This window comes from Erwinia sp. PPS120 (genome assembly GCF_047918655.1).
Lineage (GTDB): Bacteria > Pseudomonadota > Gammaproteobacteria > Enterobacterales > Enterobacteriaceae > Erwinia > Erwinia tasmaniensis_A.
The window spans coordinates 57,052-171,461 of the sequence record NZ_JBLREF010000011.1 but is presented as its reverse complement, the minus strand read 5'-3'; the positions used below and the strand labels follow the sequence as shown (position 1 = coordinate 171,461).

Below are 114,410 nucleotides of genomic sequence, written 5' to 3'. Positions count from 1 at the left end.
ACCTGTCCAAAACGGCCAAACCCCACCACAATCACCTGGGGCTTATCATCCTCGACAAAATGTTTCTCTTCGTTTTCATCCGGCTCGTTGAAGCGCTTCTCGAGGATTTTATCCACGCCCTGCAACAACAGCGGCGTGGTCATCATTGAGAGCGTTACCGTAACCAGCAGCAGAGGCATCTGGTCTCCGCTAAACAGGTGGGCCGTTGCAGCCGCGGAAAACAGCACAAAGGCAAACTCGCCGCCCTGGCTAAGTACGCCGGAAAATTGCAGGCGCTCGGAGCTGCGCAGGCCGTAAATCCGCGACAGCAGATAGAGTACCCCCGCTTTCACCGCCACCAGCAACACCACGCCAATCAGAATTTCGATAATATGGGTATAAAGCACGCCAAGGTTGAGCGCCATGCCCACCGAGATAAAAAATAGCCCTAGCAGCAGACCCTTGAAGGGATCGATGGCAATTTCTAGCTCGTGACGATACTCACTTTCGGCCAGTAGGATACCCGCGATAAACGTACCCAGCGCCATGGAAAGGCCCAGCGCGTCCATAAACAGCGCCGACCCCAGCACCAGCAGCAGGGCGGCGGCGGTGAACACCTCACGGACGCCGGATGCCGCGATATAGCGGAATATTGGCCGCAGCAGATAGCGCCCCCCGACCAGCATGCCGGCAAAGGCCAGCACCTTCATGCCTATCTTTATCCAGTCGGTATGCCCGCTGTCACTTCCTGCCAGCAGCGGGACCAGCGCCAGCGCCGGGATAACGGCCAGATCCTGAAACAGCAGGACCGAAAAGCCGAGCTGGCCCGACTCATTGCGGTTCATGCCTTTATCCCGCATCAGCTGGAGCGCCATCGCCGTCGAGGACATGGCCAGCCCGATACCGCCGATGGTAGCCGCCTGCCAAGAAAAGTCCGTCAGCCATAGCAGCCCGCCGAGAATTGCCGCGCTGAAAATGACCTGAGCGGCACCCACGCCAAAGATGGAGCGGCGCAGTTCCCAAAGCTTGGAGGGTTTCAGCTCCAGCCCGATGATAAACATCAGAAAAACCACGCCCAGCTCGGAGAAGTGCAGGATCTCTTCCACGTCGCTGATAAAGCCCAGGCCCCAGGGGCCAATCGCAATACCCGCCAGCAGATAGCCCAGCACCGCCCCAATACCCAATCGCGCGGCCAGAGGCACCGCAACCACTGCGGCAAACAGATAGACCACGCCGGCCGTCAGGAGGGTTTGTCCTTCCATTCAAATACCTCCATAGGGTAAAGGGGATTCGAGCCAGTGTGCATACGCTCGCGCATAGTTTTTCATCACGTCGGGTGTCTGATGCCGTGCCCAGTAGATAATCATCGGCGTCAGCCAGTGCATCCGGCACATCTGGGCGGTCAGCTCGAACGGGCGCATGATGTCCGACATGGGATAGCGGTTCAGCCCTTCCTGGTGGTAGGCAGCCTCTGGCTCGCCGGTGGTAATCACGCTGCGCCAGTACTTCCCTTCCAGCACGTTGCCGCCCGGGCCGCTGGCAAAGCCGCGAGAAAGCACGCGATCCAGCCACTCCTTCAGCAGCGCCGGGCAGCTGTAGGTGTACAGGGGGTGCTGGAAGACGATGATGTCGTGTTCGCGCAATAGCTGCTGCTCGCGATGAATATCAATAAAAAAATCGGGGTAGTGCGCATAAAGGTCATGCACCGTGACCTGTGGCAAAAGCCGGGCCGGCTCCAGCAAAACGCGATTAGCAACCGAGTCTTGTGATTCCGGGTGGGCATATAGCAGCAAAACTTTAGGCGGCTGCAACATCATTCCCCTCCAAATCGTCGTCACGGCGGGCAAATTCCGCTACCATGCTCGACGCAACGGAATCCAGGATTCCGATATCCAATTGATGGCTCAATTTAACATATTCTACATATTACGGCGCTTATGATTGTCTTCTCCTCGTTACAAATTCGACGCGGTGTCCGCGTACTGCTGGATAACGCCACTGCCACCATTAACCCCGGTCAGAAAGTGGGTCTGGTCGGTAAAAATGGCTGCGGTAAATCCACGCTGCTGTCGCTGCTTAAGAACGAGATAAGCGCCGACGCCGGAAGCTACAGCTACCCGGGCAACTGGTCGCTCGCCTGGGTAAACCAGGAGACACCAGCGCTGTCGGTGCCCGCCATTGAGTATGTTATCGACGGCGATCGCGAATTTCGCCAGCTTGAAGCCGAACTGGCACACGCCAATGAAATCAACGATGGTCACGCCATTGCCATACTTCACGGCAAGCTTGATGCGCTTCAGGCCTGGACCATCCAGTCCCGCGCCGCCAGCCTGCTTAACGGACTGGGTTTCTCTCAGGAGCAGCTACAGCGCCCGGTGAGTGATTTCTCCGGCGGATGGCGGATGCGCCTTAACCTGGCCCAGGCGCTGATTTGTCGTTCCGACCTGCTGCTGCTTGATGAGCCGACTAACCATCTCGATCTCGACGCGGTGATCTGGCTTGAGCGCTGGCTGAAAAGCTATCAGGGCACGCTGATTCTGATTTCGCACGACCGCGACTTTCTTGATCCGGTTGTCGACAAAATTCTGCATATTGAACAAGGATCCATTTACGAATATACCGGCAACTACAGCGCCTTCGAGATCCAGCGCGCGACCCGACTGGCGCAGCAGCAGTCGCTTTTCGAGAACCAGCAGGCGAAGGTTGCCCATCTGCAAAGCTTTATTGACCGCTTTAAAGCGAAAGCCACAAAAGCTAAACAGGCGCAAAGTCGCATCAAAATGCTGGAGCGGATGGAGATGATCGCCCCCGCTCATGTCGACAATCCTTTCACCTTCAGCTTCCGCGTACCGGAAAGCCTGCCCAACCCGCTGCTGGATATGGAAAAAGTGACCGCGGGCTATGGCGATCGCATCATCCTGAATTCGATCAAGCTCAACCTGGTGCCCGGCTCGCGTATTGGGCTGCTGGGTCGTAACGGTGCGGGTAAATCGACGCTAATTAAGATGCTGGCAGGCGAGCTGGCGCCGCTTAAGGGCAATATTGGCCTGGCGAAAGGCATCAAGCTGGGTTACTTCGCCCAGCATCAGCTTGAATTTTTACGTGCGGATGAATCCCCGCTCCAACATCTGGCACGGCTGGCGCCAAAGGTCCTTGAACAGCAGCTGCGTGATTACCTGGGCGGCTTTGGTTTCCAGGGCGACAAGGTGACGGAAAAAACCGAGCGGTTTTCCGGCGGAGAGAAAGCCCGTCTGGTGCTGGCGCTGATCGTCTGGCAGCGGCCGAACCTGCTGCTGCTGGATGAGCCCACCAACCACCTCGATCTCGATATGCGCCAGGCGCTGACCGAAGCTCTGATTGATTTTGAAGGGGCGCTGGTGGTGGTGTCGCACGATCGTCACCTCCTGCGATCGACCACGGATGACCTCTATCTGGTGCACGACGGCAACGTCGAGGCATTTGATGGCGATCTGGAAGATTACCAGCAGTGGCTGAGCGATCTGCAAAGGCAATCGGCGACCGCTGAACCTAAACAGGAGAGCGGTAACAGCGCGCAGGCCAGAAAGGATCAAAAACGCCGCGAAGCTGAGCTTCGTACCCAGACACAGCCGCTGCGTAAAGAGATTGAAAAGCTGGAAAAGCAGATGGAAAAGCTGAATGCGCAGTTGGCGGATGCCGAAGAGAAACTCACCGACTCTGCCCTTTACGAGCAGGCGCGCAAAGCAGACCTGACCGCGGTATTAAAACAGCAGGCGGAGGCGAAATCCTCGCTGGAAGCGTGCGAAATGACATGGCTGGACGCGCAGGAGCGTTTAGAACAGATGCTTGGGTAAAATGGCTAATCACCTTAACTACGGCGTTAGCCATTTTTAACCGTTCATGAAAACGGCTTATCGCCCAGGATCGTCGCGCGATGCATGATACGCCGGGCGGGCATATAATCGGCGTTGGCGTAATGCTGCGTCACGCGATTATCCCAGATGGCGATATCATTCTCCTGCCAGCGCCAGCGCACCTGAAACTCCGGCTTCGTGATATGGGCAAAAAGGAAGTTAAGCAGTGCGTCGCTCTCCTTCTGACTGAGATCGACAATGCGGGTGGTAAAGCCTTCATTGACGAACAGCGCCTTTTTTCCACTGACCGGATGGGTGCGGATCACCGGGTGCAGTAAGGGCGGATTTTTCTCCACCGCCTGCTTCCAGCGCGCATGTTCTTCCTCGCTGCTGCGGTATTTGTACTCCTGAAACGACTTCTTAAAATCATGCTCGGCATGTAAACCGCTCAGTAACTGCTTAAAGGGTTCAGAAAGCGCATTGTAAGCGGCAATCCCACTGGCCCACAGCGTATCCCCTCCACTTTCCGGCAGCCGTTTCGCGGCCAGAATCGCTCCGGCTGGCGGCGTTTCGATAAAAGTGACGTCGGTATGCCAGTTGTCATTATCCGGCGGATTATTATCGTGAGTATCCAGCACGATAATTTCCTCTACGTCCGGCGCATGAGGGTAAACAGGATGGATATGCAGATCGCCAAAACGGGCCGCCAGGGCGCGCTGCTGTTGCGGCGTCACGGGCTGATCGCGGAAAAACAGCACCTGGTGGCGGATAAGCCCGTGATACAGCTGCTCAAACTGCGCATCGCTTAGCGGCAGGGCCAGATTAATATCTGAAACCTGTGCGCCGATATACGGGCCCAGCGCGGTAATCGTCAGACGTTCGTTCATAAATTTTCTCCATGCCAGGGGGTTAAACGGCGCTGCACGCTGCGCAGGCCCAGCTCTAGTGTGAAGGCAATCAGGGCAATAACGGCGATACCCGCGAGGACCACATCCGTTGCTAAAAACTCACCGGCTGACTGCACCATAAATCCCAGACCGCGCGTGGCGGCAATAAGCTCTGCCGCGACCAGCGTTGACCAGCCTACGCCCAGCCCGATACGCAGGCCGGTTAAAATCTCCGGCAGCGCGCCCGGCAATACGACGTACCATAAAACCTGCCAGCGGCTGGCACCCAGTGACTGGGCGGCACGCAGGCGAACCTGCTGAGAGCTTTTCACGCCGGCCAGCGTAGACATCGCCACCGGGGCGAAAATGGCCAGATAAATCAGCAAAATTTTCGACGTTTCGCCAATGCCAAACCAGATAACCATCAGCGGCAAATAGGCCAGCGGCGGCACCGGGCGGTAGAGCTCAATCAGCGGATCGAGGATGCCACGCACGGTTTCACTCAGCCCCATCGCTATCCCTACCGGCACGCCAATCAGTACCGCCGCCAGCAGCGCGATAACAATTCTGGTCAGGCTGGCCGCAAGGTGTTGCCACAGGGTGGCATCCATAAACCCCTTTGAACTGGCAATGGTCAGCAGTTGATGAAAGACCTGCTGCGGGGCAGGAAGAAACAGCGGCGCAATCAGCTTCAGGGCGGTGACGCCCCACCACAGGGCCAGCAGGACCAGCAACGTCACGACGCTAAGGGTCAGTTGCCGACTAAAGGGCCAGCGCAGCCGGGTGCGGTCGGCGCCGGTGTTTTCACTGGTAACAAGACTCATGAAAACACCTCTCGCTGTTGAAATACGCGGCTGAGAACATACTCCCGGCGCTCGATAAACGCCGGATCGGACTTAATCGCCCGGCAGGGTTCACCGCATGCATAACGGCGGCCGAAGTCCAGAGAGAGCCGCTCAATAATGCGTCCCGGCCCCGGCGATAAAAGAATCAGCTCACTGGCAAGAAACACCGCCTCTTCAATATCATGAGTAATCAGCAGCACCTGCTTGCCGCTGTCGCGCCAGAGATTGAGCAGCAGCTCCTGCATCTGTTCGCGGGTAAACGCATCCAGCGCGCCGAAAGGTTCATCCAACAGAAGCAGCTGCGGATCGGCCGCCAGCGCTCTGGCGATGCCTACCCGCTGACGCATCCCGCCGGAGAGCTGCCAGATAAATTTCTTTTCCGCCCCCTCCAGCCCCACTTTTCTGAGCATTGCCCTGGCCCGATCGCGCCGCACATTTTTCCCGATGCCCGCCAGCTGTAACCCAAAAGCCACGTTATCCAGCACGTTTCGCCACGGCAGTAAACCTTCATGCTGGAACACCACGCCGCGTTCAGCACCGGGGCCGGTAACGGCTTTACCGTCCAGCGTAATACTGCCGGACTCCGCCGGAAGAAAACCGGCGACCAGATTAAGCAGCGTGGTTTTGCCACAGCCTGAAGGTCCAAGCACCACCACCAGCTCTCCGGCGGCGATGGAGAGCGTGATATCTTCCAGCGCAGGATGGTCGTTGTAACGGGCTGTCAGATGTGAGACTGCAAGCATGAGAACCCCTTAATCACTCAGCAACTTGTTTAACAAACCGATCGGTGACATAGCTGCTGTAATCGCTGGACGCCTGCGGAACTTTGCCCTGATCCTTGAGGAATTTCGCCGTATCGACAATGGCCTTATTTACCGGCTGAGCCAGCTCCTGCACCTGCTGCTGTGCGGTAAGATAAGTATTGCCCTTCACGAGGTCCGGCACCTGCTGCTCTGGTACGCCGCTCAGGCGGGAGAGCTTGCTGAGGTTATCGCCCTCTTTCAGCCACCGATCCGGGTCATCAAGGTAGCCTTTCTGCGCGGTGAGCGCGCTGCGGGCAAATGCGGTGACCACCTCAGGGTGTTTTTCCGCGAAATCTTTACGCACCACCCAGACGTCAAGGGTTGGCGATCCCCATTTGCCGACCTGCGCGGAATCCGTCAGGACCCTGCCATCCTCTTCCAGTTCGTTTACGGCAGGCGCCCAGACGTAAGCGCCGTCGATATCGCCGCGTTGCCAGGCGGCTGCAATAGCGGGTGGCTGGAGGTTAACGATCTGAAGCTGGTCGGGTTTAATACCCCAGTGCTTCAGCGCTGATAGCAGGCTGTAGTGCGTAGTGGAGATAAAGGGAACGGCGATGCGCTTACCAATCAGGTCCTTCGGGCTGTGAATGGATTTTTTTACCACCAGCGCCTCGGAATTCCCCAGCTGTGACGCCAGCAGGAAAACCTCAATCGGCACCTGCTGGCTGGCGGCTACGGCCAGGGGGCTGGAGCCGATATTACCAATCTGTACGTCGCCGGAGGCTAACGCACGTACGACGCTTGAACCACTGTCAAACTTGCGCCAGTCCACCTTCGCCCCGCTTTCTTTGGCGAAGGTGCCATCGGCCTGCGCCACTTTGGCGGGCTCGGCGGAGGTCTGATACGCCACGGTGACGTCGACCGCCTGCGCCGTGAAAGCCGAAAGTGAGAGTGCCGCTGCTATCAGTGAGAGTGAGAATTTACGCGCCATTGCCCTGCTCCGGTTGTCATTGTTATTCGTTGAATAACCTCTTTGTACCGAGAGCAGCGATGGCAATAAAGTAATTAAAAAGTATCGCTTATAATTATTTTTGCTTAGAAGAAAAGCAGGATAGCTTTGCAGAAAGGGTAATTTACACCCCTGTACCTGCTTTTGTGGCGGGCATCCCCCAGCTTTTCAACCTGTTTCGTAGCGCCGGTTCAGCATATTGACTGATCAGAAACGCAATGTAATAAAGTGCGGTCGCCACCACAATGGGCATCAGCAGCATCACCCACTCGTTGGTAATGTAGCGGTTGATTTTTATCAGCGAGCCAATCATCAGATTTTCATGCAGCAAATAGAACGCATAACTGGCAAAACCCATCGCCGTCAGGAATCGTACGGACAGTATTCGCTCCAGCCATTTTGAATAAAAACTGGCAATAAAAAACACCATAACTAATAGCAGTGGAAGCAGGGTTATCGCACCCGCATTTTTTACATAATAGCTGAAATTGATTAACATCCCGAGTACCACTAACGCGTAGTGAAACAATTTATCGCGATTGTGCATCCTTTCATAGACCAGACAACCCATCATAAACCATGAATAATGGATGAAGCCAAACTTTGAAATAACATCGATAAAACCGGGATGCCCTAATGATTTCAGCACCGAAGAGGCGGATAACAGCAGCATCGCTACCAGCAGCGCAGGTAAGCAGTACCGTCTTCCCAGCGTAAAATAGACGGCGCCGATAATCACATAGAATAGTGCCTCAACGTAAAGCGACCAGAAAGAGCCCGCTAACGATTTGAATTCTGTACCACTAATCTGAGAAAGCGTTTCAGGGTTGATGAAAATCAGCCCGGGCAGCAGATTTTTTGCATGGGGCGCGATGTCTGTCCATTCCGGGAACAGGCCCCCTGCCAGGTAGAGCAGCAGGCTGGCAATCAGCATCGCCGGAAATAAACGCAGCCAGCGTTTTCTCAAAAAGCTGAGGTAACTGTCGGATTTGTCCAGCGTCATAAATATGACAAATCCCGAAATCATAAAAAACAGTTCAACGCCGAGCCAGCCGAAGGAGAAAACAGGAATGTGCTTTGTAATATGGGAATAAGGTAATAACGCCTCCCATCGCACATAGGCATGGTAACCAATGACCAGAAGAATAGCTAAACCACGCATCCCGTCGAGATGTTTAATACGCGCATGCATAATACCCCCAAAGGGATAACGGAAAAGTCAGGTGAAGCTAGCACCGCGTTATTTCTAATTCAACTGGCTTTATTCTGATTATCGATCGGCTATACGCATCCATGGCGTCGCTCTGGCTGAGCCAGATTGGACCTGAGATTAAAAACTATTTTTAGTAATATCTCTAATGAAGTTTCAATGAATTCCCGATGAATTCTCAATGAATTTATAATGGATTTTTATTAACAGGATTTATGATCACCTCAATGATTTCAGACCTCTGTTAATCTGCGATTAATATCCATTAGTATCGTCTGGATCACATTTTACACGGCCCTTTAATACCTTATGCCGGGCAACGGCGGGGTAACGTCGCACCCCCGCCTCAACACCCACCGACTCAATAATTAAACTCACTAGCGGCAACAACGTACAGCGGGATTACGCGCGTTTATTTAGTGCCAAATCAGCAGCACACAGGCGGCAGTCAGTAAGCCCATAAAGACGTTGAAAATCGTCCAGGCCCTGCGGCTGTGCAGAATACGCCCAATCAGCGTCCCGAAACCCAGCCAGATAACGCCAGAAACCACATTCACCAGTGCCATTGCCGCGCTGATGGCGATGACTGAAGCGCGATAGGCCTCACCGGCCAGGCTGAAGCTTGCCACCGCACCCAACGCCATTAGCCAGGCTTTTGGGTTAACCAGCTGCAACAGCCCCCCCTGCCAGAATGGCATCGGTGAAGCCGGGCCGTCACCGGGGTCCAGTTTTTCATATTTCGCGGTCGCTATTTTCCATGCCAGCCAGAGAAGATAAGCGCTACCGGCAATTTTCAGGATAAGGTGGAGGGAGGGATAAAGCAGAAGCAATCCGCCGACGCCGAAGGCCACCAGCAGCAACATGACCTGCATACCGATCATGATGCCGATTAACAGCCATAGCGAGCGCAAAAAACCAAAATTGGCGCCGGAGGCGGTGAGTAACATATTATTAGGGCCTGGCGTAATCGCAGCAACCCACAGAAAGCCGAGCATGGATAAAAATAAATTCAGTTCCATATGATATGGGTGCCCCTCACCCCCTGAAAAAAGCAGACGTGTTGAAGCTAACAATGTGACAGAGATCCTACAAGCATTTTGAATATGAATTTTAATCGTCCCCCGGCGAGCCATTTCTGTGCCCTGCCGGGCATGAGTAATGCGCATCTGCAAACGCTTCTGCCGCGGCTGATTCGCCGCCGTATCACCCTGCGGCCCCACTGGCAGCGGCTGACTCTGCCGGACAGCGACTTCGTCGATCTGGCCTGGAGTGAAAATCCGGCGCTGGCACGGCATAAACCCAGGGTGGTCCTGTTTCACGGGCTGGAGGGCAGCTTTACCAGCCCCTATGCGCACGGGCTACTTCAGGTATTCCGCGATTGCGGATGGCTCGGCGTCGTCATGCATTTTCGCGGCTGCAGCGGCGAACCAAACCGCCTGCCGAGGATTTATCATTCGGGCGAAACCAGCGACGCAGGCTATTTTATGCAGTGGCTGCGCGAGGAGTGGGGCCGCGTCCCAACTGCGGCCGTTGGCGTTTCGCTGGGGGGAAATATGCTCGCCTGCCTGCTGGGAGAACAGGGAGAAGATTGCCTGATTGATGCCGCGGTGGTGGTCTCCGCGCCGCTGATGCTTGAGCCGTGCAGCAGGAAGCTGGAACAGGGGCTGTCACGCGTATACCAGCGCTATCTGCTTAACCTGCTAAAGCAAAATGCCGGAAGAAAGCTACGCGCATGGCCGGGCACGCTGCCGGTTGACCTGCCCGGGCTTACGGCATTAAAAACGCTGCGTGACTTTGATAACGCCATCACCGCGCCTGCCCATGGCTTTCTTGACGCGACGGACTATTATCAACGCTGTAGCGCTATGCCGCGGCTGCCCGGCGTACGCAAGCCGCTATTAATTATTCATGCCCGGGACGACCCTTTTATGACTGATGAGGTTATTCCCGCGCCTGACCTGCTGCCCCCGGCGGTGGAGTATCAGCTAACCCGGCACGGCGGGCATGTAGGATTTGTTGGGGGGACCCTGCGCAGCCCAGACATGTGGCTGGAGCGGCGCATCCCCGAATGGCTTTCAACCTGGCTGGACAACTAACGTGATTATTCCCTGGAAAGAGCTGGACGCAGAGACGCTGGATAACCTGATCGAATCTTTTGTGCTGAGAGAAGGCACCGACTATGGCGAGCAGGAGCGCTCACTGGCGCAGAAAGTAGAGGACGTACGCCGCCAGCTCATCACTGGTGAAGCCGTGCTGGTCTGGTCCGAGCTCCACGAGACGGTGAATATTATGCCGCGCGGCAGGATTAAAGGTTAGCGATCGTGACCGGGCGTGACACCCGGGCGCAAATCGTGTTACCAATGCCGCCTTGATGCGTTTTTCTTAGAGAGTCGTTAGCCATGTCAGCCAAACATCCTGTGATTGCCGTAACGGGTTCCAGCGGTGCGGGAACCACGACGACCAGCCTGGCCTTCCGCAAAATTTTTCAGCAGCTTAATCTCAATGCCGCTGAAGTTGAAGGTGACAGCTTCCACCGCTTTACGCGCCCTGAAATGGATATGGCCATTCGTAAAGCGCGTGATATGGGACGCCATATCAGCTATTTCGGCCCCGAGGCTAACGATTTTTCCCTGCTGGAGCATACGTTTGCCGAATATGGCCGCAGTGGCAGCGGCCAGTCGCGTAAATACCTGCACACCTACGATGAAGCAGTACCCTGGAACCAGGTGCCGGGCACCTTTACGCCCTGGCAACCGCTGCCCGAGCCAACCGATGTGCTGTTTTATGAAGGTTTACACGGTGGCGTAATGACACCGCAGCACAACGTTGCGGAAAATGTCGATCTGCTGGTCGGCGTGGTGCCGATCGTTAACCTTGAGTGGATCCAGAAGCTGGTGCGCGATACCAGCGAGCGGGGACACTCCCGCGAGGCGGTGATGGACTCCGTAGTGCGCTCGATGGAGGACTACATCAACTATATTACCCCGCAGTTTTCGCGTACCCACATCAACTTTCAGCGCGTCCCCACGGTGGATACCTCCAATCCATTTGCCGCACGCGGTATCCCGTCGCTTGATGAAAGCTTCGTGGTTATCCATTTCCAGGCGCTGGAGGATATTGATTTCCCTTATCTCCTGTCGATGCTCCAGGGCGCGTTTATCTCTCAAATCAACACGCTGGTGGTGCCAGGTGGCAAAATGGGGCTGGCGATGGAGCTGATAATGGGGCCGCTGGTCAGGCGTCTGATTGAAGGGAAAAAGATCGTCTGAGACACCGCGCATTAAGCGCTAAAGGGAAAGGGAAAGGGAGTTTGCGCTACCGCGCGATAAGCCCCACCCGCTGGGGCGGGTGAGGATTAAATTTCAATTGCTTCAAAGCTGTGGGTGATTTCAACGCCTTTGCCCAGCATCAGGGCGACGGAGCAATACTTTTCTGCCGACAGGTCGACGGCGCGGGAAACGGCTTTTTCCTCCAGGCCCTTACCGCTAACAATAAAGTGCAGGTTGATATGGGTGAACAGACGGGGTGCTTCTTCCCGGCGTTCGGAAGTTAGTTTGACCTCGCAGTCAGCCACGTCATGGCGTCCCTTTTGCAGGATTGACACCACATCAATGGCGCTACAGCCGCCGGCCGCCATCAGCACCATTTCCATTGGGCTGGGTGCCTTATCGCCCGCATTACCATCCATTAATATCTGGTGCCCCGATGAGGATTCTCCCAAAAAGGTGAGCCCTTCCACCCATTTAACACGTGCTTGCATAACAAATCCCTCTAAGTCATTCAGTTAACGCCAGATTACGCTTCAGCAACAAAAACGGCAATGCAACAATTTTCACACCATGCTGAAGCGAGACAACACAAGACACTCGTTCCAAGCTGTGCTACAAACAAAGCTGTAATAATTTCGTTCGTACTCTACAAGCATGACGAAACGGCACAACATAACGACCCAGGCCTGCGACAGGGTTCGGGATAATTTCCCTGAGGGGAAACGCGTCACTATTTCAACGCCTGACAGGGAACTCTGCCCCTGTGTTTAGGCATGATGACAACAGAGGATAATCGCGAATGGTTCTCGGCAAACCGCAAACAGACCCGACTCTTGAATGGTTCCTGTCACATTGCCATATTCATAAGTATCCATCCAAAAGCACGCTAATCCACCAGGGTGAGAAAGCGGAAACGCTTTACTACATCGTCAAAGGTTCAGTAGCGGTACTTATTAAGGATGAGGAAGGTAAAGAGATGATCCTCTCCTACCTTAACCAGGGCGACTTTATCGGTGAACTTGGCCTGTTTGAAGAGGGTCAGGAGCGTAGCGCCTGGGTCAGGGCGAAAACCGCCTGTGAAGTGGCTGAAATATCCTATAAGAAATTCCGTCAGCTTATCCAGGTTAACCCTGATATTCTGATGCGACTCTCTTCGCAGATGGCTCGTCGCCTGCAGGTGACGTCTGAGAAAGTGGGGAATTTAGCTTTCCTCGATGTGACAGGTCGCATCGCGCAGACGCTACTGAATCTGGCTAAGCAGCCGGATGCAATGACACACCCGGACGGGATGCAGATCAAAATCACCCGCCAGGAAATTGGTCAGATAGTGGGCTGCTCGCGCGAAACCGTGGGCCGCATACTCAAAATGCTGGAAGATCAGAATCTGATCTCCGCACACGGTAAAACTATCGTCGTTTATGGCACGCGCTAACCGGCTCTGATCACCCCGGCGCAACCTTCCGTTGCGCCTTTTTTATTTGGTATGGAGCGATGTGGCGCAGACTGATTTATCATCCTGAGGTTAACTATGCCCTGCGTCAGACGCTGGTGCTCTGTTTACCGGTGGCAATAGGATGGCTGTCAGGCGATCTGCAAAAGGGGCTGCTGTTCTCCTTAGTGCCTGCCTGCTGCAACAATGCCGGTCTGGATACGCCGCATAAGCGCTTTTTCAAACGCCTGATCGTGGGCGGAAGCCTGTTTGCCTTTAGCAGCTTTCTTATCCAGTACCTGGGTGAGCACAGCGTTCCCCTGCCAGCGATTCTGTTTGCTATGGCGATGCTGCTGGGCGTCACCGGTGAAATCAGCCCACTGCATGCCCGGCTGCTGCCCGGATCGCTTATCGCCGCCATCTTCACCCTGAGCCTGGCCGGTCGAATGCCGATATGGGAGCCACCCCTGCTCTACGTGCTGGGAACCATCTGGTATGGCGTATTTAACTGGTTCTGGTTCTGGCTGTGGAAAGAGCAGCCGATGCGCGAAACCCTCAGCCTGCTGTACCGCGAGCTGGCCGACTATTGTGAAGCCAAATATACCCTGCTTACCCGTCTGACCGATCCCGAAAAGGCCCTGCCGCCGCTGCTGGCCCGCCAGCAAAAAGCCGTCGATCTGATCGGCATCTGCTATCAGCAGATGCATATGCTGGCCGCCAACCGTGACAGCCATCATAAACGTCTGATCCGCGCGTTTCAGGTTGCGCTGGATTTGCAGGAGCATATCTCCGTCAGCCTGCATCAGCCGGAAGAGGTGCAGAAGCTGGTTGAAAAAAGCCATGCCGAAGCGGTCATTCGCTGGAACGCGCAAACCATTGCCGCACGACTGCGGGAGCTGGCCGATGACATTCTCTACCACCGGCTGCCGGAGCGCTTTGTGATGGATAAGCCGCTCGGCGCACTTGAAAAAATCGCCCGTCGGAGCCGTGATAATCCGGTGGGTCAGTTCTGCTACTACCATTTCAGCCGCATTGCGCGCGTACTGCGTACGCAGCGCCCTTTGTATCAGCGCGACCTGATGGCCGATCGCCAGCGTCGCCTGCCGCTGCTGGCCGCCTGTAAAAGCTATCTGTCGCTAAAATCTGCCGCCCTGCGGACCGCCGCCCGCTTTGCCGTGATGCTCACTTTCGCCAGTACTCTGGCGATGTTCTTCGACCTGCCCAAGCCCTACTGGATCCTGATGACGGTGATGTTTGTCAGCCAGAATGGCTATAGCGCCACCCGCGTACGTATCCAGCACCGTGCACTCGGCACGCTGGCGGGGTTGATAATCGCCGCCGTCGCCCTGCGACTCCACGCGCCTGAGGCGATGGTGCTGTCGATAATGCTGGTAATCACCCTGGTCAGCTACCTGGTGATCCGCAAGTTTTACGGTTGGGCGATGATTGGTTTCACCGTAACCGCCGTGTACTCGCTACAGTTGCTCTCGCTGAACGGCGCTGACTTCCTGCTGCCACGGCTGATGGATACGCTAATGGGATGCATGATTGCCTTTGGCGGCATGATCTGGCTGTGGCCCCAGTGGCAAAGCGGGCTACTGCGGCAAAATGCCCATGACGCGCTGGGCACCTACCAGGATGCGCTGCAAATGCTGCTCGGTAACGAGCAGGATCCGGTTAAACTGGCTTACCAGCGTATGCGCGCCAATCAGGCGCACAACGCACTGTTTAACTCTCTGAATCAGGCGATGCAGGAACCGGGATTTGATTCAAACTACCTGACAGACATGAAGCTGTGGGTGACGCACAGTCAGTTTATTGTTGAACATATCAACGCGATGACCATTCTGGCCCGTGAGCATACGATGCTCACCCCGGCGCTGGCCGAACGCTACCTGCAGAGTTGTGAAATCGCCCTTCAGCGCTGTCAGCAGCGGCTGGAGTATGATGGTCCCGGCTCGGATACCAACGTGCTGGAAGATGGTCAGCGCGATTTCCACCAGGGGCCGGTCACGATTCTGGAGCGACACGTAAGGCGGATACTTGACCATCTCAGCGTCATGCACACCATCTCATCGCTGGCCTGGCGCGACAGACCCCATCATGGACGCTGGCTGTCACGCCGCTTAAAAAAGGCGCCTGAAACGAAAGGCAGCAAGCACAGAGAGAAGAGGGAGGGGAGCGGGCAAGCGTAATGCGGGGGTTTCAGCCATAGCCAATGCTCTCCCCTCCTGGTTCCTGCCGTCAGAATAGCGCTTTTTCTACGGCCCGGGCAAAGCGGGCCATGCCCTCTTTAATATCGGCAGGCTCAATCACCAGCGAAGGCGCAAAGCGCAGCACATCGGTTCCTGCGTTAAGGATCATCACCCCTTCAGCGGCCGCGGCATGAAGAATATCGCGCGCTTTACCGGCATGCTCCGGCCTGAGTGCGGCCCCGATCAGCAGCCCCTTGCCCCGGATATCACTGAAGACTGCCCGCTTAGCGTCCAGCGCGGTCAGCGCCGCAACAAACTGCTCGCGACGCGCTTCCACACCGCTCAACACCGACTCGGTGTTGATGATATCCAGCGCCGCCTCTGCCACGGCACAGGCCAGCGGATTACCGCCATAGGTGGTGCCATGGACGCCCGGCGACATGGTTGACGCTATCTCATCGGTGGTCAGCATCGCGCTGACCGGGAAGCCGCCGCCCAGGGCTTTGGCGGTGGTGAGGATATCAGGCACCACGCCATAGTGCTCACAGGCAAACAGCTTGCCGCTGCGGCCCATGCCGCTCTGCACTTCATCCAGCACCAGCAGCGCCTGATGTTTATCGCACAGTTCGCGCAGCCCCTGCATAAATGCCTGGGTAGCGGGCATCACGCCACCCTCGCCCTGAATCGGTTCCACTACGATAGCGCAGGTATGGTCGTCAATGACCGCTTTCACCGCAGCGAGATCGTTAAAGGGAACATGGACGATATCGGCAGGTTTAGGCCCGAAGCCATCGGAATATTTCGGCTGCCCGCCGACGGAAACGGTGAACAGCGTGCGGCCATGAAAGGCGTTGTGGAAAGCGATGATTTTACTTTTGTAGGGCGAATGGCGTTTGGCGGCATAGTAACGCGCCAGCTTAAAGGCGGCTTCGTTGGCTTCCGCGCCGGAGTTGGCAAAAAAGACGCGGTCGGCAAAGGTGGCGGCAATCAGCTTACTGGCCAGACGCAGCGCAGGCTCGTTGGTGTAGACGTTGCTGGTGTGCCACAGGGTCTCGCCCTGAGTTTTTAACGCCTCAACCAGCGCGGGATGGCAGTGGCCCAGCGCGGTAACCGCGATACCGCCGGAAAAGTCGATGTACTCTTTGCCCTGCTGATCCCATATGCGGCTACCTTTACCCCTGACCGGCACAAACTGCGCGGGTGCATAAACAGGCAAAATAACCTCATCAAACGTCGCGCGCGTTACCGCTGATTTTTCTGCTGCCATCGGTGACCCCATTGTTGTTACATTGCAAATAAGTGAAATATTAGTCACAAAATATGCATAAAAAACCATTCAAAGGCAACTTAATTTACGGCTTAAGAAAATTCTCCAGCAGCTGATGTCCCTGCTCGCTAAGGATGCTTTCAGGGTGAAACTGCACGCCCTCCAGCCGCAGCTCACGATGGCGAAGCCCCATAATCTCATCGGGCTGGCCGTTACGTAGCGTCCAGGCTGTCACCTCAAATTCTGCGGGCAGCGATGCCTGCTCAACAATCAGTGAATGGTAGCGCGTAACGGTCAGAGGATGATTTAGCCCGGCAAACACGCCGCCGTCGCGGTGCTCAACCGGTGAGGTTTTACCATGCATCACCTGGCGGGCGCGAACCACCCGGCCACCAAACGCCTGGGCAATGGCCTGATGCCCCAGACAGACGCCCAGGATCGGCACCCTGCCAGCAAAATGACGGATGGCTGCCAGTGAAATCCCCGCCTCATTGGGCGTACAGGGGCCGGGTGAGATAACCAGATGCTGCGGACGCAGCGCCTCAATTTGCCCTAACGTCATCGCATCATTGCGCTGGACGCACACCTCCGCCCCCAGCTCGCAGAAATACTGATAGAGGTTCCAGGTAAAAGAGTCGTAATTATCAATAAGCAGCAGCATAGAGGCTCCGGGCAGGATGAAGACGCCGCTATTCTACGCATTTCATCCTGTCCGTTTATCACTTTGCCCTGGATAGCAAAACGCGACCTGACGGCCGCGCTTACTGCCCTGAGAACGCGGGCGGGAGGGGTGTAGAACGCGCGTCGGGTTTGTTAAGGCAGCACTTTAGCAGAGAGGATCACGACGGGCTTAACCGGGACATTCTGGTAAGGACCCACGTTCTGTGACTGAACCTGGGAAATTTTGTCGGCCACATCCTGCCCTTTGACCACTTTACCAAACACCGCGTAGCCAAAGTCACGCTGACCGTGATCGAGAAAGGCGTTATCGGCAACGTTGATAAAGAACTGGCTGGTGGCACTGTCTTTGTCCGCGGTGCGGGCCATCGAGACGGTTCCACGCTTATTCAGCAGGCCATTGTCCGCTTCGTTTTTAATCGGCGCCCTGGTGGGCTTTTGTTGCATATCGGGGGTAAAACCGCCGCCCTGCACCATAAAGCCGGGGATCACGCGATGGAAAAGCGTGTTGTTATAAAAGCCGCTGTTAACGTAGTCGACAAAGTTCTTCGTCGAGACGGGCGCTTTCTGATTGTTCAGTTCAAGTTCAATATTTCCCGCTGACGTCGTCAGCAGAACATGGGTATCCCCTTTCGCAGCCAGTGCAGATACGGAGAATGAGGAGAGTGCCAGTACGGTAGCGACGGCTGCCAAAGTGCGTTTTAACATGAAAAATTCCTTTCTGAGGGCGGTGGTCAGAAAAACAAAATTGATTGTAAAGAGGCGGTTAGTTACGCGCCAGCGTTTTACTTTTATTTACGTGCGAAATATCACTGCGCAACCGTTTCCCTCTCAGATGTGGAGTGATATTCATCACGGATCCAATGAATATGAAAATAAATGTTTCATTATTGATTTAAGCCGATCACGAATATCGCTACACTTCCGGAAAATACGTAGGTTTTGCGTACCAGGATCTCTATAACTTGCAGGCTCCCACTATGACTAATCGCGATCGAATCGGTCTCACCTGGATCAGCTTTTTTTCCTATGCGCTTACCGGCGCGGTAGTAATCGTCACCGGTATGGTACTGGAAAATATTGCTGATTACTTTCACCTCCCCGTTGCGCAGATGAGCAACACCTTCACCTTCCTTAATGCGGGCATTCTGGCGGCGGTTTTTCTCAATGCCTGGCTGATGGAGATTATCCCGCTGAAGCGCCAGCTGATTTTCGGCTTCGTGCTGATGGTGCTGGCGGTGCTGGGGCTGATGAACAGCCACAGCCTGAGCGTATTCTCACTTTGTATGTTTGTACTGGGCGTGGTGAGCGGGATTACGATGTCCATTGGCACCTTCCTCATCACTCATTTGTATGAAGGACGTCAGCGCGGATCGCGCCTGCTGTTTACCGACTCGTTCTTCAGCATGGCCGGAACCCTCTTCCCGATTATCGCTGCCGCTATTCTGGCGCGGTCGCTTCCCTGGTACTGGGTGTATGCCTGTATCGGGGTGATTTACATCGCGATCTTTATTCTGGCGCTCTGCTTCGAGTTTCCGGTGCTGGGCAAAAAAGCAGCTAATCACCAGACGGTTGAAAAAGAGAAATGGGGTATCGGCGTACTATTTCTCTCCGTTGCCGCCCTCTGCTATATCCTGGGACAGCTGGGCTTTATCGGCTGGGTACCACAGTATGCTACCAAAAGTATGGGGATGGACATTACGCAGGCGGGCGGCCTGGTCGGTAATTTCTGGACTTCATACATGATTGGCATGTGGATTTTTAGCGCCATACTGCGCTTCTTTGACCCGCAGCGTATTCTGACCGTGCTGGCGCTGGCGGCTACGCTGCTGATGTACTGGTTTGTCAGTTGTGAGAATGCCGCGATGCTGAAGTGGATAATGATCAGCCTGGGCTTCTTCTCCAGCGCAATTTATACCACCATCATTACCCTCGGCTCTCTGCAAACCCGGGTCTCCTCACCTAAGCTGGTGAACTTCATCCTGACCTGCGGCACCGTCGGAACCATGCTGACGTTCGTCGTGACCGGCCCGATTGTTGAAAAGGGTGGCGCGCACGCCGCGCTGCTAACCGCTAACGGTCTCTATGCGGTGGTGTTTGTGATGTGTCTGCTGCTGGGCTTTGTCAGCAAGCATAAACAGCACCCGAACGCCGGTTCTCACTGATAATAAAACCCTGGCAGGCCGCAAGGCTTGCCAGTTCATCACCCGCGCGGCGTGACCACCAACGCGCTCAGCGTCGAAAGCCTGCCCCATCGCCGACGATAATATCAGCGACGGAAATCCACCTGCTCGCTCTCATTAAGGTGAATTGTGGTCCGTGCAGGCTGCGTTTCAGCAATGACTTTTCCCTGCCGAATTGAATAGCGTACTGCAACCTGGCGACGCAGCGCATCAAAGCCATTCTCCGCCGGGAGGATCACCATATTGGCGCTGTTGCCGCTTTGAATACCATAATCCTTCAGCTGCAGCGTTCTGGCGCTGTTATGGGTGATCAGATTGAGGCCGGCATCAATCTGCGCGTAGCCCATAAGCTGACAGACGTGCAGTCCCATATGCAGCACCTGGAGCATATTGGCGGTTCCCAGCGGATACCAGGGGTCAAATACGTCATCGTGACCGAAGCAGACGTTAATATCGGCCTCCAGCATCTCCTTCACCCGCGTAATGCCCCGACGCTTCGGATAGCTGTCAAAGCGGCCCTGCAGATGGATATTCACCAGCGGATTGGCGACGAAATTGATCCCTGACAGCTTTAGCAGGCGGAAGAGACGTGAAGTGTAGGCACCATTATAGGAGTGCATTGCGGTGGTATGACTGGCCGTCACCCGCTCCCCCATTTTCTCCTTTAGCGCCAGCGCCGCAACGGTTTCCACAAAGCGGGATTGCTCATCATCAATTTCATCGCAGTGAACATCCACCATGCGCTGATACTTTTGTGCCAGCGCGAAGGTTTTATGCAGTGACTCTACGCCATATTCACGGGTAAACTCAAAGTGAGGAATGGCACCCACCACATCCGCACCCAGCCTCAGGGCCTCCTCAAGCAGCGCCTCACCGTTGGGATAGGAGAGAATGCCTTCCTGAGGAAAAGCCACAATCTGCATATCCATCCAGGGCGCTATCTCCTGCCTGACCTCCAGCATCGCCTTCAGCGCAGTGAGACTGGGATCCGACACGTCGACGTGGGTACGGACATGCTGGATACCGTTGGCGATTTGCCACTTCAGCGTCTGAAGCGCGCGCTGTTTCACGTCCTCGTGGCTCAGCAGCGCCTTTCGCTCTGCCCAGCGCTCTATCCCTTCAAACAGCGTACCGGACTGATTCCAGGCAGGCTCTCCCGCCGTTTGCGTGGTATCCAGATGAATATGGGGTTCAATAAAGGGGGGGAAAGCCAGCCCGCCTTCGGCATCCAGCGCCGCGGGATCCGGGACACAACGGGCCTGCGGCGCAATACGCGCAATGTTGCCGTCCTGAATTTCGATTTGCCAGAGTCCGTCGCGCCAGGGCAACCGGACATGGTTGATTCTTTGCAAATTAACAGCCTGCATTAACGTACTCCCGGGTCAGCAATCATAGTTTTCACCCTATCACTGATTCCAGGCGATGCACAGCCAGTGATTGCACCGCCGTCGCCTTGAATATGCATAAATCCGAAAGATTACGCTAACTTATAAAAATCTTTATCAAATCATTGGCATACCTATTAAGAGGTATTTGGAAAACGGATTGATGTGCATCAATAAGTGCACAAGTTAGCGCGCTAAGGTAGCGGCATTCGTTTGCAATATGAGGCAAAAATGCGCACCCGACTCGTTATCATTGGCAACGGCATGGTAGGCCATCGCCTGATTGAAGCGCTGGCAGAAAAAGCCGCACCCGGCCAGTTTGCTATTACCGTTTTTTGTGAAGAACCCTGGGTCGCTTATGACCGCGTCCACCTCTCAGCCTATTTCACTCATCACACCGTTGAGGCGCTGTCGCTGGTTCACGAGGGGTTTTATCAGCAGCACGATATCAACCTGCTGCTGGAGGAGTGCGCCACCCGTATCGACCGCGAAAGGAAGATGGTTCGTTCCCGCTCCGGCCGGGAAGTGCACTACGATAAGCTGGTGCTGGCGACCGGATCCCGCCCCTGGGTTCCGCCAATACAGGGAGCCCACGGCAGAGCGTGCTACGTTTACCGCACGATCGACGATTTGAATGCCATTGAGGCGCGCGCGCGCCGAAGCCAGCGCGGTGCCGTCATCGGCGGCGGTTTGTTAGGGCTGGAAGCCGCAGGTGCTCTGCGGGATCTTGGGGTTGAAACCCACGTGATTGAGTATGCGCCAGTGCTGATGGCCGAGCAGCTCGATCCGCTCGGGGGTACACTGCTGCGCGAAAAAATTGAGGCGATGGGCGTACGGGTGCATACCGGCAAAAGTACCCGCGAGATCATTGATACGCCCGCCGGCGGCAAAAAGCTGCTGTTCGGTGATGACAGCGAGCTGGAGGTGGATTTTATCGTCTTCTCTACCGGTATTCGCCCGCAGGATACCCTGGCCAAAAGCTGTGATCTGACGCTGGGGCCGCGCGGCGGCTTTATGATTGACGACCAGTGCATCACATCCGATAGCGATATTTACGCCATTGGCGAATGTGCCGCCTGGCAGGGTCAGGCCTTTGGCCTTGTAGCGCCCGGCTACAAAATGGCGCAGGTGGTCTGTGAAGATTTGCTGGGTAACAGCAGTGCTTTTACCGGTGCGGACATGAGCGCGAAGCTGAAGCTACTGGGCGTTGAAGTCGGCGGGATTGGTGATACACGGGGACGGACAGAGGGCGCAAGAAGCTATATCTGGCTTGATGAACATCAGCAAATCTACAAGCGACTGGTCGTCAGCGCAGATAACAAAACGCTGCTCGGTGCGGTGTTGGTGGGGGATACCGCCGACTATGGCAATCTGCTTCAGCTGATGCTTAATCGCATCCCCCTGCCGCAGGATCCGGCGGCATTAATCCTCCCAGCCGGTTCAGGCGATAAACCGGCTACCGGGGTGGAATCACTGCCGGAGACGGCACAAATTTGCTCCTGCTTCGACGTGACTAAGGGCGCGCTGGTGCAGGCCGTTAAGCGGGGTTGCCATACCCTTGCCGCCCTCAAGGCAGAAACTAAAGCGGGGAGCGGCTGCGGTGGCTGTGTGCCGCTAATTACTCAGGTGCTAAATGCCGAACTGAGCCAGCAGGGGATCGCGGTCAGTCATCATCTTTGTGAGCATTTTCCTTACTCCCGACAGGAGCTCTACCACCTGATCCGTCTGGAAGAGATTAAGACCTTCGGGCAGCTGCTGGCCAGCCACGGCAGCGGTTACGGCTGCGAAATATGTAAACCGACGGTGGCGTCGCTGCTGGCGTCATGCTGGAATGAATACGTGTTAACCCCTCAGCACACGCCGCTTCAGGACAGTAACGATATCTTCCTCGGCAATATCCAGAAGGATGGGACCTATTCGGTGATCCCGCGCGCTCCAGGTGGTGAAATCACGCCTGAGGGGCTGATCGCCATCGGCGAAATTGGCCGACACTACCGCCTTTATAGCAAAATTACCGGTTCGCAGCGTATCGGTCTGTTTGGCGCACAAAAGGACGATCTGCCCGCCATTTGGGCTGAACTGATCGCTGCCGGGTTTGAAACCGGCCACGCTTACGCCAAGGCCCTGCGCATGGCGAAAACCTGCGTCGGCAGCAGCTGGTGCCGCTTTGGCGTGGGCGACAGCGTCAGCCTCGGCGTAGAACTGGAAAACCGCTATAAGGGCATCCGTACGCCGCATAAAATGAAGTTTGGCGTCTCGGGCTGTACCCGCGAGTGCGCCGAAGCTCAGGCCAAAGACGTGGGGATCATCGCCACCGAAAAGGGCTGGAACCTCTATCTCTGCGGGAACGGCGGTATGAAGCCACGCCATGCGGATTTGCTGGCAGCCGATCTGGATAGCACCACGCTCATCCGCTATCTCGACCGTTTTATGCTGTTCTATATTCGCACCGCCGATAAATTACAGCGCACATCCCTGTGGCTGGAGAGCCTTGAGGGTGGGATCGACTACCTTAAACAGGTGATTATTCACGACAGCCTGGGGCTAAATGCCCAGCTTGAGGCCGAAATGAGCCAGCTACGTGCCAGCTTCCACTGTGAATGGAAAGAGACGGTCGACGATGTCAGCCAGCATAGCCGCTTCGCGCACTTTATTAACGATGTCAGCCGTGATCCGCTGGTTCAGGTTATCGCCGAACGCGATCAGCACCGTCCGGCGCGGCCGGAAGAGCGCCTGCCGGTCAGCGTTCTGGAGGAAAAGCAATGAATGAGTGGCACCGTATTTGTGAACTGGAACAAATCCTCCCTGCAACCGGCGTCTGCGCGCGCGTCGGCGATCGGCAGATCGCCCTGTTTCGGCCCCGCCTGGACGATGAGGTTTTCGCCCTCAGCAACATTGATCCTTTTGCCAATGCCAGCGTACTGTCACGCGGCATTATTGCTGAACATCAGCAGGCGCTGTGGGTCGCCAGCCCGCTTAAGAAGCAGCGTTTCCGGCTGACAGACGGTCTCTGTATGGAGGATGAAAGCCGCTCTATTGCGTCATGGCCCGCCCGCGTGCGTAATGGCTTCGTTGAGGTCGCCATCTGAATGGATTATCTTCCCCTTTTTTGTCAGCTTCGCGACAGGGCCTGCCTGCTGGTGGGTGGCGGTGAGGTCGCTGAACGGAAAGCCCGACTGCTGCTGAAGGCCGGCGCTGACCTGCGAGTTTGCGCGCCTGCCTTCTCCCCGCAATTTCACCTCTGGCAGCAGACGGGCAGATTGAGGCTTACAGAAGGCGCCTTCGCGCCTGCCATGCTGGATGACTGCTGGCTGGTCATTGCTGCAACCGACAGCGCCGCGGTTAATCAATGGGTTATGGCCAGCGCAGAGAGCAGACGGATGTTATGCAACGTTGTTGACGCTCCTGAGCAGGCCAGCGCTATTATGCCCTCCGTGGTTGACCGATCGCCGCTGATGATAGCGATCTCCAGCGGCGGTCGCGCACCGGTGATGGCCCGCCTGCTGCGTGAAAAAATTGAATCGCTGCTACCCCCGTATCTGGGGAAAATAGCAGATCATGCCGGTTTGCTTCGCCAGCGGGTCAAACGGCAGTTCAGTGAGATGGGGCAGCGCAGACGCTTCTGGGAGAAGCTTTTCAGCCATAACAGGCTGGCACAGTCGCTGGCAAGCGGCGACACGTCCTGCACGGAGCAGCTCACCGAGGCGCTTTTTCAGCAGCCGCCTGAGCATCGGGGCGAGGTGGTGTTGGTGGGAGCAGGCCCGGGAGACGCAGGCTTACTGACGCTGAAAGGCCTGCAACAGATCCAGCAGGCAGATATTGTGGTCTATGACCGTCTGGTCTCAGAGGGAGTCCTCGAGCTTATCAGGCGCGATGCGGAACGCCTGTTTGTGGGCAAACGCGCGGGTAGCCACTGTATTCCCCAGGAAGAAATCAACCTGATGCTGGTGCAGCTGGCGCAGCAGGGAAAGCGGGTGGTCCGCCTGAAGGGCGGCGACCCCTTTATATTTGGCCGCGGCGCCGAGGAACTGGAGGCGCTGCGGCAGGCGAATATTCCCTTTTCCGTGGTGCCCGGTATTACCGCCGCCTCGGGCTGTTCCGCCTATAGCGGCATTCCTCTTACCCACCGTAACCTTGCACAAAGCGTTCGGCTGATTACCGGCCACGTGCAGGCTGACGGCACGCTGGACTGGCATAACCTGGCTGCGGGCCAGCAGACCCTGGTATTTTATATGGGGCTGTCTCAGGCAGGAGAGATCCGCCAGCGGCTGATCGAAAACGGTATGGCGGCGGATATGTCGGTGGCGCTGGTAGAAAACGGGACGTCACCTCAGCAGCGGGTCATCTGCGGTACGCTAGCTGAACTCGACGCGCTGGCCTGCCGCGTTAGCAGCCCTGCGCTGATTATCGTAGGTGAGGTCGTTAACCTGCGCGAGAGGCTGAGCTGGTTTTAGCGGCCCGCACAAAATACGCGGCGAACCAGAAGATACGCAGGGAGGATCGGCCAGCAGCGTGCATTCTGCTGCTGACCGGAGGGCAGAATTATGGCTGAGCAACAAAGCCGACGGCTTCATAAACCTTCTTCAGCGTTTCCTGAGCCTGTGCCCGGGCTTTCGCCGCGCCGTCGCGCATAATCTGCTCCAGCAGGGCTTCGTCATTGCGGAAGTCATGGTAACGCGCCTGGAGATCGCTAAGCATCTCCGAAACGGCATCGGCCACTGCGCCCTTCAGGTGGCCATACATCTGGCCTGCGAACTGCTGTTCAAGCTCGGGGATGCTCTTGCCGGTGACGCCGGACAGGATATCCAGCAGGTTTGAAACGCCCGCCTTGTTTTTTACGTCATAGCGCACCACCGGTGGCTCATCGCCGTCGGTCATCGCACGTTTAATCTTCTTCACAACCGACCTGGGATCTTCCAGCAGACCGATGACGTTATTGCGATTATCGTCAGATTTAGACATCTTTTTAGTCGGTTCGAGCAGCGACATCACGCGCGCGCCAGAGGTCGGAATAAACGGCTCGGGTACCCGGAAAACGTCGCCGTAAAGCGCATTAAAACGTGAGGCGACATCGCGGCTCAGCTCAAGATGCTGCTTCTGATCTTCCCCTACCGGCACCTGCGCGGTCTGATAAAGCAGAATATCGGCAGCCATCAGCACCGGATAGTCAAACAGCCCGGCGTTGATATTTTCTTCATAGCGCGTCGATTTATCCTTGAACTGGGTCATGCGGCTAAGCTCGCCAAAATAGGTATAACAGTTCAGGATCCAGCTCAGCTGAGTATGTTCAGGGACGTGTGACTGCACAAAAATAGTGCTTTTTTTCGGGTCAATGCCGCAGGCGAGGTAAAGCGCCAGCGTGTCCAGAGTCGCCTTACGCAGCGCCGCCGGATCCTGCCTGACAGTGATGGCGTGTAAATCAACAATGCAGTAGATACAGTGGTAATCGTCCTGCATATTGACCCACTGACGCAGCGCCCCCATATAGTTACCGATGGTCAGTTCGCCGGAAGGCTGTGCGCCGCTAAATACGATGGGTTTGCTCATGTTTTTCGTCCTGATAATTACAGCCCTAGCGTGGGCAACAAATCGTTAAAATGGTCAAGTACCACGGTAGGATGCGTGGCTGCTATCGGCTCGCCGTAGTTGTAGCCCCAGGTCATGCCGACGCAGGGACACCCGGCGGCCTGGGCTGCGTGAATATCGTTGCGTGAATCGCCAATAAAAACCAGTTCCGCCGGCAGCAGGCCAAACTTGCCTAACACCAGAAACAGCGGGGCCGGATGCGGTTTTTTTGCTGCGACATCATCCCCGCCAATGATCAGGCTAAAGTAATCGGCAATGCCGAGCGACGTAAGCAAAGGCTTCACAAAAGGCGTCGGCTTATTCGTCACGATCGCCATCGGCAGGCCTTTTTCCACCAGCGCGGCCAGACCCTCTTTCACGCCGGGGAACAGCTTACTGCCGCTATTAATGGTCGTGGCATAGTGCCTGTCGAGCAGGATGCGCGCATCGGCAATTACGGCGCTTTCCGGCTGATGCCCCAGCGCCCAGGTTAATGCGCGCTCAATCAGCACATCGGCCCCGTTACCAATCCACGTGGACACCCTGGCAACGCCCGCAGCGGGTAAATTTAGTGCGGTCAGCGCAGCGTCAACCGCGTAGGCAAGTCCGGGAGCACTGTCGGTCAGCGTCCCGTCCAGATCAAAGGCCAGCGCGCGAACGTTAGTGAAATGAGCCATGACGCGATTTCTCCAGTTCGTTACGCATGTTATCAATAACTGTTTTGTAATCCGGCTGACCAAAAATGGCCGAGCCGGCAACAAACATATCTGCACCCGCCGCAGCGATCTCAGCAATGTTTTCAACCTTTACGCCACCGTCAACTTCCAGCCGGATATCATAGCCGCTTTGATCGATGAGGCGACGTACCTGACGCAGCTTATTCAAGGTGCCGGGGATAAAGGACTGGCCGCCGAAACCCGGATTGACCGACATCAGCAAAATGACGTCGACTTTATCCATAACATAATCGAGGTAGCTAAGCGGCGTAGCCGGATTAAACACCAGCCCGGCTTTACAGCCATGCTCTTTAATCAGCTGCAGAGACCGATCGAGATGCTCGGAGGCCTCAGGATGAAAGGTGATGTAGCTGGCACCGGCATGAGCAAAATCCGGGATCAGACGATCGACCGGCTTCACCATCATATGGACGTCGATGGGGGCGGTGATGCCGTAATCGCGTAGCGCTTTCAGCACCATTGGTCCCATAGTCAGGTTGGGCACGTAATGGTTATCCATCACATCGAAATGCACAACGTCTCCACCGGCTGCCAGTACTTTCGCCGTGTCTTCACCCAGGCGGGCAAAATCGGCAGACAGAATTGAGGGGGCGAGTAAAAACTGTTTCATCCGTTTCTCCCATTTCACGCGCCCGTTGGCAGGCACGTACAGCAGTTAAGGTCAGCCGCTGACAAACAGCGCCAGCAGTTCATCCACTTGATTACGCCCGGCACCGTTACGGCTAATCGATCGCCGGGCCTTGATTTTATGCAGCTCGGCAGCCTGATACCAAAGTCTGGTCATTGGAGTATCATGATTAGAGATCAGTACTGGAATACGGCTCTCAAAGGATAGCTTATTGGCCAGCTCCGCCAGATGTGCCTGCTGCTGCATGCTGAAGCTGTTGGTGTGATAAGCGGTAAAGTTCGCCGTGGCCGACAGCGGCGCATAAGGAGGATCGCAATACACTACCGAACCCTGCGGCGCCCGACTCAGAGTAACATCGTACGATTCACAGACAAAGGTCGCATTTTGCGCACGCTCTGAAAACCAGTAGAGCTCATCCTCGGGGAAATAGGGTTTGCGATAGCGACCAAAGGGCACATTAAACTCACCGCTCAGATTATAGCGGCACAGCCCGTTATAGCAGTGGCGATTCAGATACAAAAACAACACGCCACGGCGATAGGGATCCTGAGAGCGGTTAAACTCCAGACGACGCGCATAGTAGAATTCAGCCTCGTTTGATTCAGCGGTAAACAGCTGACGGGCATCGGCTACAAATTCACCTGCACGGGTTTTGACAATATCGTAGAGGTTAATCAGGTCGCTGTTGATATCGGCCAGAATATAGCGCGGAAAGTGGGTGTTAAGGAATACGGATCCCGCACCGACAAAAGGCTCAACCAGACAGTCTCCGTCGGGGAGATGACGTTGAATATCATCAAGAAGCGGGAATTTTCCCCCCGCCCATTTTAAAAAAGCGCGATTTTTTTTCATGCCGTCGTTTATTACAATTACTCTTCTGGCTGCGGTTACACCGACAGCATATCTGCGCTTTAATTCATCAGCGCGCATCTCTGCGCGCAGACTCACTTCAACTTAAAATCGGGTATTCCGAGGCTAATTCTGCGACTCTTTCTTCACCTGGCTCACCGGCTTGACCCAGGGGTTACCGGCGCGAACCTCGGCGGGCAGCGAAGAGACTGCCCGTTTAGCCTCCGCTGGCGTGGCATAAGAGCCGCTGACCAGGACAAACCACGGCTGACCATTACGGGTCGTTTTATAGACGTGATAGCCGCTGAGATTCTGCTTTTTCGCCCAGGCATTTAACGAGTCGGCCCGTGATGCGCTGCTCAGCTGAAGCGTGTAGTTGCCGCCAGGCGCTGACGTTGACGGATGCGCCGCGGTAGCCTTAGGCGTTTCCGACAGGCTATGACGCGGTGATGCCTCGTACGGCTTGCCCTCTCTGGCAACCGGTTTGCTTTCCGGCCGGTGATGCGCTGCCGCAGGTTTGTTGACATGCGCCGGTACATGACGTGGCTGAGCAGGCTGGCTGACGACGGGATGTGAAGCCTGGCCGCCAGCAACCGTCGCCGGTGCGGTTGGCAGAGAGCTACCGTTGTTCTGTGAGTCCTGCGTCGCCGCATCAACCTGGCCCTGCTGATTCGTCAGTGCGCTGTTGAGATCGCCAGGCAGCTCCACACGCTGCTGGTTTGGCGGCGTCTGCGTTTGTTGTGCCTGAGTCGGGGTTGAAGAGATCGGCGGTGCGCTGATCGCCTGTGGACCACTGACTGTCGCCGGCTGCCCCTGGGCTGCCGCTGAATTGGCGTTCGCCGCACTGGTGTTCGCTGCATCCGGCGCAGGGGTACCAGACTGGCCGCTCATGGAGGAAGAACCCGAGAGGTCGATATTTTTATCGCCGCCGCTGCCCGGTGTGCCAGGCTGCGCGCCTGATGTCGCTGGCTGCTGCGCATGTTGATTGCCGCCCTCTTTAGGCGAGTTCAGCGCAGAACCAATGCCAATCACCAGCAGCAGTAATACCAGAATACCAATCCCCATCATCATGTGCTGACGTGAAACCGGTGCCTTAGGGGCGGCAGATCGTTTGCGAGACCGCTGCGTGGGGCGGTCGCTGGTATCAGGCTTTAGTTCGTCTTCCGGTTTAAACTCGTCCATATAACCTCCTCCAGTAGCGCGGCGACGCGGTTCACTACCCTATGAACGGCGATAAACTTCAATATCACTTCGGGTCGAAACCCAATCAAACTCTTCAGAGAGCTGACTTCTGACAATCATCAATTGCAGCAAGAACCCGATCGTGGCTTACCCCACTGCGCACTTCCGCACGGCCTAAAGCCAGCGGTAGCACCAGACGAAGCTCACCCGCCAGCACTTTCTTATCGCGTAGCATATGCGGCATATAGTCCGTTGTCGCCATGCTCTCCGGCCCCGTTACCGGCAGGCCGGCACGACTGAGCAGAGCAATGATCCGGTCAGTATCTTCTGTGGAAAACTGGCCCAGGCGCTCTGCGGTGCGGGCGGCCATCACCATTCCGGCCGCTACGGCTTCACCGTGCAGCCAGTTACCGTAACCCATATGGGCTTCGATGGCGTGTCCAAAGGTATGTCCAAGGTTGAGCAATGCACGCTGTCCGTGCTCATGCTCGTCGGCGGCCACCACCTCTGCTTTTAGCTCACAGCAGCGGCGGATACAGTAAGCCAGCGCGCGGCTATCCAGGGTCAGTAGCGCATCCAGGTTTTCTTCAAGCCAGTTGAAAAACTCAGCGTCAAGAATAATGCCGTATTTGATAACTTCGGCCAGGCCTGATGCCAGCTCACGCGGCGGCAGGCTGCGCAGGCAGTCGATATCAATAACAACGGAAGCCGGCTGGTAAAAAGCGCCGATCATATTTTTGCCGAGCGGGTGATTAACGGCGGTTTTGCCGCCAACGGAGGAGTCGACCTGAGAGAGCAGCGTAGTCGGAACCTGAATAAAGCGCACGCCGCGCTGATAGCTGGCTGCCGCAAACCCGGTCAAATCGCCGATTACTCCACCGCCCAGGGCAATCAGAGTGGAATCACGCCCGTGGTTTTTTTCCAATAGCGCGGTAAATACCTGATCCATCACTGCCAGCGTTTTGTACTGTTCACCATCGGGGAGAATAACCTGATCCACCCTCACCCCAGCCTTTTCAAGCAGGTTACACAGCGGGTCAAGATAGCGCGGAGCCAGCGTCTGATTGGTGACAACCATAGCCCTGTCGCCCGCCTGTAGCGGCCAAAAGGAAGCCGGATTGTTAAACAATCCAGCATCAATGGTAATGGGGTAACTTCGCTCCCCCAAAGTGACGGTAATCTTCTCCATGAAGCGGTATCACCTTTTTACTTTAGCCCGCAAACGGGTTTAAGCCGTCTTCAGCTTTTTTCCAACATATTGATAATCTGATTCGCGACCACTTTAGCGCTCTGGTCATCGGTACGAATCGTCACGTCGGCAATCTCGTCATAAAGCGGATTACGTTCGTTAGCCAGCTCTTCCAGCACTTCACGAGGCGGTGACTCCACCTGCAGTAATGGCCGTTTTTTATCACGCTGCGTACGGGCTAGCTGCTTTTCGATGGTCGTTTCCAGATACACCACTACGCCGCGAGCAGAAAGCCGATTGCGCGTTTCGCGTGATTTCACTGAACCACCACCGGTAGCCAGCACAATGCCCTGCTTCTCAGTCAGTTCGTTGATGATTTTTTCTTCGCGATCGCGGAAGCCTTCTTCGCCTTCGACGTCGAACACCCAGCCCACATCCGCTCCGGTACGTCGCTCAATTTCTTGATCGGAATCGAAAAATTCCATATTGAGTTGCTGAGCTAACTGACGCCCAATAGTGCTTTTGCCGGCACCCATAGGCCCAACCAGAAAGATATTGCGTTTCTCTGCCATTTTTTCGGTATTACTAAGACAATTCGTTAATGATACCCCGTCCAACCGGACAGGACATGAACTGAAACCTCATGAGCGATAGTGCGAGAGTCAGAAGAAAATTATCTCAACACTGAAGGTGTTTTGGCAACCGATTAAATTGACCTTGCCCATTGCGTACTCATTGTTACGCGTTCAGTCCGCTTCATTTATCAGCCCGATGTCACTGCATCGGCAACGCCGGTTGCGCACGATAAAAAACGGGTTAAATGCATTCTCTTAAGCCAAAACCAGGCCCATAAATCAAAAATCGCTAAACCTTGTAAGCTAATTCGGCTCTTGCGTCAAACGCATATGATACCAATCAGGGAAAAAAGCACCTGGCTCCTCAGTTTGGTACAAAAAAAGCATTACTCGTCACGAATCAGCTTCGGTGTGATGAAGATCACTAATTCTCGTCGCGTTTGTTTAGTGGAATCGTAGCGGAACAGAGAGCCTAGCACAGGGATGCTACCCATTAACGGAACTTTCCGCTGCCCTTTCAGATTATGCTGCTGAAAGATGCCCCCTAAGGCCAGCGTTTGACCATCCCGGAGCGTGACCTGAGTCTGTATCTCCTGTTTATCAATCGCCAGATACTCCCCCTCCCCACTGCGCATTAACCTTCCCGGCACGTTCTGGCTGATGTGTAGCTTAAGTAAAATCCGTCCGTTAGGCTGTACGACCGGCGTGACCTCCATTCCCAGGACGGCTTCTTTAAACTCAACGGTGGTACTGCCATTGCGCCCGCTGGCGACTTCATAGGGTATTTCAGTGCCCTGTTTAATGCTGGCGGGTTGCTGATGGGAGGTCAGCAAGCGTGGGCTGGCGATGATTTCCACCTTGTTTTCCTGCTCCAGCGCACTGAGCTCCAGATCCAAAAGCCTGCCGTTCAGACGGGCAACGGTAAACCCTGTTGCGATGGCTGGGTTGGCCACGGCCAGATCGACTCTCAGCTGGCTGGCGCGAAGCGCACTGTTGATTTTTTCCTCACCGCTCATGCCCCAACGCACACCCAGTTCACGCAGGCTCTCCTCGCTGATCGTCACGATATGCGCTGAAAGCTCGACCTGCTCCAGCGGCCGATCGAGCGCCCTGACCCAGCGGCGCGTCACGTCCAGCGCTGCCAGTGTATCGCGCAGCAGCAGGCTGTTGGTACGCAAATCTACCGTTACGCTGCCGCGCGGCGTCAGCAATTTGTCGCGACCTGCCTGCAAACTGTTATTCACCGCCGTAGCATCGGCATGCAGCAGCGCGAGCGACAGCGTCTCCAGCGGCAGCGCGCTCTGCACCTCTGCCTCATGCGCCTTCTGACGCTGACGATTATCCTGCAGCCAGCTTTCCGGGTAGACCATCAGCACATTGTCCTCCGTCTCCACGGTAAGCTTATTCATTTTAACCACCAGTGCCAGTGCCTGCTGCCAGGGTACACCCTGTAGCCGAAGCGAAACGATCCCCTCTACGCCAGGTGCCACCATCAGGTTCAGTTTTTGCCAGTCGGCAAGCGCCTGCAACACCTGCGCGATGGGCGCCCGATCAAAAGCCAGCGAGAGCGTATCCGGGTCAGCGTAAAGCGGCCTGCATAGCAGGAGTAGCAGGATCGTCTGCCATTTCATAGAGTCGTCCTTTTAGTTTTATTTCCCTCGGCGTCAAACAGCCGGGCACCGGAGTGACGGTAATACTTAGCGCGCTGACCGCGTCCAGGCGCCAGTACTGATCCAGCCGCTCACCCGGCGTTCGCACCACCCATCGTTCAGGGTCAAAAACCAGCCACGCGCGGTAGTCCCCCTCGCGGCCAATGATACCGCCCAGCTGCCAGCGCTGAGGCGGCGCAGCCAGTGTCCGGCAGGCATCGCTGCCCACGGGAACAAAGGGATCGCGGGCGGCATGGGCAAATGAGATGAACAGGATCGGTAGCCAAAATGCCCGTAGCGTGATGTGCAGCACATTAATCGGCATCGTTAAGTACCAGTCCCAGTTGGAATCGTAGCCGCTCTTCCTCAGGCTTCAGGGTGAAATGCGGCAGCTCTGCGGCCTCGGGCAGACCGCTAAAATAGGCCAGTACATTTTGTACCTGCGGCCAGCTAAGGCTAAGTACCAGCGCCGCGCCCCTGGCATCAGGCTGCCATAGCCTCAGCTCACCTCCGGCCATTTCCAACAGTGTAACCAGTGAAAAACGTCGGCCTGGTTCGACCGGTAACAGGGCAGCCTCAAGCTGTGAAATGTCCGCTTCGAGCGGGTTTAGCGGCCCGCTGCTGGCGATGCTGCGCAGGGCCCTGTGGTAACGCTGCGTCTCTGTCCGCTGTCGAGCCGCAAGCGCGGCAGTCTGATGGTCGGCAGGCACCCCAAAGCCCTGGTCCGTCGCAATGAAGAATCCCCCTGCCAGCAGTAAAAAAAGCGTCAGCCGATAGTGCCAGGGCAGAGTAATCCAGCGGAAGAGCCGCGAATTAATCATCAACAGGCGGCTTATCTGGCAGCACGGCCAGCAGGCTGAACTTTATCCGGCCGTTGTCATCCCGACGAAGACTCTGCGTTCCAACCCGGCGGAAGAGGCTCAGGGTCTGTAAGCGTTGACGAAATGCATCTACATCACGCGGTTCCCGACAGAAGCCCATCAGCACCAGCGTATCCAGCGTTTTACTCAGTTCGCTCAACCAGAGTTCATCAGGCATCGCGTCGGGCAGGTTGCGCAGAAAATCATACCAGCGCGACAATTGCTTCTGCTTTTGCTGCCGGGCTGAGAGGCGCAGCGTCAGCGACTGCTTATACTGGATGCGAGCCGCTGTGCGCGTTTGTAGCTCAGTAGCCTGCTGGTTCGCCCGGTGCCAGAGGGCTACCGTTTTCTCATGCCGAAGGTTTTCTGCGCGTTTTTCGGTAATGGTCAGGGCAAAGAAAACCTCCAGGAGTACCAGCACAGCCAGTAGCCAGCACTCGCGCCGTAGCCGCCTCCTGTCACGCTGCGCGCGCCAGGGCAGTAAATTGACCCAGCTCATTAGCTATCCTCCGGCCTCAGCGCCAGCCCCGCCGCAAGGCTAAGCGCACCCGGGTTAACGGGCAGCGGCGCCTGTTTAAGGGGGATCGCATCCAGGGGATTAAGCCACCTGGCGCCATCAGGAAGCGCATCCTGTTCCACCGCGCTGTAATAAAAAGCGGTCTCCTGCGCAAAATGACGATTCCTGAGCGCACTGAAGTCCGTGGCCTCTTCACGCGAACACCATCCCCAGCGCTGTCCCGCACGCTGGGGGGTAAACCATAGCCAGTGGTCGGCCAGTCGATGAATCAGGGTCACGGCGGGATCGAGTGACAGCGTTTGCGACAGCGCAAAAAGCGCGGACGGCGTCAGTTCCATAACCTGAGGCGTAAGCCGCGCCTGTTCAAGGCAGCCCAGCCAGTTTTGCAGCGCCTCTCGCCGGGCAGCGGTGACGCAGAACTGTGACGCGCCGCCCGCCGGCTGCCGATAGTCCAGCGCCAGCTTTTCCAGCTCAATTGGGAAAAATCGCCTGGCCGCTGCGGTGATATAGCTGCTACGCTCTGATTCGCGTAGCTGGACAGGCGGCAGGTCGATATGGCGCTGTAGCACCAGCTGGGGTGGGAATCCCACACGCAGCGAAATACGGTAAGGAAGCTGTCTGCGCCAGCGTTGCAGGAGAGCGATAACCGCCTGCGGGCGTTGCAGCAGCCCATGGGTTAACGTATCTTGCGGCAGCGCATGTTGCCACCAGTGACGAAGTTGCCAGCCGTTGCGACGGCGCTGAATGCCGAGGGCGCAAAGCTGCCCGTTCTGAATATCCAGGCCGACTTGCCATGTCTGAAATGCCATCAGGCGCGATCTCCATATCGTCAGTGATTAAAAGGACGTATCCAAGCTTCTGGCTTGCCTTTATACTACCGCGCGATTGTTTATAAACTGCCCGATCGACATAAAGTGGAAAATATCAGGTGAAGTTCGTAAAGTATTTTTTAATCCTTGCAGTGCTTTGCATTCTGCTGGGAGCAGGCTCGATCTATGGCCTTTACAAATATATAGAGCCCCAGCTGCCGGACGTGGCCACGCTGAAAGACGTTCGTCTTCAGACGCCGATGCAGATCTACAGCGCCGATAACGAACTGATCGCTCAGTACGGTGAGAAGCGGCGCATTCCGTTAAAACTGCAGCAGATCCCGCCGGTGATGGTAAAAGCCTTTATCGCGACCGAGGACAGCCGTTTTTACGAGCATCACGGCGTCGACCCTATTGGTATTTTCCGTGCTGCCAGTATCGCGCTGGTGTCTGGCCACGCGTCCCAGGGTGCCAGTACCATTACTCAGCAGCTGGCCAGAAACTTCTTCCTGAGCCCTGAACGTACCCTGATGCGAAAAATCAAGGAGGCTTTCCTTGCCATCCGCATTGAGCAGATGATGAGCAAAGATGAAATCCTTGAACTTTATCTGAACAAAATTTATCTCGGCTACCGGGCTTACGGCGTCGGCGCAGCCGCTCAGGTCTATTTTGGTAAAAATGTCGATCAGCTTTCGCTGAGTGAAATGGCGATGATTGCCGGGTTGCCTAAAGCGCCTTCGACATTTAATCCGCTCTATTCACATGACAGAGCGCTGCAGCGCCGCAACGTGGTGCTGGGTCGTATGCTCGACCAGCACTATATCACCCAGTCACAGTATGAAGAGGCTCGCAGCGCCCCGCTTACCGCCATCTACCATGCGCCTGAGATTGCCTTTTCCGCACCCTATCTGACTGAAATGGTGCGCCAGGAGATGATCAAACGCTACGGCGAAAATGCCTACAACGACGGATTCAGGGTCACTACCACTATTACGCGCAGGCTACAGCTGGCAGCGCAGAAATCGGTGCAGGATAACGTCATTGCTTATGACATGCGTCACGGCTACCGCGGTCCGGCTAACGTGTTATGGAAAGTGGGTGAGCAGAGCTGGGGGCATAGCGAAATTCTGAAAACGCTCAAGGCGCTGCCAATATATGGCCCGCTGATCCCCGCCGTTATCACTGATGCTACCCGCGAGGAGGCCACCGCCACCCTGCGCGATGGCAGCAGCGTGACGCTTGGCCTGGCCGGCATGCGCTGGGCGCGCCCGTATAAATCTGACACGGTCCAGGGCCGTACGCCTCAGTCCGTTACCGATGTCGTGCAGCCCGGCCAGCAGGTTTGGGTGCGTAAGGTTGACAGTGACTGGTGGATTGCGCAGGTGCCTGACGTGAACTCCTCTCTGGTCTCGCTGGATCCCCAGACGGGCGCGGTTCGCGCACTGGTTGGCGGATTCGATTTCAACCAGAGTAAATTCAACCGCGTCACACAGTCGCTGCGCCAGGTCGGGTCGAACATTAAGCCCTTCCTGTATACCGCTGCCATGGATCGCGGTTTGACGCTGGCCTCCATTCTGAACGACGTGCCGATTTCCCGCTGGGATGCTGGCGCAGGTGCCGACTGGCGTCCCAAAAACTCACCGGCGACCTACGATGGTCCAATCCGCTTACGTCAGGGGCTGGGACAGTCGAAAAACGTGGTGATGGTTCGCGCAATGCGCGCGATGGGCGTTGATTATGCTGCACAGTATCTGCAACGCTTTGGCTTCCCGGCGCAGAATATCGTTCATACAGAATCGCTGGCGCTGGGTTCAGCTTCTTTCACGCCGTTGCAGATGGTCAGAGGCTATTCCGTGATGGTTAATGGCGGCTTCCTGGTTGACCCGTGGTTCATCAGTAAAATTCAGGATGAACAGGGAAATATGCTGTTCGAAGAGAAACCTAAAATTGCCTGTCCGGAATGCAATCTGCCGGTCATTTACGGCGATACGAAAAAGGCCGTAGCCCTCAGCGAAGACAGCGTGGAAAACCCGGCTATCTCGCAGGTCGGTAGCAATACCGCCGTGCCGCAGCCACAGCTTGAGCAGGTTTCTCAACAGCAGGCCGCACAGGATGGTCAGCAGCAGTATGCCCCGCACGTGATCAATACGCCGCTGTCGTTCCTGATCAAAAGCGCGCTGAACTCTAACATCTTCGGTGAACCGGGCTGGATGGGGACGGGCTGGCGGGCAGGTCGCGATCTGAAACGTAACGACATCGGCGGTAAAACCGGTACCACCAACAGCTCCAAAGATGCCTGGTTCTCCGGCTACGGGCCTGGCGTGGTGACGTCGGTATGGATTGGCTTTGACGATCACCGCCGCGATCTGGGACGTACCACCGCTTCCGGTGCGATTAAAGATCAGATTTCAGGTTATGAAGGGGGGGCGAAGAGTGCTCAACCGGCCTGGGACGAATACATGAAAACGGCGCTTGATGGTGTTCCTCTCCAGCCGCTGACCCCGCCGGAAGGCGTGGTAACGGTGACTATCGATCGCAGTACCGGCAAGCTGGCTAACGGCGGCGGTAATACGCGCCAGGAATACTTTATCAATGGCACCCAGCCAACTGAGTATTCCGTCCATGACGTGGGAACCACGCTTATGGATAACGGTCAGAGCCACGAACTGTTCTGAGTTAATGCAGGACCATGACAAAGGAGTGTCCTGGTCCTGCAGCAGACGCCGCCTTACCGATCGCGCCAGCCCACGTCAGGTCAAAAGGCGGGCTGCTTTAATAGCTCAGACGCCCCTGCTTAACCAGCCATTCACGAACAAGGAAAAGCGCACTGACGTTGCGTGCCTCGCGAAAATCAGGCTCCTGCAGCAGACCCAGCAGGTTATTTAACGGCCAGCGAACCTGCGGAAGCGGCTCAGGCTCATCTCCTTCCAGCTTCTCTTCGTAGAGCAGTTCAGCCACAACGATATTCATTTTGCTGGAAAAATAGGAAGGCGCCATCGTGAGCTTAGCCAGCGTTTCCAGCCTGTGAGCACCAAATCCGGCTTCTTCTTTCAGCTCGCGATTTGCCGCCTCGAAGGGGGTTTCACCCGGATCGATCAGACCTTTCGGGAAGCCAAGCTCGTAGCACTCCAGCCCCACTGCATATTCCTGAATCAGGATCAGATCGTCGCCAGCGATCGGTACAATCATGACGGCCTCACGATCGGAGGGCTTCATCCGCTCGTATACGCGTCGGGCTCCATTACTGAATGCCAGATCTACGGCCTCGACGGTAAACAGGCGCGAACGTGCCACGGCTTCAACATTAAGGATGTCGGGTTTCTGTAGTTGTCTGGTCATAGTGGCCCCAGCGGAACGCCTAAGAATGGGCTTAACAGCCCGCGAGTGTCGGTACAGGGTACCATCTTCCCATTGTGCGGCAGCAAAAAGAGTATGCCAATCATTGCACAGATTATTTTCCGCGGTTATAACAAATATGATTTACGCGACGCTGAAAAGATTTAAAAAATGTCAATCTTATCAGTTAAAAATAGGAATATGCCGATACTTAGCCCGCCTGTAGATTGGTAGGATCTGGTACGGGACTTATACAATATAATTCTAATTTAATGATTTTGTGTGCTATTTTTATATACTCAGCGGATTGCCAGCGACGTCTAAACCCGCCACAATGTCACCAGCATTATGTACCAGGATGTACCAGGCAGGTAACCACCAGAATAGCGACGGGAGCAGAGTGGCAGGAATGAGGGAAGCATGAGCACAATAGTCATCATATTGGCTGTAATGCTGGCCTGCTCAGTCGGGGCGGGTTGTTTCTTTTGGTACGCTATGCGGCATCGTCCGCCGTTGGCGAAACCACTGCCATTCATTAGTCCCCCCTTTCGTAAACTGAATGATGACGAACGTAAAGGCATTGAGCGCTATATCGCCTCACTGACTAAAAATCGTGACGCCTCATTGTCTTCCGGTGCCAGCCCTGCGATAGATCCGCTGGTACTGACCTCTCAAAGCAACAATGTCTATCCCGTAACGCGCTCAATCACCCGCTACGGGTTGTCTACGGACGAGCCGCACAACTGGCGATACTATCTGGATGCGGTAGAGGTTCATCTTCCGCCACAGTGGGAACAGTACATCGCCGAAGAAAACTTTGTCGAACTGATCAAAACGCAGACCATCCCTCTGGTGATCTCGCTTAATGGCCACTCGCTGGTGAACTACATCTACGAGCAGCCAGCGATGGCAGCAACAGCAGCCCGGCCACTGGCGCAAAATGCGTCGATCCGCAAAGAAGAAAGCGAACATATTGAGCTCCTGAGCGTGCGTAAAGAGACCCCGGAGGAGTACGCGCTTAGCCGACCTGACGGTACGCGGGAGGCTGTTGCTATCGGTGTTGCGCTGTTGCTCTTTTTTATCAGCCTCGTTGGCCCGCTGCTCATGATGCCCTGGCTTAACCTGACTGCCGTGGTCATCATTTTGGTCAGCGCCTGGTCACTGTATCGTCGTCCCTCTGAAAAAGATCTGCGCGAAATCCACTGCCTGCGTGGTGCGCCAAAGCGCTGGGGCCTTTTTGGCGAATCCAATCAGGGGCAGATTGGCAATATTTCCCTGGGCATCATCGACCTGATTTATCCCGCTCACTGGCAGCCCTACATCACCCACGACTTTGGAAAAGAAACGGAAGTCGACATCTACCTGAACCGCCATGTCGTGCGTCAGGGCCGATTTCTTTCGCTACAGGATGAGGTGCGCAACTTCCCGGTTCAGCGCTGGCGCAAAAACGTGGTGCTGGCGGCGGGTTCCCTGCTGGTGCTGGCCCTGCTGATCGCGTGGGTTCCGCTCAGTATGCCGTTAAAGCTGAGCATGGCGTGGCTCAAAGGGACCGAGAGCGTTCAGGTTACCTCGGTTAACGATCTGGAAAAAATCCCACTGCGCGTGGGCGACCGTCTGAAAGTCAGCGGCAGGGGCATGTGCTCCATCCCAACTACCTATCAGGGTAACCGCAGCTATGCGTTCATGCCTTTTGACTGCTCGGCAATCTACTGGAATAACTCACCGCCGCTGCCACAGCCGCAGTCAGATATTATTGATAAGGCAACCGCGCTGCTCAATACCACCAGTCTTCAATTGCATCCACAGGGCAGTCCCGATCCCAAACTTAATCCGCAGCTTGCCACCGCCATTCAAAAGTCCGGTATGATCCTGCTGGATGACTTTTCGGACATTGTGCTGAGAACGCAGGAGCTGTGCAGTCAGGATCAGGACTGCGTCAGGCTCAAGAACGCGCTGGTTAATCTGGGTAATGCCAAAGACTGGGAAACGCTGGTTCAGCGCGCAGATTCCGGTTCGCTAAACGGTATGAACGTGCTGCTGCGTCCGGTGAGCGCGGAAGCGCTGGAAAATCTGGTTAATACGGCCACCTCTTCGTTTTTCTACCGTGAAACGCGCCGCGCTGCCGAATCGCTGAACAGCCCACCGCCGGGCGGCTTTCTGATCCTCAGCGATGAAGGTCGTCAGCTGGTTAGCCAGCAGGCACCGAATATCTCACTGTTTGATTACAACGCCCCCGATCAGTGGCCGGAGTTGCAGCGTCTTTCGGGTATGTTGCTGCATACCCCCTTCTCCGCCAGCGGCATTGTCACCAACATCAGCACCGATGCGAACGGCACCCGGCATATCGCCCTGCATAGCGCCCCCGATACCATTACGCTATTCCGCTATCTGGGAATCACCCTGCTGCTGTTAGTCGTCGCGCTGAGTTTTATTGTTAACAGCCTGCTGGCGCTGCGACGCATGCACCGCAACCGCGTGCGGATCAACGCCATTCAGGATTACTATGACAAGTGCTTCAACCCCAGGTTGAACAGCACCCAGAGCTTTCGCCCACAGTTCTGAGCCTGCCACTTTTATGCTATTTTTAACGGTGGCACGTCTCTACATCCCCTTCCGACCTGCCCGCCCGCGTCAGCAATTAACGGCTGAAGACGCGCCTTGAATTCTGACTTTCTACCCATACATAAGGTTATTCCCGAAAAGGAGCTGCGATGAAAGAGAAACCCGCAGAGGCGGTTCGGCTCGATAAATGGCTGTGGGCCGCGCGGTTTTATAAGACGCGCGCCGCTGCGCGCCAGATGATCGAAGGCGGCAAGGTTCATTATAACGGGCAGCGCAGCAAGCCGAGCAAGATTGTTGAGCCCGATGCGGAACTGACGCTCCGCCAGGGCAATGATGAACGTACGGTGATTGTCCTGATCGTCGGTGACCAGCGCCGTCCCGCACCAGAAGCCCAGCAGATGTACGCCGAAACGGCACAAAGTATTGAGAAACGGGAAAAAATAGCGCTGGCGCGAAAAATGAATGCGCTGAGTATGCCTCATCCCGACCGTCGCCCTGATAAAAAAGAGCGCCGGGACTTAATGAAATTTAAAAATACCGGCGACGAATAACCCGTCGTTAACGAGAGAGAATTATGGCTCATCAAGACCAACTGCACCGTTATCTGTTCGAAAACTACGCCGTACGTGGTGAACTGGTCAGCGTTTCCACGACATGGCGCGACATCATCGACGGGCATGATTACCCACAGCCGGTTCAACAGGTACTGGGCGAGCTTCTGGTTGCTACCAGCCTGCTTACCGCCACGCTGAAGTTTGCCGGAAATATTACCGTTCAGCTTCAGGGTGATGGCCCTCTCAGCCTGGCCGTGATTAACGGTAATAACAAGCAGGAAATGCGCGGCGTGGCACGCATGCAGGGCGATATCGCCCCTGGCAGCAGCCTGAAAGAGATGGTGGGTAACGGTTACCTGGTGATTACCCTCTCACCGGATGAGGGCGAGCGTTATCAGGGCGTAGTGGGGCTGGAGGGAGACACTCTGGCAGAATGCCTGGAAGACTATTTTATGCGTTCCGAGCAGCTGCCAACGCGTCTGTTTATCCGCACCGGCGAGGCAGACGGTCAGCCGGGCGCGGCGGGGATCCTGCTTCAGGTTCTGCCCGCTCAGGAGACTAAACCTGACGACTTTGAGCATCTGACCACCTTAACCGACACGATTAAAACAGAAGAGCTACTAAACCTTCCCGCGCAGGAAGTGCTGTGGCGTCTGTATAATCAGGAAGAGGTGACGCTGTACGACCCTCAGGATGTCTGCTTCAAATGCTCCTGCTCTCATCAGCGCTGCGGTGAGGTTCTGAGCACCCTGCCGGTAGCTGAAGTTGACCAGATGCTGGCTGAAGATGGCAAGATTGATATGCACTGCGACTACTGCGGCAAAAACTATATCTACGATGCCGTAGATATTGCCGCCATCCGCAATGACGCCGGCGCGGGCGATAGCGATCGTCTTCACTAACGCAGTGCCGCGTTATCTTCACGCGATCTAAAAGCGCATAATGCCATCGACTTTACCCAAGTCGGTGGCATATTTTTAGGCGCAATGTATTAATTTTTCGTAAGATTCACGCCCTGCCTCTCATTTCTGCACCCTGCTACTTTCCCTTCAACAAGACAAGTGTAAACTGCGCGCGGGCGTACAGACCGCAATCCGGCCTGCCGCGCCCCCCGTCACGGTCAACGGATAAAAATTATCCTAAACTCTTTTGCAGAACAGAGCCGATAAAGGAGCAGTACTATGCGAGACCTGACCCCGCAGGACCTCATCGCTTATGGCATAACGGATACGGTTGAGATTATTTATAATCCGGATTACGAAACGCTCTACCATGAAGAAACTCGCCCCGGTCTGACCGGCTACGAGCGCGGTATTGAAACGAAATCTGGTGCAATTGCCGTAGATACCGGTGATTTTACTGGCCGCTCGCCGAAAGATAAGTATATCGTTCGCGACGACAGGACCCGCGACACGCTGTGGTGGAACGATCAGGGCAAGGGTAAAAATGACAATCAGCCGCTCAGCGACGAAACCTGGCAGTCTCTGAAGTCGTTAGTCACCCAGCAACTCTCCGGAAAGCGACTGTTTGTCGTTGACAGCTGGTGCGGTGCAAACCCGGACAGCCGTCTGTGCGTTCGCTTTATTACCGAAGTGGCCTGGCAGGCGCATTTTGTCAAAAATATGTTTATCCGCCCGGACGATGAAGCGCTGAGCGATTTTGTCCCTGATTTTGTGGTGATGAACGGGGCGAAATGCACTAATCCCGACTGGAAGCAGCAGGGCCTTAACTCTGAGAACTTTGTGGCTTTCAATCTCACCGAGGGTATCCAGCTGATCGGCGGTACCTGGTACGGTGGCGAAATGAAGAAAGGGCTGTTTGCGGTAATGAACTATCTGCTGCCGCTTAAGGGCATCGCCTCGATGCACTGTTCTGCCAACGTTGGTGAGAAAGGCGACGTGGCGGTGTTTTTTGGCCTCTCAGGCACCGGTAAAACAACCCTCTCTACCGATCCTCAGCGAAAGCTGATTGGTGATGATGAACACGGCTGGGACGACGACGGCGTGTTTAACTTTGAGGGCGGCTGCTACGCCAAGACCATTAAGCTTTCTGCCGAGGCCGAGCCCGAAATTTATCAGGCGATACGCCGCGATGCGCTGCTGGAGAACGTGGTCGTTCGCACCGATGGTTCAGTGGATTATGATGATGGCAGCAAGACGGAAAACACCCGCGTCTCCTACCCGATTGATCATATTGAGAACATTGCAAAACCCGTTTCAAAAGCGGGCCACGCTAAGAAAGTGATTTTCCTCACCGCGGATGCTTTCGGCGTTCTGCCGCCGGTTTCACGCCTGACGCCGGACCAGACTCAATATCACTTCCTTTCCGGCTTTACCGCCAAGCTGGCCGGTACGGAGCGCGGCGTTACCGAACCGACACCGACCTTCTCTGCCTGCTTCGGCGCGGCTTTCCTGACGCTGCATCCTACTCAGTATGCCGACGTGCTGGTGAAGAGAATGGAAGCAGCAGGTGCAGAGGCTTATCTGGTCAATACCGGCTGGAACGGCAGCGGCAAACGCATCTCGATCAAGGATACGCGCGCGATAATCAACGCTATCCTCAGCGGGCAGTTAGCCGATGCAGAGACGCAGAACCTGCCGATATTTAATCTGGCGATGCCGACTTCCCTGCCGGGCGTGGATGCGCAGATCCTTGACCCCCGTAACGCTTATGACAGCGCGGAGGCGTGGGAGGGTAAAGCCCGCGATCTGGCACAGCGGTTTATCCTAAACTTCGATAAATATACCGACACCCCTGCCGGTGAAGCCCTGATCCCCGCCGGACCTCAGCTGTAAAAAAAGAGAGGTCGTTTGGATAAACGACCTCTCTAATGCGGTTAAAACCGGGATTCAGCTACTGCTGATAGCTGGCGGTGATGCACTGTTATCAGGCAGAGGCAGATAAGCGCGGATACGCAGCCCGCCCCGTTCGCTTTCCCCAATATCCAGCGTCCCCTGATGCGCATCAATAATACGTTGCACAATCGCCAGTCCTAAGCCTGTGCCACTGGTGCTGCGGGCACTGTCGCCGCGCACAAAGGGCTGGAACAGGTGTTTAAGCTGATCGGGATGGATGCCCGGGCCATCATCTTCAACCTGAAACCAGGCCCGCTGAAGCTCGCTGCCGCTGCTCACTCTAATCCAGCCGTTGCCGTACCGCGCGGCGTTGACCACCATATTCGCGGCAGCACGCTTAATCGACAGCGGGTTGATGTCCAGCATCAGCTCACCCGGCATTACCCCATTATCAATTTCGCGTTCATATCCGCTCTCTGCCGCCACAACTTCGCCCAGTACACCATTGAGATCGGCCCGTTCAAACTGCATCTCCTGGCCCGTGCGCAGATAATCAATAAACTGCTCGATAATCGCATTGCACTCTTCAATGTCTTTATTGATCGACTCTGCCAGATAGCCATCTTCCTGCGACATCATCTCCGTTGCCAGGCGGATACGCGTTAGCGGGGTTCGCAGGTCATGGCTGACGCCGGCCATCAGCAGCGTTCGGTCATCGGCCAGCAGCTTAACGCCAGCCGCCATCTGATTAAAGGCCCGGGTGACCGAACGCACCTCCGAAGCGCCGTACTCCCGTAGCGGCGGCGGAATAATCCCCTTCCCCACCTGAAGCGCGGCGTGCTCCAGCTCAACCAGCGGGCGGTTCTGGATGCGGATAAACAGCCAGGCACCGCCGATAGCCAGCAGCATTATCGCCAGCGTGTAGCGGAACAGCGGTGAAAAATCACCCTGGTGGATCTCCGTCAGCGGCACCCTTACCCAGATATCCGGCGACAGCCAGGTTTTCAGCCAGACGACCGGGGAGTTCTTGTTAACCTCCACGCGGACGTCGGTCGGGCCACCCAGCTGCTGCGCCATCTGCTGACTGAGAAACTCGTAATGTTGCGCCCAGCGTAATCCGCTCTCTTCCGCCGCTGCGTTGGTATACAGCGAGATACCCAGCTCGCGATAGATCTCGCGACGAAATGCCGGCGGCACCTCGAGCTGCGTACCGTCCTCAAGCTGTAACCGATCGGTCATCAGCATGCGCACCTCATAGGCCAGCACTTTGTTAAACTGCTGAAGGCTCGGCAGAATGGCAAAGTTCAGCACCACCAGGTAGGTCGTTACCAGGCTGACGAACAGCAGGGTAACGATCAGCAGCAGCGTGCGCGCAAAGGAACTACGGGGTGAGAAGCGGATCCGCCTCATGCTTTACTGCCGTCCGGAACGAATACGTAGCCCAGACCCCAGACGGTCTGGATATAGCGTGGGTGAGCGGGATCTTCTTCCACCATGCGGCGCAGGCGGGAGATCTGCACGTCAATGGATCGCTCCATGGCGCTGTATTCGCGACCGCGGGCCAGATTCATCAGCTTGTCGCGTGACAGCGGCTCACGCGGGTGGCTGACCAGCGCTTTCAGTACGGCAAACTCACCGCTGGTCAGTGGCATAGGCTCGTCTTCGCGGAACATTTCACGCGTCCCGAGATTCAGCTTGAACTTGCCGAAAGCGATAACGGCTTCTTCCTGGGAAGGCGCACCCGGCAGTTCGTTGGCCTGACGGCGCAGCACGGCGCGAATGCGAGCCAGCAGTTCACGCGGGTTAAAGGGTTTTGGAATATAGTCATCCGCCCCGATTTCCAGACCGACGATGCGGTCCACCTCTTCGCCCTTGGCGGTAACCATAATAATCGGCATCGGGTTGCTCTGACTGCGCAGGCGGCGGCAAATTGACAGGCCGTCTTCTCCCGGCAGCATTAAGTCCAGTACCATCAGATGAAAGGACTCACGGGTCAGCAGGCGATCCATCTGTTCGGCGTTGGCCACGCTGCGTACCTGGAAGCCCTGCTCGGTCAGATAGCGTTCGAGCAGTGCACGTAACCGCATATCATCATCTACGACCAGGATTTTGTAATTTTCTTGCATTTCGTTACTCCCAAAGGCGCGATTGCCTGAGCCATTATTCTTAAAAAAGATGCCTGAATGTAACAGTCAATAATGGTTTATATTGTAGCCGAAATTGTTACAAAGCATATTAAACAGCAGCTTATCTTTAACCTGAATCAAAAAAACAGCACCAGGGCTGGCCGCAGGCAGAGAAGCGCAGGCACGAATAATCAACGCAAACAAACAGTAACGCACGGCCGATACGCCGTAATGAATTTGCATCTGCCCGCAGCACACCACAAAATAACCTGAGAGATTGCAGCAGAGAAAATAGGCCAACGATGAAAACTAAACTGATCACCCGCGAAGGCTACGACAGGCTGAAGCAGGAACTGGACTTTCTCTGGCGGGAAGATCGCCCTGAAGTGACCAAAAAAGTCACCTGGGCGGCCAGCCTTGGCGATCGCAGCGAAAATGCAGACTATCAATATAACAAAAAGCGCCTGCGCGAGATCGACCGTCGCATCCGTTACCTCACTAAGTGCCTTGAGCAACTGCGCATTGTGGATTACTCACCGCAGCAGGATGGTAAAGTCTTCTTTGGTGCCTGGGTAGAGATAGAAAACGATGACGGCGACATTAAGCGCTTTCGCATCGTCGGCTATGATGAAATTTTTGGCCGTAATGACTACATCTCGATCGACTCGCCAATGGCCCGCGCGCTGCTGAAAAAAGAGGTGGGCGATGTCGCGCTGGTTCACACACCGATCGGCGAGGCAACCTGGTACGTCAATGAAATTAGCTATATCAGACCCGCATAAAGCCCGCCCGGCCTAACGGCCCCAGGCTGGTCACAACGAAGATGGCTCAGAGCAGGTTAAACTGCTCCAGCAGGGCTTTCACTTCCGCCCTTAATTCGGCCTCATTCATCTCGCAGCTATAGCGACTGCGATCCGGTTCAGGGTCATAGCAGTCGGCTGCCATGAAAAGTTCCTCTCCGCAGCGATCTACCGCCTTATCCGGCTCTCTCACCCCCCATAACCTGTCCCGTTCGATAACGATATCTTCGCAAAACTGTTCAACACTAATCCTGTTGCTGAGGAAGTCTCTTCCCAGCTCGACCAGCTTAATTGTGCTCATAAAACCTCCGTTTCTAAACAGATCCTGCCGTTGTCTTTTTTCGGGTCAATTTTCCAGCCACTCAGAAAATCACCCTCTATTTTAAGGACGACAGCATTCATCGTCCCGGCATGCAGGTATTCCGAAGGAGTGCAGCTCAGAGCAGGTTAAACTGCTCCAGCAGGGCTTTCACTTCCGCCCTTAATTCGGCCTCATTCAGCTCGCAGCTATAGCGACTGCGATCCGGTTCAGGGTTATAGCAGTCAGCTAAAATGAAAAGCTCACCACCGCAGCGATCTACCGCCTTATCCGGCTCTCTCACCCCCCATAACTTGCGTCGTTCGATAACGATATCTTCGCAAAACTGTTCAGCACTAATCCTGTTGCTGAGGAAGTCTCTTCCCAGCTCGACCAGCTTAATTCTGCTCATAAAACCTCCGTCTCTAAATAGATCCTGCCGTTGTCGTCAGTCGGTTCAATTTTCCAGCCACTCAGAAAATCACCATTTTTTTCAAGGACGACAACATTCATCGTTCCGGGATTAAAATATACCCTGGAGCCTTTCTCCCGTCGGTATGTCCCCCGCTCAATGGTGTCCTTATCCTTCAGGTGCGCCTCTATTGCATCGCGAAACTGCGTCAGCGTGGTGCTATTCTTTCGCGTGTTAGTGACGCCAAAATCACCGGCATGCTTATATTTCCTGTCGAGCTGTAGACGGGTGTAACGCCCTGAATCCAGAGGATCCGTCAGTACCACATACACCGGCTGCACGCCGCTGCCGCTGGCGTCCGGCTGCCAGTAAACAAAATCCTGCATCCCGCCCGGATCGGCCACTGGCGTGGTGGTGATCTGAATCGTCCCAACCGGTTTTATCACTGTCCCGGTATGCACCGGCGTTACCGGGACTGACGGATCCAAATTACCGGTATTTGACGGCGCAGATGGCCCGGGAGCCGGGTTGATCAAAATGGTCCGCGGTGGCTGGCCTGCTACCGCAGGCAGCGTGATGATATCCAGCCCTGTCGCTGCATCCCGCACCGCCGTCAGGACCGGTACCGCCGACGGTAATCCACCCTCTCCGGTTTTCAGCAGTTTTAACGCCAGCTCACCGTTGCTCATCACCAGCGAAGCGCGTACCGCCAGGTCTGCCGTCCTTACGCCCGGCTCCAGCCCTTTCCTGTTAGGTAACAGAGTGCTGGCAGGCATTGCGAACATCGCAGCGACATCACGCCCCGGCACTCTGTCGCTGCCAGCCCCCACCTCCGGAGAATGGAAAATGGCGGCAATCGCAATGCCGCCTGCCGCGCCTGCGGCCACAGCCGAGGCGGCCCGGCCTAACGCGGCCAGCAAGGAGCTGGCAGCACCCATCACCCCTTCTCCGGCGATTGCCAGCTGTACCGCGCCCGGGGCTCGCGCCAGCGCCAGCGCGCCAGCAGAAGTCAGAGACGCTTCGGCCGCTTTAACCGTTTCCGGGGTATACCGGGGGGACTCTGAAACGCCCAGCATGGCCAGGGCGAGCTTAATTTCCCTGTCTGACAAAGGCATGCAAAACGCAATGCCCCCGTCACCTCTGTCCATAACCCATGCCCAGCTTCCGCCATTCATTAATGTCAAATAGCAGGCTTTCTGGGGGCCCTTAAACTGAAACTTTCCGTCGCCCAGATAAATGGGGGTAATGTCCCGCGAGCGCGGGTTTCCTTCCTTTTTACTCATCCTTAAGTTCCTTTTCCTGGGTACTTTTTATTTAACCCGGTCTGCGGCTTTCACGACGCCGTTGACGACTCACGCTGAAACAAACCGGGGAGGACAGATTTTGTTTCATACGTTACTGTAACAACAAGAAATTAATTTTCCCGCCGTGATATCACAGATTTCGACCCCCGCCGCATGACTGATGTGAACAATTCCTAATGACGTGGATTTACCGCCCCGCCGCTGGCAATTTTTGCCCGCAATCCGTATAACTGTCCGCTGACTCTTAAGCCACAAAGTAACCGATGATGAAAGAATCACTGAGCCGCATAATTGCAAATGAACTCCAGGCACGGACAGAGCAGGTTGATGCCGCTGTTCGTCTGCTGGATGAAGGGAACACCGTGCCGTTTATCGCACGCTATCGTAAGGAGGTGACCGGTGGCCTGGATGATACCCAGCTACGCCAGCTGGAAACCCGGCTGGGCTATCTGCGCGAGCTGTCCGAGCGCCGCCAGGCGATTCTCAAATCCATCGGCGACCAGGGCAAGCTGACCGACGAGCTTGCTAACGCCATCAGCAACACCCTGAGCAAAACCGAACTCGAAGACCTCTACCTGCCCTATAAGCCAAAGCGCCGTACGCGTGGAATGATCGCCATTGAGGCCGGTCTGGAACCCCTGGCCGAGACGCTGTGGCAGGATCCATCTCACCTCCCGGAGACGCTGGCCGCCCGCTTCGTAGATGCCGATAAGGGCGTTGCCGATACCAAAGCCGCGCTGGACGGCGCCCGCTACATTCTGATGGAGCGCTTTGCAGAAGACGCCACGCTGCTGGCTCAGGTACGTGCCTGGCTGTGGAAGAACGCCCACCTGGTCTCGCGCGTGACGGAAGGCAAAGAGGAAGAGGGCGCGAAGTTCCGCGACTACTTCGATCATCATGAAGCGCTGGCATCCGTGCCGTCCCATCGTGCGCTGGCGATGTTTCGCGGCCGCAATGAAGGCATATTGCAGCTATCGCTTAATCCGGACCCGCAGTTTGACGAGCCGCCGCGCGAAAGCCACGGCGAGCAGATTATTATCGACCACCTTGGCCTGCGGCTGAATAACGCCCCAGCGGACGCCTGGCGTAAGGCCGTGGTCAGCTGGACGTGGCGCATTAAGGTGCTTCTGCACCTGGAAACCGAGCTGATGGGCACGGTACGCGAGCGCGCTGAAGATGAGGCAATCAACGTTTTTGCCCGCAATATGCACGACCTGCTTATGGCGGCACCCGCCGGGATGCGGGCGACCATGGGTCTGGATCCTGGCCTGCGTACCGGCGTAAAAGTCGCGGTCGTTGACGCCACCGGCAAGGTGGTTGCCACCGACACCATTTACCCGCATACCGGGCAGGCGGCGAAAGCGGCCGCCGCGGTGGCCGCACTCTGCACCCAGCATCAGGTGGAGCTGGTGGCAATCGGCAACGGCACCGCCTCACGCGAAACCGAACGCTTCTTTATCGACGTCCAGAAGCAATTCCCCCAGGTTCAGGCGCAGAAGGTGATCGTCAGCGAAGCGGGCGCATCCGTCTATTCCGCCTCCGAGCTGGCTGCGCTGGAGTTCCCGGATCTGGACGTCTCGATCCGCGGGGCCGTCTCCATCGCGCGCCGCCTGCAGGATCCTCTCGCTGAACTGGTGAAGATCGATCCGAAATCGATCGGCGTGGGCCAATATCAGCACGACGTCAGCCAGAGCCAGCTGGCGAAGAAGCTGGATGCGGTCGTGGAAGACTGCGTAAACGGCGTCGGCGTGGATCTGAATACCGCCTCGGTGCCGCTGCTGACCCGCGTGGCCGGGCTGAGCAAAATGATGGCGCAGAATATCGTCAGCTGGCGTGATGAGAATGGTCGCTTTCAGGACCGCCAGCAGCTGCTGAAGGTGAGCCGTCTGGGGCCTAAAGCCTTTGAGCAGTGCGCCGGCTTTCTGCGCATCAGCCAGGGTAAAAATCCGCTGGATGCCTCAACGGTTCACCCGGAGGCTTACCCGGTCGTGCAGCGCATTCTGGCCGCTACCGAACAGTCGCTGGATGTGCTGATGGGGAATCCGACGGCGCTGCGCGCCCTGCGCGCGGTAGACTTTACCGATGAGCGGTTCGGCGTGCCGACCGTCAGCGATATTATCCGGGAGCTGGAAAAACCCGGCCGCGACCCGCGTCCGGAGTTCAAGACGGCGCAGTTCGCTGAGGGCGTGGATACCATGAACGACCTGCAGCCGGGTATGGTGCTGGAAGGGGCGGTTACCAACGTGACTAACTTCGGTGCCTTTGTCGATATCGGCGTTCATCAGGACGGGCTGGTACATATCTCCTCCCTCTCCGATAAGTTTGTCGACGATCCGCATAAGGTGGTGAAAGCGGGGGATATCGTGAAGGTCAAGGTGATGGAGGTTGACCTGCAGCGTAAGCGCATCGCGCTGACCATGCGTCTGGACGAACAGCCGGGTGAAGCCGCTTCACCGCGCCGCAGTCCGGCCAGTAACAGCCGGGATGCAGGCCGTCCAGCGGCGAAATCCCGTCCGCGTCCGGCACAGCCCGCCGGCAATAGCGCCATGGGCGATGCGCTGGCGGCGGCGTTCGGCAAAAAATAACGGCATTACCCCAGGGCGGATCGCCGTATCCGCCCTTCCCACTCCCCCGAAAATTGTTTTGCGTCAATACCGACGAGAATAATTCTCATTATAATTACCCCCCTCAATTATCACGATGCGGCAATTTTCCGCGCCACGGGGTAAAAATATGCCTGTTGTACCCTTGCAGCACTACAAAATCGTTAGTTTCTCGCCCACCATCAATACCGCGTTTCGCCAGAAGCTGCTTTCACACGGCCTGCTGCCCGGCGCAACCTTCCAGGTAAAGCGCGTCGCGCCCTTTGGCGACCCGGTGCAAATCGAAACGCGCCGCGTCAGCCTGATGCTGCGTAAAAAAGATCTGGCGTTTCTTCGCCTTGAATCCCTGAACTGAGGCGGAGGTAAGGATGAAAACGTGTACCATCGGGCTGATTGGCAACCCTAACGCCGGTAAAACCACGCTGTTTAACCAGCTCACCGGCGCGCGGCAGCGAGTCGGTAACTGGGCTGGGGTAACGGTTGAACGCAAGGAAGGCACCTTTACCACCGCTCAGCACAAGGTGCGGCTGATTGACCTGCCCGGCACCTATTCCCTGACCACGGTATCGGAACAGGCCTCGCCTGACGAGCAGATTGCCTGCCGCTATATGCTGAGCGGCGAAGCTGACCTGGTCATCAACGTCGTGGATGCCAGCAATCTTGAGCGCAATCTGTATCTTACCCTCCAGCTGCAGGAACTGGGTGTGCCGTGCATCGTTGCCCTGAATATGCTGGATATTGCTGAAAATCAGCATATCGCGCCTGACGTTGTCGCGCTGGAAAAACAGCTCGGCTGCCCGGTCATCCCGATGGTGTCTAACCGGGGGACGGGGATCGACAGGCTGAAAAAAGCGATTGATGACGGTCGTCGCCCCGTCGGTAACGTTAACATCGACTACCCCGCTGATGTCGAGGCTCGCGTCCGACAGCTATGTGACGCTATGCCGGAAAACCTTCCACAGGTACAGCGGCGCTGGCTGGCGCTCCAGGCGCTGGAAGGGGATGTCTACAGCCTGGCCCGGGTGGCAACACCCGCAGGATCGCCAGATGTACTTAATCTGCTCGATGCCCCGCTAAAGATTGTCTCTGCCCGCTATCAGGCCATTGAGGCCGTTTACCGCACCGTAACGGATACGCAACTGGCCACGCCGCACCGCCTCTCTGCCCGCCTCGACAGCCTGGTGCTTAATCGCTGGCTTGGGTTGCCCATATTTCTGCTGATGATGTACCTGATGTTTTTTCTGGCCATTAATCTCGGCGGGGCGCTACAGCCGCTATTTGAGATTGGCTCGGCGGCAATCTTTATTCATGGCATACAGTGGGTCGGCGCAGTGCTGCATTTTCCGCTGCCGCTGACGCTGTTCCTGGCACAGGGCATTGGCGGCGGCATCAATACCGTGATGCCGCTGGTGCCGCAAATTGGCCTGATGTACCTGTTCCTGTCCCTGATGGAAGATTCCGGCTATATGGCCAGAGCCGCTTTTGTCATGGATCGACTGATGCAGGCGATAGGATTACCGGGTAAATCCTTTGTGCCGCTGATTGTCGGTTTTGGCTGTAATGTCCCGTCGGTCATGGGCGCCCGTACGCTGGATGCCCCGCGTGAACGCCTGCTGACCATCCTGATGGCGCCCTTTATGTCCTGCGGCGCGCGGCTGGCTATCTTCGCGGTGTTCGCCTCCGCCTTTTTTGGTCAGCGGGGATCGCTGGTGGTTTTCAGCCTTTATCTGCTGGGCATTGCCGTGGCCATCCTCACCGGGCTGCTGTTAAAGCATACGCTTCTGCGCGGCGAGGCCACCCCCTTCGTGATGGAGCTGCCCACCTGGCACGTTCCGCACCTGAAAACCCTGCTTCTACAGACCTGGCAGCGGCTAAAAAGCTTTGTGCTGCGGGCCGGGAAAGTGATTGTTCTGGTCTGCGTGGTGATAGGCGGCCTGAACAGCTTCTCGTTCAGCGGACAGCCGGTCTCGACGATTAATGACTCCGCGCTGGCCAGCGTCAGCCGGCATCTGACGCCGCTGCTGTCACCGATGGGCATACATGACGATAACTGGCAGGCAACGGTTGGCCTGGTCACTGGCGCAATGGCAAAAGAGGTGGTAGTCGGTACGCTGAATACGCTCTACACCGCACAGGCGCTGCATGAAGAGCCGTTTGATGCCGCCAGTTTCAGCCTGACCGGGGAGCTGGCGACGGCGCTCCAGGAAACCTGGGATGGGGTGAAAGAGGCTTTCAGCCTGAGCGTGCTGTTTAATCCTGTGGAGGCCAGCAAGGGCGACGGCGAGATGGCCGGGGGTGCTATGGGTATGATGCACAGCAAATTTGCCAACGATGCCGCCGCCTACAGCTATCTGATTTTCGTGCTGCTGTATGTGCCCTGCGTATCGGTGATGGGTGCCATTGCCCGTGAAAGCAGCGGTCGATGGATGCTGTTCTCCATATTCTGGGGGCTGAATCTGGCCTGGTGCCTGGCAACGCTGTTTTATCAGGTGGCGACCTTCGGAGAGCATCCCCAGTACAGCACTCTCGTGCTGCTGGCGATGGGTGGCTTTAATGTCGTGCTGTGGCTGGTATTGCGGAGTATCACGCTACCGGCCTCGCCGCTGGCGGTCAGGCCCGTTGCTGAAAAGGGTTGTCCCGGCTGCCCCCGTAATGGCAGCTGCCACTGATTTAGCGGCACGGCGCACTTCCAGGCCGCTTCGTTGCAGTTGCGGTTTTGCTTCCAGAGTCTACAGTGAAAGTTAACGTAGCTGTCCCAAAATGCGGTGGCGCACTGTATAAAAATGGAAATTATCAACAGCCTGCTCGATAAAATCTATGACCATGCCTTTCCCGCCGCCTGTCGGGAAAGGCTGACAGAAAGCATTCAACATACCCGCAGCGGCATCAACCACCCGCGCAAAGCTCACTGGGATGAAAAAGACGTGGTGCTGATCACCTATGCCGATCAGTTTCGTGAAAGTGACGCCCCTACTCTGCAAACCTTCTGCCGTTTTTATCAGCGCTATCTTCACAACAGTTTTAATCTGGTTCACCTGCTGCCGTTTTTCCCCTGGTCGTCCGACGATGGTTTTTCGGTAATGGATTACCATCAGGTGAGCCCGGCCTGTGGCGAATGGTCAGACGTCGCCGCGCTGCATCAGCGCGTCCGGCTAATGTTTGATTTCGTCTGCAACCATATGTCAGCGCACAGCGCCTGGTTTAAACACTACCTGGCAATGGATCCCGGCTGGGATGATTTCTTTATCAGTATGCCCCCGGCGACCGATCTCAGCAGCGTCACCCGGCCAAGGACCTCCCCTCTGCTTACCCCTTTTACGCTGGCCGATGGCAGCACGCGGTTTATCTGGACGACCTTTAGCGCGGATCAGATTGACCTTAACTTTGCTAATCCCGACGTGCTGGTGAGGATGGTGGAGGTGCTGCTGGACTATCTGGCGAAGGGAGCAGACTATGTCCGACTGGATGCGGTAGGCTATATGTGGAAAACCCCCGGCACCGCCTGCATTCATCTGGAAAAAACCCATCTGCTGGTTAAATTATTTCGCGCTATCGCCAATGAGGTCGCACCGGGTACGGCGATCGTGACGGAAACCAATGTGCCGCACCGGGACAATATCAGCTATTTCGGCGACGGTCAGGACGAGGCGCAGATGGTGTATCAGTTCTCGCTGCCGCCGCTGGTACTGCATGCCATCCATTACGGATCGTCACGCGCGCTGAAGCAGTGGGCCAGCTCGCTGCCGGCGGGCGACGGCAGGACCACCTATTTCAATTTTCTGGCTTCACATGATGGCATCGGCCTGAATCCCCTGAGGGGGCTTTTACCTGAGACGGAAATAGTATCGCTGGTGCGGGATCTGGCGATGGAAGGCGCGCTAATTTCTTATAAAAATAATCCTGATGGTACCGCCAGTCCCTATGAAATTAACGTCACCTATATGGACGCGCTAAACAGTAAGGAGGCGAGCGACGATATTCGCCTGCAACGCTTTATGCTGGCGCATGCGCTGCTGCTGGCTTTCCCTGGCGTTCCCGCTATATATATTCAGAGTATTCTTGGCTCGCGAAATGATATGGCCGGGGTTAAGGCGGCGGGTCATAATCGGGCGGTTAACCGTGAGAAATATGCGCTTCACGACATTGAAGCCGCGCTCGCCAATAAGCAAACGCTGCGCCACCGGGTTTATTACACACTCAGCGGACTGATTCAGCTGCGGATCCGCCAGCCTGCCTTCCATCCTGATAATCCCATGACGGTACTGGAGAGCGATAATGCCCTGTTTGTTTTCCGCAGGCAGGCAATTAAGTCGGAAGAGGATCTGCTATGTGTTTACAACCTTAGCAGCCGGGAAATAACCTGGTCGCCGCCTGAGAGCGGGCGCTACCGTGATATATATCACAATGTCATTATAGAGAACGGGGCTGAACTAACGCTGGCCCCCTGCCGCTGGCTGTGGCTGGAGAGTCATCCGCAACGGCCCTGAGGGAAGTCGGGCGGGTAGAGGCCCCGCCCGCCATATTATTTATAAACGTCTGCCACGGCGCTGAATTTACCGTGCTCACGACCGGCGATAATCAGATAGTATTTACCGCCCTTTTCATCAGCCAGTTTGGATAACGCGTGTCTGGCATCCATCGGTGACGTCGTTTCCGCCGTCGTATTGACCGTGCCGATTTTTTCCAGCTTCATGCTTTTCACTTCTTCTTTGGTGACCTCTTTTGCCGCAAATGCGCCGAAAGAAACAGACCCCACCACTAAAGCAATCGCAACAGTTTTAATCATTTTCATCAAAGATACTCCGGTTAATATTGTTGTAAGGAATAAGCAGCCGCTTGATGATCAGACAGGGAGGAAACCCGGGCCCGCTCCCTGGACAGCTCAGAGGTAAAAAGTAAGCGCCCCTGCTCACCTCACTGATTATTACCGGAAACGAATAAATTGCCAGTTTTGTAAGCGAAAATTAATGGGGGATTTCCAGGGCGAATTCCTTAAGTCGATCGCAAAAAACGTCCGGGTGGGAAATAAAGGGTGCGTGCGCCGCTTTTTCAATAATAACCGAGCGGCTGTCGGGCCATGCTTTATCCAGCACTGGCGCTATCCGGCGCGGGACCAGGCCATCAAGGGCGCCATAAATACGCAGCAGCGGTACGCTAAGCGTCATCATTTCCTGGCGCAGATCGAGGGTACGCAGCGTCTCCAGACCGCCATTTAATACGTCAACCGACGGGGATGGCAGGGCCAGCACCACGCTCTTTAACAGGCGCGCATCCTGACGGGCCGATTCCGTACCCAGCGTTTGCAGGGCAAGGAATCGCTCAACGGTGCGCTGAAAATTTTCGCTAAGCTGGTGCTGAAAGCCGCTTAGCGTTTCGGGCCTGATGCCAGGCCACGCCTCTTCGGCGGTGAAACAGGGGGATGACGCCACGCTGACCAGTCCGGCTACGCGCCCGGGATGCAGCAGCGCCATTTTGCTGGCGAACAGGCCACCCAGTGACCAGCCCAGCCATATCGCCCGCGCAGGCGCCTGCGGCAGCACGGTTTCAACCATCTCCTCAACGGGCATTGCCGGAAAGGCATGGCTGCGACCGTAACCCGGCAGATCGACAAGATGCAGACGAAAATGCGGACTGAGCCGCGCAATGAGATGCTGCCATACACCCGCATTCAGCCCCCACCCGTGCAGCATCACAAGATCGCGATCGCCGTCGCCGATAGTCTGCCAGTAAAGCTGAGTCATCCGTTAATATCCTGTTTTTGCCATGGAGGCCGCTATGCTATCAATCCCTGCCCTCTGTTGGCTATGCCAGATGCCGTTAGCCATCGCCCATCATGGCTGCTGTAGCCTCTGCCTGCGCCACCTGCCCCGTCTGCCCCCCTGCTGCCCACGCTGCGGATTACCCGCTCTGCATGAGAGAACCCCCTGTGGCCGCTGCCTGGTCCACCCCCCGGCCTGGAGCAGGATTATTGCGGTTTGCGGCTGGCAGCCACCCGTTAAGGCGCTGGTTAAGCGCCTGAAGTTTTACCGCGTCACCGCGCTTTCGCTGATGCTGGCCAGGCTGATGCTGCTCGCCTGGCTCGCCGCCCGGCGTCAGCACGGGCTGCGTAGACCGGATGTGATCATGACGGTACCGTTACAGAAGAATCGCGCATGGCAGCGGGGCTTTAATCAGATGGATGACATCGCCCGCTACCTGGCCCACTGCTGCGGCTGCCGCTATCTCCCCGCGGCTCTGAGACGCACCCGTAAGGCAAAAATCCAGCACCGCTTAACTGCATCTGCACGGCGGCGTAACTTACGCGGTGCATTCAGGGTTGAAATTGACGTCAGGGAGCGGCATATCACTCTGCTGGACGATGTGGTCACCACGGGCTGTACCGCTCAGGAAATTAGCCGCATACTGCTGGCCGCCGGTGCGGCCAGCGTAGAGATATGGTGCCTGTGCCGAACCTTGTAGAGCGTCGGCGATGGGCGTATTATAACCAACTAAATTAGTCAACTATTGAGCAATCGCCATGATCCGAATTACTGATTCTGCGCAAGAGCACTTTGCAAAACTGCTTTCGAAACAGGAAGAGGGCACCCAGATCCGCGTATTCGTTATCAATCCGGGTACGCCGACCGCGGAATGTGGCGTCTCTTACTGTCCACCCGATGCCATTGAAGCCACCGACACTGAACTTAAGTTCGACAAGCTTTCGGCCTTTGTTGACGAACTGAGCGCACCCTACCTGGACGACGCTGAAATCGACTTCGTCACCGATAATCTGGGTTCTCAGCTTACGCTTAAGGCACCTAACGCCAAGATGCGTAAGGTCAGTGATGACGCCCCGCTTATCGAGCGCGTGGAGTACCAGCTACAGGCACAAATTAACCCGCAGCTGGCCAGCCATGGCGGCAAGGTTTCGCTGATGGAAATTACCGACGACGGCTACGCTATTCTGCAATTCGGCGGCGGCTGTAACGGCTGTTCAATGGTTGACGTAACTCTGAAAGAAGGCATTGAAAAAGAGCTGCTGGTAGCCTTCCCTGAACTTAAGGGCGTACGCGACCTGACCGAGCATCAGCGCGGCGAGCACTCTTTCTACTAAAACGTCACCGTCTGCGATCCACGTCTTTGATTAAGCGGTTAACGTGCGGATCCGCGAACATCTCCTCCAGCGTGGCGCTCAGTTTGCGCCGCCAGTTGGGGTATTGTTCGGTGGTTCCGGGGACGTTAACCGGCTTGTCCATATCGAGCCAGTCTTCCGGTTGCAGGCCGAGTAAAGCGCTTTCGCTATCAGCAATAAATCGCTGCATGCCGCGATTCAGTTCGTAGCTCATTTTCATCCGGCTGGCTTTTTTGCCGCTGTGCTTTGGCAGGCAGCCATACTGATGCAGCGCGTTCAGCAGGGCCTGTTTCTGCCGGGCGCGATCCTCGTAAAGCCCACGTAAAACGACCTTGTCAGGGTAAAGCCCCAGCCGCTCGCCCAGCGCCAGGTCATCTGCCGTCCAGAAACCCCGTAGCGTAGGCAGGTCGTGCGTCGTGGCGCTGGCCATTGACTGCCGTGGCCATGCCTCGGGGGGTCGGTAGCTGTCCTTATCCTGCTGTTCGAAATAGAGCACCTTCCATGAATAGATACCGCTGTCCCTTAGCAGGGCGACGATCTCCTGTGGGACGGTTCCCAGATCCTCACCGATCACCATGCACTGGTTACGCTGGCTTTCCAGCGCCAGGATCGCCAGCAGATCCTCCACCGGGTAATGGACATAGGCACCAAAATTGGCCGTTTCCCCGACGGGGATCCACCACAGGCGCAGCATTGACATGACATGATCGATGCGCAGGGCGCCGCAGCTCGCCATATTGGCGCGGATCATGTCAATAAAGGGCTGGTAGCCGCGCGCGGCCATCACATGCGGGTCCATCGGCGGCAGTCCCCAGTTTTGCCCAAGCGGGCCGAGGATATCCGGCGGCGCGCCAACCGAGGCGCCCAGGCAGTAGAGCGCTCTGTCGCACCATGTTTCCGCCCCGCCTTCTGAAACGCCAACCGCCAGATCGCGGTATAATCCTACCGGCATTCCCCGCTGCTGGCTAAGCTGCCAGCAGGCGTCAAACTGGCCTGCGGCGATCCACTGAAGCCAGAGCCAGAAGCGGATCTCCCGTTCATTTCGCTGGCAAAACTGCTGCACCGCCTGGCCGTTGGGATCCTGCATCGCCTCCGGCCAGGCTGGCCAGCCCCAGCGCGCCGGATCCTCCTGCAGCATCACGCCATGCAGCGCATCATAGGTCGCCTGCCACCACAGCCCTGACCCACCACCGACAATAAACGTCTCAAATTCGCTCACGGCCGGGTCATCCGCTGTACGCTGCTCAAACTGCTGCCAGGCATGCCGCAGGCCGGCGATCTTCAGCTCCGCCACCCGGGAGTAGTCCACCCAGTCGCTCTGCCTGGCCTTCGCCAGCTGCGCCTGGGTGTTTTTTTGCTGCCACCAGCGCTGAGCAGCGGCGCTCTGCTGAAAGTCCGGCACCGACCCCACGTCGATATAAAGCACATTCAGCCAGCGCCGTGATGAAGGGCTGTACGGACTGGCGTTTTCCGGACTGGCAGGGTACAGCGAATGAATCGGGTTAAGCCCGATAAAGGCGCCGCCGCGATCGGCAAGCTCCGCCAGCATCTGTTTCAGATCGCTGAAATCGCCCATTCCCCAGTTTCTTTCTGACCTCAGGGTATAGAGCTGTACGCAGGCACCCCACAGTTTGCCGCCCTCCCGCAGCGGTTCAGGCTCGAAGCAGCGCGTTGGCGCGATGATAACCCGGCACGTCCAGGCTTTTTTACCCTGGTGAAGATAAAGCTGATGATAGCCAAACGGCAGGTTGCCCGGCAGCGACAGCGCCTGGCCCGCACTTATCTGGTCGCTGTATTCCCGTCCGTTTTCTAACACCAGTCGCCACTGATACTCGCCGCGTCCGGCGATATCGACTTTTACGCCGCGCCGACGGGTAAACACTTTGCAGGCCGGGATGGGACCGGGCTTCGCCCTGCCAGCATCAGACATCGCAGCCAGCAGGCGCTGGCGAACCTGCTGGCTTATTACTTCGGATTCGCCTTTTGCATTGATATAGGTTGCGGCTATGCCCGCTGCCGTGGCTGCCTGCTCAAACTTTTTATCCATCGTCCCGTCCTTACGGTTTGCCCTGCCTGACAGGCTGCTGATCATAATGAAAGGCGCGTTCCACGCTGTGGTTCACCGTTGATAAAAAATGCAATTACAGGCTCTTACAGTTAAGACCGGATCGGATAAAAAAGCTTCCTAAGGGAGAAGATATTCTGGTGTGAGGGCAGCGTTCTGAAAGGGAGTGCAGCATCCATGCTACAACTTGCTAAGGCCAGACGTCAGACAGGCTCAGGAGGCTGAAGATAAGACGTCAGCCACATTCAACATGCCAGGGGTCATGGGTCAGACGTCAGCCACATTCAACATGCCAGGGGTCATGGGTCAGACGTCAGCAACATTCAACATGCCAGGGGTCATGGGTCAGGCGTCAGCCACATTCAACATACCAGGGGTCAGACGTCAGCAAAGTTCAAGGTGCACATCATGCTGTTCAATCATCTTCAGCACGCTCGGTGGCGGCGCTTCATCGGTAAACAGATAATCGATCAGGTTCATGTCACCGAGATTGATCATCGCATTACGCCCAAACTTTGAGTGGTCGACGGCCAGCATCACGCAGCGTGAGTTCTCAATAATTGCGCGTTTGGTGCGCACTTCGTGGTAATCGAAGTCAAGCAGCGAACCGTCCATATCAATACCGCTAATGCCCAAAATGCCGTAATCCAGGCGGAACTGGGAGATATAGTCCAGCGTCGCTTCGCCGATGATACCGCCATCACGGGTGCGTACCTCGCCGCCAGCGATAATCAGGCTGAAGTCGGGTTTCGACATAAGCAGCATCGCAACGTTGAGGTTATTCGTCACCACCCGCAGGTTATTGTGATTAAGCAGCGCATGGGCCACCGCCTCGGGCGTGGTGCCAATATCAATAAACAGCGAGGCACCATCAGGGATGTGGCTGGCGACCCGCTGGGCGATACGCGCTTTCTCCGCTGACCACATTCTCTTACGATCCTGCCAGGCCGTATTTTCAGAGCTGGACGGCAGGGCCGCACCGCCGTGATGACGCTGAATTTTGTTCTGTTCAGCCAGATCGTTTAGATCGCGGCGAATCGTTTGTGGGCTGACGGTAAAATGCTCCACCAGCTCCTCCGTACTGACATACCCCTGACGACGCACCAGCTCAATAATGGCGTCATGACGTTGCGTCTGCTTCACATCGTTCTCCTGTTTTTCGCGACCGTGCCCGCTATACCTACAGGCTCATTTCACATTACGGGTATCAACAAAGGCCATTGCCAGCCCCACCAGCAGTCCGGTCACATGCGCGGCGTTGGCAATCGACAGCCCAAACCACCCCATATAGCCCACCACCAGCCAGACCACCGCGAAGACCATCATCCCGCGCTCCAGATACACGCCGCTTTCGGGATCGCGCTCACCTCTGAGCCAGGCATAGCCCATCAGCGCATAGACCGCGCCGGAGAGTCCACCAAACATTACGCCGCTGAAGCGGGACTGCATCCAGCCGCTGAGCAGGGCGGATATCACCAAAATCACAAAGAGCTTCCCGGCCCCGAGACGTTTTTCAATGGCCCCGCCGAGATACCACCACCACAGCAGATTGAAGGCAATATGGAGAAATGAGAAGTGCAGCAGAGCCGGGGTAAACCAGCGCCACAGCTGAAAATGCTGGTCATTATTGGGCCACGCCAGCCATGACATCACGGTCTGGTCGCCCAGCAGCTGCATCAGGATAAAAACCAGGATACAAAGAGCGATAACCGTTAGCGTAAGCGGCCCCGCCCGCTGAGTGATGTTAGCCATCAGCGAGGATCCCTGATAGCGAAGGCCGCTGGAGGTGGTGCCAGAATGCCAGCTCGCGGCCTGATAGCGCGGGTGATTAGGATCGCGGATAAACCGCTCAAGTTCGTTTTCAACCAGGCTAACGTTTGAATCATCATCCAGCCACAGGATGCTTTGGTTCTCGTGCTCAATCCGGATCGCTACGCCCTGAGTAGCCATATAATCTACAAAGGCCTGCGCCATACGGGGATTGGAAAATTCAGTAATGCGCATCATCGCCGTGGAAGTCCCTGTTTACCATCAAAAAAGAACAGTATATACCTTAAATTATCCGAGTTGCAGGAAGGCGGCAGCATAGTGGATCTCCTGGGGCTTACTCAGGTAAGTGACCGGATAATCAAACGCAGCCAACACACCTGCAACCTGAGGTATGAAGGGGATATCTCACTGTTTTACCGGGTACCGACAGTTACGCTCAACCGTCTCGCCCCCTATGCCATGCTTTCCACCCGCAGCGGGAAAGCAGCCTGCCAGGCTTCGAACCCGCCATCTACGCTATAGACCTCTGTAAAACCCTGACTCAGCAGGTACTGCGCCGCACTTTTGCTGCTGATACCGTGGTAGCACATCACCATTACCGGCGTGGCCGTATCGGTTTGTTCAATAAAGGCGCCGAGAGAGCTATTAGTCAAATGAATCGCACCGGTAGCATGTGCCGTCGCATAGCTTTGCGGATCGCGTATATCGACCATCTGCGCCTGTTTTTCGGTTAGCTGTGCCTGGGCCTGCTGCACGCTGATGCACTGAAATTGATCCATGGTGGTGTCCCGTAAAAGCGAAATGAGATCCATTGTAACGCGAACCCTTAAGACTATAACCCGGATACCCGCAGGGTTAATGGTCTTTTATCGACGCAATAATGTTACCTGCATCACGCATAAATGTTTTTATTCGGTTAACGCTGGCATCAGTGTTGGTTTGCGATTATTATTATGCTCGAAAACGAACATTTGAGAACTATTCCGAACATCGGAGGGGATGACGTGGAAACCAAAGACTTGATCGTAATCGGCGGCGGTATCAACGGCGCTGGGATTGCGGCAGATGCTGCTGGACGCGGCCTGTCAGTACTGATGCTGGAAGCGCAAGATCTGGCCTGCGCCACCTCTTCCGCCAGCTCGAAACTGATCCACGGTGGCCTGCGCTATCTGGAACATTACGAATTCCGCCTGGTCAGCGAAGCGCTGGCTGAGCGCGAAGTGCTGCTGAAAATGGCGCCGCATATCGCATTTCCGATGCGTTTTCGTTTGCCACATCGTCCTCATCTTCGTCCGGCCTGGATGATCCGTGTAGGTCTTTTTATGTACGACCACCTGGGCAAACGTACCAGCCTGCCCGGCAGTAAGGGTGTGCGATTTGGCGCAGATTCGGTGTTGAAACCTGAGATTGTGCGCGGTTTCGAATATTCAGACTGCTGGGTTGATGATGCCCGCCTGGTGGTGTTGAATGCGCAGGAAGTGAAAAAGCGCGGTGGTGAAGTCCGTACCCGTACCAAAGTAACCCGCGCATGGCGTGAAAACGGCCTGTGGATGGTGGAAGCAGAGGATATCGACAGCGGTAAAACCTTTACCTGGCAGGCCAGGGGGCTGGTCAACGCCGCCGGTCCCTGGGTTAAAGAGCTGTTTGACGACGGACTGAAGCTGAAATCCCCCTATGGCATTCGCCTGATCAAAGGCAGTCATATTGTGGTGCCGCGCGTTCACACCCAGAAGCAGGCTTATATCCTGCAAAATGAAGATCACCGCATCGTGTTTGTGATCCCCTGGATGGATGAGTTCTCCATTATCGGCACTACCGACGTCGAGTATAAGGGCGACCCGAAAAACGTGCATATTGATGAGAAAGAGACGGCCTATCTGCTGAACGTGTTTAACAGCCACTTTAAAAAGGCGCTGACCGTTGAGGATATCGTCTGGTCCTATTCCGGTGTCCGTCCGCTCTGTGATGATGAATCGGATTCGCCTCAGGCCATCACCCGTGACTACACGCTCGACGTCCGCGATGATAACGGCCAGGCACCGCTGCTGTCGGTATTTGGCGGCAAGCTGACCACCTATCGCAAGCTGGCTGAACACGCGATGGAAAAACTGGCGAAGTATTATCCTAAGGCAGGCCCGGCATGGACCAAATCCTGCGTGCTGCCCGGGGGCGATATTGCCGGCACCCGTGAAGATTACGCCGCCAGCCTGCGTCGTCGTTATCCGTTTATCAGCGAGGCCATGGCGCGTCACTATGCCCGCACTTATGGCAGCAACACCGAGCTGTTCCTGAAAGAGGCCAAAAGCCTGGAAGACCTGGGCGAGCTGTTCGGCCATCATCTGTATGAAGCGGAACTGCGCTACCTGGTAGCCAATGAGTGGGTGCGTGAGCAGGATGATGCGCTGTGGCGCCGCACCAAGCTGGGTATGTGGCTGAATGACGAGCAGCGCGCGCGCGTTGGGGCATGGCTGGCGCAGCATGCGAAAAAGCCTGCGCTATCGCTGGCTTCTTAATAACGAAATAACGGCGGGACGGGGTAAAACTGCTGTCAGCATTAACCGAGCCTGGGCGAGAAACTGCTGTCAGCTATGGCTGACAGCAGTGCCAACCGCCCCGGTGTGCCACTCCCGCTAATTTACCCTGTTCTAAAGCTGTACCGGCTTAATCCCCCAAATCTCATCCGCATATTCCTGAATGGTACGATCCGAAGAGAAATAGCCCATATTGGCAATATTCGACAGCGCCCTTCTCGTCCACTCGTCGGGATTGCGATACAGCTCATCTACCTTATCCTGCGTGTCCACATAGCTGCGATAGTCCGCCAGCAGCTGATAGTGATCGCCCAGGCTGACCAGGGAGTCAAAAATATCCCGGTACCGCCCTGGCTCCTGTGCGCTGAACAGCCCGGTGGCGATCTGCGTCAGCGCCAGATGAAGTTCGGCATCCTGCTCATAGATTTCGCGCGCGTTATAGCAAGCCGCTCGCAGAGCCTCTACCTGCGGGGTGGTATTCCCGAAGATAAAGATATTCTCTTCGCCAACATGCTCCAGCATCTCAACGTTGGCACCATCCAGCGTACCGATGGTCAGCGCGCCGTTGAGTGCAAATTTCATATTACTGGTGCCGGAAGCCTCGGTGCCCGCCAGAGAAATCTGCTCAGAGAGATCGGCGGCCGGAATAATGATCTGCGCCAGGCTTACGCTATAGTTGGGAATAAAGACCACCTTCAGCTTGTTGCGTACCTGGGGATCGTTATTGATCACCTTCGCCACGTCGTTGATCAAATGGATAATATGCTTTGCCATGGTGTACGCCGAGGCGGCCTTCCCGGCAAAGATGTTGACCCTCGGCACCCATTCCGCATCCGGATCGGCCTTAATGCGGTTATAGCGGGTGATGACGTGAAGCACGTTCAGCAGCTGGCGTTTATATTCGTGAATACGTTTGATCTGCACGTCGAACAGCGCGTGCGGATCGACAACAATATCCATTTTATGCGCGATGAACTCCGCCAGTCGTTTCTTGTTTTTCAGCTTGGAGTCGCTGATTTGCGTCAAAAAGCTGGGGTAGTCGATATACTGCTTCAGCTCGTCGAGCTGGCTCAGCTCGGTGCGCCAGGTCCTGCCGATGGTTTCATCCAGCACGCCGGAGAGCGACGGGTTAGCCAGCGCCAGCCAGCGGCGCGGCGTCACGCCGTTAGTTTTATTCGTGAATCGACCAGGAAACAACGCGGCAAAATCGGAAAACAGCGACTGAACCATCAGCGTAGAGTGCAGTTCCGAAACGCCGTTAACCTTATGGCTAACCACGACTGCCAGCCAGGCCATCCGTATTTTACGGCCGTTATTTTCATCGATAATCGAAATCCGCGCCTGCAAATCCCAGTCGTCGGGGTAGTGCTCCTGAATGGTTTTAAGAAAATAATCGTTAATATCAAAAATAATTTGCAGGTGGCGCGGCAGGATTTTCCCAATCATATCCACGGGCCAGGTTTCCAGCGCTTCCTGCATCAGAGTGTGGTTGGTATAGGAGAAGACCTGACAGGTCACTTCAAACGCATCGTCCCAGCTGTATTTATGCTCGTCTATTAGCAGCCGCATCAGTTCGGGAATGGCCAGCACCGGGTGAGTGTCATTCAGGTGAATAGCAATTTTGTCTGCCAGGTTATCGAAGGTTTTATGCATCGTCCAGTGGCGCGCAAGAATGTCCTGTACCGTCGCCGAGACCAGGAAATACTCCTGTCGCAGCCGCAATTCCCGCCCGGAATAGGTGGAGTCGTCCGGGTAGAGTACGCGGGATACGTTCTCTGAATGGTTTTTATCCTCTACCGCCGCAAAATAATCCCCCTGGTTGAATTTCCCCAGATTGATTTCGTTACTGGCCTGCGCCCCCCAGAGCCGCAGCGTATTGGTGGTATCAGTGTCGTAGCCGGGGATGATCTGATCGTAGGCCATGGCCAGCACCTCTTCGGTTTCCAGCCAGCGGGAGCGACTGCCCTCCTGCTGAATACGGCCACCGAAGCGCACTTTATGGCGGGTGTTGTAGCGCTGGAATTCCCAGGGATTGCCGTATTCGAGCCAGTAATCAGGTGATTCCGCCTGGCGTCCGTCAATGATATTTTGCTTAAACATGCCGTAGTCATAGCGGATGCCGTAGCCGCGTCCCGGTAGCCCCAGCGTCGCCAGCGAATCCAGGAAACAGGCCGCCAGCCGCCCAAGCCCGCCATTACCCAGCCCCGGATCGCTCTCCTCTTCGATCAGCTCCTCCAGGTCGAACCCCATCTCATTCAGTGCGTCGCGGGCATCGTCGTAGATCCCCATGGAGAGCAGCGCGTTGGAGAGCGTCCGCCCGACCAGAAACTCCATCGACAGATAATAGACCTGGCGAACATCCTGCGAGCGCTGTGCGCGATTGGAACGCAGCCAGCGCTCGACCATACGATCCCGCACCGCCAGCAGCGTGGCATTCAGCCATTCGTGCTTGTTGGCGATGACTGGATCCTTACCCAGGGTAAACATCAGCTTATAGGCAATGGAATTTTTTAACGCTTCCACGCTAAGCGTGGGGGCGGTATAGGTAAACGGAGCCTTCATATCAATCTTCCCATTCACTGATTACAACAGACGCTGATAAAGATCGCGGTAGGCCAGTGCGGCCACCTGCCAGCTAAAATCCATCGCCATCGCCTGACGCTGAACGTAGCGCCACAGTGAGGGACGGGACCACAAAACAAAGGCGCGGCGAATGGCGCGCAGCAGCGACCATGCGTTACTGTCCTCAAAGGCAAACCCACTGGCAATGCCGTCGGCAAGGTTTTCCAGCGAGCTGTCATTGACGGTATCCGCCAGGCCACCGGTGCGCCGGACCAGCGGGAGCGTGCCGTATTTCAGCCCGTAGAGCTGCGTCAGGCCACAGGGCTCAAAGCGGCTCGGCACCATAATCACGTCGGCACCGCCCATAATTCGGTGAGAAAACGCCTCGTGGTAGCCAATCTGCACGCCCACCTGCCCCGGATATTCCGCCGCCGCGGCAAGGAAACCCTGTTGCAGAACGGCATCGCCCGCGCCCAGCAGCACCAGCTGACCGCCCTGCTCCAGCAGCCCGGGCAGCGCCTCAAGTACCAGATCCAGCCCTTTCTGTTTCGTCAGGCGGCTGACGACGGCAAAGACCGGCACCTTCTCATCTATTTTTAGTCCCATGGCAATTTGCAGCTGGCGCTTGTTTTCAACCTTCGCATCGAGTACATCGCGGTTGTAGCGCGCGGTCAGCAGCAGATCGTGCGCCGGGTCCCAGATGGCCGGATCAACGCCGTTCAAAATACCGGTTAACCGCCCTTCCAGCTGACGCTGGCGCAGCAGGTCCTCCATACCGTAACCAAACTCAGGCAGGGTAATTTCCCGCGCATAGGTCGGGCTGACGGCCGTAATATGATCGGCAAAAAACAGCCCTGCTTTCAGATAGGAGATCTGACCGAAAAACTCCAGGCCGAACATATTGAAAAAGGACGCGGGCAGCTCTATCTGCTCCAGATGGTGCGCGGCGAACAGCCCCTGATAAGCAAGGTTATGCACGGTGAAGACCGATTTTGCAGGCCGCCCGCGTGCGGCGAGGTAGGCACAGGCCAGGCCCGCGTGCCAGTCATGCGCGTGCACCACCTCCGGTCGCCAGTGGCTATCCACGCCGCAGGCCAGTTCACACCCCATCCAGCCCAGCAGGGCGAAGCGCAGATAGTTATCCGTATAGGCGTACTGCGATTCATCGTGATAGGGGCTGCCAGGCCGGTCGTACAGCCCCGGTGCATCAATGATGTAAATCCCTACGCCAGCAAATTCTCCATAGTGCAGCTCTACACTGCCGGCGAACGTCTGCAGCGTGGCGACAAGCTGGGTATCCTTCACCCCTTTTTTAATATCCGGGAAACCCGGGATCAACACTCTGGTATCAATCCCCTCTGCGATTTGCGCCGCAGGTAGTGCTCCGACAACATCAGCTAGTCCACCCGTTTTTAGCAGTGGAAAAATCTCTGAACAGACATGTAACACCTGCATTATCAACCCCTTAACTGTATGCTGACGCATTGACCCGCATCAGATGTTTTTTTCTTATTTCGGTCCGGCGTTGTGAAAGGCTTTAGCTCCGCCAGCCTAACTTCGCCAACATAGTGCGGGTCACCAGAACAATACCCTCTTCAGAACGATAAAAACGGCGCGCATCGTCATCCGGGTTCTCGCCAATGACGGTCCCCTCAGGAAGTTCACAGGCACGATCAATGACGCAGCGACGCAGGCGACATGAGCGCCCAACCACCACGTCCGGTGACAGAACGGAGGAATCAATATTGCAAAATGAGTTGATGCGTACGCGGGAAAACAGTACCGAATTGACCACCACCGAACCCGAGATAATGCAGCCTCCCGATACCAGCGAATTCATCGTCATGCCATGGCTGCCGGATCGATCCTGGACAAATTTCGCAGGCGGCAGAGGCTCCATATGGGTGCGGATCGGCCAGTCGCGATCGTACATATCCAGCTCCGGCATCACCGAGGCAAGATCGAGGTTAGCTTTCCAGTAGGCTTCAAGCGTACCCACGTCACGCCAGTAGGGCAGTGAGCTATGATCGCTCTGCACGCAGGAGTCGCTAAAGGAATGAGCCAGCGCCTCGCCGGTGGCCACAACCCTGGGCAGGATGTCCTTGCCGAAGTCGTGATTCGACTCCGGCAGCGCCAGGTCTTCTTCAAGCAGCTGATAGAGATATTCGGCGTTAAAGGCGTAAATTCCCATGCTGGCCAGCGCCTGGGTTTTATCGCCCGGCATCGAAGGTGGATCGGCGGGTTTTTCGAGAAAGCCGACCACTTTGTTATCGTCGCTGACCGCCATCACCCCGAACGCGCTGGCCTCTTCAATCGGAACCGGCAGGCAGGCAATGGTACAGTTCGCGCCGTTCTCCACGTGATCCAGCAGCATCCGTGAGTAGTCCATTTTATAGATATGATCGCCGGCCAGGATCACGATGTACTGCGCCTGATAGCGGCGAATAATATCGAGATTTTGGGTGACGGCATCGGCTGTGCCGCGATACCAGTGCTCGGTCGAGAGCCGCTGCTGCGCGGGCAGCAGGTCCACAAACTCATTCATCTCCTCATTTAAAAAGGACCATCCGCGCTGAATATGCTGCACCAGCGTATGGGACTGATACTGGGTGATCACTGCGATCCGTCGGATCCCGGAGTTCAGGCAGTTTGACAGGGCAAAATCAATAATGCGGAATTTTCCGCCGAAGTGGACGGCGGGCTTGGCGCGGGTCGCGGTCAGGTCTTTCAATCGCGTGCCACGCCCGCCCGCCAGGATCAGGGCAACAGTTTGAGATGGCAATTGTCTTGCCAGCATCAGGGGATCGTTCTTATCTAATTTGACCATGTCTGACTCCTGTTATGATTGTTTGTGGAATACGCACACGCCGTGCGCGGCTCCATGCCAGACAGTTGACAGAATCGGGTTATCATCCCCGGCGAAAGGAGGGATGGCGCGCCATTCCCCCAGGGGTAATATCAGTTCGCACACTTCTTCGGTGGCGTTCATGGTAATAAGCCAGCGCTGCGACAGGCGGATTTGCAGTGGTTGCCCCCCCTTCTGCCACGCACTGGCATCCAGCGGCTTTCCCTGCTGGTCGAGCCACTCAACGTTCCCGTCGCCCTCCTGCCACCAGCTATCACAGCCGAGCGCCGGAATACGTCGCCGCAGACGGATGAGCGCGGCGGTGAAGGCGAACAGTTCGCTATCGTTATCATCCCAGCCAGGCCAGCTCAGCGCGTTATCCTGGCAGTAGGCATTATTGTTGCCGTGCTGGCTGTGGCCGTGCTCATCACCGGCCAACAGCATGGGCGTACCCTGCGAAAGTAGCAGCGTGGTGAGCAGGGCCTGTACGCTGCGACGACGCTGTTCCCTGACCGCCTGCGGGGCATCAAGCCCTTCCACCCCGTGGTTGTGACTGAAGTTAGCGTTATGCCCGTCACGGTTATCTTCACGATTGGCCTCGTTGTGCTTCTGGTTGAAGCTGACCAGGTCACGCAGGGTAAAGCCGTCATGAGCGGTGATCAGGTTGATGCTCGCCGAGGGTCGCCTGCCATCCTGCTGAAACAGGTTGCTGGACGCGGCAAACCGGCTGGCAAACTCCCCGCGGGTTATATCGCCATGCAGCCAGTAGCGGCGCATGACGTCGCGGAACTGGTCGTTCCACTCTGCAAACGGCGGCGGGAACTGACCCAGCTGATAACCCTCCGGGCCGATATCCCAGGGTTCAGCGATAATTTTGCATTTGCCGAGCAGCGGATCGGCTGTGATCAGCTGCAACATTTCTGCATCACGACGATATTCCGGCGTGCGGCCCAGCACCGGGGCCAGATCGAAGCGAAAACCGTCCACATGACAGACCTCCACCCAGTAGCGCAGGCAGTCGAGCGTCCACTGCATAACGCCGGGCTGACTGGTGTTAAGCGTGTTGCCGCAGCCGGTCCAGTTTTCGTATGCGCCGCTTCCACCCAGCCAGTAGTAGCTTTTGTTGTCCACGCCGCGGCCCGAGAGCGTCGGGCCAGTCTCTTCCAGTTCCGCGGTATGGTTAAACACCACGTCCAGAATGACCTCGATACCTGCCTGATGGAGCGCTTTTACCGCCTGCTGAAATTCACCACGGGGAGAGGCGTCCTTCACGCCCGAGGCGTAGCGGGCATCAACGGCCCAGGGCGCCAGCGGGTTATAGCCCCAGGAATTAGTCAGCCCGGCGCGCTGCAAACGCGGCTCATCGGCAAAACAGGCGATGGGCAACAGCTCCAGGCTGGTGATGCCAAGGCGTTTCAGGTAGTCGGTCACTACCGGATGACCCAGCGCGGCATAGGTGCCACGTATCTCTGGCGGAATGCCCGGATGTCGCTGGGTCAGACCGCGAACGTGCGCCTCATAAATAACCGTCTCTCCCCACGGAACGCGCGGCGCCTGGTCAGCTTCCCAGTCGAAGTCATCGGCCAGCACCACGCTTTTCGGCGCAACCGGGCCGCTGTCGCGCTGGTCCATCTCCCCTTCCCCACACTGAAAGCGTGGGTCGTCCGGCACGCCACCCTCGACCGCCCGTGCACAGGGGTCCACCAGCAGCTTGAACGGGTTAAAGCGGTGCCCCTGCTGTGGCTGCCACGGGCCGTGTACGCGGTAACCATAGCGCTGACCCGGGCCAATTCCCGTCAGGTAGCCGTGCCAGATATCGCCGGTGCGAGCCGGTAATTCTCTGCGCGTCTCCACGCCCTGTTGATCAAACAGACAGAGTTCCACGCGTTCGGCGTGCCGCGAAAACAGCGTAAAGTTAACGCCCTTGCCGTCGCTCACGGCACCGGCTGGCGCGGGTTCTCCCGGAAGAACCCGATTCACGCAGGCTCCCTGACCAGCCATACCGTTGACAGCGGCGGCAGAGTCATACTGAGCGAGTGATCGCGGTAGTGGCTGGGGTGTGCTTCGGTATGGATCACACCCAGGTTGCCCGTATTGCTGCCGTGATAATGCCCCGAGTCGGTATTAAGGATTTCACGCCAGCTACCCGGCTGCGTCACGCCAAAGCGATAGTGATGTCGGGTGACCGGCGTGAAGTTACTGGCAACGATCAGCTCATTACCCTCGCGGTCGCGACGGACAAAAACGAAAATCGAATTCTCATAATCATCCACCACCAGCCATTCAAAACCGGCGGGATCAAAATCGAGCTGATAGAGCGGCGGGTTGTCGCGGTAGGTGTGGTTCAGATCCTTCACCAGCCGCTGCACGCCATGGTGGAAGTTATCCCCGCCCTCCAGCAGATGCCAGTCCAGGCTGATATCGTGATTCCACTCCTTGCCCTGTGCGAATTCGTTGCCCATAAACAGCAGCTTTTTGCCTGGATAAGCGAACATCCAGCCGTAATAGGCCCGCAGGTTAGCGAATTTCTGCCACGCATCGCCGGGCATCCTGCCGAGGATCGACTTTTTGCCGTGGACCACCTCGTCGTGGGAAAGCGGCAGCACAAAATTTTCGGTGCTGTTATAGAGCATACCGAAGGTCAGATTATTGTGATGATGCTTGCGGTATATCGGGTCCAGCTTCATATAATCCAGGGTGTCGTGCATCCAGCCCAGATTCCACTTGTACCAGAAGCCCAGGCCGCCCGACTCAGGTGGACGCGTTACGTCCGGGAAGTCGGTTGACTCCTCTGCCAGGGTGACCGAACCGGGAACCGTCTGGCCCAGCGTTCGGTTGGTGTAACGCAAAAATTCGATGGCTTCGAGATTTTCTCGCCCACCCAAATGATTCGGTACCCACTCCCCTTCAGCGCGGCTGTAGTCGCGGTGGATCATCGAGGCCACAGCGTCAACACGCAGCCCGTCGATGCCGAAGCGTTCGATCCAATAGAGCGCGTTACCGGCCAGATAATTGCTGACCTCGCGGCGGCCGAAGTTGTAGATCAGGGTGTTCCAGTCCTGATGGTAGCCTTCACGCGGGTCGCCGTGCTCATAGAGTTCGGTGCCGTCAAACTTCGCCAGCCCGAAATCATCAGACGGGAAGTGGCCCGGCACCCAGTCCAGCAGCACGTTCAGCCCCGCCTGATGGGCAACGGCGATAAAATTCCTAAACTCGTCGCGGGTACCAAAGCGGCGCGTTGGCGCATACATGCCGGTGGGCTGATATCCCCAGCTGCCGTCAAACGGATGCTCATTAATCGGCATCAGCTCCAGATGGGTAAAGCCCATCTCCTTCACATAGGGAATAAGCTGCTCGGCCAGCTCTTTGTAGCTTAGCCAGAAGTTATTATCGGTATGACGCCGCCAGGATCCCAGATGTACCTCATAGATGGAGATCGGCGCATCAAAATCATTCGCCCGCTTACGCGCGTCAGTCATCGCGGTCTTTGGCGGGATGCCGCAGATCATTGAGGCGCTTTCCGGCCGCATTTGCGCTTCAAAAGCGTAGGGATCTGACTTGAGGCGCAGCTGTCCCTGCGCATCAATCATTTCAAATTTGTAGAGCTGCCCCGTTACCGCGCCGGGGATAAACAGCTCCCATACGCCAATTTCCTGACGAAAACGCATCGGGTGGCGTCGCCCATCCCAGTAGTTGAAATCCCCTACCACCGCGACACGCTGAGCATTCGGCGCCCATACTGAAAAACGGGTGCCGGGAACGCCATCAATTACATCCGCATGGGCGCCCATGGTTTCATAGGGGCGCAGATGAGTCCCCTCTGCCAGCAGCCAGCTGTCCATTTCTGCCAGCAGGGGGCCAAACCGGTAGGGATCGTCAATCAGATTCTGCTGTCCATGCCAGGTCACAGCCAGCTGATAGCGAAAAGGCGTTTTGCGGCGGGGAATGACCGTGTTAAAGAACCCACGTGAATCAAGGCACTCAAGCTGGGCGCACTTACGCCCGGTATTGGTTTCAATTACCCAGACTTCGGTGGCATCCGGCAGCAATGCTCTCACTTCCAGACCGTTTTCGGTCTGATGCATGCCAAGTAACGAGAAAGGGTCAGCATAGTGACCCGAAATTAATGCATTAATAAGCTGACGATCCGTAGGCGCGGACATGACTTTCTTCCCATGATATAGGGCAGACGATCCCCAATTATTTCGGGAATGAACTGCTCTTCATTGAGCAAAAGCACGCTGACGGGAGAGGTGACCATCCAGTGGAAAAAACCGCCGCAGCGTGCGACAACTTCAGTTGGATACTCAAAAAAATTTTTTGGGCCAGAACAGGCAAACTTTCCGGCCACGTTTAGAAAACGCTATTTTTTAAGCATAGCTAAGCCGCAACTAAAGCCCTCACCGAAACGACAAAAATATGGCTTACAGATCAAACTTTCAGAGATTGGCGACGGGAATTCAGGAAAGGGAGCGAGCAAAGGCGCGTCAGCGCTGAAGCGAAACCCCGCTAATGGCGTTTGAACACAACGTGCTGTCGGCGGGTAGAGACAGAGTGCGGGAGGGGCCGGGCAGGTTTTTCGCCTGCCCGGCAGAGAAGGGCGACGTTAATCGACCAGCAGACGCAGCATACGGCGCAGCGGCTCGGCGGCACCCCAGAGTAGCTGGTCGCCCACGGTAAAGGCTGACAGATAGTCCGGTCCCATATTGAGCTTACGCAGGCGGCCAACCGGGGTTTTCAGCGTACCGGTAACAGCGGCAGGCGTCAGCTCACGCATCGTCAGCTCGCGGTCGTTAGGCACCACGTTAACCCACTCGTTATGGTCGGCCAGCATCTGTTCGATTTCACGCAGCGGCACGTCTTTTTTCAGCTTCAACGTAAAGGCCTGGCTGTGGCAGCGTAAAGCCCCGACGCGAACGCAAAGTCCGTCAACCGGGATAAGCGTGGACGGCTGCAAAATTTTGTTAGTTTCCGCCTGCCCTTTCCACTCTTCGCGGCTCTGACCATTTTCGAGTTGCTTGTCGATCCAGGGGATCAGACTGCCCGCCAGCGGCACACCGAAGTTATCCGTCGGCAATACGCCACTGCGGCTCATTTCGGTAACCTTACGCTCGATATCAAGAATGGCGGAGGCCGGATTCTGGAGCTCTTTCGCCACATGGTTATGGAGCATGCCCATCTGACTTAGCAGCTCACGCATATGACGCGCGCCGCCGCCGGATGCGGCCTGATAGGTCGCTACCGAAGCCCACTCGACCAGATTGCTGGCGAACAGGCCGCCCAGTGACATCAGCATCAGGCTGACGGTACAGTTGCCGCCCGCAAAGGTTTTAATGCCTTTATCCAGCCCCTGACGGATAACCTGGTGATTGACCGGATCGAGAATAATCAGCGCATCGTCGTTCATCCGTAGCGTCGACGCCGCATCAATCCAGTAGCCCTGCCAGCCTGCGGCACGCAGTTTTGGATAAATTTCAGTGGTATAATCCCCGCCCTGACAGGTAATGATGATATCAAGCGCCATTAGCGCATCAATATCAAAGGCATCCTGCAGGACACCCGCAGGCTGGCTGCCGAACTCGGGAGCGGCCTGGCCGTACTGCGAGGTTGAGAAAAACACCGGGCGAATCACGTCAAAGTCGCGCGCTTCGCTCATGCGCTGCATCAGCACGGAACCAACCATGCCGCGCCAGCCTATCAATCCAACTGATTTCATGTTGTACCTGCTTCAGGGGCTTTACTGGCATCTGCCCGCCGGCAGCGATTCGCGCCTGTTCTGCAACGATAAGGTCGCGGAGGGCGCAACGCGCGGACGGTAAGCATTCTGACTGCGACAGTCGCGCCTGACCTGTTAGAGTAAATGGATAAGGAGTCGATCTGACGTTTACCTTACAAAATGCTGGAAAAGTGGCAAGTGAATTAAATCGATTGCAGACAATTTTTTAGCAATGCTGCTTATATCCTGCGGCAAACTGCGCAAATACGAGAACAACAACGATGACTGAAATGATCTCGGCAACAATATTATTGCTGCTTATTATGGATCCGCTGGGCAATTTGCCGATTTTTATGTCGGTTTTGAAACACCTGGAGCCGAAACGTCGACGGGTGGTGCTGATCCGTGAAATGCTGATTGCGCTGGTGATCATGCTGCTGTTTTTATTCGCCGGAGAGAAGATTCTCGTCTTTCTGAATCTGCGTACTGAAACCGTGTCGATTTCCGGGGGGATTATCCTGTTCCTGATCGCCATCAAAATGATTTTCCCCTCGCCGGAGAGTAGCAGTACCGGCCTGCCTGCGGGCGAAGAACCTTTCCTGGTTCCGCTGGCGATCCCTCTGGTTGCCGGTCCCTCCCTGCTGGCCACGCTGATGCTGCTTTCGCATCAGTACCCCGACCGGATGAGCTATCTTGTGGGCGCGCTGCTGTTTGCCTGGGGTACCACGGTAGTGATCCTGCTGCTGTCGGGGCTATTTTTACGCCTGCTGGGCGAGAAGGGGGTTAATGCACTGGAGAGGTTGATGGGGCTGATCCTGATTATGCTGGCGACCCAAATGTTTTTAGATGGGATCCGCGCCTATCTGAAGATTTAACGCGTTTTGCCGCGTTAGCGGTGAGGCTGAGAGGGGGCGGACACGGGCTGCACAGTTCAGCGGCATCGCCTGCGGTTGGCGGGCAGGACGCCCGGCAAACGCTGGGATTGTCCACCGGCATAGCAAATAGTGCAGCTTCTATGACCGGCCTGCGAACGCTGAGATTATTCACCGTAACAGCAGATATCATCGTCTGCGCAACAGACTAATGCCCCCGTTCACCCCCTCTCTGACGTCAGGAAAGTATCTCAAACGCAATCATGCCGACCACTGCACCAACGGTGCCGAGAATGGTTTCCATCAGCGTCCAGGTCTTTAGCGTCTGCGCTTCCGTTGCGCCGGTAAAACGGCCAAAGAGCCAGAAGCCGGCATCATTGACGTGACTCACCACAATTGACCCCCCGGCAATGCAAATAGACAGAGCGGCCATCTGCGCGCCGGAATAATGCAACGGCTCAATCACCGGCATAATCAAACCGACGGCGGTCAGACAGGCAACGGTTGCTGAGCCCTGAATAATCCTCACCGCGGCAGCAAGAATAAAGCAGGCCAGCGCCACCGGCAGACCGGCGCCGGTCAGAGCATTCCCCAGCGCCGGGCCGACGCCAGAATCCACCAGCACCTGCTTAAATACGCCACCCGCGCCAATCACCAGCAGAATAATCCCCGCAGGCTGTAGCGCACTGCCGCAAATCTGCATCACCCGCTCTTTATCCATTCCCTGACGATAGGCCAGACCATAGATAGCGACCAGACAGGCCAGCAGGATGGCAATAAAGGGATGTCCAATAAACTCCAGCCACTCATACAGCGTACTGCCCTGCTCGGTGAAGCGCGCACCGATGGTCTTTAGTCCGACCAGAATCAGCGGAAACAGGATCAGCGAAAGACTAAAGCCAAAAGAGGGCAACGTGCTTTCTTCAAATTCAGGATGGCTGGTTTCTGCGGGGAGCGAAAAGGTAACGCGACGACTGATAAAGCTGCCGAACAGCGGCCCGGCAATCAGCATACTCGGGATTGCTGCACACAGGCCCAGCATAATCATCCAGCCGAAGTCCGCATGCATCTGCGACGCCAGCAGCATCGGTGCAGGCCCCGGCAGCAGAAAGGCAGCAGACGCAGCTACCCCGGCAAACAGCGGGATCACCAGCCTGACCAGATTATCCTGGGTACGGCGCGCGACCGCAAAGGCGATGCTTATCAACAGGACGACAGCCACTTCAAAAAACAGCGGCAGCGCGCAGATCAGTCCGGCGATCCCCATGGCGTAATGCGCCCGGCTTTCACCGAAGGTTTTCAGCATCTTAATCGCTATCTGATCGACCGCGCCGGTCTCATGCAGAATTTTACCGAACATCGCGCCAAGCGCGACCACAATCGCCAGAAAGCCCAGCGTGCCGCCCATGCCTTTTTGCATGGTGTCGGCAATTTTATCCAGCGGCATACCGGAAAACAGACCGGCCCCCACCGAAACTAACATCAGCGCCACGAAGGCGTGCATCCGCGCTTTCATGACCAGAAACAGCAGCAGCAATACGGAGCCTGCCGCAGTTAATACCAGCGTTGCAGTAGCCATGGCAGCCTATTGAGTCTTATTGGTTGCGCCGTTGATGGTGGTAATGGTGTTAGCCACAACCTCATCCAGCGTCTGGTTAATGTCTACAACCAGCACGTCGTGCTCGTCACCTGCGGGCTCCTCCAGCGTGGCGAACTGCGTCACCAGCATCTGCGGCTTGAAGAAATGACCTTTACGCGCGCGCAGGCGCGATTCGATGGTATCGAAATCTCCGCGCAGATAAACAAACGAAAGGTTTTCATTACCCTTGCGCAGAATGTCCCGGTAGCTCTTTTTCAGCGCAGAACACACGATGAGTGAGACAGCATTGGTACGCTGCATCGCAAATGCCGCATCGTTAATTGCCGTCAGCCAGGGCTTACGATCGTCATCGTTCAGCGGATGTCCTTCTGACATCTTTTCTATGTTTGCGCGAGGGTGAAGAAAATCACCGTCGAGGAAAGCTGCTTTCAACTCGTGCGCCACGGCATTGGCAACGGCAGATTTGCCGCTTCCGGATACGCCCATCAGCACAAAAACGTGATTGGACGAAGGGGATGTTTTCATGTGTGTTGCTCCGGCAGGTAATTCTCGTGACCAGCTGATTCGCGGTGTGCCATCAGCCTTACGGTGTTATCGGTAACATTGTCTGGTGGCGCGTCTGCCAGGGCAACAGCTTGCAAGGAAAAAGCTGGTATCTGTGAAGTGGTTCAAACAATTGACAGTTTAGGAACAATTTCGCACAAAGGAACAAAGCCGCGGGCGGGCAGCTTAATGACAGGCAAAATCAGGCCGGGAGTTGAGCAGCTTAATGACAGGCAAAATCAGGCTGGGAGTTGAGCAGCTTAATGGCAGCAAAATCAGGCTGAGAGTTGGCCAGCTTAATGAAAGGCAAAATCAGACGTGCAGTTGGGCAGCTTAAGACTGCCCTTCAGGCAGAAAGATACGCGACGGGGCCTAGATGCTACCCCCTTCGAAAAGAGTGAAGCCGACATTTATCGGTTCCGCTTCGGTATGTTCACCGCGGATCCTCGCCAGCAGCAGCGCAGCTGACGCCTTTCCCATCTCCTCGCGAGGGGTCATGACTGTCGCTAATTGCGGGGTGACCACCTGAGTAATATCGTGTCCGTGAAAACCCGCAATCGCCATATCCTTCGGTACACGTAGCCCCTGCCGCTGGCATTCAAACATTGCGCCGACAGCCAGATCGTCATTAGTGCAAAACAGGCTGTCGACCTCGGGATAGCGTGTCTGAGCCTCTTCCAACAGCAGTCCGCCCATCGAGAACGATGAAGCCTCCTCCATCATTATGCTGCGCGGGGTCAGTCCGGCTTCCTGCATCGCCAGCTCATAGCCCTGATGCTTGAGCAGGGTACGCTCATCCAGCCGGGCGCCCAGATAGACCGTATTACGGTGCCCCTTACGCAGAATGGCCTGCGTCATCTGGCGCGCAGCTTCAACGTTGTCAAAACCTACCGCCATATCCACACAGGGAGAGATACAGTCCATCATCTCCAGCACTGGTATGCCCGCCGTTTCAATCATGCGCAGGCTTGCAGGGGTATGGGTGCGTTCGCTCAGGATCAGGCCGTCAATATTCCAGCCCAGCAGCGAGCGTATTTGTAGCTCTTCCTTTTCAGGGCTGTAACCGAAGTGGCCCAGCATAGTCTGATAACCGGCCGCATCGGTAACCGATTCAATACCGCGCAGTACATCGGCGAATACCTGGTTAGTCAGCGAAGGCAGCAGTACGCCTATCGCCCTGCTGGTGGCGTTTGAAAGGATATCCGGCGCCCGGTTGGGAATGTAGCCCAGCTCATCCAGCGCTTCAGCAATGCGGATTTGCAGAGCAGTGGAAACCTGCTCAGGGTTGCGCAGATAGCGGCTCACGGTCATTTTGGTGATGCCCACGCGATCGGCAACATCCTGTAGCACCGGTCTTTTTTTCTTCATGGCTATATCAGGTCGTGGAGGGAGATAGGGTGAGTGTAACAAAACTGGAGGAGAAACGGTGCAGGGCGCGGATAACCACGCCCAAAGTGTGACGGATCAGACAGGAGGGAGATCGAACAGCAGGATTTCAGCCTCGCTGGCGGCATTGATGTTCAGCAGTTCCTCATCCCAGATGGCAAACGCATCACTGGTAGATGCCGCTGCGCCGTTAACGGTGACATCCCCCCTGACCACCTGGATCCAGATGCGGCGACCCGCGTCTACCGTAACACTCCCCTGCTCACCCGGTTTCAGTGCCCAGCGAGAGAGCGTCATGTCCTGGAAAACCTTTAGCGAACCGTCGCGTGCGTCCGGTGACAGCACCAGCTGACGCCCCTGTACGTCATCGAACCGGCGCTGGGCATATCGCGGTTCAATGCCGGTTTCCTGCGGGATGATCCAGATCTGATACAGGTGCAACGGCACCTCTTTACTGGCGTTGTATTCAGAGTGACGTACGCCGGTACCGGCACTCATAATCTGGAATTCACCCGCCGGGATCTGCTCTTTATTGCCCATGCTGTCCTGATGCTCAACGGTACCGGAGAGCACGTAGGTGAGGATCTCCATATCTTTGTGCGGATGGGTCCCAAAACCCTGTCCGGCATCGATGACATCTTCGTTAATAACCCGCAGTGCCGAAAAGCCCATAAAATCAGCGTCATAGTAGTTAGCGAATGAGAAAGTGTGATAGCTGTCCAGCCAGCCGTGGTTAGCGTGGCCGCGCTCCTGCGCCTTACGTATATAAATCATATTCAATCCTCTTCAATATTTTAAGCCAGTCTGGACCGGTTATGAACAGGATGATAGCGGAGAAAATTGTCTTCTCTGTTCAAATAATTCGACAGAGAAAAGCAGCAATTATCAGACATTTTGACGTGGAGGAATGACGGGCAAAAAAAAGCCAGCACCCGAGCTGGCTAAGTAATACCGGAAGCAATGTGAGCAATGTCGTGCTTTTCCGACCGGTCCGTGAAGCCCATGTCGAAAACGCATGACAATAATAATCATTATCATTCGCGTCTGTAAAGTTTTTTCCTTGATTTTATTGTCAATGCCCCTGATGTTTAAGGGGATTGCCCGTTTAAATAAGGAGATAAAATGAGTGAGATTGTGATTCGCCATGCGCTGAGTAGCGATGCCGCCGCCCTGCATCGCATCCTGAGCCAGCCGGAAACCTATGCCGACACGCTGCAAACCCCTCATCCCTCACTCAGGCTGTGGCAGGAACGCGTCGAAAACACGCCTGCTGGTACGCAGCGGCTTGTGGCCTGTATTGATGGTCAGGTCGTGGGCGATCTCACCCTGGAGGTTTACCAGCGGGCGCGGCGTCGCCATTCTGCTACCTTTGGCCTGTGCGTGGATTTTCATCATCGTGGGAAGGGAGTTGCACGGGCATTAATGCAGGAGATGATTAATCTCTGCGATAACTGGCTGAGCGTCGATCGTATTGAGCTGACGGTGTTTGCGGATAACGCCCGGGCGATCGCGCTGTATCAGCATTTTGGTTTTGAAACTGAAGGGCTTGCACGACGGTTCGCCGTACGCAATGGTCGACAGACCGATGCCCTCTATATGGCCCGCCTGAAGGAGTAAGCCCTTCGGGTCGCTTCTCATTCTGCCAGTGAGGTAAAGAGCAGCGGTGGCAATACGGACGCCGCCGCTGTTGGTCAGACGTACCCATTTGGCAGAAATAAGCACGTCATCCGGCCGAAATAAAGTTAATACCCGGCCGTCAGGTCATCAATCGCGCGCGGATCGGATGCGCCATAGAGCATACCGTCCGGGCCGATCATAATGCTCTGGGTACTGCCCATCGTGGGCATGACTTTCACATGCTGTCCTCTGGCTTCCAGCAGCTTCAACGTATCAGGGCTAAACCCTTTCTCCACGCGCAGCTGATCCGGCAGCCACTGGTGGTGGAATCGTGGTGCATTAGTCGCTTCGGCAACGTTCATACCGAAATCAATGCTGTTCACGACCATTTGCAGCACGGTGGTAATGATGCGGCTGCCCCCAGGGCTGCCGGTCACCAGCCAGGTTTTCCCTCCCTTCGCGATGATGGTGGGGGACATGGATGATAGCGGTCGTTTGTACGGCTGTACGGCATTGGCTTCACCGCCAACCAGGCCATAAACGTTCGGTGTTCCCGGTTTAGCGGAGAAGTCATCCATCTCGTTATTCATCAGGATGCCACTGCTGCCTGCGACGATCCCGCTGCCAAAATAGGTGTTCAGGGTGTAAGTGACAGCCACTGCGTTCCCCTGCTTGTCCACTACAGAGAAGTGGGTGGTCTGGTTGCTCTCGTAAGGGGCCAGCTTGCCCGGCTTAATCTCCGAGGAAGGCCGGGCCTTACTGATATCAATTTTCTGCGCCAGCGATTTCGCATAATCTTTGCTGGTCAGCGCCTGCCACGGCACCTTAACGAAATCGGGATCGCCGAGATATTCAGAGCGGTCAGCGTAGGCGTATTTTTCCGCTTCGGCCATTACCTGCATTGCATCTGCGCTTCCGAAGCCCATTTTCGCCAAATCAAAGTTTTCGAGAATGTTGAGGATTTGCACGATATGGATCCCGCCAGACGACGGCGGCGGCATGGAATAGACTTCATATCCACGGTAGGTGCCGCTGATGGGCTTGCGTTCGATGGCCCGGTAGTTAGCCAGATCCGCCTTACCAATCAGGCCGCCGTGGGCCGCCATTTCACTGGCGATCTGGTCAGCTATTTTACCTTTATAAAAGGCCTCTGGTCCCTGCTTCGCAATCAATGTCAGGCTGTGGGCAAGATCCCGCTGTACCAGCGTTTCGCCCCGCTTCCAGGGGTTTCCATCGGGGCGGTAAAAGATTGCCTTACTGTTTGGATGATCTATCAATACCTCTTTGCCATAGACGTTAAGATCGTCTGCCAGCGCTTCGTCCACGACTATTCCTTTGCTGGCTAACGTAATGGCCGGTGCGATCAGGCGGCTGAGCGGCAGCGTACCGTACTCTTTATTTGCCAGCGCCAGGCCTGCAACCGTACCGGGAACGCCGGAGGCCAGGTGGGAAGTCAGCGATTTTTTACTGTCGGCATTCCCCTGTGCATCCAGGAACATATCGCGGCTGGCACGGGTCGGTGCCATTTCGCGAAAATCAATGGCAGTGGTGTGCCCGGAGGCGGTACGCAGCAGCATAAACCCGCCGCCGCCAAGGTTGCCAGCCTGAGGATGAGTCACCGCCAGCGCATAACCTACGGCAACGGCGGCATCAACGGCATTACCACCCTGCTTAAGAATGTCCACGCCGACCTGGGTCGCAAGGGCATCAACCGACGCCACCATCCCGTTCTGCTCTTTCACCGGATGGAATGTATCCGCTTCCACCCCATAGGAAACCGGCGCCGCCGCGGGGGCGGCCGTTGCGCCCTGCAGAAATAACACACTTACTATCAGCGAGCCTGCGAACCGCCCCATCATGCCCTGTCTGCTCATTAATACCCCTTAACATTATTATTTACGTTTATTTACCCAGGCTAAGTGTGCACGAAATAACAGAAAAGGCGAAGTCTCGTCTAAATCAGTCAACTCCTGGAGTGACGCAGGTATGTCTGGGATATAATCAGGTATCGAAACAAGGAGGGCGTTTTATGAAATGGCTAATCATTTTTGCCGCACTGGCACCGCTAAGCAGCATGGCAAACATGCTCAACAACACTAACGACCCGAACCAGCCGGGGTATAATCCCAGTACGCAGCGCGTTCAGTCGGAGATGCAGACGCAGCAGGCTCAGCAGCAGCTCAAGCTGCAGGCCGATCAGCAGCGCCAGAGTCAGGATCTTCAGCGTAAAGTTCAGGAGCAGCGTAACAGCGCTTCGCAGCGCATTTTAAAATCGCAGCCGGGAAGCAATACTCAACCTCCGGTGCAGCAGAACAGCAACTAATATCGATGGAGTATCTGCCGGGAATATATTTTTGTGCAGATACTCCTGTTATTTTCGCCGGCAACGGTGTAAAAACTTTCATTTCTTCCGTCAGGCCGATGTGACGCATTTAGGTTATCCGGCAGCGCCCCGACTAATCAGATAAACATAGCTAATAAGGCCGATCAATGTTGAATTTTAGCCAGTTCGTCTTCTGAAAGTCCGGTCATTTTCATCACGGTATTGCGATCTATTCCATTCTGCAGCATGGCCATTGCGATTTTCAGCGTAGCTTTACGCTCACCTTCAAAACGCCCTTCTTCTCTCCCAAGCTGGAGACCCTGTTCCAGACCTTGTTCCAGACCCGTTTTAATGCCTTTCTTTTCAATCTGTTGTGCAATGGTCATCAGTACTTCTCCGTGTTGCGGCACCCGCTGTGCCAGTCCACATATAAAGGCTTCTGCATCTGACGATTCGCCTGCCTGTACGATATAGTGTATCAGCGATACTACCTGCGTTGAAGAAAGATATCCGGCCAGCAGAATTGCAGCCAGTCTGTCAGTCAGCTCCGCCATATCACGTTGATGAATGTGCTTTTGCAGCAGGGTCAGGGCGGCCATACTGCGGTGGCCGGCTATCTCCTCGTCCGGAATAACCGTGACGTCAACCAGCGGAAAATCACTGCTATAGAGTTTACCTGCCCGTTGCGGATCAGAAAATTCCTGCAGCCAGTTGGTGGAATAAGGATAGGGACTGCGTTTACCCGCATAGAACAATATCGGTATCACCAGCGGCAGGTTGGGGTTGCCAGCTTCAAGATGGCGCTGCATTGCTGCCACCGCGTAACGTAGTAGCCTGAATGCCATATGTTTATCCGGCGTGGACTGATGCTCAATCAGGACATGGATATACCCGTCACCCGCCACCGTTTTCAGGCTGTAGAGTACATCGCTGAAATACTGGCGAAGATCATCCTCAACAAATGAACCCGACTCCAGCTTCAGCGTGTTGAGATCGCAGAGTTCGCGCAGCGCTACCGGAAGATGGGTTTCAATAAAATCACGGGCAATTTCCGGCTGCGCCAAAAACTGGCGGAATATAGCATCGTGGGGCATGGGAGTACTTGTTTTCTCTTTCACGGACGGGTCGCCTCTGGCTATGAATAGCCATAATATTATCACCCACCCTGTGTGAAAAATATTAACCGGAAACTATTAGTTAATATCAGGAAACGAAAGTTATACCAATATTCACCTCAAGGGAAAGAGAAAGAAAAAAGTGTTAAATTTAAGGTAATAAAGTTGAAAGTTGAAAGTTGAAAGTTGAAAGTTGAAAGGATATTTATCTTTTATTGCCGTGAATATGCTCTGGATATTTAATATTATACAATCCCCCATCCCCTCCATTCATGACCGCGAAAATAATGAAGACTTCACGCCGAACGTAATAAAGACGGCCTGTAAAGAAGGGGTAGCCACAATCGATCATCGACGGGCCTGCCGTCCGCCCTGGCAGACCCCTGTAATAAAAGGGTCAGCTAAAATCAGGTCCCAGCAGATCGATACGATCGGTACAAATCGCATCTACCCCCCACTTCAGCAGCGTTCTCGCCCGTTCGGGGCTATTCACCGTATACACCAGTACGCGCAGCCCCGCCGTTTTCAAAACCGCGACCCGCGCTTCATCCAGAATTTTGTGATTAAGATGAATGGAGATGCAGTCAAGATCCTGTATCAGTGAGAGCCAGTCCTCGCGCCACTCATGCAAAAGTAAGCCCCGGGGAAGTTCGGGTGCGGCCTGCTTTGCCGCTTCCAGCGCCTGAGTGGAAAATGAGGAGAGCAGCGGTGGGATCTGCGTATGCCAGAAGTCACGCGCCGCCACCGCCACCGCATGACCTGTTTCAGCGTCAAGGCCGATCGTCGGTTTGATCTCGATATTCGCCATCATCTGATATTTCGCGCAGCGCTCAGCAACCTCCGCCATAAGCGGCAGCCGTTCACGAGCAAAAGCCTTGCTAAACCTGCTGCCGACATCCAGCCGCAAAAGTTTTTCCCACGGAAGCTGCCCCGCGAGGCCCCAGCCATTACTTGTGCGGTCCAGCGTGTCATCGTGGAGCAGAAATATTTCGCCATCCAGCGACAGCTTTGCATCAAACTCAATCATTTTGTGCCCCAGCCTGGCCGCCGTATCGATACCGGCTAAGGTATTTTCCGGGGCCAGCTTACCGCCCCCGCGGTGGGCGACAATGTGAGGGTAGGGCCAGATGTCATACGTCATGCGAGTCGTTGTCCGTTACTGGTATCAAAGAAATGAAGCGCGTCAGGCGTCAGATGAAGCCAGAGCGTGCTGCCCGGCACAGGCCGCCGATCATGCGGCAGACGGGCTATCACACGGCTACCCGCCCATCGACCATGGGCAAGATTATCTGCCCCCAGCATCTCCAGCGACTCCACCACCATCGGCAGGCCACCTGCCGATGCCGTAGAGAGCTTAATATGCTCCGGGCGGATACCCAGCGTCAATGCACGCCCTGCCCAGCCACTTTTCTGTTCCACCAGCGGAAGGGAAAAATCACCTGACATCACCAGCTGCGTCCCTGACGCATCGATCACTCCTTCCAGCAGGTTCATCGCTGGCGCGCCGATAAAACTGGCGACAAAGCGCGTTGCCGGGCGCTCGTAGATCTCTACCGGCGTGCCCAGTTGCTCCAGTACGCCGTTATTCATTACCATCACCCGCTGCGCCAGGGTCATGGCTTCGACCTGATCGTGCGTTACATACAGGCTGGTCGTATTCAGACGACGATGAAGCAGCTGTAGCTCCAGCCGCATCTGCACGCGTAGCCGGGCATCCAGGTTGGATAAAGGCTCATCAAAAAGGAACACGGCAGGCTCGCGGACGATGGCCCGTCCCATCGCTACCCGCTGACGCTGCCCGCCGGAAAGCTCTCGTGGACGGCGGTCCAGTAGCGCCTCAAGCTCCAGACTGCGAGCCGTTTCGAGTACGCGCTGGCGTATATGCGCTTTGCCCATGCCGCGGATTTTCAGACTGTATGCCATATTCTCCCCGACGCTCATATGTGGATAAAGCGCATAGTTTTGAAAGACCATCGCAATACCCCGGTCTTTCGGCTCCCGATTGGTAACGCGCTGGCCGTCGATATATATATCGCCGCTGCTGACCCGTTCCAGTCCTGCAACCATGCGCAGCAGAGTCGATTTACCGCAGCCGGAAGGCCCCACCATCACCATAAATTCGCCGTCATGGATGGTCACGTTCAGCGGCTGAATGACCGGGTTTTTACCATCATAGGATTTGGTTACAGCCTGAATGCTGACTTCTGCCATTATTTATTTCTCTCTTTCAACCAGTCCGCGCACAAAAGCGCGCTGCATCAGTAAAACCACGGCGATGGGCGGCAACATGGTTAGCAACATCGCTGCCATCACCAGGTTCCAGTGCGTCGCGCCATCCCCATTGCCAATCATGCTGCGAATGCCCGCCACGGCTGTCCCGAGATGGGTATCGTTAACGATCAGTAGCGGCCACATATATTGGTTCCAGCCGTAGATAAAGGTCATCACAAACAGCGCCGCCAGGTTGGTTTTCGACAGCGGCAGCACGATGTCACGGAAAAAACGCATCGGACTGGCACCGTCAATGCGTGCTGCCTCAACCAGCTCATCGGGGAGCGTCATAAAGAACTGACGAAACAGGAAGGTCGCGGTGGCCGACGCCATCAGCGGCAGCGTCAGCCCCTGGTAGCTGTCGAGCATATCCAGCCGGGCGATCACCTCCACCGTCGGAAATATGCGCACCTCAACGGGCAGCATGAGCGTGATAAAAATCATCCAGAAAAACAGACCGCGCAGCGGGAAGCGAAACCACACCAGCGCGAAGGCCGAAAGCATTGAAACCGTGATTTTTCCGGCAGTAATGCTTAGCGCCATAATGGCGCTGTTCATCAGCATGACGCCAAAGGGCGCGCTGTTCTGCGCCACGCCGTTATGCCAGATTTCGACAATGTTTCTCCAGAGGTGCTGTCCGGGGATCAGGGTCATCGGCACCTGAAAAACCTCACTACTGTTAAGCGTGGCGGCAACAAAGGCCACATAAAGCGGGAACAGTATCGCCAGCACGCCCAGAACCAGCATAATATGGCTAAAAATTGTCAGCCCGCGTCGATTCTCAATCATTGATAGCGCACCTTTTTCTCAACGTAGCGGAACTGAATCACCGTCAACATAATCACCAGTACCATCAACACCACCGACTGCGCAGAGGAGGAAGAGAGGTCGAGACCGGCAAATCCTTCACGATAGATTTTATAAATCAGGGTCGTGGTGGACTGTACCGGACCCCCTCCCGTTGCGGCGTCAATCACCGGGAAGGTGTCGAAGAAGGCAAAGACGAGGTTCACCACCATCAGGAAAAAGCCGACGGGCGTAATCAGCGGGAGGGAGAGCTGAAAAAATCGCCTTATCGGGCCCGCGCCATCAATGGCAGCCGCTTCATTCAGCGACGAGGGGATCGACTGTAGCGCGGCAAAGAAAAACAAAAAGTTGTAGCTCATCTGCTGCCAGACGGAGGCCAGCACCACCAGAAACATCGCCTGTCCGCTATTTTGCGCGTGGTTCCAGTCATAGCCGACCTGCCCCAACAGCCAGCTCACCACACCCTGGCCGGGACTGAATAAAAACATCCACAGCACCGCTGCTACGGCCGGTGCCACTGCATAAGGCAGCAGAAAGAGCGTCTGCCAGAGGCGCTTCAGGCACAGGATGTGGTTCACCAGCGCGGCGAAGAACAGCGATACCGTCAGACCGATAGCCGTCACCAGGCCGCTAAAAATTAGCGTGGTTGAGAATGACGCGAGGTAGCCGTCGTCACCGATCAGACGGCGAAAGTTTTCCAGACCAACGAAAGTGCTGGCATTGCCGAAAGGATCGACATTCTGTACCGAATACCAAAGTGCTTCCCCCGCAGGCCAGAGGAAGAAGACTAGCGTTATCAGCAGTTGCGGCAGCACCAGTAAATAAGGCAGCCAGCAGGAATGGAATACGGGGCGAGGAGAAGACATAGCGTTAACTCTAAAAGGGGCACTGAATGCCCGCACCCAGGCGCGGGCGGAGGCGGCGACTACCTGGCCGTCTGTTCAAAACGACGCAGCAGCTGATTCCCGCGTAATACCGCATTATCCAGCGCGGCCTGTGGCGTTTTCTGGCCCGTCCAGACCCCTTCCAGCTCCTCATCAATCAGGGTGCGGATCTGCGGCATGTTGCCCAGACGCATTCCCCGGGTAAACGGCAGCGGCGGTTTGTTGAGCATCTGGCGGATAGCAGTTTCGGTTCCGGGGTTTTTGTCATAGAAACCCTGCTGGCGGGTCAGTTCCCATGCCGCCGTGGTAATCGGCAGATAGCCGGTTTTCTGATGCCATTCCGCAGCGACTTCCGGCTGAGCCAGGAACTGCATAAATTCAGCAACCCCTTTATAGGTATCAGCATCCTTCCCCTTCATGACCCACAGGCTGGCCCCGCCGATCATAGCGTTCTGCGGGGCATTGGGAACGGCGGCATCGTAAGGCATCATGCCTGTGCCGTAGTTAAAGCGGGCATAATGGCGGATATCCGCCAGCGAGCCGGACGAGGCGGTCGTGATGCCGCAGTCGCCGTTATAGAATTTAGCCGTGGACTCATCTTTGCGGCCAAAGTAGCAGAACTCACCCTTTTTGCTCATCTCTTCCAGCATGGCGATATGCCGCACCTGAGCGGGTTGATTAAACTCCAGCGCGGTATCGGTACCGTCAAAGCCGTTATTTTTAGTCGCTACCGGCAGGCCGTGCCAGGCGCTGAAGTTTTCAATCTGAATCCATCCCTGCCATCCGCTGGCGTATCCGCAGGTGATGCCCGCTTTACGCAGCGCGGCGGCATCCTGCTGTAACGCCTGCCAGGTAGCGGGCGGCTGGTCCGGGTTCAGGCCGGCCTTTTTGAACGCATCTTTATTGTAATAGAGTACCGGCGTGGAGCTGTTGAACGGTTGTGATACCAGATGGCCCGTTTTGGCATCGCTGTAGTAAGCGGCAAGGGTGGGTACAAACTGTTTCTCATCAAAGGGGATCCCGGCATTTTTAAAGACGTCATAGACCGGGACAATCGCTTTCGACGCCATCATTGTTGCGGTTCCCACTTCGTAGACCTGCAGGATCGCCGGGGCCTTGCCCGAGCGCACCGCAGCAATACCCGCCGCCAGGCTCTGTTCATAGTTGCCTTTCCAGGTCGGGACAATTTTATAGTCCGGGTGCGATTCGTTAAAACGCTTAGCCAGTGAATCGACCTCTACGCCCAGATCGCCCTGCATCGAATGCCAGAAAGGGATCTCGGTCACGGCTAACGCCTGTCCGCTGAGGGTCAGCCCCATCAACATGCTGAGTGCAGTATGACGAAATGATCGTGATGACATGTGGTTTCCTGTTCCCGGGGTAAGGTGCGCAATAGCGCGCACTAAAGGTATCCGGCAGGTAACATGACATGGAAAAATGACAGAAAAATAACGGTATAATGATGATGAGGTGACAGCAGGGTGGCGCGTGATATAACCTGCCGGAGTGACAGGCTATGCTGAAATAAGGGCCTGTCTGCTGGCTGGCCTCCGAGTGACGGGCTAATCAGCCTCCGAGATAGGCGCTTCTGACCGCCTCGTTGGCCAGCAGGGCATCGCCGCTGTCCTCCAGCACCACGCGCCCGTTCTCCAGCACGTAGCCGCGATCGGCCAGCTTTAGCGCCTGATTAGCGTTTTGCTCAACGAGGAAAATCGTCATGCCCTCCTGCCGCAGCTGTTCGATGGTGTCGAAGATCTGCTGGATGATAATAGGCGCAAGCCCAAGAGAGGGCTCGTCCAGCAGCAGCAGACGCGGCTGGCTCATTAGCGCCCGGCCAATCGCCAGCATCTGCTGCTCGCCGCCCGACATGGTTCCCGCACGCTGCGCCCGGCGTTCATACAACCGCGGGAAGAGTGCATAGACGCGCGCAATCAGGGTCTGATACTGCTGGCGAGCCGCAAAAAAACCGCCCATCGCCAGATTTTCCTCCACCGTCATGCGGGCGAAGACGCGTCTTCCCTCCGGCACAATGGCAATCGCCTCGCGCATAATACGCGCGGTCTGCCAGCCGGTTATGACCTTATCATCAAAAATGAGGGTGCCTGCGGTGGCGCGTGGCTCGCCGCACAGCGTGCCCAACAGCGTAGTTTTACCTGCCCCGTTTGCGCCGATAAGCGTGACGATCTCGCCCTGATTAATGTGCAGGCTCACGTCGTGCAGCGCCTGGATTTTACCGTAGTGGGCACTGACATTTTGCAGAGATAGCATCGGATTCACCCTATGCCTCCCCTAAGTAAGCGCGGATCACATCCGGGTTGTTACGGATTTCCTCTGGCGTACCGTTCGCCAGCGGCGTTCCCTGATTAACCACATAAATTCGATCGGAAATGCCCATCACCAGTTTCATATCGTGTTCAATCAACAGTACCGACACCTTATGTTCACCTCGCAGCTCGGCGATGAGCGCGTCCAGCTCATGCGTTTCCTTTGGGTTCAGCCCCGCGGCGGGCTCATCCAGCATCAATATTTCCGGCCGGGTAACCATACAGCGGGCAATCTCCAGCCGGCGCTGCTGACCGTAGGCGAGATTACCCGCCTGACGATTGGCGAGCGCCAGCAGGCCGACGCGTTCAAGCCACGTCGCCGCTCTGTCCAGCGCCTCGCTCTCCGCACGACGGAAGGCGGGCGTTTTTAACAGGCCGGCAAATACCCCGCTTTTCAAATGTTGATGCTGGGCGACCAGCAGGTTTTCAATTACCGTCATCTCACGGAACAGGCGTACGTGCTGGAAGGTTCGGACGATGCCCATCCGGGCAATTTTCTGCCCCGCCAGGCCCGCCAGCTCGCGGTCGCGCAGCCTGATGCTGCCGCCCGTAGGCCGATAAAAGCCGGTCAGGCAGTTAAAGACGGTGGTTTTACCCGCACCGTTTGGACCAATCAGCGAAACGATCTCCTGTGGGCCCAGCTCCAGCCCGACATTGTTTACGGCAAGCAGGCCACCAAAGCGCATCATCAGGCCGCTTACGGACAATACCGGCGTCATACGACATCTCCTTTTTCCACGCTTTTCAGCTTGAGATGCGGTCGCTTCATCGGCAGCAAACCCTGAGGACGCCAGATCATCATCAGCACCATCAGCCCGCCGAGCACCAGCATGCTGTACTCATTCAGATCGCGCATCAGTTCACGCGAAACGACCAGCAGAACGGCCGCGAGGATCACCGCGAACTGCGATCCCATCCCGCCCAGTACCACGATAGCCAGCACGAAGGCAGATTCCGCAAAGGTGAAGGATTCCGGGCTGACAAACCCCTGGCGGGCGGCGAACAGGCTACCGGCAAATCCGGCAAAGGCCGCGCTGATGGTAAAGGCGGTCAGCTTGATGTGCGTTGGGTTTAGCCCCAGGGAGCGACAGGCGATTTCATCCTCGCGCAGCGCTTCCCAGGCGCGGCCCAGCGGCATCCGCAGCAGCCGGTTAATCACGAACAGCGTCAGCACCACCAGCAGTAGCGCCACCATATAGAGAAAGATGATGCGGTCGCTCGGATCGTATTTCAGACCAAAGAAATGATGGAAGGTATCCCAGCCGCCATCGCGTACGCTGCGGTTAAACTCCAGACCGAACAGCGTTGGTTTAGGGATCTGGCTGATACCGTTAGGGCCGCCGGTTATCTCAGTATTGTTGAGCAGCAAAATACGGACGATTTCCCCAAAGCCGAGCGTCACTATCGCCAGATAATCCCCGCGTAGCCGCAGTACCGGGAAGCCAAGCAGCAGTCCGAACAGTGCCGTCACTACCCCGGCCAGCGGCAGACATTCCCAGAAGCTCAGTGCGTAATAGTGATTAAGCAGCGCGAACGTGTAGGCACCGATGGCATAAAAGCCGCCATAGCCCAGAACCAGCAGGCCTGACAGGCCCACCACCACGTTCAGCCCCAGACCCAGCATCACATAAATCAGCGTCAGCGTGGCGATATCCACCGTGCCGCGCGTCACCAGGAAGGGCCAGGCAATGGCGGCAATTAGCAGCAGCAGCATAAACAGCTGCTGTTTTCGCGTTGAACCGTCGATCCCCGGCAGTACCAGAGACGGCGTAGAGACCTTTTTCAGCCCGTGCTGTAGCAGTGGACGCAGCAGCTGAAAGAAGAAGACCACCGCACCGCCGACCGCTATCCAGTTCCAGCGTACGCTCCCGGCGTTATTGACCACCAGCCGGGTACCGTCCAGATCCAGGCGCATCCCCATAAAAAAAGCGGCCAGCACCACCAGCATCGCAGCGGAGGCCAGAGCGTTGAGCAGATTGAGGTGTTTCATACTTTTTCCACCTCCGGACGCCCCAGGATACCGGTCGGCATGACCAGCAGCACCACGATCAGCAACGCGAAAGAGACCACATCCTTATATTCCGTGCTGAGATAAGCCGAGGTGAGCGCTTCGGCAATACCGAGGATCAGCCCACCGACCATGGCCCCTGGAATACTCCCTATTCCGCCCAGTACCGCAGCGGTAAATGCTTTCATCCCGGCCATAAAGCCGATGTAAGGATTAATGACGCCATAAAACTGGCCGAGCAGCACGCCCGCCACCGCCGCCATTGCCGCTCCGATAACAAACGTCAGGGAGATAATCCGGTCGGTATTAATGCCCAGCAGGCTGGCCATTTTCAAATCTTCGGCACAGGCGCGGCAGGCACGTCCCATCCGGGAATAGCGGATAAACAGCGTCAGCGCCAGCATCGCCACGAAGGTGACCAGCCAGATAACGACCTGCATCGTTGAGAGAGTGGCCGAAAAGCCGTTACTTTCGCCCAGCGTCCACTGCCCGGTTATCAGGCCCGGCAGCGCAAGGTCACGCGAACCCTGAGTAAGGCTGACGTAATTTTGCAGGAAAATGGACATACCGATAGCGGAGATCAGCGCGATCAGCCTTTTTGAGGCTCGTACCGGACGGTAGGCTACGCGTTCGATGCTCCAGCCGTATGCGCTGGCTATTACGATGGCGACGATAAAACCAGCACCAATCAGCATCCAGCCGACGTCGATACCCATCATCATTAGCGCAGCAATCACAATAAAGGAGACGTAGCTGCCAATCATGTAAACCTCGCCATGAGCGAAGTTGATCATCCCGATGATGCCATACACCATGGTATAGCCAATGGCGATCAGCGCGTAGGTGCTACCCAGCGTCACACCGTTGAACATCTGTTGCAAAAAATAGAGGAGCTGCTCGGACATACCTGATTACCTTACTTCTTCCCGCGTCGGCGGAGAGAATAAAAAACGCCTGGCATCTGAACTGGCTGGCCGATGTACTGGCCAGCCGCCGGTTTTATTTCACCGCCGTGGAGGAGCCGTCAGCATGCCATTGGAACAGGCCAAACTCGAACCCTTTGAGATCCCCTTTCGCATCCCAGCTCAGATCGCCCATCACCGTCGGCACGGGCGCCCCCTCCTTCAGATTTTTAGCGATGTCCGCCGGTTCTGCGCTCTTACTGCGCGTCATCCCGGTAGTCAGCGCCTGTAGCGCAGCATAGGTAGTCCAGACGAAGGGACCGGTCGCGTCGAGTTTTTTCGCCTTCAGCGCATCAACAATCGGCTTGTTAGCTGGCACCTGATCGTAGCGCTTCGGCAGCGTAACCAGCATCCCTTCGGAAGCCGCACCCGCGATATTCGACAGCGAGGAGTTGCCGACGCCCTCAGGCCCCATAAACTGCGTTTTCAGACCGGCAGCGCGAGACTGGCGCAGGATCTGCCCCATTTCAGGATAGTAGCCGCCAAAATAGACAAAATCGACGTTCTCTTTTTTCAGGCGGGCGACCAGGGTGGAAAAATCTTTATCCCCTGCGGTGATCCCTTCAAACATCAACACGTTGCCGCCGGATTTTTTCAGGCTGTTCTGCACGGCGCGCGCCAGGCCTTCGCCATACTGCTGCTTATCGTGGATAACGGCGATGCGCTGCGGTTTAACTACGCTGAGTATATATTTCGCTGCAGTTGGCCCCTGATCGGAATCCAGCCCGGTGGTGCGCATAATCATTTTATAGCCGCGGGTGGTCAGCTCGGCATTGGTTGCCGCAGGCGTGATCATCAGCACGCCCTCATCTTCGTAGATATCCGACGCAGGCTGGGTGGAAGAGGAGCAGATGTGGCCTATCACGTAGTGAATGCCGTCGTTAATCACTTTGTTAGCTACGGCCACGGCCTGTTTCGGGTCGCAGGCGTCGTCATATTCAACGCCAACCAGCTTGTCGCCGTTGACGCCGCCTTTTGCATTGATGTCTGCGATGGCCTGCTTCGCGCCGGTGAACTCCATATCCCCATACTGCGCAACCGGACCCGACATGGCTCCGACAATAGCTACTTTAATCTCTTTCGCTACCGCCACCTGACTCATTGCCAGCGCAATGCATCCTGCCAGCAGCGCGCTACCTTTCATGATTTTCATCCTCAACTACCCCGCCTGTTGTGTTTGCTGTTTTTATAGCCATCGCATCTACGTAAAACGCTTTAGGAATAAGGCGTTAGGAGATTTCAGGCCATTTTTATTAATAACTCTTTATTATCAGTCCATTAAACAGGAGTTTTCTTCTTCAACGCAACTGACATATTAAGAAAACTCTGCCCTTAACAGGCACTTTCACTGGCAGAAGCGGTGGCATAGTGAGCAATTATTCAGCGCATTATGCTGCCTTTCCGGCGATTATTTATGCTAATCTCTACTGAAGTCGCGCGTCGCAGAGCGAATGCTTCGTTTTCTGAATGACGAAAGTTAACCGTCTTCTGACAGGCGTTTTAGATAAACCAGGCCTTTCACTTTGATCCGATCAGAATTATGAAACTTACCATTATCAGACTGCACCACTTATCTGCGCAGGACCGACTGGACCTGGGGAAAATATGGCCCGGTACCTCGCTGGATGCGCTTGAGGAGTGGCTGAATGATCAACATCAGCTATACGCCGCCACGTTCAATGAGCGCCTGCTCGCTGCGGTCAGGCTGACGATTAAAGGCACGCGAGGTGAACTGGAGGCGTTTACGGTGCGTGAGGTAACGCGTCGTCGCGGGGTGGGAAGCTACCTGCTGGCCGACACTCTGGCGCAGAATCCGGCGGTGACGCAGTGGTGGATGGCAGACACTCATGATACCGATTCAGAGATTATTGCGGTCTTTATGCAGCAGGGAGGCTTTGTACGTGCCGGGGATGGCTGGATTTGCCTTCGCGGTTAGCAGCGTCAGACAATCCCCCTTTAACGACAGGTGCGTCAGTGACTTTCGCAGACAACCCTGTACGTTAAAAAAGGGTGAAAGCGTCGTACGATATGCTACTCATACATGTCAGGGGGCTAAATAATGAAGGTATGGAGTGATTAAGAAGCATTAAAGGAGTGTTGGAGAAGTTTACGCTCTGAGAGCGGGGCCAGATCATCGCCCCTGGCGGGGCGATGATTCGCTTAGCGCGGATGTTCCAGGCTACGCTTCTCAGGCTTCGATAGCCACGCGCAGTTTCTTCATGGCGTTCTTTTCAAGCTGACGCACGCGCTCGGCAGAAACGCCGTATTTATCGGCCAGCTCCTGGAGCGTGGTTTTATTATCATCGTCGAGCCAGCGGGCACGAATAATGTCCTGACTACGCTCATCCAGGCCCAGCATGGCATCGCTCAGCTTATCAGCCGCGTGCGCATCCCAGTTGTCCTCTTCAATGCCACCGGCAAAGTCAGATGACTTATCCTGCAGATAGAGCATCGGCGCCATTGAGCGGCCTTCACCTTCGTCATCAGGCGTTGGGTCAAAGGTCATATCCTGAGCCGCCATACGCGACTCCATTTCCAGTACGTCTTTGCTGGAAACACCCAACTCACGGGCTACCATTTCAACCTCTTCCTGGTTGAACCAGCCTAAACGCTGCTTAGCCTTACGCAGGTTAAAGAACAGCTTGCGCTGTGCCTTAGTGGTCGCAACCTTGACGATACGCCAGTTACGCAGCACGTACTCATGGATCTCAGCTTTGATCCAGTGAACGGCAAAGGAGACCAGACGCACGCCCACTTCCGGGTTAAAGCGGCGTACGGCTTTCATCAGGCCAATATTGCCTTCCTGAATCAGGTCAGCCTGCGGCAGGCCGTAGCCCGAATAGTTACGGGCAACATGAACAACAAAGCGCAGGTGAGACAGGATCAGCGTCTTAGCCGCATCCAGATCGCCCTGGTAATGCAGCCGTTCAGCCAGCGCTTTTTCCTCTTCTGCCGTCAGCATAGGCCAGGCATTGGCGGCCCGGATGTAGGAATCCAGGTTGCCTAAAGGAGCAATAGCTAAAGTTTGCATTTCTTTGGTCATTCAAACCCTCTCTGTATTAAGCATTGTTACTGTGCCATTCCCTGCACAATTCACCAGACTACGTGAACGCCGGTCTTATTTTAACGCAATCTGTGCTACTTCGACTGCAAACTTATCCACAAGTTCACTTTCATGTGTGCATAAAGTAAACACAGCTTCTGGAGGACTGGAGCCGATGCAGGGAGGCGCTAAAACCTTCTCTTCCCCTGCGGCCTTACTCAAACAGCAGAGGAAGATTATAACAAAAAATCGTGAAAAGGGGTTACTGCGGCGTAAATCGACGTAAATGTTGTACCGTTGCGAGCCAGGCAGCAATCCAGCCAATCATAGCGGAGATCAGCAGCAGCAGCAGGCTCTCATCCCAGGCCAGGCCGTGCAGATCAAAGGTCGTGCCAAACACGGCGGCAACCTGCGTCACGACGGACTCCAGACGAAAGACCAGCACCTCCGACAGCACCAGCGACAGTAGCGCCCCGGTAAAGCCCAGCAGGGCTCCGCCATACAGGAAAGGCCGCAGGATGAACCCGTCGGTCGCACCGATCAGCTTCTGCACATTAATGGTGTCGCGACGGGCAAAAATACTGAGCCGCACGCTGTTACCGATAACCAGAAACACCGCAACGATCATCAGCACCCCAATCATCGCCGCAACCTGCCCTACCAGACCGGTCAGCGCCGCCAGCCGGGCAAACCAGCTATCGTCCATTTTCACTTCGTCGATACCCTGTACCTTCGCCACGCGATCGCGCAGATTATTCATGGTGTCTGAGTTCTGGAAATTTAGCTTAGGCGTGATAATCGCCACCGCCGGGAGCGGGTTTTGCTCCAGCATATCCATTGCACCGCCAAAGCCTGACCAGTTACGAAACTCGCCCATCGCCTCTTCGCGTGACAAATAATTCACCTTGTCCACGCCGTCCTCTTTCTTCAGCTGGGCCACCACGTTTTCTGCGGCGTCGTCATCCAGCGTCTTACTCAGATAGACGGTCAGCTGCGGCGCGGGATACCACTGTTCAGCGGCCTGGCTGACGTTTTTCCACACCATAAAACATACGCTCGGCAGAGTGAGTGAGATAGCGATCACCATCACCGTAAGCAGCGTGGCCAGCGGCTGACGCCACATGTCCGACAGCGAGCCGCGCAGCGCATAACGCCACTGCTCCTGCCACCCTCCTTTTAACGCCTGGCTTTTAGAGGGCTGTTTTGTCTTCGTGGTTTTTGGCGCTGGCGCGCGGGTATTGCGTTTATTGACCACTCTGACCTCCGTGTAAACGTCCCTGATTAAGCCTCATCAGCCGGTAATTACGCCGGGCAATCAGAGCCTGATCATGGGTGGCCATCAGCACCGTGACGCCAACGCGGTTAAACTCTTCAAACAGACGCAGGATGTCTTCCGACAGCGCATCATCCAGGTTTCCGGTAGGCTCGTCGGCCAGCAAAACGGCAGGCTTATTCACCACCGCACGGGCAATGCCTACCCGCTGCTGTTCACCGCCAGAAAGCTGGATGGGATAACTCTTCGCTTTGTCCAGCAGGCCCACTTTATCCAGCGCAGCCGACACGCGGCGGCGGATATCTTCGCCGCTCGCCCCGGCAATAATCAGCGGGATCGCCACGTTGTCATAGACCGAGCGGTCCATCAGCAGGTGGTGATCCTGAAATATCATCCCAATCTGGCGCCGCAGGAAGGGGACTTCGCTGCTTTTCAGACGGCTGATATCATGCCCGCTGAACCAGATATGCCCGGCGCTGGGGCGTTCAATGCCGCAAATAAGTTTCAGCAGCGTACTTTTCCCCGCCCCCGAATGCCCGGTCAGAAACGCCATCTCACCCGGACGCAGATGAAAATCTACCCCCTGAAGCGCTTGCCGACCGCCGAGATAAGCCTTACTGACCTCTTCAAAGCGAATCATCCTAATTAGTCCTCTCGGGCAAAAAGTGCCTCAATAAAATCGTCTGCCTTAAACGATCGCAAATCTTCAATACCTTCACCTACGCCTATATAGCGAATGGGAATGTTGAACTGATCCGCCACCGAGAAGATAACGCCACCCTTTGCGGTGCCGTCCAGCTTGGTAAGCGTAATACCCGTCAGCCCAACCGCCTCGTGGAAGAGTCGGGTCTGGCTGATAGCATTCTGTCCGGTGCTGGCATCGATGGTCAGCATCACCTCATGCGGTGCCTGCTCGTCGAGCTTCTTCATCACCCGGGTGATTTTCTTTAACTCTTCCATCAGGTGCGATTTATTTTGCAGGCGACCTGCGGTATCCGCAATCAGCACGTCAACGTGGCGGGCTTTGGCCGCCTGAATTGCGTCAAAGATAACTGAAGCGGAATCGGCACCGGTCTGCTGGGCAATCACCGGGATATGATTACGCTCGCCCCACACCTGGAGCTGTTCAACGGCTGCCGCCCTGAAAGTGTCGCCAGCGGCCAGCATGACCGATTTCCCTTCAGCCTGATACTGGCGCGCCAGCTTGCCGATGGTGGTGGTTTTACCCACGCCATTCACGCCAACCATCAGGATGACAAACGGCGACTTCGTGCCGACATCCAGCGGTGCTTCAACCTTCGACAGAATTTCGGCCATCTCCTGCTTTAACAGGCCATAAAGCGCTTCGGCATCGCGAAGCTGCCTGCGGTTGGCCTGAGCGGTGAGGTTACCGATAATCCGACGGGTCGTTTCAACCCCCACATCGGCAATCAGCAGCTGCTCCTCCAGCTCTTCAAACAGATCGTCATCAATCTTCTTACCCCGGAACAGGCTGATAAAGCCCGATCCCAGATTCTGCCGCGTTTTAACCAGGCTACGCTTCAGACGCGCAAAAAAGCCCTCTTTGCTGGGGCGCTCCTGCTCGGTGTGTTCGATGTTCTCAACTTTTGCCAGCGCCGCAGCGATCGAGTCTTCCGGTACGACTGGCTCGGGCTGGATCTCAGCGCGCTCTTCCGGCAGCAGCACGGCTTCCGGCTCGGGCTGGATCTCAGCGCGTTCTCCGGGCCGGTTTTCTACCGCCAGAGGGCTATCCTGAGTCAGGGTGGCGTCTTCACGCGGCTCGACCAGCACCGAAGGCTGGACGGATTCAGGGTGTTCCGCCTGCCGATGCGCCACTTCCTCAGTGATCGCGACCGTCTCATCAGCACGCTGTTCTGCTTCAGGCGGGGGAGAACCGTCATGCGCGGACGTCTCTTCAGCCGGAGATAGCCTGTCGTCGGACGTGTCTTTCGTCTCTTCCTGCGGCGCTTTTTCTTCGCGTCCTAATCCCAGCCAGGAAAAAAAGCCACGTTTTTTATTTTTTGCCATGGTGCAACCACACTCCTCGCGGGGGGAAATCCGTCAGGTCTCTGAAAATCATCTTAATCCCCTAGTCTAACACTTTCCTGCTAACGCAACACAGCACCCTTTTTACGTTTCCTCAGCCCGGTAAGCCCGTTAAACTGTGCAACAAATTATGAAGAGTTCAGCAGCATGAATAAAAAGAACAGCAGCAACAGCGCCGGACAGATCCGTATTATCGGCGGCCAGTGGCGCGGCAGGAAACTTCCCGTACCGGACAGCGCAGGCCTGCGTCCAACCACCGACCGCGTGCGTGAAACGCTGTTTAACTGGCTGGCACCCGATATCCAGGCCGCGCGCTGCCTGGACTGCTTTGCCGGTAGCGGCGCGCTGGGTCTGGAGGCGCTTTCACGCCATGCGGCCTCTGCCACTCTCCTGGAGCTGGAGCGCCCGGTCGCGCAGCAGCTGGAGAAAAACCTGGTTACGCTGGGAGCGAAAACGGGCAGGGTCGTTCATACCAATACGCTACAGTGGCTGGCAAAACAGGGCGAGCCGCACGATCTGGTGTTTATCGATCCGCCGTTTCGCAAGGGTCTGCTGGAGCAGACGTTAACGCTGCTGGAGACCCAGGGTTGGCTGGCCGATGAAGCCCTGATATACGTAGAGAGCGAAGTAGAAAACGGTCTGCCGCCGGTCCCCGCCAGCTGGCAGCTGCATCGGGAAAAGATCGCCGGCCAGGTTGCTTATCGCCTGTATATTCGTCATACCACTGAAAAGGAAGAGAGTGATGCTGATTAATCTGGGACGCATACTGATGACGGGCGTGTGGGCATTTCTGCTGCTTAACCTGGTGCACCCGTTCCCCACGCCGCTAAAGTATTTTGTTAACGTCGCGCTGATTTTTATGGTGCTTATGCATGGCTTACAGCTGGTACTGATGCGGGCCACCCAGCCGAAAGGCGGGCCATCGCTCAGCGGACTGGTGCAGATCAAAATCTTCTTTTTCGGCGTATTTGAGCTGCTTGCATGGCAAAAAAAACAGCTGCCGAAAAAGTAATCTTCGCAGAAAAAGCGTTCTCACGCGTTGACCTGAAATGTCCATTTCAGGTCACGTATACCCGCTGACGGGCTTTATCGCACGGCATCACAGCGGGGTGAGAAAGAGATAAAACGCGTTCCTTTAACCTTCAGTTCGCCCTTCACTCCCCGATCAATTTGATGAAAATCGCCCGCCTGCAGGACGAGTTTAAAATCACCCGCGCCGTTGAGGGGCCGAAACCAGGCTTCATAGCGCATCGCCTCCACCGGAATCGTTTCCCGCTGGCGTGAACGCCGGTTTGGCACGGGGACTTCTCGCTTCTCCTTCACCATTACCGGCAACGCCCTGACGGGAGAAGCATCGTTAACCGCGACCTCACGCCGCCGCCGGATAAACTGCCGCGTAGCCATCACGGCAATCACCGCCAGTATGATGATAAAAATGAGGGGAGGCTTCATGATTTTCTTCGTCCTCTTTCATAAATTAAGCAATAAATTTTACGGCCAGTAAGGATACAACCAGACCGCTCCCATTGTCACATCGGTCTGACCTGACCTAGACTGGAGTGAGAATTGTGAGGTTTTACCTCTAAAAAACAAAGGGACACATTATGATTTGGTCGTTTCTGGCGGTTCTTTTTTCCGGCTGGCTGTACGTTGATGCTTCCTATCGGGGGCCACAGTGGCAGCGTTGGGTATTCAAACCCGTTACACTGCTGTTGTTGCTCATACTGGCGTGGCAGGCACCGGTTCTTAATACTACCGACTATCTGATTCTTTTCGGGCTGCTCGCCACGCTGATTGGCGACGCGCTGACGCTGCTGCCCAATCGCCGCATGCTGTATGCCATCGGGGCGTTTTTCCTGTCGCATCTGCTTTATACCCTCTGTTTTGCCAGTCATATGACCCTGAGCTTTTTCTGGCCGATCCCGCTGGTGGTACTGATCATTGGCGTGGCGCTTATCGCCAGCATCTGGACTCGTCTGGAGGAGCTGCGCTGGCCAGTATGTACTTTTATTGGCATGACGTTATTGATGGTCTGGCTGGCCGCAGAACAGTACTTTTTCCGCCCCGGAGATGAGAGTTTCTCCATTATGGTAGGCACGTCGCTGCTGCTGCTGGCCAATATTGTCTGGTTTATCAGCCATTATCGCCGTCGCTTTACCTCTGACAGCGCCATCGTTGCCGCCTGCTACTTTGCGGGACACTTTATGATCGTACGCTCACTTTACCTCTCATAACCGCTAAGCCTTGACTCTGGAGTCTACTCCAGAGTGTAAGATGTCACCGGCGGGGCGTTCCCGCCAGTTTCATCAGGAGGCAATATGCATCAGCACGCTACGCCCTGCGCCTGCGGGAAGTGCCTGGCCAGGACGACATTTCGTCCTCATTCTCGCCCGCTGGCTTCAATGGGAAAAATCACGTCAGTGAATACTCTCTCGCCTGATATCACCTGCAGCGACTGCTCTGGCAGCGCGGTACCCGCCAGCGATCCGGACGACGATAGCGACAGTGACGCACAGCATGAAGGCTACCGCTGGCGAATTTCTGGCATGGACTGCCCCGCCTGCGCGCGGAAAATCGAAACGGCGGTGGGGCAGCTTAGCGCGGTCACCGAGGGACGGGTCCTATTTGCCACACAAAAGCTGATAGTAAAAGCGAGTGAGGATGTCCGCGTACAGGTTGAAGATGCCGTTCGCTATGCAGGTTTCAGCCTGACGCGCAGCGGTACGCCGATAAAACAAATTGAGCCTGCCGGGTTCTGGTGGGAAAACCGCACGCTAATTTTGTTCGCTCTGCTGCTGCTTGCCAGCTGGCTCATTCAGTCAGTGAGTGCTCAGGCCGGGCAGGTTGCCTTCACCCTGACCACGCTGTTCGGGCTTTGGCCCACGGGCCGCCGGGCCTTTCGGCTGATAAAAAGCGGTTCGCCCTTCGCCATTGAAACCCTGATGACTCTTGCTGCATCAGGCGCGCTGCTGATTGGCGCCACGGCGGAAGCCGCCACGGTGCTGATACTCTATATGCTGGGCGAACGGCTTGAGGCCTTCGCAGCCGGTCGCGCACGGCGCGGGGTAAATGCCCTGATGGCATTGCAACCGGATACGGCGGTACGCCTCCAGGGCGAGCGCCGGGAGACCGTCGCAGTCAGTTCGCTAAATCCAGGAGATATTATCGAAGTGGCGCCGGGCGCGCGATTGCCGGCCGATGCAAAACTCCTTGATACTTTCGCAAGCTTCGACGAAAGCGCCCTTACCGGTGAATCTATGCCTGTAGAGCGGCAGCAGGGGGAGCCGGTTTCCGCAGGCTGTCTGAGTATCGATCGCCCGGTCAGGCTTACGGTTACCTCAAAGCCCGGAGAAAGCGCCATTGACCGCATTCTTCATCTGATCGAGCAGGCTGAGGAGCGTCGGGCACCGATTGCTCGCTTTCTCGATCGCTTCAGCCGTATCTATACGCCAGCCATCATGGCGCTGGCACTGCTGGTGGCGCTCCTCCCCCCTCTGTTACTGTCAGCCGACTGGCAGCCGTGGATTTATAAAGGGCTGGCGCTGTTGCTGATTGGCTGCCCCTGCGCACTGGTGATCTCAACCCCGGCGGCGATCACCTCGGCGCTGGCTGCGGCAACCCGGCGCGGTGCGCTGATTAAAGGCGGTGCCGCGCTGGAGCGTCTCAGCGCTATTCGCACTATCGCTTTCGATAAAACCGGTACGCTGACAGCAGGTAAACCGGTGGTCACAACGCTTATCGCCCTTAATGAGGAGGATGTAAACCTGCTGCTGGCGAAAGCGGCGGCGGTTGAAACCGGTTCTTCTCACCCTCTTGCCCGGGCTATAGTCGCACGAGCCGCAGAGCTGAAGTTAAACGTCCCGAGGGCATCCGGGCAGAAAACGCTTATCGGGACGGGAATTGAGGCGATAGTAAGTGGACACACACTTCTGATAATTGCGCCGGGCAGGCTGACGCCAAACAGGCTGACAGAGCAACAGTCAGCCCAGGTTTTCAAGCTTGAGTCGGCTGGGAATACGGTCGTAGTGATGCTTGAAGACAACCAACCAATCGGGTTAATTGCCCTGCGCGATACCCTGCGGGAGGATGCAAAGGCCACTGTGGACGAGCTCCGCGCCATGAACATTCACAGCATGATGCTGACGGGGGATAACGCCCGCGCCGCGGCGGCCATCGCCGGTGAGCTTAACATTGACTATCGTGCGGGAATGCTGCCTGCTGATAAGGTCGCAGTTATCGCTGAACTAAGCCACCAGCCGCTGGCCATGGTGGGTGACGGCATCAATGATGCGCCAGCAATGAAGGCTGCGACCATAGGTATTGCGATGGGAAGCGGAAGCGATGTGGCGCTGGAAGCAGCAGATGCGGCACTGACCCATAACCGCCTTAATGGGATTGCGGCCATGATCCGCCTGTCACGCGCGACCCATGCCAATATTCGGCAGAACATCACTATTGCGCTGGGGCTAAAGGGGATTTTCCTGCTGACCACGCTGCTGGGGTTCACCGGGTTATGGCTGGCGGTACTCGCGGATTCAGGCGCTACAGCATTGGTGACGGCTAACGCACTGCGGCTTTTACGTAAAAATTAGCTTTCCGGCCAGAATGCCCCTTCTGCATTTTGGCCGCTCTTTTACAGCCCCTTTTTTAGCAGATATTTAAAGGGCAGTTCGTCGGTGAACTGCTCCAGCAGCGTATGCTCCATAAAACGGCAGAAGCCCGGGATATCGCGGGTGGTGGCGGGATCGTCCGCAATAATCAGCAGGGTTTCACCCTCCTGCATATGGCGCACGGCTTTACGCACCATCATTACCGGCTCAGGGCAGCGAAGGCCCAGCGCATTCAGGGTCTGGTCAGGATTTGCGAACCGATCGCTCATAGTCATCTCATCAGGGGGACGTTCAATCTGGCGACTATTTTACCCGCCGTAGCGTTATCTGCAAGGTAGCCCATTTTGCGGGTTGCACCGATATGCCACTTACCAGCGAAACGGTGCCTGGGTATTTATCAGGCCGTGCATTGGTAGTAAACGTTTGCGTAAAAATTACTCATTGCATTGATACCCTGTTTCGGTAAGATCCCGCGCACTGCTTACGTTAAGCGTTAAGCCTGTTTTTTGGGTTCCCTCACCCCAATATTCAAAAAGGTCATAAAATGATTCCACTTTCTCCCCGTCAGCGTACGTTTGCGCTGGTCTGGCTCTCGCTATTCCATGTATTGGTAATTACTTCCAGTAATTATCTGGTGCAGCTACCGATTTCAGTATTCGGACTGCATACCACCTGGGGTGCATTTAGCTTTCCCTTTATCTTCCTGGCCACCGATCTGACCGTGCGCATTTTCGGCGCTCCCCTTGCTCGCCGTATTATTCTGGCGGTAATGGTCCCGGCGCTGGTTATCTCCTATGCCGTCTCCGCGCTCTATTATCAGGGCGAATGGCAGGGCTTTGCCGTGTTAAGAGAGCCAAACCTGTTTGTTGCCCGCATCGCCTGTGCCAGCTTTATGGCCTATGCCCTGGGGCAAATTCTGGATGTCCACGTCTTCAACCGGCTGCGCCGCTTACCGCGCTGGTGGATAGCACCAGCCTCCGCGATGTTTCTGGGCAACATTAGCGACACGCTCGCCTTCTTTTTCATCGCCTTTTACAAAAGTCCCGACCCTTTTATGGCGCAAAACTGGGTGGAAATTGCCCTTGTAGACTACAGCTTCAAAGTAATCGTCTGCATGATTTTCTTCCTGCCAGCCTATGGCCTGCTATTGAATGCGTTCCTTAAGCGCCTTGCGGAAAAATCCACTGGCGCACAGGTTAACTTCGGCTAAGCTGCTTTCTTAAAATAGAGTCGGTTGCTTTTACCCGCCGATTGCGATTTTATAGGTAGCTAAATCAGTCATATGACTAACGTAAAAGGGATCATGATGCGTAATTTATTGAAATATGCCGGAATCAGCCTGCTGGTGGTTGGACTGACCGCCTGCGACGGCAAAAATGATAAAGCCGCAGCCGATGACAATGGCGTGAGCAGCAGCCAGTCCAGCCAGAATGTGACTCTGCTGGATGGTAAACTGAGCTTCACCCTGCCAGCGGGCATGTCCGATCAGAGCGGCAAGCTGGGCACCCAGGCGAATAATATGCACGTTTACGCCGATGCATCAGGCCAAAAGGCGATTATCGTGATTGAAGGCGATGCCACTACCGAAAGCCTGGACGCCCTGTCCAAACGCCTGGAACAGCAGCAGCGTAACCGCGATCCGCAGTTGCAGGTGGTCAGCAACAAGTCTGTAAACCTGAAAGGGCAGCCTGGACAGCAGCTGGATACGGTAATTTCCGCTAAGAACCAGTCATCATGGTCCTCCGTGGTGCTGGCTAAGGCTGATGGCAAACTGGTAACGCTGCAAATTACGCTGCCGGCAGATAATCAGCAGCAGTCACAGACCGATGCCGAAAAAATCATCAATACCATTGCACTGAAATAACACAAAAGCCCCGGCACTGTTGGCCCGCTCCCGTTGAGTATTCAACGGGAGCGGACATGAATGACAGGGGCTTGTTGTTGGTGACTGCTTTGTTAAATATCGCTTTATCGAATACTGCATTATCAGATACTGCTTTATCGGATACTGCCTGAGTCATTACCGCTGTCGCTTAATGCTTACAGCCCGGCATGCTCGCGAATATATTTCCTGGCTTTTACCGCATATTCAAACGGATTCGCTATCGCAGGATCCTGCTCCGCCTCAACCACCATCCAGCCTTTGTAGCCTGCCTCGTCCAGCAGCGTGAAGACCGGCATAAAATCAATAACGCCATCTCCTGGTACGGTAAATGTGCCTTTTCTTACCCCATCAAGGAAAGAGAGTTTTTCGCTGCGTACCCGTGCAACCACCTCATCCCGCACATCCTTGAGGTGGACGTGATTAATGCGGGGCAGGTGCTTTTTCAGGATAGCCAGCATTTTTTCCTGACTTCCCTCTGAGTAGTAAGCATGACCGGTATCGAACAGCAGAAAGACGTTTTCATTGGTGATCGCCATAAAACGGTCAATCTCTTCCGCGGTCTGAATCGCTGTACCCATATGGTGGTGCAGGCAAACCTGCATGCCTTTTTCTGCGGCCAGCGCAGCCAGTTCATTATAGCCCTGCGCGGTGAGCTGCCACTGTGCATCGGTGAAGGTCGGCTTTTCCTCCAGGACACCCAGCGTGGTGCACTGGATGCTTTTACTCTGCTCCGAGCAGCCAATTACTTTTGCGCCCATTGCATGAAGGAAATCACGATGGTTGATAAATTCGTCAATGGTTTTTGCCCGCTCGCCGTCTGCGAAGAAGGTGCTGAACCACGCGTTACAGATCTCTATGCCCCGAATCTCCAGCATGGGTTTAAGCACTGTCGGGTCACGAGGATATTTGCTGCCCACTTCACTCCCGGTAAAACCAGCCAGCGCCATTTCGCTGACGATTTGCTGGAAGGTATTTTCTCCGCCCAGCTCTGGCATATCGTCGTTAGTCCAGCCAATCGGCGCTATCGCCAGCTTCACGTGATCTTTGTTCATTTTATGCCTCAACGTTCGCAAAGGCGGCCCATGCCGCCCGGTATTATCGGTTAAGCAGTTCACGCTCGATCAGTTCACGCGTTTCCACTGCCTGATACTTCATTTTTTCCGGGTAGCCGAACAATGAAGAAGCGATAATCGATTCACCGCCCACCTTGTAGCTGCGGTTGGCAAAGTCCATCTCACGGAGGGTCTGGAAAAGCGTATCGAAATCCACTTCGCCTTCACCAACGCCTACGTGCTGGTGGATGGTGGCATCAACGCCCGGCGGATTAACGATATAGCGGCAGTGCTTGGTGTGGTTCATGGTATCGGCTATCAGTACGTGTGAGAGGTCGGCTCCTGCGTACTCCAGCATACTTTTGACGTCCCCTTTTCCTTTGTCATAAAAGAAGGTATGGGGCGCGCTGTAGAGGTATTTCACATTCTCGCTGCGGAAGGATTTCACCAGATCCGAGGTTTCATTATTCTCTTCACAGAAATCCCACGGGTGAGACTGGATTTCGATGCGGATACCCTCGCGCTCGACAATTGGCAGTAGCTCTTCCATTGAGCGATAGAACATCTCTTCACAAATTTCTGGCTCATTCGGCGTACCTGAAAGCTCGGTATTGATTACCTGAACGCCAGTTTCAACGGCGATTTCGATCATCCTTTTCCAGTTACGCACCGCAGCCTGGCGACGCGCCTCATCCGGCCCGGACCAGCGATAGACCACAATGTAGGACGAGATTTCCAGCCCGGTCTCGCGCAGCGCGTTTTTATACTCGGTGATGATTTCACGGCTGGCTTTAGGATGCTTGTAGAATGGGTTGATCTGCGGGTGGGGGGACTGCTCAATATATTTATAGCCCCAGTCGGCCACCTGATGGACCATTTTGGTGATGCCCATATCCCTGATGACATCCACATCAAAAGCAATTTTCATCGCAAACTCCCGAGAACGTAGATCTGTTATAAGCGCCCGGACTAAGCGGGGCGCCAGTGAAGCATTAGCGGTTGTAGAAAGCCGGGCGTGGTGGCATTTCGACGGGTTCAATCTGTCCGCTTTCCTGCGCCTTCAGGCAGGCATCTCCGGCCACGGCGGCGGCGAAGCCATCCCAGGCTGAAGGGCCCTGAAGCTGGCCGATGGCAATATCGTTAATGAAAGCCTGGAGCTCAACGTCATACGCATCAATAAAGCGGTCTTTCCAGTCGGTCAGAATGGTTGTCGCCAGTTTGGCCTCTTTGCGCATCTGGACCGAAGCAGGCTCAGGCAGGCGGGCAATCCCTGTTTCACCCACGACTTCACACTGAATGTCGTAGCCGTAGGCACAGTTAACAAAAATTTCGACGTCAATACGTACGCCCTTGTGGGTTTCAAACAGGACGATTTGCGGATCGCGCAGTTTTGCGTGGGAGTTTTTAGTGGAGCGCGGGAAGACTACCTGTACAGATTTATAATCATCATCTGTCAGCCAGCGCAGTACGTCCAGTTCGTGGATCAGCGTGTCGGTAATGGCCATATCGGTGGTGTAGCTTTCCGGCACCGCTGGATTACGATGGGCGCAGTGCAGCATCAGCGGCTCGCCAATTTCACCCTGCGTAATCACCGATTTTAGCGCGCGATAGCCCGCATCGTAGGGGCGCATAAAACCAACCTGCACCAGACGCCTGCCATAGGCCACCTCTGCCTCAACGATCCGGCGGCAACCCTCGGCGCTCATCGCCAGCGGTTTTTCACAAAATACCGGTTTGCCCGCGGCAATCGCAGCCAGGGTAAACTCCTCGTGAGTCGGCCCCCAGGAGGTAATGATTACGGCATCAACATCCGCAGCGTTAATCACATCGTGGCCGTTGGCATACACTTCTGCCTCCAGGCCCAGACGGCTGACGACGCCTTGCGCACCATCAAGATTAATATCAGACACGGCAACAACCTTCGCGCCCTGCAGGACTTTACTGCAGCGGCGGATATGTTCCTGACCAATTGCACCGGTGCCGATTACGCCAAGTTTCAAAGTCATACGATCTCCTGGATAGGTAAGGTGTCGCGCGGATCACAAAACGGAGCGCCGCGCAGAGCATTCAGAGTTAAGATGAAAGAATTAGTATTTACGTGCCTGATCAATATGCTCATTCAGCATGCGGGCTACGGCATCGACGCGTTCAGACTTCGATACCTGCGCCCCACCCACTCGCCACCAGCTAAAGTATTTGTGCACCATCGTTTTCGGCAGCACTTTGATGTCAATCAGAGTGGAAACCGGTGAGCGTTTCGCCTCCTCAAGCGCCTGCTTAAGCTGGGCCAGCGTAGAGACACGCCAGGTTTTACAACCGTATCCGGCGGCAATCGCGGCGAAATCGACCGGTATAAAGCCCCCGTCCAGTTTGCCCCCCTCGGCATTACGGAAGCGGAATTCGGTAGTGAAACTGTCCATACCGTGCTCCATCTGGAGGTTGTTGATGCAGCCGTTAGTCATATTATCGAACAGCACCACGTTGATTTTGGCACCTTCCTGAATCGAGGTGACCAGCTCTGAGTGGAGCATCATAAACGAACCATCGCCTACCAGGGTGTAGACTTCGCGGTGCGGCTCGGCCAGTTTCACCCCAAGCGAGGCGTTGACCTCGTACCCCATACAGGAGTAGCCATACTCAACGTGGTAACCGTTGTAATCTTTGTTGCGCCAGACGCGCTGTAGATCGCCGGGCAGGCTACCCGCAGCGGCGACGATCACTGCGTCCTTTGGGAGCTGCTCGTTAAGCGTTCCCAGCACGCTGCTCTGGGTGAGGAAGGAGTCGGTTAAGCGGTTAAATTCAGCAAAGACCGCTTCGCGATCCAGATGATCGTCAATTTCCGGTACATAGCCTTCATTGCTATAGACGGCCTGGTAGACGCGTTGGGTCTCTTTCAGCAGTCTGCTTTGCGCCTGATCCACCTTCTCGCCCCAGCCGCTGCTAAACCCCTGGGCTGCCAGCCGCCCGTCAAGCGCGGTAATCGCCTCTCTGGCGTCAGCCACCACCTGTACGCCGTCCAGCTTCCAGGCGTCGAAATTACTGACGTTGATATTGATATAGCTGACGTCCGGATTCTGGAAAATCCATTTTGAGGCCGTAGTGAAATCGGTATATCGCGTACCAATGCCAATCACCAGATCGGCCTCTTTGGCCAGTAAATTGGCCGCCAGGCAGCCGGTTTCCCCGACCCCGCCGACGTTGAGCGGATGGTCAGAGATCAGCGTTCCCTTACCCGCCTGCGTTTCGGCGAAGGGGATCTGATGACGTTCGGCAAACTGACGCAGTGCATCGCCCGCTCCCGAATACTTAACGCCACCGCCGCAGACAATCAGCGGCTTGCGCTTGCCGGCGATAAGCTTTAACGCTACCGCCAGCTGCGCTTCAGTCGGCAGGCGACGGTCGAGGATGTGCACGCGCTTCTGAAAGAAATAATCGGGATAGTCCCAGGCTTCGCCCTGTACGTCCTGCGGCAGCGAAAGCGTTACCGCGCCGGTTTCTGCGGGGTCGGTTAGCACCCGCATGGCATTAATACAGGCAGTCATCAGCTGTTCCGGACGGTTAACGCGGTCCCAGTACTTACTGACGGCGCGAAAGGCATCATTAGTGCTGATACTCAGGTCATGACTTTGCTCAACCTGCTGCAAAACCGGATCGGGCTGGCGCGTGGCGAAGACATCGCCCGGCAGGAGTAATAAAGGTATGCGGTTCGCGGTGGCGGTGCCTGCCGCGGTAATCATATTGGCCGCACCCGGGCCGACTGAAGAGGTACAGGCAATAATCTCGCGACGCAGCTTTTGCTTGGCGTAGCCGATGGCAGCATGGGCCATACCCTGTTCGTTACGCCCCTGATGCACCACCAGGTCGCCGCTGTCTTCCTCAAGGGCCTGACCCAGCCCCAGCACGTTGCCATGGCCGAAGATGGCAAAAATCCCTTTAACAAATTTGGTCTCAACGCCATCTACCGAGAGGTATTGGTTATCCAGGAATTTTACCAGCGCCTGTGCCGTGGTTAATCTGATCTTACCCATTTGCTCTTCCTTAACGGTACAGCGGCGCAAAGGCCAGCCGTGATTCGCGTTGGTGGTCGCCACGGATGCTGATGAAGGCGACGGCTGTAAATGAAACGTGAGGCGATTATAAACAAATATTTTTTCCACAAAATATAATTACAGAAGAAACGTTTCATTTTGCGAGTGAGATCAAATTCTCAGTGAAAAGCAGCGCGACCAGTGCGATCTCACCTGCAAAAATGAAAGCCCGCAGAACGAAGGCGTGTTAAGGCGGGAAACTCATTTCATTTCAATCGTTTCCTGACGTTACAGATTCCTCCTTATTCCCTAAAAAAACCGTCCCAAATCTTTGACCTTTTCCGGTGATTTTCACTGGCTAAATCTCTCCTCCCAGAGTTTTAGCCACCTCACATTTTTGGGGTATTAATTTCATTTTATATTGATATTGAAATATTCATTCCCCATACTGACGAACATAGCAAATCCAATCGCCAGCACGTGGCGCTCCAGACACCCGCTGGAGAGGCGCGGCAGAGGTGGCTTATGACAGAAGGAAAAACAGGTATGAGTACACAAGAAAAACGGCTTGATGTGATTTGTATCGGGCGCATAGCCGTTGACCTCTATGGCCAGCAAATCGGTGCCCGCCTTGAGGATATGACCACATTTTCTAAGTACCTTGGCGGTTCGTCCGGTAATGTCGCCTACGGTACCGCTATTCAGGGTTTGAAGTCCGGTATGCTGGCCCGCGTTGGCGATGAACATATGGGCCGCTTCCTGCGGGAGGAGCTTCAGCGGGTGGGAGCAGATACCCAGTGCCTGATTACGGACGAAAAACGTCTGACGGGCCTGGTGATCCTGGGGATCAAAGATCAGGACACCTTCCCACTGGTGTTTTACCGTGATAACTGCGCAGA

104 protein-coding genes (2 of these 104 only partly in view) are annotated in these 114,410 nt (G+C 55.8%); 35 read left to right on the top strand and 69 right to left on the bottom strand.

Translation table 11 applies throughout. The annotated features are described in order from the left end of the window. A protein-coding gene (gene kefB, locus ACLRGG_RS07440) for a glutathione-regulated potassium-efflux system protein KefB (protein ID WP_416249124.1) crosses the window boundary here: on the bottom strand, window positions 1-1,241 show its 5' portion. It extends 565 nt beyond the left edge of the window; 1,241 of the gene's 1,806 nt are visible here — the first part of the coding sequence; it begins with the start codon at window positions 1,239-1,241; its stop codon lies beyond the left edge, outside the window. After that, window positions 1,242-1,793, bottom strand: coding sequence for a glutathione-regulated potassium-efflux system ancillary protein KefG (kefG, locus tag ACLRGG_RS07435; RefSeq protein ID WP_416249137.1), 552 nt, complete (start codon window positions 1,791-1,793; stop codon window positions 1,242-1,244). 123 nt (window positions 1,794-1,916) lie between these two features. On the opposite strand from kefG, the gene ACLRGG_RS07430 reads away from it, so the two are divergent. Next, complete coding sequence (locus ACLRGG_RS07430; RefSeq protein WP_416249123.1) at window positions 1,917-3,812, top strand: ABC transporter ATP-binding protein; 1,896 nt, start codon at window positions 1,917-1,919, stop codon at window positions 3,810-3,812. A gap of 44 nt (window positions 3,813-3,856) precedes the next feature. Here the strand turns inward: ACLRGG_RS07430 and tauD are convergent, their stop codons facing one another. The 6 genes from tauD to ACLRGG_RS07400 all read right to left on the bottom strand — a co-directional run bounded on the left by tauD (window position 3,857) and on the right by ACLRGG_RS07400 (window position 9,525). After that, window positions 3,857-4,699, bottom strand: coding sequence for a taurine dioxygenase (gene tauD / locus ACLRGG_RS07425; protein WP_416249122.1), 843 nt, complete (start codon window positions 4,697-4,699; stop codon window positions 3,857-3,859). After that, on the bottom strand, window positions 4,696-5,523 hold the full coding sequence (gene tauC, locus ACLRGG_RS07420; RefSeq protein WP_416249121.1) for a taurine ABC transporter permease TauC: 828 nt from the start codon (window positions 5,521-5,523) through the stop codon (window positions 4,696-4,698). Before tauC ends, tauD begins: the two co-directional genes overlap by 4 nt. After that, window positions 5,520-6,287: a taurine ABC transporter ATP-binding subunit gene (tauB, locus tag ACLRGG_RS07415; RefSeq protein ID WP_416249120.1), complete on the bottom strand. Its 768-nt coding sequence runs from the start codon at window positions 6,285-6,287 to the stop codon at window positions 5,520-5,522. The genes tauC and tauB overlap by 4 nt, the downstream gene beginning before the upstream one ends. Before the next feature lie 13 nt (window positions 6,288-6,300). Then, complete coding sequence (tauA, locus tag ACLRGG_RS07410; RefSeq protein WP_416249119.1) at window positions 6,301-7,278, bottom strand: taurine ABC transporter substrate-binding protein; 978 nt, start codon at window positions 7,276-7,278, stop codon at window positions 6,301-6,303. Window positions 7,279-7,420: 142 nt separating this feature from the next. Continuing rightward, complete coding sequence (locus ACLRGG_RS07405; protein ID WP_416249118.1) at window positions 7,421-8,488, bottom strand: acyltransferase family protein; 1,068 nt, start codon at window positions 8,486-8,488, stop codon at window positions 7,421-7,423. A 434-nt stretch (window positions 8,489-8,922) separates the two neighbouring features. Then, the gene (locus ACLRGG_RS07400; protein WP_416249117.1) at window positions 8,923-9,525 is read right to left on the bottom strand and encodes a LysE family translocator; all 603 of its coding nucleotides are present in this window, start codon (window positions 9,523-9,525) and stop codon (window positions 8,923-8,925) included. An 84-nt stretch (window positions 9,526-9,609) separates the two neighbouring features. Between ACLRGG_RS07400 and ACLRGG_RS07395 the strand changes: the two genes are divergently transcribed. The 3 genes from ACLRGG_RS07395 (at window position 9,610) to ACLRGG_RS07385 (ending at window position 11,775) form a co-directional block, all read left to right on the top strand. Further along, window positions 9,610-10,602: a hydrolase gene (locus tag ACLRGG_RS07395; protein WP_416249116.1), complete on the top strand. Its 993-nt coding sequence runs from the start codon at window positions 9,610-9,612 to the stop codon at window positions 10,600-10,602. A gap of 1 nt (window position 10,603) precedes the next feature. Beyond that, the gene (locus ACLRGG_RS07390; RefSeq protein WP_416249115.1) at window positions 10,604-10,822 is read left to right on the top strand and encodes a YheU family protein; all 219 of its coding nucleotides are present in this window, start codon (window positions 10,604-10,606) and stop codon (window positions 10,820-10,822) included. Window positions 10,823-10,905: 83 nt separating this feature from the next. After that, a complete protein-coding gene (locus tag ACLRGG_RS07385) occupies window positions 10,906-11,775 on the top strand; it encodes a phosphoribulokinase (protein ID WP_416249114.1) in 870 nt (289 codons plus the stop codon). A gap of 86 nt (window positions 11,776-11,861) precedes the next feature. Here ACLRGG_RS07385 and ACLRGG_RS07380 read toward each other — a convergent pair whose 3' ends face one another. After that, window positions 11,862-12,266 (bottom strand): OsmC family protein, encoded by a 405-nt coding sequence (locus ACLRGG_RS07380; RefSeq protein ID WP_067709888.1) that lies wholly within the window; start codon window positions 12,264-12,266, stop codon window positions 11,862-11,864. Window positions 12,267-12,574: 308 nt separating this feature from the next. Here ACLRGG_RS07380 and crp point away from each other — a divergent pair, with 308 nt between their 5' ends. Further along, entirely contained in the window at window positions 12,575-13,207 is a 633-nt protein-coding gene (gene crp, locus ACLRGG_RS07375; RefSeq protein WP_000242758.1) for a cAMP-activated global transcriptional regulator CRP, read from the top strand. Between the two features lie 59 nt (window positions 13,208-13,266). Further along, window positions 13,267-15,399, top strand: coding sequence for a YccS/YhfK family putative transporter (locus ACLRGG_RS07370; protein ID WP_416249111.1), 2,133 nt, complete (start codon window positions 13,267-13,269; stop codon window positions 15,397-15,399). A 49-nt stretch (window positions 15,400-15,448) separates the two neighbouring features. Here the strand turns inward: ACLRGG_RS07370 and argD are convergent, their stop codons facing one another. The 3 genes from argD to ppiA form a co-directional block, all read right to left on the bottom strand. Beyond that, on the bottom strand, window positions 15,449-16,666 hold the full coding sequence (gene argD, locus ACLRGG_RS07365) for a bifunctional acetylornithine/succinyldiaminopimelate transaminase (protein ID WP_416249110.1): 1,218 nt from the start codon (window positions 16,664-16,666) through the stop codon (window positions 15,449-15,451). Window positions 16,667-16,751: 85 nt separating this feature from the next. After that, window positions 16,752-17,327 carry an aminodeoxychorismate synthase component II gene (locus ACLRGG_RS07360; protein WP_416249109.1) on the bottom strand — a complete coding sequence of 192 codons (576 nt, stop codon included), beginning with the start codon at window positions 17,325-17,327 and terminating at the stop codon, window positions 16,752-16,754. A gap of 152 nt (window positions 17,328-17,479) precedes the next feature. Then, window positions 17,480-18,052: a peptidylprolyl isomerase A gene (gene ppiA, locus ACLRGG_RS07355; protein WP_416249108.1), complete on the bottom strand. Its 573-nt coding sequence runs from the start codon at window positions 18,050-18,052 to the stop codon at window positions 17,480-17,482. Window positions 18,053-18,324: 272 nt separating this feature from the next. Between ppiA and tsgA the strand changes: the two genes are divergently transcribed. Next, a complete protein-coding gene (tsgA, locus tag ACLRGG_RS07350) occupies window positions 18,325-19,509 on the top strand; it encodes an MFS transporter TsgA (RefSeq protein ID WP_416249107.1) in 1,185 nt (394 codons plus the stop codon). 104 nt (window positions 19,510-19,613) lie between these two features. Here tsgA and ACLRGG_RS07345 read toward each other — a convergent pair whose 3' ends face one another. Continuing rightward, on the bottom strand, window positions 19,614-20,894 hold the full coding sequence (locus tag ACLRGG_RS07345) for a cytosine deaminase (protein ID WP_416249106.1): 1,281 nt from the start codon (window positions 20,892-20,894) through the stop codon (window positions 19,614-19,616). 249 nt (window positions 20,895-21,143) lie between these two features. On the opposite strand from ACLRGG_RS07345, the gene nirB reads away from it, so the two are divergent. The 3 genes from nirB to cysG are packed head-to-tail and all read left to right on the top strand — an operon-like array spanning window position 21,144 to window position 25,366. After that, a complete protein-coding gene (gene nirB / locus ACLRGG_RS07340) occupies window positions 21,144-23,678 on the top strand; it encodes a nitrite reductase large subunit NirB (protein ID WP_416249105.1) in 2,535 nt (844 codons plus the stop codon). Then, complete coding sequence (nirD, locus tag ACLRGG_RS07335) at window positions 23,675-24,001, top strand: nitrite reductase small subunit NirD (protein WP_416249104.1); 327 nt, start codon at window positions 23,675-23,677, stop codon at window positions 23,999-24,001. The genes nirB and nirD overlap by 4 nt, the downstream gene beginning before the upstream one ends. Beyond that, complete coding sequence (gene cysG, locus ACLRGG_RS07330) at window positions 24,002-25,366, top strand: siroheme synthase CysG (protein WP_416249103.1); 1,365 nt, start codon at window positions 24,002-24,004, stop codon at window positions 25,364-25,366. A gap of 88 nt (window positions 25,367-25,454) precedes the next feature. Here cysG and trpS read toward each other — a convergent pair whose 3' ends face one another. From trpS to pilM, 12 genes are all read right to left on the bottom strand, one after another. Further along, window positions 25,455-26,459 (bottom strand): tryptophan--tRNA ligase, encoded by a 1,005-nt coding sequence (gene trpS / locus ACLRGG_RS07325; protein WP_416249102.1) that lies wholly within the window; start codon window positions 26,457-26,459, stop codon window positions 25,455-25,457. 17 nt (window positions 26,460-26,476) lie between these two features. Continuing rightward, complete coding sequence (locus tag ACLRGG_RS07320) at window positions 26,477-27,154, bottom strand: phosphoglycolate phosphatase (protein ID WP_416249101.1); 678 nt, start codon at window positions 27,152-27,154, stop codon at window positions 26,477-26,479. Further along, the gene (gene rpe, locus ACLRGG_RS07315) at window positions 27,138-27,824 is read right to left on the bottom strand and encodes a ribulose-phosphate 3-epimerase (protein WP_416249100.1); all 687 of its coding nucleotides are present in this window, start codon (window positions 27,822-27,824) and stop codon (window positions 27,138-27,140) included. Before rpe ends, ACLRGG_RS07320 begins: the two co-directional genes overlap by 17 nt. 51 nt (window positions 27,825-27,875) lie before the next feature. Beyond that, entirely contained in the window at window positions 27,876-28,694 is an 819-nt protein-coding gene (gene dam / locus ACLRGG_RS07310; RefSeq protein ID WP_416249099.1) for an adenine-specific DNA-methyltransferase, read from the bottom strand. A 123-nt stretch (window positions 28,695-28,817) separates the two neighbouring features. Continuing rightward, window positions 28,818-29,873, bottom strand: a complete 1,056-nt coding sequence (locus ACLRGG_RS07305) for an SPOR domain-containing protein (RefSeq protein ID WP_416249097.1) — start codon at window positions 29,871-29,873, stop codon at window positions 28,818-28,820. A gap of 94 nt (window positions 29,874-29,967) precedes the next feature. Then, complete coding sequence (gene aroB / locus ACLRGG_RS07300) at window positions 29,968-31,062, bottom strand: 3-dehydroquinate synthase (protein WP_416249096.1); 1,095 nt, start codon at window positions 31,060-31,062, stop codon at window positions 29,968-29,970. Between the two features lie 50 nt (window positions 31,063-31,112). After that, window positions 31,113-31,634 carry a shikimate kinase AroK gene (gene aroK / locus ACLRGG_RS07295; RefSeq protein ID WP_067709862.1) on the bottom strand — a complete coding sequence of 174 codons (522 nt, stop codon included), beginning with the start codon at window positions 31,632-31,634 and terminating at the stop codon, window positions 31,113-31,115. 389 nt (window positions 31,635-32,023) lie between these two features. Continuing rightward, on the bottom strand, window positions 32,024-33,268 hold the full coding sequence (gene hofQ / locus ACLRGG_RS07290) for a DNA uptake porin HofQ (protein WP_416249095.1): 1,245 nt from the start codon (window positions 33,266-33,268) through the stop codon (window positions 32,024-32,026). Then, complete coding sequence (locus ACLRGG_RS07285; RefSeq protein ID WP_416249094.1) at window positions 33,216-33,611, bottom strand: hypothetical protein; 396 nt, start codon at window positions 33,609-33,611, stop codon at window positions 33,216-33,218. The genes hofQ and ACLRGG_RS07285 overlap by 53 nt, the downstream gene beginning before the upstream one ends. Continuing rightward, window positions 33,601-34,107, bottom strand: coding sequence for a HofO family protein (locus ACLRGG_RS07280; RefSeq protein ID WP_503369196.1), 507 nt, complete (start codon window positions 34,105-34,107; stop codon window positions 33,601-33,603). Before ACLRGG_RS07280 ends, ACLRGG_RS07285 begins: the two co-directional genes overlap by 11 nt. Further along, a complete protein-coding gene (locus ACLRGG_RS07275; RefSeq protein ID WP_416249092.1) occupies window positions 34,100-34,645 on the bottom strand; it encodes a PilN domain-containing protein in 546 nt (181 codons plus the stop codon). The genes ACLRGG_RS07280 and ACLRGG_RS07275 overlap by 8 nt, the downstream gene beginning before the upstream one ends. Beyond that, window positions 34,645-35,472, bottom strand: a complete 828-nt coding sequence (gene pilM / locus ACLRGG_RS07270) for a type IV pilus biogenesis protein PilM (RefSeq protein WP_416249091.1) — start codon at window positions 35,470-35,472, stop codon at window positions 34,645-34,647. Before pilM ends, ACLRGG_RS07275 begins: the two co-directional genes overlap by 1 nt. 119 nt (window positions 35,473-35,591) lie before the next feature. On the opposite strand from pilM, the gene mrcA reads away from it, so the two are divergent. After that, window positions 35,592-38,147 carry a peptidoglycan glycosyltransferase/peptidoglycan DD-transpeptidase MrcA gene (mrcA, locus tag ACLRGG_RS07265; RefSeq protein ID WP_416249090.1) on the top strand — a complete coding sequence of 852 codons (2,556 nt, stop codon included), beginning with the start codon at window positions 35,592-35,594 and terminating at the stop codon, window positions 38,145-38,147. Between the two features lie 97 nt (window positions 38,148-38,244). Here mrcA and nudE read toward each other — a convergent pair whose 3' ends face one another. Further along, the gene (nudE, locus tag ACLRGG_RS07260) at window positions 38,245-38,811 is read right to left on the bottom strand and encodes an ADP compounds hydrolase NudE (protein WP_416249089.1); all 567 of its coding nucleotides are present in this window, start codon (window positions 38,809-38,811) and stop codon (window positions 38,245-38,247) included. Between the two features lie 417 nt (window positions 38,812-39,228). Here nudE and ACLRGG_RS07255 point away from each other — a divergent pair, with 417 nt between their 5' ends. The 4 genes from ACLRGG_RS07255 to pckA all read left to right on the top strand — a co-directional run bounded on the left by ACLRGG_RS07255 (window position 39,229) and on the right by pckA (window position 44,719). Further along, window positions 39,229-41,370, top strand: coding sequence for an intracellular growth attenuator family protein (locus ACLRGG_RS07255; protein WP_416249088.1), 2,142 nt, complete (start codon window positions 39,229-39,231; stop codon window positions 41,368-41,370). Between the two features lie 149 nt (window positions 41,371-41,519). Next, window positions 41,520-41,921 carry a ribosome-associated heat shock protein Hsp15 gene (gene hslR / locus ACLRGG_RS07250; protein WP_416249087.1) on the top strand — a complete coding sequence of 134 codons (402 nt, stop codon included), beginning with the start codon at window positions 41,520-41,522 and terminating at the stop codon, window positions 41,919-41,921. Between the two features lie 23 nt (window positions 41,922-41,944). Beyond that, window positions 41,945-42,826, top strand: coding sequence for an Hsp33 family molecular chaperone HslO (gene hslO / locus ACLRGG_RS07245; RefSeq protein ID WP_416249086.1), 882 nt, complete (start codon window positions 41,945-41,947; stop codon window positions 42,824-42,826). A 279-nt stretch (window positions 42,827-43,105) separates the two neighbouring features. Then, window positions 43,106-44,719, top strand: coding sequence for a phosphoenolpyruvate carboxykinase (ATP) (gene pckA, locus ACLRGG_RS07240; protein ID WP_416249085.1), 1,614 nt, complete (start codon window positions 43,106-43,108; stop codon window positions 44,717-44,719). A gap of 54 nt (window positions 44,720-44,773) precedes the next feature. On the opposite strand, the gene envZ is transcribed toward pckA, so the two are convergent. After that, window positions 44,774-46,129, bottom strand: coding sequence for a two-component system sensor histidine kinase EnvZ (envZ, locus tag ACLRGG_RS07235; RefSeq protein WP_416249084.1), 1,356 nt, complete (start codon window positions 46,127-46,129; stop codon window positions 44,774-44,776). After that, a complete protein-coding gene (gene ompR / locus ACLRGG_RS07230) occupies window positions 46,126-46,845 on the bottom strand; it encodes an osmolarity response regulator transcription factor OmpR (RefSeq protein WP_001157751.1) in 720 nt (239 codons plus the stop codon). The genes envZ and ompR overlap by 4 nt, the downstream gene beginning before the upstream one ends. A gap of 302 nt (window positions 46,846-47,147) precedes the next feature. Here ompR and greB point away from each other — a divergent pair, with 302 nt between their 5' ends. Continuing rightward, window positions 47,148-47,627 (top strand): transcription elongation factor GreB, encoded by a 480-nt coding sequence (gene greB, locus ACLRGG_RS07225; protein ID WP_416249082.1) that lies wholly within the window; start codon window positions 47,148-47,150, stop codon window positions 47,625-47,627. 46 nt (window positions 47,628-47,673) lie between these two features. Here the strand turns inward: greB and ACLRGG_RS07220 are convergent, their stop codons facing one another. The 3 genes from ACLRGG_RS07220 to ACLRGG_RS07210 all read right to left on the bottom strand — a co-directional run bounded on the left by ACLRGG_RS07220 (window position 47,674) and on the right by ACLRGG_RS07210 (window position 49,638). Further along, window positions 47,674-47,946, bottom strand: coding sequence for a colicin immunity domain-containing protein (locus ACLRGG_RS07220; protein WP_416249081.1), 273 nt, complete (start codon window positions 47,944-47,946; stop codon window positions 47,674-47,676). Between the two features lie 136 nt (window positions 47,947-48,082). Next, entirely contained in the window at window positions 48,083-48,355 is a 273-nt protein-coding gene (locus ACLRGG_RS07215; RefSeq protein ID WP_416249080.1) for a colicin immunity domain-containing protein, read from the bottom strand. Then, on the bottom strand, window positions 48,352-49,638 hold the full coding sequence (locus tag ACLRGG_RS07210; protein ID WP_416249079.1) for an S-type pyocin domain-containing protein: 1,287 nt from the start codon (window positions 49,636-49,638) through the stop codon (window positions 48,352-48,354). The genes ACLRGG_RS07215 and ACLRGG_RS07210 overlap by 4 nt, the downstream gene beginning before the upstream one ends. 284 nt (window positions 49,639-49,922) lie before the next feature. Here ACLRGG_RS07210 and ACLRGG_RS07205 point away from each other — a divergent pair, with 284 nt between their 5' ends. The 4 genes from ACLRGG_RS07205 to ACLRGG_RS07190 all read left to right on the top strand — a co-directional run bounded on the left by ACLRGG_RS07205 (window position 49,923) and on the right by ACLRGG_RS07190 (window position 56,749). Continuing rightward, window positions 49,923-52,244, top strand: coding sequence for a Tex family protein (locus tag ACLRGG_RS07205; protein ID WP_416249078.1), 2,322 nt, complete (start codon window positions 49,923-49,925; stop codon window positions 52,242-52,244). 148 nt (window positions 52,245-52,392) lie between these two features. Then, window positions 52,393-52,617, top strand: coding sequence for a ferrous iron transporter A (gene feoA / locus ACLRGG_RS07200; RefSeq protein WP_067699889.1), 225 nt, complete (start codon window positions 52,393-52,395; stop codon window positions 52,615-52,617). A gap of 13 nt (window positions 52,618-52,630) precedes the next feature. Continuing rightward, window positions 52,631-54,931 (top strand): Fe(2+) transporter permease subunit FeoB, encoded by a 2,301-nt coding sequence (gene feoB / locus ACLRGG_RS07195; protein WP_416249077.1) that lies wholly within the window; start codon window positions 52,631-52,633, stop codon window positions 54,929-54,931. Window positions 54,932-55,045: 114 nt separating this feature from the next. Beyond that, on the top strand, window positions 55,046-56,749 hold the full coding sequence (locus ACLRGG_RS07190; protein WP_416249076.1) for a sugar phosphorylase: 1,704 nt from the start codon (window positions 55,046-55,048) through the stop codon (window positions 56,747-56,749). 35 nt (window positions 56,750-56,784) lie between these two features. On the opposite strand, the gene ACLRGG_RS07185 is transcribed toward ACLRGG_RS07190, so the two are convergent. Both ACLRGG_RS07185 and bioH read right to left on the bottom strand, forming a co-directional pair. Beyond that, complete coding sequence (locus tag ACLRGG_RS07185; protein ID WP_416249075.1) at window positions 56,785-57,054, bottom strand: YdgH/BhsA/McbA family protein; 270 nt, start codon at window positions 57,052-57,054, stop codon at window positions 56,785-56,787. A 172-nt stretch (window positions 57,055-57,226) separates the two neighbouring features. Then, window positions 57,227-58,003, bottom strand: a complete 777-nt coding sequence (gene bioH, locus ACLRGG_RS07180) for a pimeloyl-ACP methyl ester esterase BioH (RefSeq protein WP_416249074.1) — start codon at window positions 58,001-58,003, stop codon at window positions 57,227-57,229. 34 nt (window positions 58,004-58,037) lie between these two features. Here bioH and gntX point away from each other — a divergent pair, with 34 nt between their 5' ends. Together gntX and nfuA are read left to right on the top strand one after the other, a co-directional pair. After that, window positions 58,038-58,721 carry a DNA utilization protein GntX gene (gntX, locus tag ACLRGG_RS07175; RefSeq protein ID WP_416249073.1) on the top strand — a complete coding sequence of 228 codons (684 nt, stop codon included), beginning with the start codon at window positions 58,038-58,040 and terminating at the stop codon, window positions 58,719-58,721. Between the two features lie 58 nt (window positions 58,722-58,779). Further along, on the top strand, window positions 58,780-59,355 hold the full coding sequence (gene nfuA / locus ACLRGG_RS07170) for a Fe-S biogenesis protein NfuA (RefSeq protein WP_067699907.1): 576 nt from the start codon (window positions 58,780-58,782) through the stop codon (window positions 59,353-59,355). Between the two features lie 4 nt (window positions 59,356-59,359). On the opposite strand, the gene malQ is transcribed toward nfuA, so the two are convergent. From malQ to glpE, 4 genes are all read right to left on the bottom strand, one after another. Further along, on the bottom strand, window positions 59,360-61,420 hold the full coding sequence (malQ, locus tag ACLRGG_RS07165; RefSeq protein ID WP_416249072.1) for a 4-alpha-glucanotransferase: 2,061 nt from the start codon (window positions 61,418-61,420) through the stop codon (window positions 59,360-59,362). 402 nt (window positions 61,421-61,822) lie between these two features. Beyond that, a complete protein-coding gene (locus ACLRGG_RS07160) occupies window positions 61,823-62,581 on the bottom strand; it encodes a DeoR/GlpR family transcriptional regulator (RefSeq protein ID WP_416249071.1) in 759 nt (252 codons plus the stop codon). 45 nt (window positions 62,582-62,626) lie between these two features. Further along, window positions 62,627-63,442 (bottom strand): rhomboid family intramembrane serine protease GlpG, encoded by an 816-nt coding sequence (glpG, locus tag ACLRGG_RS07155; protein ID WP_416249136.1) that lies wholly within the window; start codon window positions 63,440-63,442, stop codon window positions 62,627-62,629. A gap of 218 nt (window positions 63,443-63,660) precedes the next feature. After that, entirely contained in the window at window positions 63,661-63,987 is a 327-nt protein-coding gene (gene glpE / locus ACLRGG_RS07150) for a thiosulfate sulfurtransferase GlpE (RefSeq protein ID WP_416249070.1), read from the bottom strand. Window positions 63,988-64,212: 225 nt separating this feature from the next. Here glpE and glpD point away from each other — a divergent pair, with 225 nt between their 5' ends. Then, window positions 64,213-65,721 (top strand): glycerol-3-phosphate dehydrogenase, encoded by a 1,509-nt coding sequence (glpD, locus tag ACLRGG_RS07145; RefSeq protein WP_416249069.1) that lies wholly within the window; start codon window positions 64,213-64,215, stop codon window positions 65,719-65,721. Between the two features lie 132 nt (window positions 65,722-65,853). On the opposite strand, the gene glgP is transcribed toward glpD, so the two are convergent. The 5 genes from glgP to glgB all read right to left on the bottom strand — a co-directional run bounded on the left by glgP (window position 65,854) and on the right by glgB (window position 75,309). Next, on the bottom strand, window positions 65,854-68,301 hold the full coding sequence (gene glgP, locus ACLRGG_RS07140) for a glycogen phosphorylase (protein WP_416249068.1): 2,448 nt from the start codon (window positions 68,299-68,301) through the stop codon (window positions 65,854-65,856). Window positions 68,302-68,322: 21 nt separating this feature from the next. Further along, window positions 68,323-69,756 carry a glycogen synthase GlgA gene (glgA, locus tag ACLRGG_RS07135; RefSeq protein ID WP_416249066.1) on the bottom strand — a complete coding sequence of 478 codons (1,434 nt, stop codon included), beginning with the start codon at window positions 69,754-69,756 and terminating at the stop codon, window positions 68,323-68,325. A gap of 82 nt (window positions 69,757-69,838) precedes the next feature. Then, entirely contained in the window at window positions 69,839-71,128 is a 1,290-nt protein-coding gene (gene glgC / locus ACLRGG_RS07130; protein ID WP_416249065.1) for a glucose-1-phosphate adenylyltransferase, read from the bottom strand. Between the two features lie 12 nt (window positions 71,129-71,140). Next, complete coding sequence (gene glgX / locus ACLRGG_RS07125) at window positions 71,141-73,147, bottom strand: glycogen debranching protein GlgX (protein WP_416249064.1); 2,007 nt, start codon at window positions 73,145-73,147, stop codon at window positions 71,141-71,143. Further along, a complete protein-coding gene (glgB, locus tag ACLRGG_RS07120) occupies window positions 73,123-75,309 on the bottom strand; it encodes a 1,4-alpha-glucan branching enzyme (RefSeq protein ID WP_416249063.1) in 2,187 nt (728 codons plus the stop codon). The genes glgX and glgB overlap by 25 nt, the downstream gene beginning before the upstream one ends. Before the next feature lie 63 nt (window positions 75,310-75,372). Here glgB and ACLRGG_RS07115 point away from each other — a divergent pair, with 63 nt between their 5' ends. Then, window positions 75,373-75,669: a hypothetical protein gene (locus ACLRGG_RS07115; protein ID WP_416249062.1), complete on the top strand. Its 297-nt coding sequence runs from the start codon at window positions 75,373-75,375 to the stop codon at window positions 75,667-75,669. 83 nt (window positions 75,670-75,752) lie between these two features. On the opposite strand, the gene asd is transcribed toward ACLRGG_RS07115, so the two are convergent. Then, complete coding sequence (gene asd / locus ACLRGG_RS07110) at window positions 75,753-76,862, bottom strand: aspartate-semialdehyde dehydrogenase (RefSeq protein WP_416249061.1); 1,110 nt, start codon at window positions 76,860-76,862, stop codon at window positions 75,753-75,755. Window positions 76,863-77,143: 281 nt separating this feature from the next. Here asd and ACLRGG_RS07105 point away from each other — a divergent pair, with 281 nt between their 5' ends. Then, window positions 77,144-77,737, top strand: a complete 594-nt coding sequence (locus ACLRGG_RS07105) for a YhgN family NAAT transporter (protein WP_067699932.1) — start codon at window positions 77,144-77,146, stop codon at window positions 77,735-77,737. Window positions 77,738-77,972: 235 nt separating this feature from the next. On the opposite strand, the gene gntU is transcribed toward ACLRGG_RS07105, so the two are convergent. The 4 genes from gntU to ACLRGG_RS07085 all read right to left on the bottom strand — a co-directional run bounded on the left by gntU (window position 77,973) and on the right by ACLRGG_RS07085 (window position 82,037). After that, window positions 77,973-79,313 (bottom strand): gluconate transporter, encoded by a 1,341-nt coding sequence (gene gntU / locus ACLRGG_RS07100; RefSeq protein ID WP_416249060.1) that lies wholly within the window; start codon window positions 79,311-79,313, stop codon window positions 77,973-77,975. Between the two features lie 6 nt (window positions 79,314-79,319). Then, window positions 79,320-79,859, bottom strand: a complete 540-nt coding sequence (gene gntK, locus ACLRGG_RS07095) for a gluconokinase (protein WP_416249059.1) — start codon at window positions 79,857-79,859, stop codon at window positions 79,320-79,322. Between the two features lie 390 nt (window positions 79,860-80,249). Beyond that, window positions 80,250-81,245: a gluconate operon transcriptional repressor GntR gene (gene gntR / locus ACLRGG_RS07090; protein ID WP_416249058.1), complete on the bottom strand. Its 996-nt coding sequence runs from the start codon at window positions 81,243-81,245 to the stop codon at window positions 80,250-80,252. Between the two features lie 96 nt (window positions 81,246-81,341). Continuing rightward, window positions 81,342-82,037, bottom strand: a complete 696-nt coding sequence (locus ACLRGG_RS07085; protein ID WP_416249057.1) for a pirin family protein — start codon at window positions 82,035-82,037, stop codon at window positions 81,342-81,344. Between the two features lie 348 nt (window positions 82,038-82,385). On the opposite strand from ACLRGG_RS07085, the gene ACLRGG_RS07080 reads away from it, so the two are divergent. Then, window positions 82,386-82,880 carry a GNAT family N-acetyltransferase gene (locus ACLRGG_RS07080; protein WP_416249056.1) on the top strand — a complete coding sequence of 165 codons (495 nt, stop codon included), beginning with the start codon at window positions 82,386-82,388 and terminating at the stop codon, window positions 82,878-82,880. A gap of 125 nt (window positions 82,881-83,005) precedes the next feature. On the opposite strand, the gene ggt is transcribed toward ACLRGG_RS07080, so the two are convergent. Further along, window positions 83,006-84,739: a gamma-glutamyltransferase gene (gene ggt, locus ACLRGG_RS07075; protein ID WP_416249135.1), complete on the bottom strand. Its 1,734-nt coding sequence runs from the start codon at window positions 84,737-84,739 to the stop codon at window positions 83,006-83,008. Window positions 84,740-84,909: 170 nt separating this feature from the next. Here ggt and ACLRGG_RS07070 point away from each other — a divergent pair, with 170 nt between their 5' ends. Then, complete coding sequence (locus tag ACLRGG_RS07070) at window positions 84,910-85,203, top strand: DUF2756 domain-containing protein (protein ID WP_416249055.1); 294 nt, start codon at window positions 84,910-84,912, stop codon at window positions 85,201-85,203. 164 nt (window positions 85,204-85,367) lie between these two features. On the opposite strand, the gene ACLRGG_RS07065 is transcribed toward ACLRGG_RS07070, so the two are convergent. From ACLRGG_RS07065 to ACLRGG_RS07015, 11 genes are all read right to left on the bottom strand, one after another. Continuing rightward, window positions 85,368-86,321: an Rpn family recombination-promoting nuclease/putative transposase gene (locus tag ACLRGG_RS07065; protein WP_416249054.1), complete on the bottom strand. Its 954-nt coding sequence runs from the start codon at window positions 86,319-86,321 to the stop codon at window positions 85,368-85,370. A 394-nt stretch (window positions 86,322-86,715) separates the two neighbouring features. Beyond that, the gene (ugpQ, locus tag ACLRGG_RS07060; RefSeq protein ID WP_416249053.1) at window positions 86,716-87,459 is read right to left on the bottom strand and encodes a glycerophosphodiester phosphodiesterase; all 744 of its coding nucleotides are present in this window, start codon (window positions 87,457-87,459) and stop codon (window positions 86,716-86,718) included. Further along, window positions 87,456-88,529, bottom strand: coding sequence for a sn-glycerol-3-phosphate import ATP-binding protein UgpC (locus tag ACLRGG_RS07055; protein ID WP_416249052.1), 1,074 nt, complete (start codon window positions 88,527-88,529; stop codon window positions 87,456-87,458). Before ACLRGG_RS07055 ends, ugpQ begins: the two co-directional genes overlap by 4 nt. Before the next feature lie 3 nt (window positions 88,530-88,532). Next, window positions 88,533-89,378 carry a sn-glycerol-3-phosphate ABC transporter permease UgpE gene (ugpE, locus tag ACLRGG_RS07050; protein ID WP_416249051.1) on the bottom strand — a complete coding sequence of 282 codons (846 nt, stop codon included), beginning with the start codon at window positions 89,376-89,378 and terminating at the stop codon, window positions 88,533-88,535. Further along, window positions 89,375-90,262, bottom strand: a complete 888-nt coding sequence (gene ugpA / locus ACLRGG_RS07045) for a sn-glycerol-3-phosphate ABC transporter permease UgpA (RefSeq protein WP_416249050.1) — start codon at window positions 90,260-90,262, stop codon at window positions 89,375-89,377. Before ugpA ends, ugpE begins: the two co-directional genes overlap by 4 nt. Window positions 90,263-90,321: 59 nt before the next feature. Beyond that, window positions 90,322-91,641 carry a sn-glycerol-3-phosphate ABC transporter substrate-binding protein UgpB gene (gene ugpB / locus ACLRGG_RS07040; protein ID WP_416249049.1) on the bottom strand — a complete coding sequence of 440 codons (1,320 nt, stop codon included), beginning with the start codon at window positions 91,639-91,641 and terminating at the stop codon, window positions 90,322-90,324. Between the two features lie 205 nt (window positions 91,642-91,846). Next, a complete protein-coding gene (gene livF / locus ACLRGG_RS07035; protein ID WP_416249048.1) occupies window positions 91,847-92,548 on the bottom strand; it encodes a high-affinity branched-chain amino acid ABC transporter ATP-binding protein LivF in 702 nt (233 codons plus the stop codon). A gap of 10 nt (window positions 92,549-92,558) precedes the next feature. Further along, complete coding sequence (livG, locus tag ACLRGG_RS07030) at window positions 92,559-93,323, bottom strand: high-affinity branched-chain amino acid ABC transporter ATP-binding protein LivG (RefSeq protein ID WP_416249047.1); 765 nt, start codon at window positions 93,321-93,323, stop codon at window positions 92,559-92,561. Beyond that, entirely contained in the window at window positions 93,320-94,594 is a 1,275-nt protein-coding gene (locus tag ACLRGG_RS07025) for a high-affinity branched-chain amino acid ABC transporter permease LivM (RefSeq protein ID WP_416249046.1), read from the bottom strand. Before ACLRGG_RS07025 ends, livG begins: the two co-directional genes overlap by 4 nt. Next, complete coding sequence (gene livH, locus ACLRGG_RS07020; protein WP_416249045.1) at window positions 94,591-95,517, bottom strand: high-affinity branched-chain amino acid ABC transporter permease LivH; 927 nt, start codon at window positions 95,515-95,517, stop codon at window positions 94,591-94,593. The genes ACLRGG_RS07025 and livH overlap by 4 nt, the downstream gene beginning before the upstream one ends. A 94-nt stretch (window positions 95,518-95,611) precedes the next feature. Continuing rightward, window positions 95,612-96,727: a branched-chain amino acid ABC transporter substrate-binding protein gene (locus tag ACLRGG_RS07015; RefSeq protein WP_416249044.1), complete on the bottom strand. Its 1,116-nt coding sequence runs from the start codon at window positions 96,725-96,727 to the stop codon at window positions 95,612-95,614. 387 nt (window positions 96,728-97,114) lie between these two features. Between ACLRGG_RS07015 and panM the strand changes: the two genes are divergently transcribed. Next, window positions 97,115-97,510, top strand: a complete 396-nt coding sequence (panM, locus tag ACLRGG_RS07010; RefSeq protein WP_416249043.1) for an aspartate 1-decarboxylase autocleavage activator PanM — start codon at window positions 97,115-97,117, stop codon at window positions 97,508-97,510. A gap of 252 nt (window positions 97,511-97,762) precedes the next feature. Here the strand turns inward: panM and rpoH are convergent, their stop codons facing one another. The 4 genes from rpoH to ftsY all read right to left on the bottom strand — a co-directional run bounded on the left by rpoH (window position 97,763) and on the right by ftsY (window position 101,918). Next, entirely contained in the window at window positions 97,763-98,617 is an 855-nt protein-coding gene (rpoH, locus tag ACLRGG_RS07005) for an RNA polymerase sigma factor RpoH (RefSeq protein WP_067699990.1), read from the bottom strand. Between the two features lie 262 nt (window positions 98,618-98,879). Beyond that, window positions 98,880-99,872: a permease-like cell division protein FtsX gene (ftsX, locus tag ACLRGG_RS07000; protein ID WP_416249042.1), complete on the bottom strand. Its 993-nt coding sequence runs from the start codon at window positions 99,870-99,872 to the stop codon at window positions 98,880-98,882. After that, window positions 99,862-100,530, bottom strand: a complete 669-nt coding sequence (ftsE, locus tag ACLRGG_RS06995) for a cell division ATP-binding protein FtsE (protein ID WP_416249041.1) — start codon at window positions 100,528-100,530, stop codon at window positions 99,862-99,864. The genes ftsX and ftsE overlap by 11 nt, the downstream gene beginning before the upstream one ends. A 5-nt stretch (window positions 100,531-100,535) precedes the next feature. Beyond that, window positions 100,536-101,918 (bottom strand): signal recognition particle-docking protein FtsY, encoded by a 1,383-nt coding sequence (gene ftsY / locus ACLRGG_RS06990; protein WP_416249040.1) that lies wholly within the window; start codon window positions 101,916-101,918, stop codon window positions 100,536-100,538. Window positions 101,919-102,083: 165 nt separating this feature from the next. Here ftsY and rsmD point away from each other — a divergent pair, with 165 nt between their 5' ends. Continuing rightward, entirely contained in the window at window positions 102,084-102,689 is a 606-nt protein-coding gene (gene rsmD / locus ACLRGG_RS06985; RefSeq protein ID WP_416249039.1) for a 16S rRNA (guanine(966)-N(2))-methyltransferase, read from the top strand. Beyond that, entirely contained in the window at window positions 102,679-102,948 is a 270-nt protein-coding gene (locus tag ACLRGG_RS06980; protein ID WP_416249038.1) for a DUF1145 family protein, read from the top strand. Before rsmD ends, ACLRGG_RS06980 begins: the two co-directional genes overlap by 11 nt. A 74-nt stretch (window positions 102,949-103,022) precedes the next feature. Here ACLRGG_RS06980 and ACLRGG_RS06975 read toward each other — a convergent pair whose 3' ends face one another. Further along, window positions 103,023-103,388 (bottom strand): DUF2500 domain-containing protein, encoded by a 366-nt coding sequence (locus ACLRGG_RS06975; protein ID WP_416249037.1) that lies wholly within the window; start codon window positions 103,386-103,388, stop codon window positions 103,023-103,025. A 152-nt stretch (window positions 103,389-103,540) separates the two neighbouring features. On the opposite strand from ACLRGG_RS06975, the gene ACLRGG_RS06970 reads away from it, so the two are divergent. Beyond that, complete coding sequence (locus tag ACLRGG_RS06970; protein WP_416249036.1) at window positions 103,541-104,170, top strand: lysoplasmalogenase; 630 nt, start codon at window positions 103,541-103,543, stop codon at window positions 104,168-104,170. Between the two features lie 168 nt (window positions 104,171-104,338). After that, window positions 104,339-106,528, top strand: coding sequence for a zinc/cadmium/mercury/lead-transporting ATPase (locus ACLRGG_RS06965; RefSeq protein WP_416249134.1), 2,190 nt, complete (start codon window positions 104,339-104,341; stop codon window positions 106,526-106,528). A 41-nt stretch (window positions 106,529-106,569) separates the two neighbouring features. On the opposite strand, the gene tusA is transcribed toward ACLRGG_RS06965, so the two are convergent. Beyond that, window positions 106,570-106,815 (bottom strand): sulfurtransferase TusA, encoded by a 246-nt coding sequence (tusA, locus tag ACLRGG_RS06960; RefSeq protein ID WP_416249035.1) that lies wholly within the window; start codon window positions 106,813-106,815, stop codon window positions 106,570-106,572. Between the two features lie 275 nt (window positions 106,816-107,090). On the opposite strand from tusA, the gene ACLRGG_RS06955 reads away from it, so the two are divergent. Further along, entirely contained in the window at window positions 107,091-107,756 is a 666-nt protein-coding gene (locus ACLRGG_RS06955; protein WP_416249034.1) for a 7-cyano-7-deazaguanine/7-aminomethyl-7-deazaguanine transporter, read from the top strand. Between the two features lie 96 nt (window positions 107,757-107,852). Continuing rightward, the gene (locus ACLRGG_RS06950) at window positions 107,853-108,410 is read left to right on the top strand and encodes a DcrB family lipoprotein (protein ID WP_416249033.1); all 558 of its coding nucleotides are present in this window, start codon (window positions 107,853-107,855) and stop codon (window positions 108,408-108,410) included. 176 nt (window positions 108,411-108,586) lie between these two features. On the opposite strand, the gene iolE is transcribed toward ACLRGG_RS06950, so the two are convergent. The 4 genes from iolE to iolD form a co-directional block, all read right to left on the bottom strand. Then, window positions 108,587-109,483, bottom strand: coding sequence for a myo-inosose-2 dehydratase (gene iolE / locus ACLRGG_RS06945; RefSeq protein ID WP_416249032.1), 897 nt, complete (start codon window positions 109,481-109,483; stop codon window positions 108,587-108,589). A gap of 43 nt (window positions 109,484-109,526) precedes the next feature. Then, complete coding sequence (locus tag ACLRGG_RS06940) at window positions 109,527-110,411, bottom strand: sugar phosphate isomerase/epimerase family protein (protein WP_067700024.1); 885 nt, start codon at window positions 110,409-110,411, stop codon at window positions 109,527-109,529. Between the two features lie 64 nt (window positions 110,412-110,475). Next, window positions 110,476-111,489 carry a bifunctional inositol 2-dehydrogenase/D-chiro-inositol 1-dehydrogenase gene (gene iolG / locus ACLRGG_RS06935; RefSeq protein ID WP_416249031.1) on the bottom strand — a complete coding sequence of 338 codons (1,014 nt, stop codon included), beginning with the start codon at window positions 111,487-111,489 and terminating at the stop codon, window positions 110,476-110,478. Window positions 111,490-111,570: 81 nt separating this feature from the next. Further along, window positions 111,571-113,511: a 3D-(3,5/4)-trihydroxycyclohexane-1,2-dione acylhydrolase (decyclizing) gene (gene iolD, locus ACLRGG_RS06930; protein ID WP_416249030.1), complete on the bottom strand. Its 1,941-nt coding sequence runs from the start codon at window positions 113,509-113,511 to the stop codon at window positions 111,571-111,573. Window positions 113,512-114,057: 546 nt separating this feature from the next. On the opposite strand from iolD, the gene ACLRGG_RS06925 reads away from it, so the two are divergent. After that, window positions 114,058-114,410, top strand: partial view of a bifunctional 5-dehydro-2-deoxygluconokinase/5-dehydro-2-deoxyphosphogluconate aldolase gene (locus tag ACLRGG_RS06925; protein WP_416249029.1) — the 5' end (the start) only. It continues 1,573 nt past the right edge of the window; 353 of the gene's 1,926 nt are visible here — the first part of the coding sequence; the start codon lies at window positions 114,058-114,060; its stop codon lies off the right edge, out of view.

Excerpts from the sequence above, each read along its gene's own strand:
- trpS (WP_416249102.1), bottom strand. The coding sequence starts at position 26,459 with ATGAGCAAACCCATCGTATTTAGCGGCGCACAGCCTTCCGGCGAACTG.
- ggt (WP_416249135.1), bottom strand. The coding sequence starts at position 84,739 with ATGATGGGGCGGTTCGCAGGCTCGCTGATAGTAAGTGTGTTATTTCTG.
- dam (WP_416249099.1), bottom strand. The coding sequence starts at position 28,694 with ATGAAAAAAAATCGCGCTTTTTTAAAATGGGCGGGGGGAAAATTCCCG.
- ACLRGG_RS07430 (WP_416249123.1), top strand. The coding sequence starts at position 1,917 with ATGATTGTCTTCTCCTCGTTACAAATTCGACGCGGTGTCCGCGTACTG.
- livH (WP_416249045.1), bottom strand. The coding sequence starts at position 95,517 with ATGTCCGAGCAGCTCCTCTATTTTTTGCAACAGATGTTCAACGGTGTG.
- ACLRGG_RS07305 (WP_416249097.1), bottom strand. The coding sequence starts at position 29,873 with ATGGACGAGTTTAAACCGGAAGACGAACTAAAGCCTGATACCAGCGAC.
- ACLRGG_RS07215 (WP_416249080.1), bottom strand. The coding sequence starts at position 48,355 with ATGAGCAGAATTAAGCTGGTCGAGCTGGGAAGAGACTTCCTCAGCAAC.
- nudE (WP_416249089.1), bottom strand. The coding sequence starts at position 38,811 with ATGACCAGACAACTACAGAAACCCGACATCCTTAATGTTGAAGCCGTG.
- glgB (WP_416249063.1), bottom strand. The coding sequence starts at position 75,309 with ATGTCCGCGCCTACGGATCGTCAGCTTATTAATGCATTAATTTCGGGT.
- greB (WP_416249082.1), top strand. The coding sequence starts at position 47,148 with ATGAAAACTAAACTGATCACCCGCGAAGGCTACGACAGGCTGAAGCAG.
- aroB (WP_416249096.1), bottom strand. The coding sequence starts at position 31,062 with ATGGAGAAGATTACCGTCACTTTGGGGGAGCGAAGTTACCCCATTACC.
- rsmD (WP_416249039.1), top strand. The coding sequence starts at position 102,084 with ATGAATAAAAAGAACAGCAGCAACAGCGCCGGACAGATCCGTATTATC.
- gntR (WP_416249058.1), bottom strand. The coding sequence starts at position 81,245 with ATGAAGAAAAAAAGACCGGTGCTACAGGATGTTGCCGATCGCGTGGGC.
- ACLRGG_RS07070 (WP_416249055.1), top strand. The coding sequence starts at position 84,910 with ATGAAATGGCTAATCATTTTTGCCGCACTGGCACCGCTAAGCAGCATG.
- gntU (WP_416249060.1), bottom strand. The coding sequence starts at position 79,313 with ATGGCTACTGCAACGCTGGTATTAACTGCGGCAGGCTCCGTATTGCTG.
- ACLRGG_RS07205 (WP_416249078.1), top strand. The coding sequence starts at position 49,923 with ATGATGAAAGAATCACTGAGCCGCATAATTGCAAATGAACTCCAGGCA.
- ACLRGG_RS07405 (WP_416249118.1), bottom strand. The coding sequence starts at position 8,488 with ATGCATGCGCGTATTAAACATCTCGACGGGATGCGTGGTTTAGCTATT.
- glgC (WP_416249065.1), bottom strand. The coding sequence starts at position 71,128 with ATGGTCAAATTAGATAAGAACGATCCCCTGATGCTGGCAAGACAATTG.
- ACLRGG_RS07015 (WP_416249044.1), bottom strand. The coding sequence starts at position 96,727 with ATGAAAATCATGAAAGGTAGCGCGCTGCTGGCAGGATGCATTGCGCTG.
- gntX (WP_416249073.1), top strand. The coding sequence starts at position 58,038 with ATGCTATCAATCCCTGCCCTCTGTTGGCTATGCCAGATGCCGTTAGCC.
- ugpB (WP_416249049.1), bottom strand. The coding sequence starts at position 91,641 with ATGTCATCACGATCATTTCGTCATACTGCACTCAGCATGTTGATGGGG.
- crp (WP_000242758.1), top strand. The coding sequence starts at position 12,575 with ATGGTTCTCGGCAAACCGCAAACAGACCCGACTCTTGAATGGTTCCTG.
- iolG (WP_416249031.1), bottom strand. The coding sequence starts at position 111,489 with ATGACTTTGAAACTTGGCGTAATCGGCACCGGTGCAATTGGTCAGGAA.
- tauA (WP_416249119.1), bottom strand. The coding sequence starts at position 7,278 with ATGGCGCGTAAATTCTCACTCTCACTGATAGCAGCGGCACTCTCACTT.
- hslR (WP_416249087.1), top strand. The coding sequence starts at position 41,520 with ATGAAAGAGAAACCCGCAGAGGCGGTTCGGCTCGATAAATGGCTGTGG.
- glgP (WP_416249068.1), bottom strand. The coding sequence starts at position 68,301 with ATGAAGGCTCCGTTTACCTATACCGCCCCCACGCTTAGCGTGGAAGCG.
- ACLRGG_RS07190 (WP_416249076.1), top strand. The coding sequence starts at position 55,046 with ATGGAAATTATCAACAGCCTGCTCGATAAAATCTATGACCATGCCTTT.
- envZ (WP_416249084.1), bottom strand. The coding sequence starts at position 46,129 with ATGAGGCGGATCCGCTTCTCACCCCGTAGTTCCTTTGCGCGCACGCTG.
- ACLRGG_RS07370 (WP_416249111.1), top strand. The coding sequence starts at position 13,267 with ATGTGGCGCAGACTGATTTATCATCCTGAGGTTAACTATGCCCTGCGT.
- ACLRGG_RS07025 (WP_416249046.1), bottom strand. The coding sequence starts at position 94,594 with ATGAAACACCTCAATCTGCTCAACGCTCTGGCCTCCGCTGCGATGCTG.
- tauC (WP_416249121.1), bottom strand. The coding sequence starts at position 5,523 with ATGAGTCTTGTTACCAGTGAAAACACCGGCGCCGACCGCACCCGGCTG.
- pckA (WP_416249085.1), top strand. The coding sequence starts at position 43,106 with ATGCGAGACCTGACCCCGCAGGACCTCATCGCTTATGGCATAACGGAT.
- ACLRGG_RS06975 (WP_416249037.1), bottom strand. The coding sequence starts at position 103,388 with ATGAAGCCTCCCCTCATTTTTATCATCATACTGGCGGTGATTGCCGTG.
- ACLRGG_RS06965 (WP_416249134.1), top strand. The coding sequence starts at position 104,339 with ATGGGAAAAATCACGTCAGTGAATACTCTCTCGCCTGATATCACCTGC.
- ACLRGG_RS07320 (WP_416249101.1), bottom strand. The coding sequence starts at position 27,154 with ATGGCTCATTTCACTAACGTTCGCGCGCTGGCCTTTGATCTGGACGGG.
- iolD (WP_416249030.1), bottom strand. The coding sequence starts at position 113,511 with ATGGGTAAGATCAGATTAACCACGGCACAGGCGCTGGTAAAATTCCTG.
- tauD (WP_416249122.1), bottom strand. The coding sequence starts at position 4,699 with ATGAACGAACGTCTGACGATTACCGCGCTGGGCCCGTATATCGGCGCA.
- ftsY (WP_416249040.1), bottom strand. The coding sequence starts at position 101,918 with ATGGCAAAAAATAAAAAACGTGGCTTTTTTTCCTGGCTGGGATTAGGA.
- ACLRGG_RS07055 (WP_416249052.1), bottom strand. The coding sequence starts at position 88,529 with ATGGCAGAAGTCAGCATTCAGGCTGTAACCAAATCCTATGATGGTAAA.
- ftsE (WP_416249041.1), bottom strand. The coding sequence starts at position 100,530 with ATGATTCGCTTTGAAGAGGTCAGTAAGGCTTATCTCGGCGGTCGGCAA.
- pilM (WP_416249091.1), bottom strand. The coding sequence starts at position 35,472 with ATGGCATTTCAGACATGGCAAGTCGGCCTGGATATTCAGAACGGGCAG.
- glgA (WP_416249066.1), bottom strand. The coding sequence starts at position 69,756 with ATGCAGGTGTTACATGTCTGTTCAGAGATTTTTCCACTGCTAAAAACG.
- ACLRGG_RS07220 (WP_416249081.1), bottom strand. The coding sequence starts at position 47,946 with ATGAGCACAATTAAGCTGGTCGAGCTGGGAAGAGACTTCCTCAGCAAC.
- asd (WP_416249061.1), bottom strand. The coding sequence starts at position 76,862 with ATGAAATCAGTTGGATTGATAGGCTGGCGCGGCATGGTTGGTTCCGTG.
- ompR (WP_001157751.1), bottom strand. The coding sequence starts at position 46,845 with ATGCAAGAAAATTACAAAATCCTGGTCGTAGATGATGATATGCGGTTA.
- tusA (WP_416249035.1), bottom strand. The coding sequence starts at position 106,815 with ATGAGCGATCGGTTCGCAAATCCTGACCAGACCCTGAATGCGCTGGGC.
- rpoH (WP_067699990.1), bottom strand. The coding sequence starts at position 98,617 with ATGACCAAAGAAATGCAAACTTTAGCTATTGCTCCTTTAGGCAACCTG.
- ACLRGG_RS07345 (WP_416249106.1), bottom strand. The coding sequence starts at position 20,894 with ATGCAGGCTGTTAATTTGCAAAGAATCAACCATGTCCGGTTGCCCTGG.
- ACLRGG_RS06955 (WP_416249034.1), top strand. The coding sequence starts at position 107,091 with ATGATTCCACTTTCTCCCCGTCAGCGTACGTTTGCGCTGGTCTGGCTC.
- tauB (WP_416249120.1), bottom strand. The coding sequence starts at position 6,287 with ATGCTTGCAGTCTCACATCTGACAGCCCGTTACAACGACCATCCTGCG.
- ACLRGG_RS07210 (WP_416249079.1), bottom strand. The coding sequence starts at position 49,638 with ATGAGTAAAAAGGAAGGAAACCCGCGCTCGCGGGACATTACCCCCATT.
- glpE (WP_416249070.1), bottom strand. The coding sequence starts at position 63,987 with ATGGATCAATTTCAGTGCATCAGCGTGCAGCAGGCCCAGGCACAGCTA.
- bioH (WP_416249074.1), bottom strand. The coding sequence starts at position 58,003 with ATGACTCAGCTTTACTGGCAGACTATCGGCGACGGCGATCGCGATCTT.
- ACLRGG_RS07255 (WP_416249088.1), top strand. The coding sequence starts at position 39,229 with ATGAGCACAATAGTCATCATATTGGCTGTAATGCTGGCCTGCTCAGTC.
- feoA (WP_067699889.1), top strand. The coding sequence starts at position 52,393 with ATGCCTGTTGTACCCTTGCAGCACTACAAAATCGTTAGTTTCTCGCCC.
- ACLRGG_RS07105 (WP_067699932.1), top strand. The coding sequence starts at position 77,144 with ATGACTGAAATGATCTCGGCAACAATATTATTGCTGCTTATTATGGAT.
- rpe (WP_416249100.1), bottom strand. The coding sequence starts at position 27,824 with ATGAAACAGTTTTTACTCGCCCCCTCAATTCTGTCTGCCGATTTTGCC.
- nfuA (WP_067699907.1), top strand. The coding sequence starts at position 58,780 with ATGATCCGAATTACTGATTCTGCGCAAGAGCACTTTGCAAAACTGCTT.
- ACLRGG_RS07385 (WP_416249114.1), top strand. The coding sequence starts at position 10,906 with ATGTCAGCCAAACATCCTGTGATTGCCGTAACGGGTTCCAGCGGTGCG.
- tsgA (WP_416249107.1), top strand. The coding sequence starts at position 18,325 with ATGACTAATCGCGATCGAATCGGTCTCACCTGGATCAGCTTTTTTTCC.
- panM (WP_416249043.1), top strand. The coding sequence starts at position 97,115 with ATGAAACTTACCATTATCAGACTGCACCACTTATCTGCGCAGGACCGA.
- ACLRGG_RS06940 (WP_067700024.1), bottom strand. The coding sequence starts at position 110,411 with ATGAAAATTGCTTTTGATGTGGATGTCATCAGGGATATGGGCATCACC.
- ACLRGG_RS06950 (WP_416249033.1), top strand. The coding sequence starts at position 107,853 with ATGCGTAATTTATTGAAATATGCCGGAATCAGCCTGCTGGTGGTTGGA.
- nirB (WP_416249105.1), top strand. The coding sequence starts at position 21,144 with ATGCGCACCCGACTCGTTATCATTGGCAACGGCATGGTAGGCCATCGC.
- cysG (WP_416249103.1), top strand. The coding sequence starts at position 24,002 with ATGGATTATCTTCCCCTTTTTTGTCAGCTTCGCGACAGGGCCTGCCTG.
- argD (WP_416249110.1), bottom strand. The coding sequence starts at position 16,666 with ATGGCAGCAGAAAAATCAGCGGTAACGCGCGCGACGTTTGATGAGGTT.
- ugpE (WP_416249051.1), bottom strand. The coding sequence starts at position 89,378 with ATGATTGAGAATCGACGCGGGCTGACAATTTTTAGCCATATTATGCTG.
- kefG (WP_416249137.1), bottom strand. The coding sequence starts at position 1,793 with ATGTTGCAGCCGCCTAAAGTTTTGCTGCTATATGCCCACCCGGAATCA.
- malQ (WP_416249072.1), bottom strand. The coding sequence starts at position 61,420 with ATGGATAAAAAGTTTGAGCAGGCAGCCACGGCAGCGGGCATAGCCGCA.
- ACLRGG_RS07360 (WP_416249109.1), bottom strand. The coding sequence starts at position 17,327 with ATGCTGCTGCTTATTGATAATTACGACTCTTTTACCTGGAACCTCTAT.
- ACLRGG_RS07395 (WP_416249116.1), top strand. The coding sequence starts at position 9,610 with ATGAATTTTAATCGTCCCCCGGCGAGCCATTTCTGTGCCCTGCCGGGC.
- ppiA (WP_416249108.1), bottom strand. The coding sequence starts at position 18,052 with ATGTTAAAACGCACTTTGGCAGCCGTCGCTACCGTACTGGCACTCTCC.
- ugpQ (WP_416249053.1), bottom strand. The coding sequence starts at position 87,459 with ATGACGTATGACATCTGGCCCTACCCTCACATTGTCGCCCACCGCGGG.
- feoB (WP_416249077.1), top strand. The coding sequence starts at position 52,631 with ATGAAAACGTGTACCATCGGGCTGATTGGCAACCCTAACGCCGGTAAA.
- glgX (WP_416249064.1), bottom strand. The coding sequence starts at position 73,147 with ATGGCTGGTCAGGGAGCCTGCGTGAATCGGGTTCTTCCGGGAGAACCC.
- iolE (WP_416249032.1), bottom strand. The coding sequence starts at position 109,483 with ATGAACAAAGATCACGTGAAGCTGGCGATAGCGCCGATTGGCTGGACT.
- ACLRGG_RS07275 (WP_416249092.1), bottom strand. The coding sequence starts at position 34,645 with ATGAGCTGGGTCAATTTACTGCCCTGGCGCGCGCAGCGTGACAGGAGG.
- ACLRGG_RS07400 (WP_416249117.1), bottom strand. The coding sequence starts at position 9,525 with ATGGAACTGAATTTATTTTTATCCATGCTCGGCTTTCTGTGGGTTGCT.
- nirD (WP_416249104.1), top strand. The coding sequence starts at position 23,675 with ATGAATGAGTGGCACCGTATTTGTGAACTGGAACAAATCCTCCCTGCA.
- ACLRGG_RS07185 (WP_416249075.1), bottom strand. The coding sequence starts at position 57,054 with ATGAAAATGATTAAAACTGTTGCGATTGCTTTAGTGGTGGGGTCTGTT.
- livF (WP_416249048.1), bottom strand. The coding sequence starts at position 92,548 with ATGCTATCTCTGCAAAATGTCAGTGCCCACTACGGTAAAATCCAGGCG.
- ACLRGG_RS07280 (WP_503369196.1), bottom strand. The coding sequence starts at position 34,107 with ATGATTAATTCGCGGCTCTTCCGCTGGATTACTCTGCCCTGGCACTAT.
- ACLRGG_RS06980 (WP_416249038.1), top strand. The coding sequence starts at position 102,679 with ATGCTGATTAATCTGGGACGCATACTGATGACGGGCGTGTGGGCATTT.
- ACLRGG_RS07080 (WP_416249056.1), top strand. The coding sequence starts at position 82,386 with ATGAGTGAGATTGTGATTCGCCATGCGCTGAGTAGCGATGCCGCCGCC.
- ACLRGG_RS07380 (WP_067709888.1), bottom strand. The coding sequence starts at position 12,266 with ATGCAAGCACGTGTTAAATGGGTGGAAGGGCTCACCTTTTTGGGAGAA.
- gntK (WP_416249059.1), bottom strand. The coding sequence starts at position 79,859 with ATGAAAACATCCCCTTCGTCCAATCACGTTTTTGTGCTGATGGGCGTA.
- ugpA (WP_416249050.1), bottom strand. The coding sequence starts at position 90,262 with ATGTCTTCTCCTCGCCCCGTATTCCATTCCTGCTGGCTGCCTTATTTA.
- livG (WP_416249047.1), bottom strand. The coding sequence starts at position 93,323 with ATGACGCCGGTATTGTCCGTAAGCGGCCTGATGATGCGCTTTGGTGGC.
- ACLRGG_RS06970 (WP_416249036.1), top strand. The coding sequence starts at position 103,541 with ATGATTTGGTCGTTTCTGGCGGTTCTTTTTTCCGGCTGGCTGTACGTT.
- hslO (WP_416249086.1), top strand. The coding sequence starts at position 41,945 with ATGGCTCATCAAGACCAACTGCACCGTTATCTGTTCGAAAACTACGCC.
- aroK (WP_067709862.1), bottom strand. The coding sequence starts at position 31,634 with ATGGCAGAGAAACGCAATATCTTTCTGGTTGGGCCTATGGGTGCCGGC.
- ACLRGG_RS07085 (WP_416249057.1), bottom strand. The coding sequence starts at position 82,037 with ATGATTTATATACGTAAGGCGCAGGAGCGCGGCCACGCTAACCACGGC.
- hofQ (WP_416249095.1), bottom strand. The coding sequence starts at position 33,268 with ATGAAATGGCAGACGATCCTGCTACTCCTGCTATGCAGGCCGCTTTAC.
- ACLRGG_RS07285 (WP_416249094.1), bottom strand. The coding sequence starts at position 33,611 with ATGCCGATTAATGTGCTGCACATCACGCTACGGGCATTTTGGCTACCG.
- glpG (WP_416249136.1), bottom strand. The coding sequence starts at position 63,442 with ATGCGCATTACTGAATTTTCCAATCCCCGTATGGCGCAGGCCTTTGTA.